The following is a 115,343-nucleotide window of genomic DNA, read 5'->3' on the forward strand; positions in this document are numbered from 1 at the left end:
GATAGCCGAGCCGGTGCGCTTGGCTGCGGTCGAGAGGGCCAGCAGGATGCGCCGGTCGGTAGTGTCCAGAAGTTGCATAATGTGCACGTTAGCACTGACCGGTTCTCATAAACAGTGCGTTTTGCTCTAATTCCAAAAACACCATTGTGCATCCTGCCTTGCGTGAGTAGCATCACATTAAGCGGTGTTTGTGAATGAAAACCCGCAACCGACTACGTGAGAGTAAGGATGCCGATCGTGTCCACACAGCACATTGACGTAGCCGCCGGATGCCTACCCACGCATCAGCTGCTGAACGTCGACGGGAAACGAATCCCGGACGAAGAACTTGACCATTATCTGAAGGACCTCAAAGAAGCGGACCTTGCAGATTTCCTTCGCGACATGGTGGTCCTGCGCCGCATGGACAATGAAGCCACCGCATTGCAGCGCCAGGGCCAGCTAGGACTCTGGGCCCCGTTGCTCGGCCAGGAAGCCGCACAAATCGGCTCGGTCCGCGCCACCGAAGCGGATGACTTCATTTTCCCTTCCTACCGCGAGCATGGCGTCGCATGGGCCAGGGGAGTGAAAGCAGAAGATCTGCTCAGCGTGTGGCGCGGGGCCCAGGCCAGCGGCTGGGATCCGAATGAAGTCAATATTGCTTGCCAGCAGATTGTCATTGGCTCCCAGGCTTTGCACGCAGCCGGATACGGAATGGGAATCAAATTCGACGGGGGCAAGCAAGTTTCTGTGGCCTACTTTGGCGATGGCGCCACCAGCCAGGGCGACGTGAGCGAAGCCATGGTCTTCGCCGCCAGCTACCAGGCGCCAGTGCTGTTCTTCTGCCAGAACAACCAGTGGGCCATTTCCGAACCAGTCCACCTGCAAAGCCGCACCCAGATTGCCGACCGTGCCCACGGCTTCGGGCTGAAGACCTGGCGGGTGGATGGCAATGACATCCTTGCAGTCTACGCAGCCACCAAGGCCGCCCTGAATCACGCGCGCAACGGCCTGGGCCCAACCTTCATTGAAGCGGTCACCTATCGCATGGGGTCGCACACCACCGCCGATGATCCAACCCGCTACCGCAAGAGCGAGCAGCTCGAAGAGTGGAAAGCCAAGGACCCTATCGACCGCCTGGTGAAGTACCTGCATGAGATGGGTGCCGATGTGCAGTCCTACGAGCAGCGTGCCCAGAACGCAGCCGATGATCTGGCCGCGAAGCTTCGCGCCGCGATCACCACCATGGAGGACCCCAAGGTGGAAGAGCTGTTCACCAATGTATATGCCGAGAAGCACGAACCAACCGAACGCGCAGCCAAGAACTATCTGGACTACTTGGCAGATTTTGAAGGTGGAGAGTAACTGTGGCAACCACCATGCTCAAGGCGCTGAACAAGTCGCTGCACGATGCCCTAGACGAGGACGAGAAAGTCATCCTGCTTGGTGAAGACATCGGAACCCTCGGCGGCGTCTTCCGGGTCACCGATGGCCTGAAATCCAAATTCGGCGAGCACCGCGTCGTCGATACCCCGCTGGCAGAATCCGGCATTGTCGGCAGCGCCATCGGCCTGGCCTACCGAGGCTATCGCCCAGTAGTGGAGATCCAGTTTGACGGCTTCACCTACCCGGCCTTTGACCAGCTAGTATCCCAGCTGGCTAAATTGCATTACCGTTCCCGGGGCCGTGTGAAGATGCCGGTGACAGTTCGAATTCCCTACGGCGGAGGAATCGGTTCACCGGAGCACCACTCCGAATCGCCGGAAGCATATTTCGCCCACACCGCCGGTCTGCGCGTCTTCGCGCCTTCAAGTGTCGAAGATGCCTATAGCATGTTGCGCCAGGCCATCGATTGCGATGATCCGGTCATCTTCTTCGAGCCGAAGCGCCGCTACCACGAGAAAAGCACAGCCGAACTTCTGGCTCCAACGCCAGACGGATCGCCAAAGGCCAAGATCATCCGACCCGGTGAAGATGTCACCGTGGTCGGCTATGGCCCGACCACTTACACCTTGGTGGATGCGGCCAAGGCCGCAGAAGATGAAGGTACCAGTCTGGAGGTCATCGACCTGCGCACCTTGGATCCGTTGGATATCGACACCGTGGCCGAATCCGTCAAGCGCACCGGCAAGCTGGTTGTAGTCCATGAAGCCAGCCGCACCAGCGGTATCGGTGCAGAAATCTGTGCCGAAATCACCGAGCGCTGCTTCGACTATCTGGAGCACGCCCCATTGCGCGTCACCGGATTCGATATTCCGTATCCGCCATCGCGGCTCGAAAGCCACCACCTGCCCGATTTGGATCGAGTGATGCACGCGGTCGATACCGTGATGCGCCACAACGAGGCAACCGAAGGAGCTGCCAAGTGATGACCGCCCACACATTCAAACTCCCGGACCTCGGCGAAGGGCTCACCGAGTCCGAGGTGCTGAATTGGAAAATCAAGGTTGGCGAGCATGTTGCGCTCAACCAGATCATTGCCGAAGTTGAAACCGCCAAGGCAGTGGTTGAACTGCCCTCGCCGTATGCCGGCTTCGTTCAGGCTCTGCATGCCACCGAAGGTGAAACAGTGCAGGTTGGCGGTCCGCTGGTCACTTTTGATCAGGAGCCAGGCGCTTCCGGCGGGCAGCCGCCAGTAGCAGGTCCCGGAAATCATGGGGAAAGTGCGGCCGTCGAGCGCACCCCAACCCTCGTTGGCTACGGTGCCCCGGCAGACACCGGCAACCGTCCAACGCGAAAAGCTCGTGGCTCCCGCAACGGGGGAGCGGCGCAATTGGCGGAACCAGTTGCATCCGCACCGGATGCCGCGCCGGCCAGTCCTGAGCGCGAACAACATGAGACGACTCGATGCACACCGCCCGTACGCAAGCTGGCACGCGATCATGGAGTCGATATTTCGGCGCTCGCCGGCAGCGGCGAGGGTGGGCTGGTGCTGCGTAGGGATGTTCAGCAGGCCATCGATTCCGTAGGTACCAGCACCTCATCGGCAAGGGGAAATGAGCCAGCGTCCTCGCCGGATGTGGACCGCCATGTGAAGATCACCGCCGTCCGCAGAGCCACAGCCAAAGCGATGGTGCAGTCGGCGTTTACTGCACCGCATGCCACCGAGTTCCTCACTATTGACGTCACCGAATCCATGGCGTTGGTGGAAAGAATGCGTTCGCATCGCTTGCTGAAGGACCGGAAACTCAACATCACAACGTTGGCGGCGCTCGTGGTGACGAGATTGCTGAAGACTTATCCTGCGCTGAACTCGACGTGGGATGAAAAGGCTGACGAAATCATTGAGTTCGGGTCAGTGAATCTGGGCATGGCTGTGGCAAGTGACCGCGGCTTGCTGGTTCCGGTGCTGAAAAATGCCCAAGCCAAGACGTTGCCCGTATTGGCAACTGAACTCAGCGAGATTATTCTCCAGGGCCGCGAAGGAACGTTGTCACCAGCCCAATTGACCGGTGGCACATTCTCCATTACCAATGTGGGGGTTTTCGGCGTGGATGCCGGGACCCCGATTCTACCTCCGGGGCAGGCTGGAATCCTGGCATTAGGCCAAGTGAAACGAAGGCCTTGGGAATACCAAGACCAAGTTGCCCTTCGCCATACCATGACTTTGGCTTTGTCCTTCGATCACAGAGTGGTTGACGGCAAGGAAGCAAGCGAGTTCCTCGCAGGTGTCGGCTCGGTATTGGAAGACCCCGGAATGATGAATATTTTTATTTGAGCTTAAATAAAAACTGACCCGGCTGAAGTTATTTCAGTCGGGTGAGTAACCCGATTTCAAGCATTGCTTTCATGACTATTCATTGGTTGTTTCGCAATGTTTGATGTAATCTCATTCACTACGTGCTATAGCTCACGCTTGCCTGCACGGCTCTGCGAAATGCAGAAGCAGCAACGATCTGTTGAGGAGAAATAGGATGCGATACTCGCACGCATCTAAGGCTGTCGTTTTATCTGCAGCCTTGGCGCTGACCCTGTCCGCTTGTGGCGGCGGTTCAAATGAAACCGCCGGTGGCGAAGGTGACGGCTCGTACGTCGTCACCGCAAACACCACCGAACCGCAGAATGGCCTTCTGCCGGCTAACACCAACGAAGTTGGCGGCGGCCGCGTAATGGACCTGATCTTCACCGGTTTGGTCAGCTATGACGCAAAGGGCGCTCCGGTCAATGAACTCGCTGAGTCCATCGAAACCGAAGACTCCCAGAACTACACCATCAAGCTGAAGGCCGGACATACCTTCTCGGATGGTTCCCCAGTAACTGCTGCTTCGTTCGTGGATGCCTGGAACTTCGGCGCCGCGGCAAAGAACGCACAGCTGAACTCGTACTTCTTCGAATCCATCAAGGGCTTCGATGAGGTCAACAAGGAAGGCTCCAAGAAGGAAGAGATGGAAGGCCTGAAGGTAGTGGATGACACCACCTTCACCGTCGAGCTGTCCCAGCCTGAGTCCGACTTCCCGCTGCGCTTGGGCTACACGGCGTTCATGCCGTTGCCTGAAGCGGCCTTCGAAGATCCAAAGGCCTTTGGCGAAAAGCCAATCGGCAACGGCCCATACACGTTGACCGAGTGGAACCACGATGTGAACCTGAAGCTGGACGTCAACGAGAGCTACGACGGTCCACGCAAGGCGGCTAACGCCGGCATCGACTTCAAGGTCTACCAGTCCACCGACTCGGCGTACAGCGATCTGCAGTCCAACAACTTGGACGTCCTCGACCAGATCCCGCCAAGCCAGCTGGCTTCCTACGAGTCTGACCTGGGCGATCGTTCAGTCAACTCGCCATATGCCGGCAACGCAACCATCACCATCCCGGGCTACCTGGACCACTTCAAGCAGGACGAAGAGGGCAACCTGCGCCGTGCCGCGATCTCCCGTGCCATTGACCGCCAGCTGATCATCGACAAGGTGTACCAGGGTGGCAAGGTCAAGGCCGATGACTTCACCGCACCAGTGCTCGAAGGCTACAGCGCCGACGTTCCAGGCAGCGAAGTCCTCGACTTCGACGGGGCTGAAGCCAAGAAGCTGTGGGAACAGGCTGATGAAATCAGTAAGTGGGAGTCCGGCGATGAATTCTCTGTCGGCTACAACGTTGATGGCGCGGGCAACAAGGAATACGTCGAAGCTGTCGTCAACCAGCTGAAGAGCAACCTGGGCATCAACGCAGTGGCTCAGCCATTCTCTTCATTCAAGGAATTGCGCGAGAAGGTCACCAGCTACAAGATGACCGGTGCATTCCGTACCGGTTGGCAGGCCGACTACCCGTCGCTGTACAACTTCCTTGGTCCACTATTTGGCACCGGGGCCGGTTCGAATGACGGCAAGTACTCCAGCAAGGAATTCGATGACAAGCTGGCCGAAGGCCTGTCTGCCACGGATCCGGCCGAGGGTGCAAAGATCTTCAACGAAGCACAGGAGATCCTGTTCAAGGATTTGCCGGCCATCCCTCTGTGGTACCAAGCAGTCCAGGGTGGTTGGAGCGAAAACGTTGATAACGTCGAGTTCGGGTGGAACGGTGTTCCTATGTACCAGCAAATCACTGGCAAATAAGTTTCCTTCAGCATTCGGCCTAATCAGAGCGAATAGAAGCTGAAAACTCGTCAAGGGAGATCCGAGCAGCTCAGGGTCTCCCTTTGGCGTGTCCGTCCTGCCTCGCAAAAATAAACGTCGAGATATTTATCGACGGAAAGAGGATGAAAATGGCCCTGTGCCCTCATGTGTCTCGAGGTGAGATGCAAGCATGTTAAGTTTTACCCTGAAGCGAATCGTGCAGCTGATTCCGGTGTTCATCGGAGCTACGCTGCTGGTGTACTTCCTGGTTTTCGCAACACCGGGTAACCCCATCGCCGCACTTTCCGGTGGCAAGCCAATGAGCCCCGCTACCGAAGCGGCCCTGACCGCACAATACAACTTGGATAAGCCTTTCTGGGTCCAATATGGCCTGTACCTGAAGAATCTGGTGACCTTGGATCTGGGAACCTCGTTCTCCGGCCAGGAAGTTCGAGACTTGCTGGCTCGGGCCTTCCCGGTCACCGCACGCCTGGCGATCCTCGCGTTGTTGATCGAATCTGTCTTCGGCATCATCTTCGGCGTCATCGCCGGCATGCGCAAGGGCAAATTGTTCGACTCGACCGTCCTGATCGCATCGCTGCTGGTCATCGCAGTTCCAACCTTCGTACTGGGCTTCCTGCTCCAGTACGTGGTCGGAGTCAAGCTCGAATGGGCAAAGCCAACCGTTTCCGGTTCGGCAACCTGGGGCGAACTGATCCTGCCGGCCTTGGTCCTGGGACTCGTTTCTCTGGCTTACGTTTTGCGACTGACGCGTACCTCCATCATTGAGAACAAAACCGCTGACTATGTGCGCACCGCAACTGCCAAGGGCCTGAGCCGCAACCGCGTTGTCACCGTGCACATCTTGCGCAACTCGCTGATTCCAGTCGTGACCTACCTTGGCGCCGACTTGGGCGCACTCATGGGCGGCGCCATTGTTACCGAGGGTATCTTCAATGTCCCCGGTGTCGGCCACTTGCTCTACCAGGCAATCCAGAAGGGCGAAACCCCGACGGTGGTTGCCGTTGTAGGCGTCTTGGTGATCGTCTTCGTGATCGCCAACCTGATCGTGGATATGCTGTACGCACTGCTTGACCCAAGGATCCGTTATGCCTGAGAACCAGAACTTTAATCCCGAAGACGGCCTTCCCATCCGAAACACCCGTGCCGGCAAAGTTTCCAAGTACAAAATTGAGCACTACGTGGCCCCATTGGAGGAGACTCCGCTGCAGGCGGTGGATTCTGTCAAGGAAACCGGCAAGCCATTGTCCATGTGGGCTGAAGCATGGCGTTCACTGCGCAAGCAGCCGCTGTTCATCATCTCCACGCTTCTGATCATCGCCGTCATGGTTGTAGCTGCGTTCCCGCAGCTGTTCACGTCCATTGATCCGACTGGCAACCAGGCATGCTTACTGGAAAATTCCAATGAGCCAGCACGCCAGGGACATATCATGGGCTTCAACCTGCAGGGTTGCGACATCTACGCCCGTACGATCTACGGCACGCGTGCTTCGCTGCTCGTAGGCGTATTCACTACCCTCATCGTGGTGCTGCTCGGCGGTGCCATTGGCGCGCTGGCAGGCTACTACGGCGGCTGGATCGACACCATCCTGGCTCGTCTGGGCGATATCTTCTTCGCGCTGCCGCTGATCCTCGGAGCCATCATCGTGATGCAGCTTCCTGCCTTCCGTGAAAACCGAAGCGTTTGGACGGTTATCATCACCCTTGCGATCTTCGGCTGGCCGCAGCTGGCACGCATTACCCGCGGCGCAGTGATCGAGGCCCGCAACGCGGACTTCGTGAAGGCCTCGCGCGCGTTGGGCCTGTCCAAGTTCAGCGCTTTGGTCAAGCACGTCATCCCGAACTCGTTGGCACCGATCATTGTTGTTGCCACGGTGAACCTCGGCGTATACATCGTTGCCGAGGCCACGCTGTCCTTCCTGGGCGTCGGGCTTCCGCCAGACGTCATGAGCTGGGGCAACGATATTTCCTCCGCACGTACCCAGCTGCGCAATAACCCGACCATGCTGATGTGGCCAGCACTGTTCCTTTCGGTAACGGTATTGAGCTTCATCATGCTCGGCGATGCAGTGCGCGACGCACTGGATCCGAAGGCCCGGAAGGGAGCCTAAGCAATGACTCAGAGTGCAACTCCCAAGCCTCTGCTGGAAGTCAAGGACCTGGCGATCACTTTCTCCACTCCTGACGGTCCAGTGCACGCAGTGCGCGACGCCAACTTCACCGTGATGCCCGGGGAAACCGTGGCCATCGTGGGCGAGTCCGGTTCCGGCAAGTCAACTTCGGCACTGGCTGCTATCGGCCTGTTGGCCGGCAACGGCAAGGTCTCATCCGGCCAGATTCTTTTTGACGGCGAGGACATCGCCCAAGCGAGCGAAAAGCGATTCGTAGAGCTGCGCGGCAACCATATTGGCATGGTTCCGCAGGATCCGATGTCCAACTTGAACCCGGTCTGGAAGATCGGGTTCCAGGTCAAGGAAACCCTGAAAGCCAACGGCTTGGCGGGGGATAACCCGAACAAGCGTGTAGCCCAGGTCTTGGCCGATGCAGGTTTGCCCGATCCGGAGACGCGTGCGAGGCAGTACCCGCACGAATTCTCCGGTGGCATGCGTCAGCGTGCGCTGATCGCCATTGGCCTGGCCTGCCGCCCGCGCCTGCTGATTGCCGATGAGCCAACCAGCGCACTGGACGTCACCGTGCAGCAGCAGATCCTGGACCATCTGGACACCATGACCAGTGAACTGGGCACCGCCGTGCTGCTGATTACCCACGACCTGGGCTTGGCAGCAGAGCGTGCCGAGAAGGTCGTCGTGATGTACAAGGGGCGTGTCGTCGAATATGGCCCAGCGCTGGAGATTCTGCGCAACCCCAAGCACCCGTACACCCAGCGCCTGATCAACTCGGCTCCATCGTTGTCAGCACAGCGTGGAGACAAGCACGAGGCGATTGTTGATGAGGTAATTCCGGGCAAGGCCGAGCCGCTGCTGAAGGTCAGCAACCTGACGAAGGTCTTCGATATCCGCAAGGGGTTCGGCAAGAAGGAGAAGTTCACCGCGGTGGACAACGTGTCCTTCGAGATCCCCAAGGGCACCACCACCGCCGTGGTAGGCGAGTCCGGTTCCGGCAAGTCCACCATCGCCCAGATGGTGCTCAACCTGTTGGACAAGACCGAGGGCGAGATCATCTTTGATGGCGAACAGATTGGCAACCTGAGCGAGAAGCACTTGTTCAAGTACCGCCGACGTGTCCAGCCGATTTTCCAGGATCCGTACGGATCCTTGGATCCGATGTACTCGATATTCCGAACCATCGAAGAACCACTGCGCATTCACGGTATTGGTAACGCGGCATCACGGGAGAAGAAGGTCAAGGAACTGCTGGATCAGGTTTCCATGCCGGCATCCACCATGCACCGCTTCCCGAACGAGCTGTCCGGCGGACAGCGCCAGCGCATCGCGATCGCGCGTGCTCTGGCCTTGCAGCCGGAAATGATCGTTTGCGATGAGGCTGTTTCGGCGTTGGACGTGCTGGTGCAGGCCCAGGTGCTTGAGCTGCTTGATGAGCTGCAACGCGAAATGGGCCTTACCTACCTGTTCATTACCCACGACCTGGCTGTAGTCCGCCAGATCGCGGACAACGTATGCGTGATGGAACACGGAAAGATCGTCGAACAGGGAACGACGGACGAGATTTTCGATGCGCCAAAGAGTGCATATACCCGCAACCTGCTGGCTGCGATCCCTGGAGCTTCGCTGATCTAGCAGCTCGGAAATCCGCTGAATGGGCCGGTGAAACCGTAAGGTTTCACCGTCCCATTCTGCGCTTAACCTGAGCTCAAGCAACGTCATATTCAACGAATATTTCAGATTTAATCAATCTGAAACAAACGTTGCAAAAATGTTATAAATCACTCCGCGAGTCAACATGCATGAAACAGTTGCCCGATTGATTTTTCCCAATCTGAAAGAAATCCTTGAAATCTCGGGGGTGTGAGCTGGATCTCGTAAACCCGCGGGTAACAAGCGCGTTGCGAATGACTCTCAGGGGGAGGATTGCAGCAATATCTGAAGCGCTTCTTTCTATATCCAAGCCAGAAAATTCGGGTTAGTCTATTGCTCAATGGATTGATCATGTGATCTGGTCCACATTGGATCCCCCGATCCAGCACTCGTATCGTTCAAGAACTCAAGGAGGCGAAATGCGGTTTCAGCGCGTTTCGAAAGCAGTAGCTGTAGGCGCAGCACTGGCCCTGGCCCTTTCGGCTTGTGCACCAGGCGGCGGAGACACAGGCGCCGATGCATCAAAGGATGCTGGCGCAGGTGGCGGCAACGGTTCGGCAGAAGCAGCAAACAGCGGCAAAGCCGATCTGGGTGATATCAAGACTGCCGAAGACAATATCAACGTCACCGTAGGTGCCCCGGAATTCCTGAGCTACAACGGCTTTACTCCGAACACCTATTCCACCTACAACTCGGCCATCGTGGACCGGATGTTCGCTGGGTTCAGCTACTTCGGTACTGACGGCACGCTGTACCCCAACGAGGCCTTGGGCAGCTATGAGAAGGTGAGCGACGATCCGCTCACCATCAAGTACACCATCAATGAAGAAGCCAAATGGTCCGATGGCACGCCGATCACCGTAGCCGACTCCGTGCTGGCATGGGCAGTGCAGAACCTGAACCTCAACGAAGGTTCCAAGGACAAGCCGCTGTTCAACTCGGTCTCAGTTGATCTCGGCGACACTGTTCCAGCTGGTCCGCAGGGCGACTGGGATGGCAAGGAATTCACTGTTGAATTCGCCGAGCCTGATCCGGACTGGGCCCTCCAGTCCTGGATGCTCCACCCAGCACATGTGGTGGCCGAAGAGTCGGGCATGAGCACCGAAGAGCTCGTCAAAGCCATTCTCGCTGGGGAATCCGACAAGCTGAAGAAGGCTGCCGATTTCTGGAACGAAGGCTGGATGACTGACCCGGGCAAGCTGCCCGATGAGAAGATCTCGCCTGTATCCGGCCCCTACAAGCTGGGCAGCTGGAAAGCTGGAGAGTCCGTAACCCTGGTTGCCAATGAGAACTACTATGGCCCCGCGCCTGCAACCAAGGAACTGACCTTCCGCTTCCTTGAAGACGCAAGCATGGTCCAGGCATTGCAGAATAAGGACGTTGACGTCATTAACCCGCAGCCCACCGTTGATACGCTCGCGCAGCTGGAGAATCTTGGCGACGCTGTAGCAATCCAGAAGGGCGACACCCTGACCTGGGAGCACCTTGACTTCAACTTCGCCAAGGGCAACGAAATGACCAATCTGGAACTGCGCAAGGCCTTTGCCATGTGTGTTCCACGTCAGCAGATTGTTGACAACCTGATCAAGCCGCTGAACCCCGACGCCATCGTGATGAACTCCCGCGAAGTCTTCCCGTTCCAGGATAACTACCAGGAAGTAGTGGACGCATCCTACGACGGCCGCTATGACCAGGTGGATATCGAAGGCGCCAAGAAGATCCTTGAAGAGCAGGACGCTGTGGGTACCGAAGTACGCATCGGCTACTCGGCACCTAACGAACGCCGCGCCAACCAGGTCTCGGCCATCAAGTCCTCCTGCGATGAAGCGGGCTTCAAGATCGAGGACACCGGTTCGGCTGACTTCTTCTCGCCAAACGGTGCGCAAGACCGTGGCGACTACGAAGTAGCACTGTTCGCTTGGGCAGGTTCCGGCCAGATCAGTTCCGGCCAGAACATCTACGCCACCGGCAAGCCGCAGAACTTCGGCCAGTACTCGAACGCTGAAGTCGATGCAGCATGGGCGACCCTGGCAAGCTCGCTGGACCCGGCTGTCCATGCCGAGCAGACCAAGAAGATCGAGAAGCTGTTGTGGGATGACCTGTTCGGCATCCCGGTATTCGCCCACCCAGGCTTGAGCGCCTCGGGTTCGGATATCCAAAATGTCCGTCACACCGCAACGCAGGACCAGATCGTCTGGAACGCCGAGCAGTGGGTACGTGCTGAGTAATTGCCCCTAGGCAACGTACTTGCACAATGTGAGTGAGCACATGTGGGGCCCGATCAAAAATCGGGCCCCGCAGTGTGTTCAAAGGTCCCCAACCTCAAGGGCCGGCTCACTTCCGTGAGATGAAAGTAGGACATTAGAACCGTGTGGAAATTTATCGCCAAGAGACTAGGCTCAGCACTTGCCGTGCTGTTCGCCGCATCGCTCTTGCTCTACGTACTGGTAATCAATTCAGGTGACCCGCTCAAGGACCTCCGCGAAAGCAACGCGGATAACCGCGAGTACTTGATGGCCCAGCGTGTGGAATACATGAACCTGGATGCACCCTGGTACGGACGCTACTGGGACTGGCTGACCGGCGCCAGCAAATGCCTGATTGGCCAATGCGACCTGGGACAGAATATCAACGGCGTAGAGGTCTCCGGCTTGCTGGCCAACGCCGCATCGTCCACCTTGCGGCTGGTAGTGCTCGCTACGGTGATCGCCGCGGTTCTGGGTATCGCCATTGGCGTTTTGACTGCAATCCGCCAGTACTCCGGCCTGGATTACATCGTTACCTTCATGACCTTCCTCTTCTTCTCGCTTCCCGTCTTCTGGGCAGCTGTGCTGCTCAAGGAGTACCTGGCAATCAGCTACAACGACTGGCTGGCGGATCCGCAGATATCCCTGGGGTCATCCATAGCCATAGGCATCGTCGTCGGACTCGTCCTGCAGATGTTCCTCGGGGGCTCCTTGAAGCGCCGTGGCATCACCTTCATAGCTGCCGCTGTTTTCGTCCCGCTGGTGCTGCAGTACAGCATTTGGCTGAATTTCTACCGCTACCCGCAAATGGGCCCCGCAATCATCATCGTGCTGACGGCACTCGTGGCCTTGAGCGCCACTGCCATGAGCGTTGGCCTGAAGGAAAAGCGCGTGCTGTACCCGGCGCTGATTACCGTCGTACTGGTCTTGGCCATGTACTACGCGACCTTCTACATGCTGCTGGAACCAAACGCATGGATCCTCTTGTTCGGACTGGTCCTCGCGGTAGCGATTCCGGCAGTAGTCGGGCGCTTCATGGGCGGCCGCTTGCGCAAAGCAGCGATGTCCGTCTCCGTAGCCACCGGTGTTGTCGGTGCAGGATTGACCGTTGTCGATCACATGTTCCGCGCTTGGCCTGGTTTCCTGGACGTCAAGGGACGCCCCATCGCGACCATCGGGTCGTCCACTGCTAACCTCGAAGGCGGTTTCTGGGATCACTTCCTGGATAACGGCACCCAGTTGCTGATGCCGACCATCCTGCTTGCAGTGATTTCTTTGGCTAGCTATTCGCGCTACACGCGTTCTTCCATGCTCGAAGTGCAGCGCCAGGACTACATTCGCACCGCCCGTTCCAAGGGATTGAGCGAACGCACCGTGATTTTCCGGCACGCGTTCCGCAACGCGATGATCCCCATCGCCACCATTGCAGCCTTCGACTTCGCCGGCCTGATCGGCGGTGCCGTGATCACCGAGCGCGTCTTCGGCTGGAAGGGCATGGGCGAAATGTTCGCAACCGGCCTGGATCATGTCGACCCGGCACCTGTGATGGCGTTCTTCCTGGTTACCGGTACCGCCGCAATCATTTTCAACTTGCTGGCGGATATCGTTTACGCCCTGCTTGACCCACGAATCCGAGTCTAGGAGGCATGGACCAATGAACATCCTTCATGCCTGCAACCCTAAGGACCAGCGATGAGCACCCCGAACAAGAACTTGAACGAGAACGAGCCGCAGAACCTGAATTCCGTGGCCGAGGTGGAAGACGCCAAGCTGGCCCAAATCCACGAAAAGCCGAAGAGCCAGGGACGCATTGTTCTCGAGCGCTTCGTCAGCCACAAGCCGGCGATGATTTCCGCGGTGATCCTGGTCGTCATCACCGTTTTCGCTTTCAGCTCCATTGGCTGGGGACCGATCCCCGGCTGGTGGGGACAGAACTTCTACCACGCTGGTGCCGTTGTGGATGGCGGCAAACCGACCTTGAGCCTGGTCCCCGCCTGGCTCGGCGGCGAAGGCATCCGCATCGGAGAGCACCCCTTCGGGCAGGACTCGGTCGGCAAGGACTACTTCGCCCTGGTCATGAACGGCACGCAGAAGTCCATCATTATCGGCGTTGTGGTTGGCTTGGTCGCCACTGTCCTGGGAACCGTCATCGGTGCTGTTGCCGGCTACTTCCGCGGATGGGTCGACGAAATCCTGATGCGCATCACTGACCTGTTCATCGTGATCCCATTGCTGGTCCTGGCCGCTGTTCTGGGCAAGATGGCTGGTGCATCCACCGGTTCCATCATCATCCTGGCCCTCGTGCTCGGCCTGGTGACCTGGACCGGCTTGGCCCGACTGGTGCGCGGTGAAATCCTTTCGCTGCGCGAACGCGAATACGTTGCTGCCGCCCAGGCCATGGGTTCGAAGACCAGCCGCGTGATCTTCAAGCACCTGATCCCCAACACCATGGGTGTGATCATCGTGAACGCAACCTTCGCGATCGCTGGCGCGATCCTGCTGGAGTCCTCGCTGTCCTACCTGGGCTTCGGCGTGAAGGCTCCAGAATCCTCGCTGGGCCTGCTGATCAGCCAGTACCAGAACGCCTTCACCACCCGCCCGTATTTGTTCTGGTGGCCAGGCATGATCATCGTTACCATCGCCCTGTCGGTGAACTTCTTGGGTGACGGCTTGCGCGATGCGTTCGACCCGCGCCAAATCGGAAAGAAGCGCCGCCGCCGCGCCGGCCTGTTCGCCCTTCCAACCCGCAAGGAGAAGCCATGAGCCACGCAGCACCAATGAACGAACAAGGCTCAGACGGCTACGCGCTGAGCTTCACCGACCTCAACGTCGTCTTTGCCACCGGTGGTGCAGACGTCCACGCAGTCAAGGGCTTGTCCTTGACCGTCCGCCCCGGGCAGGTCGTGGCGCTGGTTGGCGAGTCCGGTTCCGGCAAGTCCGTCACCTCAACTGCGGCGATGGGCCTGCTGCCGGAAAACGCCAATGTCTCAGGTGCCGCCAAGGTCGGCAACGTCAACGTGGTTGGCCTGGACGAAGGCAAGCTGCGCAAGATGCGTGCCACCGACATCGCGATGGTCTTCCAGGAGCCCATGACTGCGCTGAACCCGGTGCTGACCATTGAGCGGCAGTTGACTGAAGCGCTGGAACTGCACGACATCGCCTATGGCAAGGAAGCAACCGACCGGGCCATCGAGCTGCTGGACATGGTGGGCATCCCGGATCCCGCCAAGCGCGTCAAGCAGTACCCGCACCAGTTTTCCGGCGGCCAGCGCCAGCGTATCGTCATTGCCATGGCGATATCCTGCGATCCCAAGGTGATCATCGCCGATGAGCCAACCACCGCACTGGATGTAACGGTGCAGGCAGAAATTCTCGATCTGCTGCGCGAGCTCAAGGATCGACTGAATACCGGCATCTTGCTGATCACCCACAACATGGGTGTTGTCGCGGATATGGCCGATGAAGTGGCCGTGATGTTCCAGGGCAACCTCGTCGAGACCGGCACCGTGGAGCAAGTTCTGCTGCGCCCGGAACATCCATACACCCAGCGTCTGCTGGCCGCGGTACCGCGCCTGTCTGCTCCGGCTGTTACTACTGCGACGCCCCCGCACAGCTCCGAAACTGCGCCTCCAGGACGCGAGCTGGTGCTGGAAGCCAAGGACCTCGTGCTGGAATACGACATGCGGGGAAAGATCTTCCGCGCCGTGGAAGAGGTGAGCTTCGATATTGCCAAGGGCGAAGTCCTAGGCATTGTGGGCGAGTCCGGCTCTGGCAAATCCACCATCGCCAAGGCGGTGCTCGGCTTGTTGCCTGTGGCTAGCGGCAGCTTGTCGGTCCAGGGCCATGATCTGCCGAAACTTTCCCCGAAGGAAGCCCGTGCGGTTCGCAAGAGAATCGGCGTCATCTTCCAGGACCCGGCAGCATCCTTGAACCCGCGTTTCCCTATTGGCGATTGCATCACCGAACCAATGGTGGTTCACAAGGTTGGCAGCAAAGCAGGGCGCATCAAGCGTGCTGAAGAACTGCTCGATGCGGTGAAGCTGCCGCGCAACGTGATCAACCGATACCCCCACGAGCTCTCAGGCGGCCAGCGTCAACGTGTTTGCATTGCTCGCGCGTTGACCTTGAACCCCGAGCTGCTGATTGCCGATGAGCCAACTAGTGCTTTGGATGTTTCGGTTCAGGCAGTCGTATTGGAAATGCTGCAGGACCTGCAACGGGACTTCAACTTCGCGTGCCTCTTTGTCAGCCATGATCTGGCTGTCGTTGACATGCTGGCTGATGCGGTCGTAGTGATGCAGTCAGGCAGGGCGGTTGAGCAGGGCATGGTGGATACCGTGCTGCATGCCCCAACGCACGACTACACCAAACGCCTGTTGGCCGCGGCTCCGGTGCCGGATCCGCATGAGCAGGCAGTACGCCGTGCGGCTTGGCGCTTGCTGAACAGCACGAAGTAGATGCTGAGCTGAACGACGAATAAGGGGGCTCGTTTCCAGATCTTTAACTGGAAGCGGGCCCCTTCCGTCTGCCCGGGAGAGCTGGACATGGCGAAAGCCGATTCCCCGGATCCGGCCTCGGTCCGGGAAAGCGATACAAGTACTTGCGGGCCTACGAGCAGGTGCTGGGCGGCGGAACTTGGACCAGCTGAACGAGAGGGAATGCCTCGGGCTCAACACTCATCGCTGCAGGAATCACAGGATGACCCGCACTGGCGTTCTTGCACGGATCGTGCAGCAGAAAACCAGCTCGGGCGGAACCCGCAGACGCCTGCCTGGGGCTTTGCGCCGGGCGCGGGACGATGCTGATCCAGGAAAGGACCAAGGGAACCTCGGCGGTAGAGGCCCGTTAATAGGCAAAAGCTGGCTCTCTGCCGAGAGCCAGCTTTTGCCTATCTTTTGGAATCTAGTCCAGCTGCATGACGTTTTCGGTAACGACCTCTGCGCGGGCGTTGGAGAAGATCTGCTCGGTGCCAACGGTCTTGAACCCTCGGCGTTCCAGGACCTTGATGGAACCTAGATTGTCCTGGACCACATGCGCGGTCAATGGGCGCTTGGTGTATTCGGCGAGGAAGGTGTCTACCGCGCTGGTGGTCAGTCCCTTGCCCCAGTACTTGGTCGAAGTCCAGAAATTGATCTCTGGTACTTCGCCGTCGAAGACCAGAATGGATCCAACGACTTCGCCCTCATGCTCGATGGTGCGAACCAGAACATTCGGATCGTTCAGAATCGAGTTCCAGTGGTGGTCGAATACCGCGCGGTCGGCTGGGTTACGCGCTTGATAAGCGGCCATGAGGTTCGCCTCGGGTTCTTGCTGATGAGCGAAGAATGCGTCCAAGTCGGAAGGGCGGACTTCTCGTAGCTGCACGATAAAGGCCTTTCAATCGTGTGGGTCAGCGTGCCGGTATTGGCACACCAGTGAACAATGGCTTGAAACCTACACTACCGGGGAAGTGAGTGCGGCGAGTGCCATGTTGGACAATAACGGCTTCAGGCCGGACTTTTTAGTCCTCGGCGAGTGGGCGGAATGAGCAGTCGAGTTCAGCAAGCCGAAGACGGCGTGCGCGCGGAATCTGTGCGACTGCTTGCTTCCGGTGGGATGCAATTTGGCCAGTTCCGTAGTCCAAAGCCCGATATAGGAGTTCTGGAGTTTGCGGACTAATGCCAGTTCGGCCTTCGGGAGCGATTTCAAATCACGGTCCTGGACCTGCAAAATGTCCGGGCGGGACAGCGAGAAGTCAGTGTGGAAATCAACCAGACGCGAAAGCACCTCCAGGGGAGTGCCGCCGGCTTCCGTGGCCGTGCAGCCCCCGGCATAGATATCTTTGGACATATCTACTAGCAGAGCGATAAGCACTGCCTGCTTGCCGGCGAAATGCCGGTACACGGCCGGACCGGATATGCCGCAGGCAGCGCCCAGATCCTCCAGCGAAACACCCGCGTAGCCATTCAAGGCGAACAGTCGAGTGGCTTCGCGCAAGAGTGCTTCTCGTCGTTCAGCTTTGGCGCGCTCACGCTCTGTTGGTTCATTGAGCGACTGGTATTTGCTCGCCAACACAATCAACTCCTTACGTTTGCCAAGCCTCGGTCTGGACAAGTGTGACCGCTGCCACTAATGTCAAAAATGTAGCTGTTTACCCACCCGTAGGCAGCAACCAGTTAATAAATATTAACCATACGCGTCGCGGCGTGTGCTTCCAAGAAACTCACGCACCTGGCGCAGAACATGACCGCCACCGGTTTATGCACATCCCGCAGCCGATGCCGGTTCGTCCCTCAACGAAGAGAGAGCCTGATGATTGATCTCGAACTCGACGACCAGTATCAAGACCTGGTCGACATGGTCCGCGAATTCGCCCAGGAAGTCGTAGCCCCGCAGAGCGCGCAGAACGATGCCAACCATGCGTTCCCCTATGACATCGTCAAGCAAATGGGGCAGATGGGTCTCTTCGGGCTGCCAGTCTCCGAAGAATACGGCGGTTCCGGCGGCGACTACTTCCACCTCGCGCTGGCGCTCGAAGAACTGGGCAAGGTAGACCAGTCGGTAGCCATCACTCTCGAAGCCGGCGTCTCCCTGGGCGCGATGCCGATCTACCGCTTTGGCGGCGAGGGCCAGAAGCAGAAGTGGCTGCCAGCCCTGGCCGCCGGCGAACGCTTGGCCGGTTTTGGCCTGACCGAACCCGGTGCAGGCTCCGACGCCTCAGCTTCCTTGACCAAAGCGAAACTGGAAAATGGCGAATGGGTTATCGATGGCGCCAAAGAATTCATAACCAACTCCGGTACCGACATCACTTCCCTCGTCACGGCCACCGCTGTCACCGGTGTCGACGAAGCAACCGGCAAGAAGGAAATCTCGGCAATCATCGTGCCGACGGGAACCGAAGGATTCACCGCGGAGAAGGCCTACGACAAGGTGGGTTGGCGTGCCAGTGACACCCATCCGCTGAGCTTCAGCAGCGTGCGAGTTCCGGAGGAGAACCTGCTTGGCGAGCGCGGACGCGGATACGCCTACTTCTTGGAAATTCTCGATGAGGGACGTATCGCCATCGCGGCGTTGGCCACCGGAGCCGCCCAGGGTTGCCTCGATGAGGCGGTGAAGTATGCCAAGACACGGACTTCCTTCGGCCAGGCCATCGGCCAGTACCAGGGCATCTCCTTCATGATCGCTCGCATGGCTTCGCGCGCCCACACGGCCCGTCTGGCCTACTACGCGGCGGCGGCGAAGATGCTCGCCGGCAAGGACTTCAAGATCGAAGCCGCGCATGCCAAGCTGATTGCCAGCGAAGCGGCGATGGATAACGCCCGTGATGCTACCCAGATCTTTGGCGGCTACGGATTCATGAATGAGTCATTGGTTGCACGGCACTACCGCGATTCGAAGATCCTGGAAATCGGCGAAGGAACCACGCAGGTCCAGCAGATGCTCATTGCCCGCAGCTTAGGTCTCTGATTCTTGCCAGAGGGGGCGCTGCATCCTGATTTTGGGGTGTGGCGCTCTTTGGGCGCTCACAGTAAAACGAACCATAATGGGTAGGGTGAGCTCCCAGAAAACTTTCATTCCAGCCGGACATCCCCGTCGCGTCAGCCTGATCGGTTCCACCGGTTCCATCGGCACGCAGGGACTGGACGTCATCGAAAACGCATCCGGACAATTCTCCGTGGCAGCGCTGTCCGGTGGGTACAACCTTGAATTACTGGCTCGCCAGGCAATTAAGCACCGCCCTGCGCTCGTTGGCAGCGCGGTGGAATCCAAGGAGGAGCTTGCCGCGGCCATTAAGCGAGCCGCAGAAGATGCATCGGTAACCGGATACACTCCCGAGCTGGTGGCCGGCGCGCATGCGGCAACCGAGGTTGCCGCTTTCGCCGAGGCCGACGTGGTGCTCAATGGCATCACCGGTGCCATTGGCCTAGCCCCGACCATTGCTGCCTTGGAAGCCGGCCACCTGCTGGCACTGGCCAATAAGGAATCCCTGATCATCGGAGGCCAGGTAGTCAAGCGGATCGCGGCACCAGGCCAGATCTCGCCCGTTGATTCCGAGCACTCCGCCCTCGCACAGGCCCTGCGCTCTGGCGCGCCCGAGGAAGTGGCCAAGCTGCTGGTGACTGCCTCTGGCGGTCCATTCTTCGGCTACAGCCATGAGCAGCTGCGTGATGTCACCCCCGCCCAGGCGCTGGCTCATCCAACCTGGGACATGGGGCGCATGGTCACCACCAACTCGGCCACCATGGTCAACAAGGCTTTGGAAGTCATCGAAGCCCACCTGCTGTTCGACGTGCCACTGGAAAAGATCGAGCCTGTGGTGCATCGCCAGTCAATCATTCACTCGATGGTGGAGTTCATCGACGGTTCGGTGATCGCCCAGGCATCGCCGCCGGATATGCGCCTGCCGATCGCTTTGGGCATTAATTGGCCGCATCGGGTTGCCGGTGCCGCGAAGGCTTGCGATTTCTCCACCGCAGCAAGCTGGACCTTCGAACCACTGGATGAGGAGGTCTTCAGCGCTGTAAAGCTTGCCAAGCAGGCCGCAGCGTCGTCGGGAACGCATATGGCTGTCTATAACGCCGCCAACGAAATTGCAGTGGATGCCTTCCATGATGGAAAGATCCGCTTCACCGACATCGTTGAGACCGTGGAACGGGCCTTGGACGAGTACACCCCGATGAGCGCAGCGCTATCGGTCGAAACAGTGCTGGAAACAGACCGCTGGGCCCGCGCCCATGCAACGAAGATCATCGAGGCCAAAGCATGAGTGCATTGCTGTTCATCGGCGGCGTCCTATTCATGGTGGTAGCCGTCGGGCTGTCCATTGCGCTGCATGAAATCGGGCACCTGGTACCCGCGAAACTGTTCAAGCTGCGCGTTCCGCAGTACATGATCGGTTTCGGCAAAACGCTGGTTTCCTTCAAGCGTGGCGAAACGCAATACGGCATCAAGGCCCTGCCCCTGGGCGGCTACATCTCGATGGTGGGCATGTACCCGCCACGCGACCAGGTCGTCTCGGATGCTTCCGGGAAGAAGCCGAATCTCTTCCAGAAGGTCTTCGGACAGATGGTGGATGACGCACGCTCGCAGGCCAACGAGAACGTGCTGCCCAGCGATGAAGGCCGGCTGTTCTACCAGCTGCCGATCTACAAGCGCGTCATCATCATGCTCGGTGGCCCAATCATGAACCTGGTCATCGGGTTCGTGGTGATCGGCATCGTGCTGACCAGCTTCGGCCAGGCTACGCCAACCACCACGGTCTCCGAGGTGTACCAGTGCATTGCCAGCGCACAGAACGCAGAGCAGGCCGAATGCACCGACAAGGATGTCCCAGCGCCGGCTTACGAGGCAGGCCTCCTGCCAGGGGACACGATCACCGCCGTAAACGGCACCGCTGTTGCGGAAGCTGAATGGAATAAGCTCACCGATGTCATCCGCGATCATCCAGGAGAACCCATCACCCTGGACTATGCCCGCGACGGGCAGATTCGCACCACCGAGCTGACTCCGTACCTGACCGAACGCCCGGCGACCGACGAAAATGGCTACGTGCTGCTCGATGAGCAGGGCGAATACATCATGACCAAGGTCGGTTTCGTCGGGATGGGCTCCTTGCAGCGGGACCTGACCCAGCCGCTGAGCGCGGTTCCCGGCGTGATCGGGGATCAGTTGCTGAGAATTGGCGATGTCATCCTGCACCTGCCCCAGCGCATGGTGGATGTCGCCCAAGCTGCTTTTGGCAGCGAGGAACGCGACCCGAATGGGCCGGTGTCCATCGTGGGCGTTGGGCGCATTGCCGGAGAGATCAGCGCGGAGGATTCCATCTCGGTAGCTGACAAATTCGCAACCTTGCTGTCATTGGTGGGCGGTTTGAACTTGGCCCTGTTCGCCTTCAACCTGATCCCGCTGCTGCCGCTGGATGGCGGCCACGTGGTGGGCGCGCTGTATGAGGGGCTGAAGCGCACAGTTGCCAGGATCTTCAGGATCAAGAAGGTACGGCCTGTGGACACGGTCAAGCTTTTGCCGCTGACTTATGTCGTGGTGGTAGCGATGCTGGTCATGGGCGGGCTCTTAATATATGCGGATATCTTCAAGCCGATACAGCTGTTCTAAGCAGGGAGAAATATGCTGTAGGCATGACTGTTTTTGCTGTTGAATACGCGTACGCCGAGAACTCCACCGAGCTGCGCAATGAACACCGTCCAGCACACCGCCAGTACCTTTGCGGCTTCCTCGGCGAAGGTGCGGTACGCCTTCTTGCTTCGGGGCCGACCCCGGTCAACGACGGCGCGCTGTTGATCTTCGCGGCAGAATCGCAAGCTGCGCTGGACGAAGTGCTTTCCAATGATCCTTTCCAGAAGGTTGGCGGAATCGGCGCGGCCACCGTCACCGAATGGAACCCGGTAATTGGCCTGCTGGAGGATTTCGCGTCCTAGGCGATAGGTACCTTGCACCAGCCTCCGCTGTTCTTTTCCGAGAACAGCGGAGGCTGCCTGCATTAAACAGCTCGGATGGCGCAGACTGGTAGGGGAGAGGAAGTGGAAAACATCATGGATGTGCAGATCACGTCAACGCTGGCGATCCCTGCAGCCGAGCTGAACTGGCATTTCTCCCGTTCCTCGGGCCCCGGCGGGCAGCATGTGAATACCTCGGACTCACGGGTGGAACTCACCTGGGTAATTGGCGCTTCGCGGGCCTTGTCCGACTGGCAGCGTCAGCGCTTGCTGGCGAAGCTCGGACCTCGCTTGGTGGCCGGGGCCATCGTCGTGACTGCTTCCGAAGAGCGATCGCAATGGCGCAACCGCCAGCTCGCCCAAGAGAAGTTGGGGCGCATCGTGGAAAAAGCGCTGGCGCCGGATGCACCGGCACGCAAGGCAACGAAACCTACCCGCGGTTCTCACCGGCGCAGGCTGAGTGCCAAAGCTACTCGCTCAGCCACCAAGCAACTTCGCCGCAAACCAGGGATGGACTGATCCCAGCGATCAGCTACTGTGCTTCATGTCACTTTGCTGCACGGAATGGTTGGGGTGGGGAAACGGTTGAAAGTAGGTGAAGCGTCAGCTTTTCTATTATTTTGCCTTTAGGAGAACACCCTATGACCACCAAGGTCCTCACCCTCGTCGGTTCCCTGCGCAACGGTTCGACCAACCAGCAGCTGGCCGAAGCCACTTCGCACAACGCACCTGAAGGCATGGAAGTTTCCGTGTTCAGCGGCTTGGAGAACATTCCTTTCTACAACGAGGACCACGACGTGGAAGGTGGCGTTCCTGCCGCCGCCCAGGCCCTGCGCGACGCAGCCGGTGACGCCGATGCGCTGATGCTGGTCACTCCTGAGTACAACGGCACCATGCCAGCTGTCCTGAAGAACGCCATTGACTGGCTGTCCCGCCCCTTCGGTGCCGGTGCGCTCAAGGACATGCCAACCGTGGTCGTTGGCACCGCTTTCGGACAGTACGGTGGCGTCTGGGCGCAGGACGAAGCGCGCAAGGCACTGAACATCGCCGGCGCCAACGTGCTGGAAAACGTCAAGCTGGCTATCCCTAACTCGGTAGTACGCTTCGCTGAACTGCACCCGAAGGATGACGCTGAAGTTGTCGAGCAGGTCTCTGGCGTGCTGAGCAGCATCAAGGAAATCGCCGAAGCCAACTAGGTTTTCACGATCCCCGGAAGCTCAATAGTGCAAGAAAGGCCACGGTAACCGTGGCCTTTCTCGCATGAGTACCCGCTCACCGCGATACGGTGACATACTTGGACTAGAGAAATACCCACAATCTATTCGGAGGCGTCCATTGACTTCGGTCAGCCTAGGCATGCCGGCAGGCCCACCGCCGGTACTCGCACCACGTCGCAAGACTCGCCAGTTCCAGGTTGGATCCGTAGGTGTCGGCTCCGACTCGCCGATTTCGGTTCAGTCGATGACTACCACCAAGACCCACGACATCAACGCCACCTTGCAGCAGATTGCCGAGCTGACCGCTGCCGGCTGCGACATCGTGCGTGTGGCCTGCCCAACGGATAAGGATGCGGAAGCGCTGAAGATCATTGCGATGAAGTCGCAGATCCCGGTGATCGCCGATATCCACTTCCAGCCAAAGTACGTCTACGCTGCCATCGAAGCAGGCTGTGGCGCGGTGCGCGTGAACCCCGGCAATATCCGCCAGTTCGATGACCAGGTCAAGGAAATCGCGCAGGCCGCCAAGGACCACGGCACCTCCATTCGCATCGGCGTCAATGCTGGCTCGCTGGATCGCCGCTTGCTGCAGAAGTACGGCAAGGCCACCCCTGAAGCGCTGGTTGAATCAGCTGTTTGGGAAGCTTCCCTGTTTGAAGAGCATGGATTCCATGACTTCAAGATCTCGGTAAAGCACAACGACCCTGTGATCATGGTCCGTGCCTACGAGATGCTGGCCGAACGCGGGGACTGGCCACTGCACCTGGGCGTGACCGAAGCCGGTCCAGCATTCCAGGGCACCATCAAGTCCGCCACCGCTTTCGGTGCACTGCTCTCCAAGGGCATTGGCGACACCATTCGCGTATCGCTGTCCGCTCCACCGGTAGAAGAGGTGAAGGTCGGCAACCAGATTCTGGAATCGCTGAACCTGCGCCCCCGCAAGCTGGACATCGTTTCTTGCCCGTCCTGCGGTCGTGCCCAGGTGGATGTTTACACCTTGGCCGAGCAGGTTACCGCTGGGCTCGAAGGCATGAAGGCTCCATTGCGCGTGGCAGTAATGGGCTGCGTTGTCAACGGACCGGGCGAAGCCCGCGACGCTGACCTCGGCGTTGCCTCCGGCAATGGCAAGGGGCAGATCTTCGTTAAGGGCGAAGTCATCAAGACCGTCCCGGAAGATCAAATTGTTGAGACTTTGATTGAAGAAGCCAACCGTTTGGCAGCAGAAATGGGACTGGACAATGACGAGAATCCTTCCTCGGGTTCTCCCATGGTCTCCGTCAGCTAGAACTAGCCGCCGGAGCGTCGAGGGAGAGCCGCGCATCTTGGGCCGTCGTGATACGACAGCCCTCATTGAGCTGCTCGATCGCGACCCCGTCGCCAATATATTCACCCGTTCGCAGGTGAGCATCCACCGGTCAGCAGTCCCAGACGGGTTTGCGCACATCGTTGGCTTGGACGGCAGCGAAGGTCTTGAATCGGCATGCTGGGTGGGCGCTAATATGGCGCCCACCGCCATGCCGGAGTCCGATGCCCAGAAGTACGCCATGCATGCCATCGATTCCCGACAGCGATTCGCCTCGGTATTCGGACCGGCAGAAACAGTTCTGGCCATGCATGACGTCTTGCGGGGTGGTCCGCAAGAAATTTTTGATGTCCGGGAAAATCAGCCATTAATGGCCATCACCCAAATCCCGGAGGGAATTCGCCGCAACCGGATTCGGCCGGCTCAGGTTCAGGAATTCGACCTAGTCCTGCCTGCCAGCGCTGCCATGTTCGAAGAAGAACTTGGATATTCGCCGTTGGAAAACGGGGGAAGCTTCTACCGCAACCGTGTACGCCAGTTAATTCGTGAGGGGCACACGCTCATGGACTGCGACCAGCGCGGCAACGTGATTTTCAAGGCTGATTTAGGCACCGTCACCGACGAAGTAGTGCAAATCCAAGGTGTTTGGGTGAACCCGATGTATCGCGGCCAAGGCTTGGCTGCCGGCTACATGGCCTCCACGGTGGACTACGCGATGCAGTTCGCTCCTGTAGTGAGCCTGTACGTCAACGACTACAACACCGCTGCAATCAAGACTTATCAGCGCATCGGCTTTGAACAGGTCGGCACCTTCGCAACGATCCTGTTCTAGCGTGCCGCTGGTTAAATGTCCCTGAGGCTTCTTAATGCGGGGCAAGCGCATCCGAATCTCATACACTCGTAGGTGTTATAACCACGGACGGGGAGAATAGTGTCAGCAGCAATCACTATCAAGAAGATTCCGGCCGTGCTCGCCTTGCTGGCAATCCCGATGTTAGCATCGTGCTCCGTTGGAGGAGAAAGCTCTCCATCTCCGAACTCGCTGCCGCTGGTGCAAATGGATGCCCAGCAACTTGAGACCAGGCTTACCGAATTCGGAAACGGTTTGCCCAAGGCCAAAGTCTTCGATGACCGGGCGCTCCGCTCCAGCATTCCCGTAGCGCAAGAGTGGATGGAAAATATGGAAGTCAATCCCAGCAAATGCGGCGTGACTTTTGCAGCTCCGATTACAGAGCAATTGAAGAATTCCACGATGGGAGCCATCGAATATCAACATGGCTATTTGACCGTGGCCCTGTTCAACGACGAGGAAACCTTGAAGGAACAGTGGAAAGCCAAATTGGAAGAGAACGCCGGATGCTCCCGGTACACCGTGAAATCCGGCAATGAATCGCGGGCCTACCACCTGGCGAAGCAGCCGATCGATTCTCCAGCCGAGATGAGTGAAAGCTATGTAGTAACCAGTAGCAACGGCTCGTCGACGGAACAGCAACTGATTGTCCGTTCGGCAACATCGAACGTGTTGATTGGCCTGCAAGAACCGACTTCGAAGGACTCGGCGGCCGAGCAGCTGACGGCGGCAACTGAGACCATACACGCGTTGCTGGAACAATTGAACTAGAGCGCCACGCTGATCTTCACACGCATGTGCCGGTCGGCAACGACAGGAAGAAAACTATGATTAAGCGTTCAGCCCTCTGGGCACTGCCTTTGGCCATTGCGATGGCTTTGACCAGCTGCTCATCGGGATCGAGTCCAGAGCCCTCCGCTTCCTTGGAATCGCAAGCACCATCGGCGGATCCCAGCCAGCCAGCGGAGCAGTCCGTCGGGGATGCGCTGTCGGCAGAGGAAGTCGAGAGCATCGCCTCCAAGATTGTAGAAGGCGACAAGGCTGTGCAGGTCATTGGCAACGAGCAAATGCAAAAGCAGTTAGCTGTTGCCAAGGATGCGAACTTGCCAAGCGGCATCAAGCCTGAGAAATGCGCCGACATGAATGCCGAATATACGGTCACGGATCTGACCGGCTCTGTCGCAGCCACTGCAACCAGTTCCTCGGAGGCAGTGGGCAAGGTGGTGCAGGTGTTTTCCCTGACCGATGAGGTGACGCGAAAGAGAGTAGCGCAGGCCTTGACGCTGGATGATCTCGAAGACTGCAAGACGGTCGCCATCGATCAAGGGGGACAGGAAATCCAAGCCGAACGCCAGATCCTAGCACTGGATGTGCAAGCAGAGCAGTCGTTGACAATGTCCACTCAAATGGATGCCGGTGGCGGCCAGATTTTGACCTCGGTTGCCGTGCAGGCCTTGGACGGAAACGACTTCGTCCTGGTCACCTTGCAAACCGGCTCGCAACAGCCTGCAGAATTGGCTGGAGAGGCAGTAAACCTGGCGGATCGGGCATTCGCTGAGATCAAATCGGTGCAATAGGACTGCGCTGAAGGCACCCGCGTGATCCCATCCGCAGCAGCGTTGGTGCATCTTTTGCGTCGACTCGAGCCATGGTTTAAGAACCTGGTTCCAACGTGAGCGCAACATGCCCAGCGCAGACGCGGACTTTCCTGGCCATGGCTACGCCATTGCCTTGCCGTGCGACATGGCAATGATTCTGCCCACCTGCCCGGGCGGAGCGGTTCGCAGATTTCCGAATCACCAATGCTGAGCAGAACCTGTAGCTTGTCCCTGGTCCATGCCCAATACTTTCGCGATACGTTCGTTTGCAGCCGCCGGGCGCTGACTGCCGCCCGCAGAGGGTGAGAGGCTTTGACGACGTGCCGTTCCGATCGTGCTACCGAGCTTTGCCAGTGCCGGCAACTGGGGTGAATACGTGCTCAAATCGAATCGCGGCATTACTCCCCGAAAGTACTTTTATTTCCAACGTATTGTGAAATACTGAAGATGATCAATTGTCGTCGACGTGAGGAAGTCACCATGAAGAAGCGCTCAATTTGGGTGTTGCCCGTAGCAATTGCCCTGGCTTTGACCGGATGCGCCAGTTCAGACACCGAAACCGGCGGCACTGCAGATTCCGCTGGAAGCAGTGAATCCGAGGGGGCGTCCGGTAAGGTTCTCGATGCCACGCAGGTCAAATCCGTCATCGACAAGGTAATGGAGGGCCAAGACAGCGCGCAGGTGTTCGACAACGACACGTTGCAGCAGCAGCAAGAAGGCTTGGACCTTAGCGCCTTGGCTGAAGGCGTCTCTCCCAAGGAATGCGCCGATCTGCAGAAGGAGAACAGCTTCACGGATCTCAGCAAGGCCTATGCGGCAGCAGGCGTCGTGGCTGAATCTGCAGGCAGTACCACGGTGCAGTTGCTGTCCTTGAAGGACGATGCAACAAGTCAAACCATTGCTAGTCTGCTGGAGTTCGACGACTTCGGCAAATGCTCCACGATGCAAGTGGAGTCCGGAGGCCAGAAGCTCGATATTGAGTCCAAGGTGCTGGATGCCGATACGCAGGCTCCACATGAATTGGCCATTTCCACGACCACTTTAATGAGCGGAAAAGCAGTCCAGGACAGCGTGAATGTCCAGGCTTTGGACGGTTCGACCTATGTCCTGGTCAATGTCATTGGGCAACCAGGCTCCGAAGGACTGCAAGAGCAGGCAACGCAATTGGCCGAGAAGACTCTGGCTGAAGCCAAGAACGCCCAATAATCAGTTTCGGCGCTGAGGCGTCGCTGATGAGGCCATGGGCCCCGGGAAGTTGATCCTGAATCAGCATCTCGGGGCCTTCACCATGTCGTGATTTGAAAGAGAAGTGGCTGAATTCCTTTTCATCGCCTCGTCGACATGGCATTCTCAATGGATGACCCTGGAACACGGTGCGCCACGCAAATCCATCGAGGCTGCCTTGACTGCGGGCGAGGATCCGACGCGCAAAGCCCGAAGCTTGAAGTCCCTGCATCAGCTCTGGGCCGAAGGTGCGTGCATCCCTGAAGTGGTTCGGCCAGTGGTGGCGCGTTCATGGTCCAGGGCCGGCAAGCTTGAAACAGATATTGTTCCTTTGGATACGTCTGAAATACGCGAGCGCAGGCAGGCTAACGAAGAACTCAACGGACTGGTCGAGCTCTTCAAGGAGCGTTTGCTCTCCTTGGCCACCCAGGCGGGAAACCAGCTGGTCATCTCCGACGAGCAAGGATTCGTGCTCTGGGTGCTCGGGCCCTCTGCAGTACGCCGCCGAAGTGACGGCATCGGATTTGTCGCCGGTGCACGCTGGCGCGAAAGCGACGTGGGCACTAATGGGATCGGCGCGGCAATGGCCGAGCGTACCCCGGTGCAGATTTTCGGCCCGGAGCATGCCCGGGAAGAACAGCACAACTGGGTCTGCACATCGGCGCCGGTCATGAATCCTGCCGCCTCGGCGCTGATTGGCACGATCACGCTGGCAGGCTCGTTCCGCACGGCGCATCCGCACTCCTTGGCTCTGGTCTCATCCGTGGCCCGAGAAGCAGAATTATTCCTGCAAACCGAGCATGCCTTGAAAATGCAGACGCTCCAGCTTTCCACCCAACTGCCCGAAGGCGAGTACGTCCTAGTTGACGTGCAAGGCTCCATAGCCGCCGCCCAAGGCTACAGTGTTGGATCCAAGCTCAATTTGCCGATGTCCATGGAAGAAGGGCGGAACTGGATTTCCGGGCTGGGATCAATTGATGCGCGGCGGACACCGGGAGGCTGGCTGCTGCAAAGGGCAGAAGGCCAGGTGAGCCTCCAGCTGTACGCAGGAGCTTCACTGCAGGCTATTGTCCATTCGCCCGGTGGGGCGACGCGCATCAACTTGAGCGCGAAGCATTGGCAGATCCTTGAGCTGCTGGCTGCGAACCCTCACGGAGTGAGCTCAGGGCAGTTGGCGAGCCTGTGGCCTGCGGATACGCCGAACGTCACCATCCGCGCCGAAATATCCCGCTTGCGTTCCAAGCTGCGTGGCCTGATCGCCTCACGTCCCTACCGGATCGTGGTCCCGGTGAGCAGCCACTAGCAATCCCGGAGCAGCTGCAACCTATTGCAACGCTTTTCTTTTGTGACGCAGATCATATTCTTTCATTAGTCGCGGAGGGCCCGAATGGCCATCCATTGAATCCCGATGAAGAGATGAGACGCAAATGACTGACAATGATTGCTTGTTGCAAGCCCGGAGCTGGTTCCATTCCTTGCAGATAGCGTTGGAAGCGGGTGACGCGCCAGCAGCTGTGCAGCTATTTTCGGAGGAGTGCTACTGGCGGGATCTGGCCTCGATGACATGGAACCTTCACACCAGCGAGGGCCGTGACGGGATCGAGAAGATGCTGCTTGGCGTTGAACGAGGCGCGTGGCCGCGGAACATCGAAGTCACCAGCGCACAAGAGGCTGACGGCGTCATTGAAGCCTGGTACACGTTCGAGAACGACGCATTCAACGGGCTTGGATTACTCCGCTTGCGCGATGGGAAGGCCTGGACCCTGCTGAGCACCGCGCAGGGCCTGCGCAAATTCCCCGAACCTGCTGGTCCGCGCCGCGAACTGGGCGCCGAGCACGGCGTAGCGATGAGCAAGGAAAACTGGCTTGATCGACGTACCGCGCAGCAGCAGTCCCTGGGGATCACCGACCAGCCCTACACGCTGATTGTCGGCGGCGGCCAAGGCGGCATAGGCTTGGCCGCTCGGCTCAAGCGCATGGGTGTTCCTGCCCTGGTCATCGATAGGCATCCGCGTCCCGGTGACCAATGGCGTTCGCGCTACCATTCCTTGGCGCTGCACGATCCGGTCTGGTATGACCATATGCCCTACATTGATTTCCCCGACCACTGGCCGGTGTTCACGCCCAAGGACAAGATGGGGGATTGGCTGGAAAGCTACACCAAGCTCATGGAGCTGGACTATTGGTCACTGACTGAAGCGACCAGCGCCCGGCAGGATCCGGAAGGAGAGAGGTGGATCGTCGAGGTAGAACGCGACGGAGTACCGTTGACCCTGCGTCCCATCCAGCTGGTGCTGGCCACCGGCATGTCCGGTATTCCGAACATTCCCCAGTACCCGGGAGCCGAGATCTTCAAAGGCGAGCAGAACCATTCCTCCAAGCATCCAGGCGGCGAACGGTACGCGGGCAAGAACGTCGTGGTTATCGGCGCCAACAACTCCGCACACGATATCTGCGCGGATCTGGTGCAAAACGGGGCCAAGCCGACTATGGTCCAACGTTCCAGCACGCATATCGTGCGCTCCGAATCGCTGATGAAGCATGTGCTGGGCGGACTGTACTCGGAAGAAGCCCTCGCTGCCGGCATAGACCACAACAAGGCAGACCTGATCTTCGCCTCCATCCCGTACAAAGTCCTCCCGGAATTCCATAAGCCGGTCTTCGAGAAAATCCAGCAGGAAGACGCGCACTTCTACAAGTCGCTGGCGGATGCGGGATTCGAGCTGGACTTCGGCGACGACGGTTCAGGGCTGTTCCTCAAGTACCTGCGCCGCGGCTCGGGGTACTACATCAACATCGGTGCCAGCGAGCTGGTGGCCGACGGATCGATTGCTTTGGCCCATGGCGAGGTATCGCACTTGACCGAAGAATCGGTGGTGCTGGCCGATGGCACTCGGCTGCCGGCGGACGCGGTGGTCTACGCCACCGGTTACGGCTCGATGAACGGATGGGCGGCGAAGCTCATCTCCCAGGAAGTCGCGGATGAAGTCGGAAAATGCTGGGGCCTGGGGTCGGGGACCGCTAAGGATCCGGGTCCATGGCAGGGGGAACTGCGCAATATGTGGAAGCCCACCAAGGTCAAGAACCTCTGGTTCCACGGAGGCAACCTGCACCAGTCCAGGCATTATTCGAAGTATCTGGGCTTGCAGCTCAAGGCACGGTACGAGGGCATCGGAACTCCGGTGTATGCGCTCGCCGAAACCTATCATCAATCCTGATAACACCGTTTCCCTGCCCGTGAATCGGTTTCCCGGACCCGGAGCAAGCGCTGTATGGCGCTTCCTCCGGGTCACCCGCGCGTCTGCCACGTGGCGGTTTTCGGGCCTTATCCGGACGTTTCGTTGAACTGCAACGGACTGGAAATCGCACAACGAATTGAACGGAAAGCCGGATGAACCATGACTCCCACGCTCCTGGCACCTGCGCAGTTTATGAATCGGCGCAGACCGCGGATGCCGCAACAACGCCGGTGCACCGGCCTGCGCGCCGCAGCCGACCCAGCTGCACCATGCTTCCGCGTAAGCCTCGCCATGGGTGCTGGCAAGTACAAATCGGCGGGGAACTGGCACCCGACTGGGATGTCCTTTGCTGGCAGCGACTCAACGAAACAGAACCCTGCAGCGCCCACCATCTATCCAGAGGCCCGCATCCGGCCCCGGGCACGCAACACGATTCCGCGCAAGCCCTTGAATTTATTGGGAAGTGGCCGAAAGCTGTAGCATTGATTAAGGCCAATTTTGCGGCCAAAACCCATTTGATTTTGCATAGCTAGTCGGCATCCGAAAATATTTCTGAAGTCGACGGACGGAAAAGGACACCCCGAGTGGTTTTGAAGCTTTCCACTACCTTCTTGCGCACCTTGCGTGAAGATCCGGTTGACGCCGAAGTCGCCAGCCACAAGTTGTTGGTACGCGCCGGTTACATCCGTCGTGCGGCCCCGGGCATCTACACCTGGTTGCCGTTGGGTTTGAAGGTCCTTGCGCGCGTTGAAGCTATTGTTCGCGAGGAAATGAACGCTATCGGCGGCCAGGAAGTCCACTTCCCAGCGCTGCTGCCACGTGACCCTTACGAACAGACCGGCCGTTGGACCGAATACGGCGAAGGCCTGTTCCGTCTCAAGGACCGCAAAGATGCAGACTACCTCTTGGCACCGACCCATGAGGAAATGTTCACGCTGCTGGTGAAGGATCTGTACAACTCGTACAAGGATCTTCCGGTCTACCTGTACCAGATCCAGAACAAGTACCGCGACGAAGCACGTCCACGCGCGGGCCTGCTGCGTGGCCGCGAATTCATCATGAAGGATTCGTACTCCTTCAACATCGATGATGAAGGCCTGGACGAAGCCTACATGGCTCACCGCGGCGCCTACCTGAAGATCTTCGAGCGCCTGGGTCTGGAAGTTATTCCGGTCTTCGCGCAGGCTGGTGCCATGGGCGGCTCCAAGTCCGAGGAATTCCTGCATCCAACAGCTATTGGCGAGGATACCTTCGTCCGTTCGGCCGGCGGTTACGCAGCCAACGTGGAAGCTGTCACCACCGTAGTGCCAGCGTCCATCGATTACGCCAACGCACCTGCGTTCGAAGTTGTCGATACCCCGGATACCCCGACCATCGAGACGCTGGTTGCCGCGGCCAACGAGCTGCGCCCACGCGAGTCCGGTGCTTGGGAAGCCAAGGACACCCTGAAAAACGTTGTCCTGGCGGTCACCGATCCAGAAGGCAACCGCCAGTTGGTAGTCATCGGTGTTCCAGGCGACCGCCAGGTGGACCTGAAGCGTGTCGAAGCTACCGTGGGTGCCCCGCTGGGCATCATCGGCGAGGTCCAGGTTGAAGCCGCTAGCGGTGAAGACTTGGCCAAGCACCCGGAATTGATTGCCGGCTACATCGGCCCAGGCAACGGCCTGGATCAGGCTGTTCTGGGTACCGAAGGCACCAGCGGCATCACCTACCTGGTTGATCCTCGCGTAGTATCCGGTACCTCGTGGATCACCGGCGCCAACGAAAAGGGCAAGCACGTTTTCGGCTTGGTGGCCGAGCGCGACTTCGGCTTTGACGGCACCATCGAGTCGGTCAACGTGCTAGAGGGCGACCCGGCACCGGACGGCTCGGGCCCATTGCGCACCGAACGCGGTATCGAAATGGGTCATATCTTCCAGCTTGGCCGCAAGTACGCTGAGGCTCTGGATCTGCGGGTCCTGGACCAGAACGGCAAGCTGAAGGTTGTCACCATGGGCTCCTACGGCATTGGCGTCACCCGTGCGGTAGCAGCACTGGCCGAGGCTTACCATGACGAAAACGGTCTGGCATGGCCAAAGCAGGTTGCTCCAGCCGACGTCCACATGGTCGTTACCGGCAAGGGCCCAGAACTGCTTGAGGCTGCTGAGAAGTTGGCCTCAGAACTAGAATCGGCCGGTTTGGAAGTTATCTTGGATGACCGTCCAAAGGTGTCCGCGGGCGTGAAGTTCTCGGATGCAGAACTGATCGGCATTCCAACCATCGTTGTTGTGGGCCGTGGACTTGCTGAGGGCGTAGTTGAGGTCAAGGATCGTGCCACCGGCGAACGCCGCGATGTCAAGGTCGAGGACGTTGTCGCTGAGCTGAGCGCCTAAAAGGCTGTAGCCAATAACTCAATAGGGGAGTAGCGCGGTGCAAGAGTTCTTGGAATTGCTGTCCGTCAACGGTGAACCCGTCTCCTTCTGGCCCCTGGTGTTGCTGCTTCTTGCAGCTTTGGGCGCTGGATGGATTGACGCGGTAGTTGGCGGTGGCGGCCTGATTCAATTGCCCGCGCTGCTTCTTTTCCCCGGCATCACCCCGGTGCAGGCGCTGGCCACGAATAAGCTGGGCTCAATCTTCGGAACGGCTACCAGCGCGGTGACGTACTACCGGCGCACCAGCCCGGATTTGAAGACCGCTATTCCGATGGCATTGACTGCCATGCTCGGTGCCTTCGGCGGAGCTGCGCTGGCCACAATTCTTCCCTCTGGAGCCATTCAGCCCATCATTATCGCAGCGCTCATTGCGGTGCTGCTGTTCACGATCCTGAAGCCCAAAGCCGGGGAGCTGTCGCGCCTGCGCTACGCCGGGCATGGGCATTATCTTCGAGCCATCCTGATTGGGCTGCTGATTGGCGGCTACGACGGGATGATCGGTCCCGGGACTGGATCGTTCTTGATCATCGCCATGGTGACAGTGCTGGGCTACAACTTCTTGCAGTCCTCCGCCAAGGCGAAGATCGTTAACCTTTGCACCAACGCAGGTGCTCTGCTGCTCTTCATCCCCACGGGGCACGTCCTAGTCGCATTAGGCCTGGCCATGGGCGTGATGAATATGCTTGGCGGTTATCTCGGGGCGCGCATGGCGATCTCAAAGGGCAGCGCCTTTATTCGCATTGTTTTCGTGATCGTCGTTTCGGCACTGATTATCAAGCTCGGCTCGGACCTGATCCTCGCCGGCAAGTGAGAGCTTTAGCGGCCGCTAGCCGCTGATGTGTCGATTGGCGGGTATCCGGCGTAGTGCTGGACATGCTGGGGTTCAATGGCATGGACCATGGAACTGGTCGCCATTTGCGCGATCCTGAAAGTCAAGAAGCTGGAACCCATTGCAGTTTTGTAGAGTTGGGAAACCGTAGTGTGGCTTTCCAGGGGATCTACAACCTGCAACGCTGTGCAACCGATGGATACATACAGGAACCACAAATCGTTGTTCGCCGGATCGAGAGTAGCGATCAGCGCTGGCGGCTGATGCGCGGCCACGAGCGACATGACGTCGTTGACTGTTTCCTCAGGTTGCGCAATGACAATAGGCATGCCCTGGACCCAACCATGTGAACTGAGTTGCGCCCGACCTTGCCTTGAACCGATCACTTCGCTGACCAGTTCTGCTGTCTTCGAACGCATGAATTGACCTGACATTACCCAACCTCCAATTGACGACCTAGCCACAAGTTGTTAGTTCCCCAATAAGTGGAAGAAAGCGGAGAATTCCGCTCCGTGTTATTGGAGCCAAATTCCGTATCTCAAGCACTTGTTATTCACGATAGCCCCTTTCGGCGCGAATATCGAGAGCCAGTGAATAGGAACGAGATTCATATATCTTTGGAGTCATTCCATGGCGGAGGAAATGGTGGTCGTTGATAAATTGGTTTCGAGTAATACCGCGCAAAACCCGCATGCCATATGCGGGTTATATCTTATAGTGCGGATGGAAATCACGGATCATCCGTGAATTTTAGTGCGCCTCGCGCTGTTTTGGCTCTACCCGAACCCGTGCTCTATTTCGACTCAGGGCAATTAGCAGTCGTGATTATTTCGTGATAATTCAACGAAACGTGAAATACGGCTGAATTCTAGCTGAATCCAAAACTATTTGCCGACTTCGCCAGTCTCCAAGATGCGGTATTCCTCATTCGATCCCTGCTGGCCATTGAGAGTCTGGAAAGCGACGGCGGAAATTTTTGCGCCGGCTGCACCATCGCTAACGCCCGCTGCTACGACCAATGCATCAGCAAAATCCCCTTCGGCTTCCGCGGATAGGGCAGCCAGGTCTTCGAGGCCGCCTTCGGGTAGCGCATAGGCGGGTTCACGCAGGTCTGCGCACTGTTCGTCAACGGTCGCACGCAGGCCGCGAAGCTGGCGTCCCAGCTCGCTGCGTCGAGCTTCGACGGCTTCCTTGGCGCTGTCGGCACCACGTGCAGCCGTGAGCTGCAGAAGGAAATCTAGTGCATAGCCGCGGTCCAGGGCCCGGGCGACGGCCGTTGGTTCGATGTTCTGCGCTTCGGTGATTTCCTTCACGGGGTCCAGCAGCTCCTCATTAGGCAGGCAGGCTACTGGCTGGTCTTTCTGCTCTTCTTCACCCGAGACTGCACTCAGTGGCAAGGCCAAGTCCACATCACGCTCTTCTCCCAAAGATGCAACAGCGCTGCGGGCGTCCAGGTTGATCTGGAAAGCAATCTGGGCCAGCTTCGAATCCCTGGACAGCGATGGTTCTGCAAAGGCAGGCATCGCTGACGATGCGTCGGCGACATTCGTGGCAAGCGCAACCAGCGCGTCGGGGGAGAAGGTTTGCGGCAATGCCGCAGGCTCTTGGTCGTCGAAGCGCAATTCACCGAGCACCGCTGACCCCTGCGACAAGGAAGTCGCCAATGCGGATAGCCTCGAAGCGTTATCCTCGGGTGCCAGCTGGGCCAAGGCATGGGCCTGAGATGCCAGGTCTGCCAGCTTTGCCCCGTATTCCCACATCATGCGGGCATCGGCGCTGGCCTCATTGACCTGTTCGGGCAGGCCCCGCTCCACCAGGGCGCCTCGGAAGATGGTGCTGCCAATGCCCCACGTCACGGCAAGGGCAACTGCACCAGCCAGTACCGGAGCAATCCAGCCTGGAGCGCGGCGTACTTGCCTGTCGGTGCGACGGGCGGAATGGGGCGATTTTTCAGTCATAGCGTTTCGATCATGCCATGATCAATGCAGGTAAAGAGGGCAATAGCGGTGTCGAGCGCCACGATGGATAGAAAATGGGCGTGAGTTCCTTCACCTGTGCCCGTTTAGATGTTCTCAATGAGCGGAACGCAATATAGGCTTAACGGACAACATCGAATAGCGTGGGAGGATATCCATGACCGGAATGCCGGCCGATACCGAACAGGAAGCGCAGCGTCTGACTGCATTGCTCTCCAAGGAAGTAGAATCCCACGGGCTTCTCCTGGAGGAAGTCGCCTTGCGTCCCTCCGGCAAGCAGATGATCGTGCAGATCATCGTCGACAAGGCCGACGGTCACGAAACGCTGACTCTCGATGAACTTGGTGAAGTTACCACCACCATCTCCAACGCTCTGGACAAGGACGCCGTCTACGCATCGTCGGCTCCTTACGAACTCGAAGTCAGTTCCCCAGGACTCTCCCGCCCATTGACTGCCCAGCGCCACTGGATCCGCGCCCTCAACCGCATGGTCAAGATTTCGCTGGCCGACGGCACGAAGCTTCGCGGGCGCCTGCTTGAGGTCAACGACGGCGACGTGTTGATTGCTGAGCACCGCGAGCCGGCCAAGAAGGGCATGAAGGTCAAGGTGCTCGATCCTGCGGCCTATGCCTTTGAAAATATCCGTAAAGCTGTTGTCGATCCAGAGCTGAACTTCGATGACGCACTATTTGACACTGCCGATACTGAAGATTTGGAGGGCTAAGCGTGGATATCGATCTGAATGCGCTGCGCATCCTGGAAAAAGACCGCGACATCCCAATGGATGTTTTGATTCCGACCATCGAGTCGGCACTGCTGCTGGCTTACAACAAGACCGAAGGCGCCATGCCTGGCGCCCGCGCGCACATTGAGCGCAGCAACGGCCATGTGGCGATCCTGGTAGAGGACCGCGACAACGCCGGCGTGCTGCTGGGCGAATTCGACGACACCCCGCACGGTTTCGGCCGCATCGCCGCCTCCACCGCCCGCCAGGTAATCATGCAGCGCCTGCGTGAAGCTGAAGATGCGCAGGTTGTCGGCGAGTTCGCAGCCCGCGTTGGCACCCTGATCTCCGGCGTCATCCAGCAGGGCTACTCCTCGCATATGGTGCAGGTCAAGATCGGTGATCTGGAAGCGCTGCTGCCACCAGTTGAGCAGTCCCCAGGCGAGAAGTACCAGCACGGAAACCGCCTGCGCGCCTACGTTGTTTCCGCTGAGCGCGGCAACAAGGGCCCAGCCGTTACCCTGTCCCGTTCCCACCCGAACCTGGTTCGCCTGCTGTTCGAAATGGAAGTTCCAGAAATCGCTGACGGCACCGTCACGGTCGAGGCACTGGCTCGTGAAGCTGGCCACCGTACCAAGATTGCTGTGCGCGCAACCAAGGCCGGTGTCAACGCCAAGGGCGCTTGCATCGGTGAAATGGGAACCCGCGTGCGCGCCGTGATGAACGAACTGAACGACGAGAAGATCGACATCGTTGACTACAACGAGGATCCAGCGAAGTTCATCGCCGCGGCCCTGTCTCCATCGAAGGTCGTCTCGGTAGAGATCCTGGACGAAGCCGAACGCCGTGCTCGCGTGGTTGTTCCCGACTCCCAGCTCTCGCTGGCAATCGGCAAGGAAGGCCAGAACGCTCGCCTTGCTGCCAAGTTGACCGGCTGGCGCATTGACATCCTGGCTGCCTCGGGCGGCAAGGAACCGCAGCTCTAAGCAGCTGCGGGAAATAATTCCAGTTCAGCGTGTTGGAAGCCTAGCTGCGTGTGAGCCACAACTCATGCGTGCTATGGCGTCCAAACGCGCTAGACTAGTAGATGGCTCGTAATAACTAGGGAAGGTGGCGACGGCGCTCGCATGAAGCTGCATCAGCAACGCACGTGCATTGGCTGTCGAACCGTAACCAGTAAAAATGAGCTGCTCCGTTGGGTCCTGAAAGACGGTACACCGCTGCATGCGGTGAGTTTGGATCAACAGGGTTCCGCTTCCGGGCGGGGCACTTGGACCCACGGCACCGAAAAGTGTGTGCAGCAAGCGGTGCAGCGCCGGGCGTTCGCGCGGGCCTTCAGGTCTGCGGTAGACGATTCGCAGGTGCTGCAGGAATTCACTGCATACGAAGATCAGCTGGCAAGCAACCAGCTATCTGGCAAACATGATGAAAGCGGGTCAGAAATCTGATGGCAACCCGATGAGTCGGCAATGCTGAGCGCACAACGATGAACAATCAGTTCTGCGTGATCCACCGTGCGACGGAAGAATTTCACGAATTACACAGCTGATCTGCCAGACCGCTGATCTAAAGATTTATCTTTTGATACCGGGGTTTGAGCAGATCACATCGACACAGGAGAGATGTGGCTAAACCCCGCGTTCACGAGCTCGCTAAAGAGCTCGGAATCACTTCAAAAGAAGCACTAACCAAGTTGCAGGACATGGGCGAATTCGTTCGCTCGGCATCCTCGACCGTTGAACCGCCAGTAGCGCGCAAGCTGCGCGACGCATTCCCAGGTTCCAACGGTGCCGCTAAGCCAGCAGCTGCTGCCAAGCCAGCCGCCGCCAAGCCAGCGACCCCTGGAGCACCGAAGTCGGCTTCCAAGCCGGCTGCTACCCCAGGTGCCTCGGCCCCGAAGCCAGGCGTTAAGCCAGCTGCGGCAGCTCCGGCTCCTGCAGCCCCAGCCGCACCTGCGGCGCCTGCAGCTCCGGTCGCGAAGGCAACCCCTGGCGCTCCATTGCCAGGTGCAGCCCCGGCACCGAAGCCAGGTGCCAAGCCAGCTCCGAAGCCAGGCGCTCCACGCCCAGGCAACAGCCCGTTCTCTTCCCAGCAGGGTATGCGCGGCGCTGAGTCCGGCGAACGCCGTGGTGGCGGCAACCGCGAAGGCGGTCGTGCCCCACGTCCAGGCGCACCTCGTCCGGGCGGTCCACGCCCAGGCAACAACCCGTTCTCCTCGCAGCAGGGTATGCGCGGCGAAGGCGGCCAGGGCGGTCCTCGCCCACCACGCGACGGCCAGCGCGGTCCACGCCCAGCAGGTGCCGGCGGTCCACGTCCGGCTCGTGACGGCCAGGGCGGTCCACGTCCGGCACGTGACGGCCAGCGCGGTCCACGTCCAGCAGGTGCCGGCGGTCCACGCCCAGCAGGCCAGGGCGCTCCACGCCCAGCCGGCGCAGGTGGCCCACGCCCAGCAGGTGCCGGCGGTCCACGCCCAGGTGCTGGCGCAGGTACCACTGCAACCCCGCGCATGATGCCTAACCGCACCGATCGTCCAGCGCCAGCAGGCGGCGGACGTCCAGGTGCAGGTGCCGGCGGCCGCGGTCGCCCAGGTGGCGGCAGCGGTGGCGGCAGCGGTACCGGTGGCGGCTTCCGCCCAGGTGCACCACGCGGTCGCGGTGGCGTTGGCGGTGCTTTCGGCAAGGGAGGTGCCGGTCGCGGCAAGCAGCGCAAGTCCAAGCGCGCAAAGCGCCAGGAATTGGAGCAGATGAGTGCTCCGTCATTGGGCGGCGTGAATGTTCCACGCGGCAACGGCGACACCGAGATCCGTCTGCGCCGCGGCGCGTCGATCACCGACTTCGCTGACAAGATTGGCGCGAACCCAGCAGCACTGGTGACCGTACTGTTCCACCTCGGTGAAATGGCTACCGCCACCCAGTCGCTGGATGAGGCAACCTTCGAGGTGCTCGGCGAAGAGCTGGGCTACAAGGTGCTTGTCGTCTCCCCTGAGGACGAAGACAAGGAACTGCTCGAAGGCTTCGGCCTGGACCTGGATGCCGAACTTGAGGCTGAAGGCGAAGACGTGCTTGAAGAGCGCGCCCCAGTCATCACCATCATGGGCCACGTCGACCACGGTAAGACCCGACTGCTGGATGCTATCCGCAAGTCGAACGTTATCGAGGGCGAGCATGGCGGCATCACCCAGCACATCGGTGCGTACCAGATCAACCACATCCATGAGGGCCGCGATCGCGCAATGACCTTCATCGATACCCCGGGCCACGAGGCGTTCACCGCCATGCGTGCCCGTGGTGCCGAGGTCACTGACGTGGCCGTGCTGGTTGTCGCCGCGGATGACGGCGTCATGCCGCAGACCGTGGAAGCACTGAACCACGCACAGGCTGCCCGCGTGCCGATCATCGTCGCTGTGAACAAGATCGATAAGGAAGGCGCCAACCCTGACAAGGTCATGGGCCAGCTGACCGAATACGGTTTGGTTCCAGAAGAATACGGTGGCGACACCATGTTCGTGAAGGTTTCGGCACTGCAGAAGCAGGGCATCGACGAGCTGCTGGACGCTGTCCTGCTGACCTCGGACGTGCTTGAGCTCAAGGCCAACCCGGACAAGTCCGCTCGTGGCGTGGCCATTGAAGCGAACCTGGATAAGGGCCGCGGTTCGGTTGTTACCGTCCTGGTCCAGTCCGGTACCCTCTGCGTTGGCGACACCATGGTGGTGGGCACCGCCCACGGCCGCGTGCGTGCAATGTTCAACGAGAACGGCGAAAACCTCGACGTGGCACTGCCATCGCGTCCGGTACAGGTCCTGGGCATGTCCTCGGTCCCGCGTGCTGGCGACGGCTTCCTGATCACCGAAGACGAGCGCACCGCCCGCCAGATCGCTGACAAGCGCGAAACCGCAGAGCGCAACGCAATGCTGGCCAAGCGCCGCAAGCGCATCACCTTGGAAGACTTCGACAAGGCTGTTGCCGATGGCAAGATCGATACCCTGAACCTGATCCTCAAGGGTGACGCTTCCGGTGCTGTTGAAGCACTGGAAGACTCGCTGATGAAGATCGAGGTCGGCGACGATGTGCAGCTGCGCGTGATCCACCGCGGTGTCGGTGCGATCACCCAGAACGACGTCAACTTGGCAACCGTGGACAACGCCATCATCATTGGCTTCAACGTCCGCCCAGCCGAGCGCGTGGCAGAACTGGCCGACAAGGAGGGCGTCGACATGCGCTTCTACTCGGTCATCTACTCCGCTATCGACGACATCGAGAATGCGCTCAAGGGCATGCTCAAGCCGGAGTTCGAAGAAGTGGCCCTCGGCACCGCCGAGATCCGCATGGTCTTCCGCTCCTCGAAGTTCGGCAACATTGCCGGTTCGATCATCCGCTCGGGCACCATCAAGCGCAACACCAAGGCTCGCCTGGTACGCGACGGCAACGTCGTGGGCGACAACCTGAACATCGATTCGCTGCGCCGCGAAAAGGACGATGTCACCGAGGTCCGCGAGGGCTTCGAATGCGGTATCGGTCTGGGGTCGTTCAACGACATCAAGGAAGGCGACATCATCGAGACCTTCGAGATGCGCGAAAAGCCACGCGACTAATTGCCGACAAGCAATTAGCAGTGTGACTCACTGATTCGTGGGCGTTTGACCGATAAGCTTTGGTCAAGCGCCCACGAGTTTTGAACCATTAGGAGAAAACCATGGCTGATTCAGCCCGCGCCGCACGCCTGGCTAAGCGCGTACAGGTCCTCATGGCCCAGTCGCTGCGCAACGTCATCAAGGACGAGCGCATTGACAACGTCACCGTGACCGACGCTCGCGTCACCAACGACCTGCAGCACGCGACGGTGTACTACACCGTCTTTGGCGATGACGAGATGAAGAAGGACATCGCCACCATGCTGGAAAAGCGTGGTGGTGCCCTGCGCAAGGAATTGGGCCGCAATCTGACCATCCGCCTGACCCCGACGCTGGCATTCGTCGCCGACGAAATCCCCGAGGGTGCCTCGCACCTGGAGGAATTGCTGGCCAAGGCCCGCGAGAAGGACGCCGAGGTTGCAGCTCTGCGCGAAGGCAAGGACTTCGCCGGAGACCAGGACCCGTACAAGAAGGACGAGGACGCCGAAGAAGCCTAAGGGCTTCTGGGCTTCATCCTGACTGGACCAACGCCCCGGCCAGCACGCATTGCGTGCTGGCCGGGGCGTTGTGCGTTGGCCTCGATTACCCTCACAGCGAAGCGCGAATCCCTGCCGAAGGCTGGTCGCCGGGAAGATGGTGGGATAGCGTGATCAGAAACCGCCGGATCCGACCAAAGGTGCAGCACATGCCAGAATTCACCACAACATTGAGCGCAACCGGCGGGAACAACGTGGGTATCGTGGTTCCCGATGGCATCGTGCTCGGATTCGGCCGCGGCAAGCGCGTGCCGGTCATCGTGTGCATTGACGGGGACTACACGTACCGGAACAGCATTTCCTCCATGCACGGGCAGTTCCTCATTTCCTTCAGCTCCGAGACCCGTGCTGCCACGGGCAAGGGTGCGGGCGATGAAATCAGCGTGAAACTCGAGCTGGACGAGGAACCGCGCACCGTCGAAATCCCCGAACCGCTGGCCGTGCTGCTCTCCGCCGAGCCAGAGCTGCTGGACGCCTGGAACAAGCTGTCCTACAGCAAGCAGCGCGGCCACGTGGACCCCATCGTGGCTGCCCGCGGCGAGGACACCAGGACGCGCCGGGTCGAGAAGGCCATCAAGACGCTGCGCAGCCACTAGCCTGCCGGGGCCATGCCCGCTGAGCCAGGAGCTAAGCCAAAGGCGGCGCCCAACAGGCCAGCCAGCCCCGGTCGCAGTCGGCAGCAGTGTGAACAACCCACTGGTGCCCCGGAGCTACTGCACGGTGAATTGCAGGCGCTGCCAGCCGCTGGCGCCATTGGGCACCGGGTTGGCTTTCTCGCTGGTCTGCAGCTTGCCCTGTGCATCATAGGCGCGGACGGTTGCCGAGTGCGTTCCGGGTGCTGCGTCCTTCCATACGAAGCGCCACTGCCGCCAGGTATCCAACGAGGCTTCGGTCGCCAGTTGGGCATCTGCCCACGGTCCGTCATCGATCTGCACCTGCACACGCGAAATGCCCCGGGTCTGCGCCCATGCAGTTCCGCCCAAGACGACTTCTCCGGCAGGCACCTGGGCGAACGGGCGAGGGGTATCGATGCGGGAAGACATCTTGATTGGACCGCGTTCGGACCAGCCGCGAGTAGTCCAGTAGGCCGCCTTGTCCTGGAACCGCGTCACTTCCAAATCGACCACCCATTTGGTGGCCGACACGTAGCCGTAGAGACCTGGCACCACCATGCGCACCGGGAAACCATGCTCGAAAGGCAGCGGCTCGCCGTTCATGCCGATGGCCAGCAAAGCCATCCGGTCGTCGGTGAGCGCTTGGAGCGGGGTGGAGGCGCTGAAACCGTCATGCGAAGTCGAAAGCACCATATCCGCGCCGGCCTGCGGAACCGCGCGCTCCAGCAGCTTACGCAGCGGGTAGCCCAGCCATTTCGCGTTGCCTACCAGATCGCCGCCGACGGGATTGGACACACAAGTGAGCGTCAGATAGGTTTCCACGAGTTCTTCGCCCAGCAGTTCGTCGAAGTTCACGGTGAATTCCTTCTCCACCATGCCGTGCACGCGCAGCGACCACTGGTTCGGGTCGATCTGCGGCACCGAAAGCGCGGTATCGATGCGGTAGAAATCCTGGTTGGGAGTCACGAAGCGGGGCATGTCCGCTACTTCTACCTGCACCCCTTCGGGCAGGGGTTCCGCCTTGGTCCGGGCCGCAGGCAGGCGCAAGGCCTTGCGTGCGGCGGCGGCCATATTCCGCGATGCCGACAGCGAGGTGGAAACACCGGTGGAGACGGCCGCGGCGGCCAGGGACAGGGCTGCGCCTATCAAGAACTTCCTGCGGCTTGGACCCGTCGCGGTGGCGCCCTCGTCCTGCCTAGGGGCCGCGGCCGCAGCCAGCCGGGTCAGCCACTGCAGAAGCCCTATACCGGCGATCGCGCCCAGTACCGTCGGGATGATATCCAGCAGGCTGGTGGAAGCACGAGCGGCCACGGCACTGGAGAGCAGCACGGCCAAGCCGATGATGGCCGTACAGGCCAGCGCAAAACTTCGCTTGGCGATCAGGCCGATCATCGCCGCCAGGACTGCGGCGGCTGCACCGATGGAAATGAATAACGCCAACTTGTCATTGGTCCCGAAGGTCGCGATGGCGAAGTCCTTGAGCCATGGGGGAGTCAGGTCGATGATGGCTGAACCCAGCGCGAAAAACGGCGAGGATGCATTGTTGAAAAATGCCGAGGCGAATTGGGCCACGGCAAACATGATTGCGGCCGAGCAAATTCCAGCCACCGCGTGGAATACGAGTTTACTGCTGCTGCGCTTCTGCCAAATGCCCACTGCCACTCACCTCATGCGTTGCGGTCCATGTTCCCCTGCAGAATGCAGGGGGAACAACTTCTCACAGTGTTTTCGGAACGGGCAGCATTGCGGATTGGAACAGGCTACAAGAACTTCCGCACGCTCACAGCGATTGGACCATGATGGGGTCTGTTGTCGGAGCCGGGGAGCCGGTGGCCGGCTCGACCGTGATCCCGAAGTGGGTGATGCCCTTCATTGGATCCGAAACCATGATCATGCCGTTGGCATCGCCGCCGGTGAGCATTCCCGCAGGAACCGCCCCTTCTGCCGAGATCAGCCACAGCTCGTAGCCCTTGTCGCTGGACAAGGCTGGCATGCCCGAGGTGGACACCGCCATCAGGCCTTCGTCGGCAGAATAGGACAGCGTGATTCGCGCGCCGTCGTCCAGTGTCTGCGTTTTCGACTTGGCATCTGGGGCAGCCAGGATGCGGCTGAGCTCTTCTTGATGCGAGGCCATGGCGGCCATCTGGCTTTCCAGCTCGCGCTGCTGGGAATTCTGGTTGATGGCCAAGCCGCCCAGAGCCACCGCTGCGAGCAGCAGGACGCCGGCGGCCAAGGCGAAGAAGCGCTGCGGGCCGCGTTCTGCGCCAGCTTGCGGGGCCTGGTGCGTTGCAGCGGTTTCGGTTTCCCGTTCAGCAGGAGCAGCTGGTTCAGCAGGAGCTATTGGGTCCTGTGCCTGGGCGCCGTCGTGATCGAGGGCCGTCTCCTGCACAGGTGCCAATTGCTCGGTAGTGCGGATAGCGGCCATGATGTTGTTCTTCAGCCGGGCCGGAGGATTGACCGGTTGCGCTGACAAGCCGAGCAGTCCAGCAGTTTCCTGCAGGGCATCCAGTTCCCGGCGTGCCTGGGCAGAGTCGGGACCCCCATGCTGGAGGGCTTCGCGTTCCTTGTCTTCCAGAGCATCCAGGGCGAAGCTGTCGGTCAGCTCGTTCTCGTGCTTGTCCATTACGCCGCTCCCATCAGTTCTCGAAGTTTGCCCATTCCATCGCGTATTCGCGTTTTCGCGGTTCCCACCGGTATTTTCAGCAGCTCTGCGACTTCCGTGTGGGTGTATCCGCCGAAGTAGGCCAGGTGTATCGCCTCGCGTTGCGGGGCGGTGAGCCGCTGCAGGGCTTGGGCTACGCGCATGGTCTCGTCGTGCAAGATGGCATTCTCTTCCACGTCGTCGTAGCTGTCCTGGAATTCCTTGATTCCAACGCGCAAATCCCGGTCCTGGCTCGCTTGGCTTGCTCGCACCCGGTCGACGGCCCGGCGGTGGGCAATAGTCAGCAGCCATGATGCTGCCGTGCCACGCGCCGGAGCAAAGCGCCTTGCCTGTTGCCACGCTTCGACAAACACTTCCTGGGTGACTTCTTCGCTCTGTGCATTATCGCGAAGCACCCGCAGCACGAGTCCGAAGACCCGTGAAGCCATGGCATCATAGAGCGATTCGAAGGCAGATTCATCTCCCAGCGCGACCTGTTGCAGCAGGACGTCTGGCGTTTTCACGGAATCGTCTTCCATGGCATCGAGTCTATTGGAACTCATGAATCCTAGGGTCTCATGCATCTGTGGCTAAGCGGCTATCTGCTGTGGCGTGGCGTTTTGCGAAAAGATCCGTCCAAGGGAACCAGGTTCCCGTTGCACCGGCGAAGGTGATGCCTGGAAGGTATTCCATGCACCACCTTCATGCCAGCGGCTTTGATGATTCTGGCGATACTACTTCTTTGCCGGTGGCATCAGGACGGTGTCCACCAGGTACACGGTTGCGTTGGCGGTCTGCACGCCGCCGCAGATGACCGAAGCCCCGTTGACTTCCAGATCGTCGCCGCTACCGGTGACTTCCACCTCTTCGCCCTGGACCGTTGCGTGGGTTCCGGGAAGATCATCTGGTGCAATCTGGCCGGAAACGACGTGGTAGGTCAGGATGCTGGTCAGGGTGTCGGCATCCTTGGCAACTGCGGACAGGTCATCCTTCGGGATTGCCGCGAAGGCGTCGTCAACCGGTGCGAAGACGGTGAATTCGCCGCCATTGAGGGTATCGACGAGATCGACATCAGGATTCAGCTCACCGGAGACTGCAGAAGTCAGGGTGGTCAGCAGCGGGTTGTTCGAGGCAGCGACGGCCACTGGATCCTGGGCCATTCCGGCTACCGAGCCATCACCGGTCGGGACTGCTTCGGCGTAGGCCGCGCAACCCTTGCCCACAAGATTGCTTGCTGGATCCATTGCCGATTCGCTGGCCATGGGCGAGCTGCTTTCCGAGGCGGACGCCGTGGGCGATTCCATGGTTTCCGAACCGGTCGAGCAGGCGCTCAGTCCCATGGCGGCGACTGCGATGAGCCCGAATGCTCCAGCGACTTTGCTGTATGTGCGCTTCATGATTTTCTCCTTGCTTCGCCGCGACTGATGTCGTCGGTCCTTTTCCTGTCCGTGCGGATCAGGTTGTCAATGAGCATTCGGGGCAGGTTGCCCGACGGATTGGATTCTCTTGGAAATTTTTTTTCGTCTTGCTGGCAGGCCGTGAAGCTGCCGGATCCGCGGGCTGGCGGGCCCTGTCCCGGAGCATTGCCGGCTCATGGAAATAGGCTGCAAGTGGGATCTGCCACGCTTGGAACCAGCGACAGCCTTATTCTCCGCACAAGCCATATACTGGAAGGCGTGAGTAAAGCCGGGCAGAACACGCAAGAGCAGGCCTCAGGCCTCGTATTAGTCGACAAAGAGCAGGGAATGACCTCCCATGATGTGGTCGGTCGCATCCGCAGACTTGCAGGGACTCGGAAAGTCGGCCACGCCGGCACCCTGGACCCCATGGCCACCGGCGTGCTGGTTATCGGCGTGAACAAGGCAACCCGGCTGCTGACCTACATCGTCGGCCACGACAAGACCTACACCGCCACCATCCGGCTGGGGCAGAACACCGTCACGGACGATGCCGAAGGCGAAATCATTTCCGAGCGCATCGCCGCGGCGGTCAGCGACGAAGACATCGAGCGCGAGATCGCCCAGCTGCGCGGAGACATCGAGCAGATCCCGAGCTCGGTCTCGGCCATCAAGGTCGATGGCAAGCGTTCCTACGCTCGCGTGCGCGCTGGCGAACAGGTAGAACTCAAGGCCCGCCCGGTCACCATTTCGCGGTTCGAGATCCATGAGGTGCGCCGCGAAAACGGCGGCAAGATCCTCGACGTCGACGTCACGGTATCGTGCTCTTCTGGAACCTACATCCGGGCGTTGGCCCGCGACCTGGGCGAAGCATTGAACGTTGGCGGGCACCTGACGGCGCTGCGCCGTACCGAGGTGGGCCCATACAAGATCGAGCTCACCCGCACCCTGGAGCAGCTGGCCGGGGAATTCGAGATTCTCCCAATCGAAAAGGCTGCTGCCGCGCTGTTCCCGAACCGCACGGTCAGCGTCGACGAAGCCGTGGAATTGTCTTTCGGCCGCACCATCCCCGCCTCGCATCTGGGCATGGACATTGCCGAAGGCCAGACCGTTGCGGCTTTCGCTCCCAATGGCGTGCTGGTCGCACTGCTGGAAGACAAGGGCGACAAGGCGCGTACGGCCTTGGTCTTCACCGCTAAGTAATCCCGAAAGGAACTGGCTTGATTGCCGTCAATGGATTCTTCATCGCCGGAGCGGTGGTCTGCGCACTGGCATTGCTGGTGGCAGTTATCGCAACCGCTATCCGCAAGCACCCGGATGACTGGGCGCTGATCGGTGCGGTGGCCACCGAGCTTTTCCTGATTGCCTACGGCATCGCGGCCGCGATCCGCCAGGTCGGGGGAAATGCGGTGCAAGGCGACCCGGTGGAATTCTGGGGCTACTTCATCACAGCGCTGATCATGCCGCCGGTGGCCTTCTTCTGGGCGATCAGCGAGAAGAGCCGTTGGTCCAACGCCGTGCTGGCCGCGTCGGCCGCCGTCACCTTCGTAATGGTGTTCCGCATGGAACAGATCTGGCAGTAGGAGTACTCACATGGGTGAAAAGCCGCGAAATTCGCGAATCATGCAGGCCGCTCAGGCGCGCAGCACCAATAAGGCCCCCAAGCCAAGCCGGTCCACCGGACTGGGCCGGGTGATCATTGCCGTGTACGGCATCCTCGCCCTGGCGGCGAGCGTGCGCGCGGTGTACCAGATCATGAGCAAATTCGACGAAGCGCCGATCGCCTACAGCCTGTCGCTGTTTTCTGGCCTGGTCTATATCCTTGCCACATTCTCGCTGTCTTCAGCCAAGCGTGGTGCCTGGCTGGTTTCGCTCTGGGCGGTAGCCGTTGAATTGGCAGGCGTGATCGTGGTCGGCATCTTGTCGCTGACCCACCCCGAAGACTTCGCCCATCCGTCGGTGTGGAGCGGTTTCGGCGAAGGATACGGCTACGTTCCACTGGTGCTGCCGATTGTCGGCTTGTGGTGGCTGTACCGTAACCGTAATGAGCGTCACGCCTAAAGACGTGCAAGAATTACCACGGTGGGTTTTCCATCCACCGCAGCAGAATTTCTGAAGGAGCAAAGTGCACTATTGGAAGGGCTTGGATGCCGTCCCCGCGGATATGGCTCCCACTGTCGTGACCATTGGCAACTTTGATGGTGTCCACCTGGGCCATTGCGAGGTGCTGGATGCAGCTGTCGCGCAGGCCAAAGCACGCTCGGCTCAATCGGTAGCGATCACTTTCGACCCGCACCCGGCGCTGGTGCACCGTCCCGATGATGCTCCTGAATTGATCATGGGTCTGGCTGACCGCGTGGACACCTTGGCCAGCGTTGGCCTGGATGCCACGCTGATGATCCACTACACCCTGGAATTCGCGGACCAGAGCGCTGAAGAGTTCGTTCGCTCCATCATCGTAGAGAAGCTGAATGCCGTGGCCGTTGTGGTCGGGCATGATGTGCGTTTTGGCCGCGGCAATTCCGGGGACTTCAGCTACATGCAGGAACTGGGCACCAAATACGGTTTTGAAGTCATAGGTGTCGAAGACGTAGGGGACAAGCGCCGCTTGTCCTCGACCTGGGTCCGTGAAGAACTAGCCGCCGGCAATGTCGAAGCTGCCGCCGCGATCCTCGGCCGGCCGCATCGCATGCGCGGAGAAGTAGTCCATGGCCATGCCCGTGGACGCGAGCTGGGATTTCCCACCGCGAATCTGGACACCGAAGCCACCGGCATCATCCCCGCCGATGGGGTCTATGCCGGCTGGGTGATCGACGAGGCCGAGGTGCGTTGGCCAGCAGCAATTTCCGTCGGGTCGAACCCCACCTTCGATGGCGTCTCCCGAGTGGTTGAAGCCCACGTGATTGACCGCCCCGAAGAAGGCGTGGAAGATTTCGATCTGTACGGACAGCAGATTGTCGTTGAGTTCATTTCCCACCTGCGTCCGATGGTTGCCTACCGCGGCATCGAAGCCCTCATTGAGCAGATGACCGAGGACGTTGACCAGGCCCGTGCGGTGCTGGCTATAGAACGCCACTAGGAATCATGGCTGAGATACCATCATTGCCGCAGCGGGCCTTCGTCGTGGGCGCCCAGCGCCGCGATGAATTAGCTTCCGCTTTCCAAGCCGATGCCGAAAGCTACGACAAGATCCGTCCTTCCTATCCGCAGGAAGCCTTGGAATTCACGCTGCAGCACCGACCGGTGAGTGCCATTGACATCGGCTGCGGTTCGGGGATCTTCACCGAACAGCTCATCCGTGCAGGCCTGGAAGTCAGGGCCGTAGACCCATCGGCAGAAATGCTCTCGGTCCTGTCCAAGCGGCTGCCGGCGATCGAGGTAACCTGCGCCGCAGGTGAAGCGACCGGCTTGGAGGCTGATAGCGCTGGCCTGGTGACCTATGCCCAGGCATGGCACTGGGTGGACCACCCTCAAGCCAGTGCCGAAGCGGCCCGATTGCTCCATGATGGCGGTTGGCTCACCCTGCTGTGGAATCAGCTGGATGTCGCCATTCCCTGGGTTCACCGCTTGGCACGCATCATGCATGCCGGCGATGTGCACCGGCCGGAGCTGGAGCCGCCGTTGGGACCCCAGTTCCAGAAGCCGGAGCATGGCATCTGGCATTGGTCCATGGAACTGGATTTCCACGAGATCGTCGAGCTGACCAAATCCCGCAGCTACTACCGCAAGTCTTCAGAAACTACCCGCGCCAAGGTGGAAGCGAACTTGGCCTGGTATTGGCAGGAGCATCTGGGGCACGAGCAGGACGCAAAGGTGCAGGTGCCCTATCTCACCCATGCCTGGAGGTCCCGCCGGCGCACCCGTCGGTGATATGATTGACGATGGTTCTCGCTGCAGTCCGCGGTTGCGAGTTTCCGCCGTGAGCGTCTCGACGTTCGCACCGACTTATGAACGCGGTCCAACTCTAGGAGTTTGTTATGGCATTGGATGCCACTATCAAGAACGAAATCATCAAGGCTTACGCTACCCACGAGGGTGACACCGGTTCGCCTGAGGTTCAGATTGCCGTCATGTCCCGCCGTATTTCGGACCTGACCGAGCACCTGAAGATGCACAAGCATGATCACCACACCCGCCGTGGCCTGATGGCTCTGGTTGGTCGTCGTCGTCGTATGCTCGGCTACCTGAAGAACACCGACATCGAGCGTTACCGTTCGCTGATCGAGCGTCTGGGCCTGCGCAAGTAGTCCTCTGCTTCAGAGCAAGAAATTCCCCGTCTCCGCTTCAGGAGTCGGGGATTTTTCTTTGCCTCCGGACCTTGGCAACGCCGCTCATGTGTTCGCGATTTGCCGGCACGAATCAAGATCAGTAATCGACAGAGGCAAGAATCGGATGAATTCCTGCTCTCCCAGGCTCATCCCGCAGGCAAGCACATGACGGAACAGGCGTCGGAGAGGCCTTGGACGCTCCCGCTAACGTTTCCCCGGATTAAATTCCGCCCCGAATATCTCGGTATCTGACCTTCCTGTGGAGCCACATACCGTTGGGCTAAGGCTAATGAGCCATCCGCGACATCTTCCGAAACCTGAAGGTCACTTTGACCTCAGGTTTCTTCTCGTTTCTCCAGTTTTCCATGCCCTTTCCGAGGCGCCGCCCAAGTGGTTGCATGGCTACCAAGCACGGAAAAAGCGCGAAATAGAGGGGAACAGGGATGAATAATTTCAAACGGTTGAACTTTCGAAGCATGGGCACGGCGGCGGGGCTGACGGCAGCAGCGTTCTTTTTAGCCTCATGCACTGCGTCAGCTCACGGCACGGATCTTGAGAACCCTGACGGCACAATAACCGTCCGCTACGAAGGAAGCGCCAATACCGTGATCCTTCCGGAGCTGGCTGAAGACCTGGGCTACCTTGACGGTGTGTCCTTGGAATGGGTTGGCAACAACTCCAGCGGGCCCTCGGCGATCCAGAACACAGCCACCGGCGCCACCGAGATCGGCAGCGCGTTCTCCGGAGCAGTGGTGAAGCTGCAGGAAGCTGGATCGCCTGTCACCGCGGTGGTCTCATCCTATGGTTCCAATGCAGACTACTTTGTCGGGTTCTACACGAGCGAAGACAGCGGCATCAAAGAACCGAGGGACCTCATTGGCAAGACAATTGCAGTCAATACTTTGGGCGCTCATTCCGAAGCGGTCGTTAGCAGCTATCTGAAATCCGAAGGCCTGACGCCGCAAGAGATCGAGCAGGTGCAGCTGGTCGTATTGCCACCTACCGACACCGCACAAGCCGTTCGCACCCATCAGGTCGACGTTGGCGCTCTTTCCGGGGCTTCCCAAGTGCATGCGGTGAAGCTAGGCGGCTTGCGAGAAGTTTTCAGGGACACGCAAGTCTTCAGCAACTTTGATGCCGGAGAGTACGTCCTTCGGGATGATTTCATCGCTCAATACCCTGAAGCAGCGCATTCCCTGGCCACTGGCATTGCCAAAGCAGCGGACTGGGCTTCGACGCATCCGCGCGAAGAGGTCATCAAGAGATTCACCGCAATCGTTGAATCCAGGGATCGCGGAGACGACGTTGAAGCCCTGCAGTACTTCAACGGCTATGGCTTGGGCGAACACGCAGCCATCGAAGATGAGGACTTCAGCAGATGGGCGCAATGGCTCAACGACGCGGGGATTCTCGAAGGAGAAATCACCCCCAGCGAGTACTACACCAACGAATTCAACGACCTCGCAAACGAAGGGCAGTAATCGCGCATGTCTACCATTGAGATCAAGAACTTGGGCAAGAAATTCCTCCGCTCCGGATCAAGTGAAGATACTGCCGTCACGGCCATTGAATCACTGGATCTCCGGATCCAGGACGGAGAATTCTTCACCCTTGTCGGCCCCAGCGGATGCGGCAAATCCACTCTTCTGGATATCTTGGCCGGGTTGGCCGCGCCAACTTCGGGCGAAGTTCTCGTTGATGGCGAGCCGGTCTCCGGTCCCAGCCTGGAACGTTCAGTAGTCTTCCAGCAATACGCGCTCTTCCCATGGCTCACGGCAGTGGCCAATGTCGAGGTGGGGCTGGAGAGCCAGGCCCGTCGCGGTCGGGGACTGGACAAATCGGGAAGGCGGATCCGCGCTAACGAATATCTGCGACTCGTTGGCCTGCAGGGTGTGGAAGACAAGTACCCCCACGAACTATCCGGCGGCATGCGTCAACGCGTGGCCATAGCCCGTGCCTTGGCCCATGAACCCAAGGTGCTGCTGATGGATGAGCCGTTCGCCGCCCTGGATGCCCAAACACGCGAACAACTCCAGGACTTGCTGCTAGATATCTGGAGTCGCACCCGAACCACGATTGTCTTCATTACGCACGGCATAGAAGAAGCCGTGTACCTGGGGCAGCGGGTAGCGGTGATGTCCTCCAAACCCGGACGAATCAAGGAGATCATCAACATTGAACTCGACGGGCGCCACAGTGTTGATGACATCCGCTCGGCTCCCCAATTCAGCGATTACCGCCATCGCATCTGGACGCTGCTTCACGAGTCCGCTCCCAGTGCCGGCAAATCGCCGGTGAGCCACAAGTCGCTCGTTTCTCCAGGAGTACCAGCATGAGCACCTTAGCCGTACCGGACCAGCGCCTGCAGGGCTCCACCGGGGAGTCAAACCGGCCTTCTCCTTTCCTGCGTTTGGCCGGAAGACTGCGGTCAACGCTGTACCGTTCGGGTGCGATCATCGGTTTTCTCCTGGTGTGGGAGCTTGTCCCGCAATTCGTCCTGGAACCATCATCCCGGGTCTTTCTTCCTCCCTTGCATGAAGTCCTGCAGGCACTGGGGAAGATGATTGCCTCAGGGGATCTGGGCACGCACATCCTGGCAAGCCTAGGCCGGGCGGCCGTAGGATTCACGCTCGCTGTCCTCATCGGCGTGCCAGTCGGATTGGTCGTCGCGTGGTTCTCGAAAGTCGGCGATTTCCTCAACCCGTTGCTGGAGGTATTCCGAAATACCGCGGCCTTGGCGTTGCTTCCGGTCTTCACGCTCCTTCTCGGTATTGGCGAAGTATCCAAGGTATCGATTGTCGTCTACGCGGCGTTCTTCCCGGTGCTTCTCAACACCATCCTTGGAGCACGCAGCGTAGATCCCTTGCTGATCAGGGCGGCAAAAACCTTGGGGCTCACCAGCTACGAGATCTTCGCGAAAGTTGTCTTGCCCTCGTCCGTACCCATCATCTTCACCGGCGTCCGGATGGCAGGAACGTCATCCGTGCTGGTGCTCATCGCCGCCGAAATGATCGGCGCCAAGGCTGGACTGGGCTTCCTGATCACCAATTCGCAAGCCAGTTTCCTGATCCCGAAAATGTACGCAGCCATACTCACTGTCGCCATCCTAGGCTTCACGGTCAACGCAGCACTTGTAGCGCTGGAGCGCCACTTCTCGCGCTGGGCTCGCGCCTAGACAATCTTCCTACCGAAGGGACTACAACCATGACACGAACTTTGACTCTCAACGCGTTCTTGATGACTACCGGGCATCATGAATCCTCATGGCGCCTGCCGCTCAGCGACCCCCTCGCCGGAACGGACATCGGCCACTACATCCGTTTGGCGCAGCTGGCCGAGAAAGCGAAGCTCGACGCGATCTTCTTCGCAGACGGCCCAGTGCTTCAAGGGCCGGTCGCCCAACGACCTGCAGGAATCCTCGACCCTGTGACAGTGCTTTCTGCCATCGCCCCGTTGACCCGGCACATTGGGCTGATAGCGACCGCATCAACCAGCTACAACGACCCCTATAATCTTGCCCGCCGCTTTGCAAGCCTGGATGTGATCAGCAATGGGCGTGCGGGCTGGAACGTCGTCACCACAGCAGGCGATGCAGCGGCGAGGAATTTCTCCCAATCCGCCCAATTGGACAGCTCGCAACGATACCGTCGCGCCGAGGAATTCCTGGAGGTGGTCAAGAAGCTCTGGGACTCCTGGGAGCCGGATGCAGTCGTCGCTGACAAGGGAAGCGGGATCTGGGCGGATCCGGGCAAGATACACTCCGCGGCCCACATCGGGGAGCACTTCCAGGTTGCTGGAGCGCTCAATGTCCCGCGGTCGCCCCAGGGGCATCCGGTGATCGTCCAGGCGGGAGCTTCGGCCGCCGGCAAGGAATTCGCCGGGCGATGGGCCGAAGCCATTTTCACCGCTCACCAATCATTTGAGTCTGCCAGGGACTTCTACCAGGAAATCAAAGACAAGGCAGCAGGCAACGGCCGAGCAGCGCATTCGGTCAAAGTCCTTCCAGGAATTGTTCCCATCCTTGGTTCCACGGAAGCCGAAGCCAATGAATTGGCGGATTCCCTGGATGAGCTCATTCTGCCGGAATACGCCAGGAATACGCTGGCCCAGCAGTTGCATGTGGAGCCGGCACTCCTTGACCTGGACCGAGAACTTCCCGCCGGGCTGGAGAATACCGTGGCCAAGGAGAAATCCACCTCCCGAAGGGATCTCATCTTGGATCTGGGTTACCGAAGGAAGCTCACGGTTCGCCAGATCATCCGGGAGCTAGGTCCTGGCCGGGGACACCAGACGTTCTCGGGTACGCCGGAGCAGCTGGCGGACCGGATCGAGTACTGGTTCAAAGCCGGAGCGGCCGATGGATTTAATATCATGGCTCCGGTCTTGCCGGCAGGTCTCGAAGTATTCACGGAGCAGGTAGTCCCGATTTTGCAGCAGCGCAAGCTTTTCCGTACCGAATACGAGCAGAGTACGCTTCGCGGAAACTACGGGTTGCCAGTACCGGCAAATAATCGCCTGGGCTTGGCATTCTAGAGCCTGAAAGTCGTGTACCGAAGGGCGAGAGCCATTGCTCTCGCCCTTCGGTTGCCGGTGGGATCAGGCCCCGGCGGATACCGGTTGCTGGTTCAGCTGCGTCCTCCAGGAATGCCCTGGGTGATCAGCATGGAGAAACCGCAAGGAAAGTACTGGCGATGGGAGCCGCACGAAGTTGATTCGACAAGGCTCCCACCACGGGCAGCAGCTGGTGAAGTGCAAATCGAAGTAGCGCGATTACTACCCGGCAACGCGCAAGAGCAATAAGAGCTTCATCAGCGCCAAGGGCCTGGCCAAAACCAAGGCTGTCACCCGTGGCAAGAAAGGCAACGGCGTTTGGGCGCTTTCCAGGAACAAAGCAAAATCCCTAGCTGCAGCTACTAAGGACGGCAAGGCGCCAGTTGGACCCGAAATCAGTGGAGGAGGCAAGAAGGGTACATGTGGCACTTCCACCCCAACAAGCGGACCCCTGACATTCATCTCTTCTACGGAAGCTCGACCTGGGAAAGAACTTGCACGAAGCATTGGTGCCGCCAGCTACTGTTGGCGGCACCAGTAGTGCTTGAATTGGGGAACTATGACTGACTACCAAGAACTCTTGCAGGCTGCTCGTGCACACTACGGGGTTGGCGCTGCTCCACGCGTGTCGGAAGCTGCAGCACTTCTCACCTCGTTGGGTGGCAAGACCTTCGACTACTCCAGGTTCGCCGGCAACCTCATCGATGAATATGTAGACTCGGCACGTGTAGTTGCAGCCTACGATATTTCCGACCCAGAGCTCCTTGCTTCCCGGTCCTTGCCGGTTGAACCCGAAATGATGGAATGGCCTCCCGAAGAAGATGAAGACAGCTACGACGTTGTGTTCACTAAGGATGAAGAGCTGTGGAACGTCATTCAGAACGAGCTCGGTGGGATGAGGCGAGCAATTGTCTTGCTTGAGCATGCTGAAGGGGATGCAGGCGCTGTAGGCAACTTCCGTGTAGCTGGATTCGCACAGTGGCTAAGGGAGACGCTCTGGGCTGCTACCGGTGTCGTTCCGCGAGATCCAGGCTGGCCGGATGAGAGCGCCACTCTGTATGAGAAGGCTTTTGCGATGCAGGGACGGCCAGGTTGCGAACCAGACCCAATCGATTGACGAGTATTGTCGGGTCAATCCGAGACGCTTTCCAAGCTGCTTGCATCACCAGCCACGCTTTCGGCAAGGGGTGCATGGCGTTGCATGGAGTACGGAATGCGTTATATAAAGTCCAGTAGAAGTCGAAAACGCTTGGATCCGCGAAGCTACACGGATCCAAGCGTTTTTTATGAGATTTCGGGCTGGGTTACGACTTAGCTCATTGTGCCTCGGCCTCGGTCTCGGCGGCTGCGGCTTCAGCGGCCTTCTCCTGGTGGATCACTTCGGCCAAGAGCTTTTCCATTTCCTTGGCGACACCTGCGGCGGAAGCTGGGTTCTGTCCGGTGACCAGGCGTTCGGAGACTTGTACATTCTCTTCGAAGTTATCGGCGGCGATATGCGTGGCGCCTTGCTCGGTGAGCTTGTCGGCCAGGAAGAACGGAATGATCTTGTCCTTGCCTACGGCCACTTCTTCATCGTTGGTGAATGCTGCAACGGTTTTGCCACTTAAGAGTTTCAAGCCATGATGCAGCTCGACATCGAGCAGACCGGCCGGGCCGTGGCAGACTGCACCGACAACGCCGCCCTTGTTGTAGATAGCGCCGACCAGCTTTTGCAGGCCCTCATTATTGGGGAAGTCCCACATGGTGCCGTGGCCTCCCACGAGGTACACGGCGTCGTACTGTTCGGGGTCGACGACTTCAACCCTTGCGGTGTTGTACAAGCCGGCACGGGTCGTTTCGTCCTGGGTGAACTGGACCTGGACCGGGTCGTCCTGGTCCACTGTGTCGCGCGGGGGCTGTCCGCCTTTAATGGAAGCGAAGTCGACGAAGTGCCCGGAATCCCGGAACACCTTCCATGGATGTGCGGCCTCGGCGACGTTGTATCCGGTAGGTTCCTTGTCATTACCGATTTCGGAAACGCTGGTCAGGACCATGAGGATTTTCTTCAAGGTGTGCTCCTTTCGCATTCGTCCTTCCACCCTTGTACAACAGGCAGGCTGTCGCAAGGGCGATGCGCAAGTTGCCAGTTTGCTTTCCGGAATCGTGCTCCGGAGGGAGAACAAGTGGGACGTGGCTCCTGTTTCTAGCCCCGGAGCGAGTTTGGCGTGCGTTGCCAACTAAGCATGCGCTTAAAGCCAACGCCCTTGGGGCGGACTTTGCGAGAATGAATGCACCGGCCGGGATATGCCGTGCATCACTTCTTGAACCTTGGAGAGCCATCCCGGATTGGTATCTTTCGAAAGGATTGCACTCGTGAACACCGCCCCTAGCCTTCTCTTGGTCAACGGCACCATCCATACGCTGGATCCGCATGAACGCATAGTCAATGCGATGGCCGTCCGCGCAGGAAAGATTGTCGCGCTCGGAGAGGATGCGCTGGCGCTGCGTGGGCCGGAAATGGAAATTATCGATCTGGACGGGGCCACGATCATGCCCGGGCTGATGGACGTGCACAATCATCACATGCTTGCCGGGCAGATGGACCTGTTCGAGCTCAACGTTCCGCCAACTCTCAACCTGGACGAGTTCCTGGAGGCAGTCGCGGTCTGGTCGGATAAGCTGGCTGCGGACCAGTGGGTCATCGGTGGCAGCTGGGGTTCGGGCCTGTTGAGCGAGATCAATACGCCCCAGGCACTGGCGCGGCTGGATCAGGCCACCGGCGGCCGGCCGGCCTTGCTCAAGGATGATGCTAAGCACAACCGATGGGTGAACAGCCATGCCTTGGAGCTTGCGGGCATCACCGGCGCGACCCCTCACCCCGAAGGCGGGGAAATCATGCGGGATGCCGAAGGCCGAGCCACCGGCGTGCTGCTGGAAGCCGGCGGGGTCATTGTCGAACAGGTCCGCGAATCAATGAGCCCCACGCCGACTTGGCAGTTGGCCGAAGCGGCATCGCGGGGCATGGAAATACTGCATTCTTACGGCATCACCGGTTTCCAGGATGCTGCCGCCTCCTTGCAACTCATGCAGGCCTTGAAAGAACTCGATGAATCCGGGAATCTGCACGCCTGGGTGGTTTCCAGCATGCAGGCCAATGACTTCATTTTCGGGACCCATCCGCTGGGCGAGGGGATCATTGCCGAGCGCGAGCAAACCAGGTCAACTCATCACCGCCCGGATTTCATCAAGATCTTCCTTGATGGCGTTCCGCCGGCAGGGACCGGAGCCTTCATCGAACCGTATCTGGAGGGTGCGGGATTCCCTGAATGCCATTGCGGCAACACCACAATGCCTCCAGAAGAACTCGCGGGCTGGCTGATGAGCACGGCGCGGCGGGGCATTTCCGCGAAGATCCACTGCACCGGCGATGCTTCGGTGCGCCTGGTCCTGGACACAGTCCAGAAGGTGCGCGAGGCAGGTCTGGGCGAGCCGAAATACCATATCGCCCACGGCCAGTTCATTCACCCGGATGACCTGCCGCGCTTTGCAGAACTGGGAGTCACCGCCGATATCTCGCCGTCATTGTGGTTCCCCGGGGTGATTACCGAAGCCATGAAACTCGTCCTTCCCGCCGACCGGGCATCCAAGATGCACCCGAACAAGACCTTGCTGGCCACCGGGGCGCTAGTTGCCGGCGGCTCGGACTGGCCGGTGAGCGTTTCCCCGAACGCCTGGGAGGGAATCTACGGTCTGGTCACCCGCAAGGATCCTACCGGAGCTTTCCCCGGAACGCTCTGGGAGGAAGAAGCCGTGACCTTGGCGGATGCCTTGCGTATCTACACGATCAATTGCGCCAAAGCGATGGGACTGGATGACCTGACCGGGTCGCTGGAAATCGGTAAGTCCGCTGACTTCATCATGCTCTCGGCAGACCCGTTTGAGGTGCAACTCGAAGAGCTGCCGCAGATCACTGCACAGCAGACCTGGTTCAGCGGGCAAAAGGTCTACGACCGACTCGGATCCTCGAGCGTGCCGGTGCGCTAATCGCCTGCCCAGCACGTTGTTCTCAGCCGGCCAGGGTATCGGCCGGAGCATCATTATTTACCCGCGGCAACTCGCCGCTGTCTCGAAGGAAAGCCATGGACTCGATACTGGCTGGCGCGCGCACAAAAACAGGCGGCGACCGCGGAATCTACATCTACATCGGTGCCTACAGCGCGGTGCTGTACATGGTGCTGCTGACCGCACCGGTGATCGCCTCCAAGCTGGTGGCGCAATTCGGCCTGACGGCCACCCAAGTAGGCGGGCTGCTGTCCATGGAGCTCGGGGCCTTCAGCTTGGCGACTATCCCCGCCTATCTGTGGCTCAAGCGCGTCAACCTCGTGACGGCAACTCGTGTCTTCACGCTGGTTGCCGTGGCCGGAAATGTGGTCTCGGGCTTTGCGGACAACTACGCGCTCTTGGCGGTGTGCCGCATTGTGACGTCCCTGGCTGCTGGCTCGATCACCGTGGTGATCCTGAGCTTGAGCGGCAGGAGCGCGAACCCAGGACGGGCCTATGGGTTATTCGTTGCGGCCCAGCTGGTCATGGGCGCCGTGATTCTGGCGCTCTTCCCGGTGCTCTTCGCGGATTCCGCGGTGTCTGCGATCTACTGGACCATGGCTGGGCTAGCCCTGTGCTGCATGGCGGTTGCGCACCGCATCGATGGCAACGTGCTGTTGGGAAGCGCCGCTGACCCGGCTGCCGATAGTGCCAACTACGGGCACCGGCCGGCCCCGAGATCCAAGGCGTTTCTGGCCCTGGCGGCGGTAATGCTTTTCTACGTAGCGTTGAGCGGGGTGTGGTCGTTCATGGGGCAATTCGCGGCGTCCGCGCAGATCAATTTGGGTACGACGAGCCTGATTCTCGCTGTTGCGACAGTCCCGGGAATTGCTTCCTCCTTGCTGGCCACATTCCTGGGCGACCATCCGCGCCGCCCGCTGTTCCTCATTCTCGGTTATCTGGCGATGCTGCTGTCCATCGGCTTGCTGTTCGGGTTGAGCGGAGCCGTGCAGTTCGCGGCCGCGGCGATCATCTTCAAATTCTCCTGGACCTTCATCCTGCCCTACTTGCTGGCCACGGTCTCCGACCTGGACTCCAGCGGCCACCTGATGAATTCCACGAACTTGATGATCGGCACCGGGTTCGCGCTTGGACCAGTTCTGGGCGGCATGCTCATCGAGGCTGCCAGCGGCTTTGGCGTGCTTCTCGTCGCCTGCAGTGTCGGAGTGCTGCTGTCCATGACCTGCGTGGTTCTCGTCCAGGGCCGCAATCAGCACGGCTTGCCCCAGCGCGTCGCTCCAATGGGAATTCCTGAATAGCAGTGCACGGTCCACCACCGGCACATGCCAACCAGTGGAAAACAACGACTTTCCAGGACCTGCGCCGCTGGTAAAGGTGCCGAGGCATCTTCAGGGACCACAACGATTCGCCCAGAGCGCCATGAAGCCCCAGCCGGTGTCCTCGATCCTGTAAGGTTCACGGACACCCGCTGGGGCCCAGGCGCGCTTTTCCGATTGGCGAGGCGCTAGACTGCCAGCTTGCGGCGGATGAATCCGGACGCTTGGTCAACGACGATGATCAGAATCAGCACGATGATGATGTGCGTAAGCATCGTATCGAACTGGAACGACTTGATCGCCTGGTTGATGAGCAAGCCGATGCCGCCAGCACCGACCAGGCCCAGGACCAGTGACGATCGGACGTTGACGTCGAAGCGGTACAAGAGCAAGCCAACGAACTGCGGGATCACCAGCGGCAGTGCGCCATGGGTAAGCTGCTGAACCCGTGATGCGCCGGTGGTGGACAGCGCTTCCTGCGGGCCCTGATCGGTTTCTTCCAGGGACTCGGCCCAGAGCTTTCCCATCACTCCCGTGTTGTGGCAGATCAGCGCCAGCACACCTGCGAAGGGACCCAAGCCCACGGCGGTGACGAAGATGAGCGCAAAGACGATATCCGGTACCGCGCGGAAGAAGGACAAGATGCTGCGTGCTGCTTGGTAGGCCAGCGGATGCGGCGTCGTGGTGCGGCATGCGAGCACAGCGAGCACCAAGGCCGTAGGAATGGAGAAGGTCGTGCCCAGCAAGCCGATCCACAAGGTGACCAGCGTTGCCTCCAAGCCAGGAAGTATGACCTTGTCCCAGCTCAGATCCGGCGGGAATGCGTCGCTGATGAATCGTGCCATCCCGCGCCAGCCATCCACGAGCAACGCCGGATCAAAATCAGTTCCCGCGATGGCCAGAAGGTGAAGGACGGCAATCACTGCAACTGCGGTAATCCAAAGGGTACGCCGGGCCGCCTTGTGCGGGTCTCTGGGCAGTGCTGGCGCGGTCTTTCCAGCGATCATTTGCGAAGTGCTTTCCACTGCCTGTTCCTTGATGCGAGTCCGGGTATGGAGGCTCATGCTGCAATCCTCTCGGGAGAGTAGAGAACGTCCAGGAAGTCGTCGCCGAGATTCTGGACCGGACCGTTGAAGGCGATACGTCCATGCAGCAACCCGATCGCCCGGTCTGCGTAGCGTTGTGCAAGCTCTGGCTGGTGCAGAACCGTGGCGACTGCAAGGTTTTCGTCGTGCGCCAAGGTAGCGAGCAATTCCATGATGTTCTCGGCCGCATGCGGGTCCAGAGCAGAAACCGGCTCATCGGCAAGCAGCACCGACGCGCGCTGGCACAGGGCCCTGGCGACGGCTACGCGCTGCTGCTGTCCGCCAGAAAGGCGCCCGACCTTGTCCAGGGCGCGGTCGGCCATGCCAACCCGGTCCAGGCAGGCCATTGCTTCTTCCCGCAGTTCGCGCGAGAAGAAAGCGGGGGAGAATGAGGCCAAGCCGGTGACACGGGCCAGGGCGCCTGCGCAGACATTGTACAGTGCTGTGCGGCGGGGCACCAGATGGATCTTCTGGAACACCATGGCTGCCCGGGATCGCGCACGGGCTAGATCACGGCCATGGAGATCGGCCAGGTGGATGCCATCCAATTCGATGCTTCCCGAATCCGGCGTGGCCAATCCCGCGACGCACTTGAGGGTGGTGGATTTTCCGGAGCCGTTGGCACCCAGAAAGACCACGAGCTCGCCGCGGTTGACGGTGAAATCGACGTCATCAAGCACGCGGCGCTGGTTGAAGGACTTGGCCAGGGACTTCACCGAGAGGGCCGGACGGGCCAATTGCGTGGTGTCCATGGTTAGATATCGTCCTCGGTGAGGCCCATTTCGGAAGCCAGGTCGAACAGCGGGCCGTAGGTTTCCTTGGTGACTTCCAGCAATGGGCCCGGAGGGGTCACATCCAGGAAAGCTCCTACCTGGGCGATATCTTCCTCCGGCAGGTTCAGCAGCGCGTGCTTAACGGCTTTCTTCAGTTCCGGGTCGGCATCGGCGCTGATGGTGATCGGGTCGTTCGGGATGGGTTCCGAGGTCCAGATCTGGCGGTAGTCTTCCGGGTTGAAGGTACCTTCTTCTTCGGCAACCGCCTGGGTCTGCGAGTTGAGCTGGGCGGCGTCGACAGTTCCGTTGGCCAAGGCCAGCAGTGATTCAGGATGCCCTCCTGCGTAGTTCAAGTTGACTTCGGACTCGGCAATGCCGGCAGTCTTCAGCGCGTAGCGCGGCAGGACATCTCCGGAGGTTGAGCCCACGCCGCCAAGTGCGAAGTCCTTTCCGCGCAGGTCTTCGAGGGTCTTGATTTCTGAATCCTTCGCAACCCAGATGCCACCGGTGTAGGTGCTGAGCTCGCCTTGAGCGGTCCCGAAGGACACGAGCGGTTCAGCGCCGGCCTGCTGGCTGGCGAACACGTATCCCACGGGACCGAACTGGCCAAGATCCAGTTTTCCATTGCGCATTGCCAGTACCTCTGCGGCGTAGTCCTCGACAACTTGGACCTCGACTTCGCATCCGAGCTCGCGCTCCAATGCGTCGGCGAGCACGCCGTACGCCGGTTCGAGCTTGGCTGGTGCTTCGTAGGGCTCGATGCCGAAATTGATGGGCCCATCGGCGCAGAACGCGGGGGCAGCGGAGTCGGCCTGCTCATCCGCCTGGGCGGACCCGCAAGCGGTGAGGGCCAGCAGGCCCAGCGAGACGGCAGAGAATTTAAATGCCTGAGAGATCTTCATGGTTTGCTCCAATGCGTGGTGTAGCTAGGCTAGGCGGTGATCGATGAAGCCATGGCCGGCTTGGCGAGGTTTTTGATGTTCTTGTCGGCCAGGCCGAAGGACAGGGTCATTCCGACTCCGGCGGTCACGGAGACGACGGTAATGGCGTCGGCGGCATTGCGGATGAGCAAGGGCCCGGTAGCGCTGGAGGCATAGATTCCTTGCCAGCGTTCAATGACTTTCAGCTCGGTGCCACTCATGTAGCCCCCGATGGCCGAGAGCAATGTTTGCGAGGTCGCTTCCTTGAGGAAGGGAGCTTGGGTTGCGGCGTAGCTGTGCGAATCTCCCATGAGCAGGGTGCCGTCGGGCCTTTGGGTGAACATGACATTCGCCTGGATATCCAGCAGCTCCGGGTGCTCGGCGAGAACTTCAGCCTGCAGGGCCTTGGCTGCTGGCACTTCGGTGAAGGCCTCGTAGCGAAGCATGGAGGTGGCGGTGAGGACGGCCGGCTTCAATTCCAGGTCTTCGGAAGCTTCTGCGCGGAGCATCTGCAGCGCGCACCGGGTGATCTGGTGCTCCTGCGCGATCTGCGGGAAGAGGTAGTCCACGTCGTGGCCGACGCAAACGAAAACCTGGTCGGCTTCGAAGGCGCCGCGATTAGTTTGCACGCTGGCCCGGCGATGCCGGCCGGCACCGAATCCCAAGGCGCTGGTGCTGAAGTGGACGCTGCCAGCAACATGGGCGTTGACCCACTGGGCCAGCTTGGCCACCGTGGTGCGCGGGTCGACGCGCAGGTCATCACGCAGGAACGCGCCGCCGAGGAATCCTTCGGTGCTTTCGCGTCCGAGCTGTTCTGCGATGTCCTGCGCGTTGAGCATCTCGACCTGCCCGGTTTCGCGGCGTGCGGACAGTTCGCGCAGGACCTGCAATTCCGTTTCTGTCGAGGCCACCACGACAGCTCCCGATTCACCGGCCCAGAAGCCAGCGCGTTCAGCGTAGTCAAGCCACAAGGGACGTCCTGACTGCGCCAGGTCGTAGAGTTCGCCGGACTGCGCGGTGATGCAGCAGTGGCCGAAGTTGCGGACCGATGCGCCGATGGCCTCATGGTCACGTTCAATGACGATTACCGAGAGGCCGGCGTCCAGGGCTCGAGCGGCATGGGCCAGGCCGACAATGCCGGCGCCGATCACCAGCACATCTGCGTGGTTGGCGACTGGCCGGGGCTGTGGGAAATTTTTTTCGTTGCTCACGACAGTGATCATCCATGCCCGGCATGAGCGGATTCAACCCGAAATGGCACTTGTTTGAACAAGTTTGCCTAGAGTTCAGAATGGGGTCCGTCTATTCACTTTCAGTTCACTGGAATGTCTTGTGAATCGCTGATTTCACAATAAAACCACTTGTATGATCAAGAGGTGATGGAGAACAAGAAGCAACCCAAGTACCAAGCCCTCACCACCTGGTTGCGGCAGGAAATAGCGGCTGGCACATGGCACGAAGGAGATGTCCTGCCCAGCGAGGCAGAACTCTGTGCCCGCGCCAATGCCTCGCGTGGCACGGTCCGGCATGCGCTCGCCCAGTTGCGTTCGGAGGGCCTCATTGCGGGGGGACAAGGCAAGCCGCCAATCGTGGCGCAACAGGTGCAATCCCAATCGTTTACCACCTTCATGTCCTTTACTGATTGGGCGCGCTCCATCGGATTGGAGGCTGGACAGGAAACGCGGGAATTGGCGCAGCGCCCGGCCGATGCCCTCGTGGCCGAGCAGCTCGAACTCGAAGAAGGTGCCAAGGTGGTGCAGATCCTGCGCCTGCGCTTGCTCGATGGGAGCCCGGCGATGCTGGAGCGGACTAGCTTTACCCAAGAAGTCGGTCGGCTGCTCTTCGAATTCGATGCGGATGACGGTTCGATTTTCGAGTACCTGCGGGAGCAAGGCGTAGACCTCTACCGAGGCAAGCACACCATCGACGCGGTGGCGGCCGATGAACTGGACGCGCAGCTGCTGGGTGTCCGGCTCGGCGCCCCGCTCCTGCGCGAACGGCGCGTGACTTCCGCCAAATCGGGGCAGAAACTTGAGTACTCCGATGATCGGTATTTGCCGGATCTGGCCAACTTCACCATTGAAAACACCAGCGAGCATCGCGCCTCATTGAGCCGTGTGCGAAGCATTGCTGTCTGAACAGGAAAACACGATGAAACGAGAAGACATGTTTGAACTCATTGCCTGCGATATGGCTGGAACGACCATTGACGAACATGCCGATGTGTACCGGGCTCTGGAGAATGCGGTGTGCGAATTCGGTGTTGAGGTCAAGGAGGAGGATCTGCAGCATTGGATGGGCGCCGAGAAGAAGGAAGCGATCAAAGCGCTGATTGAACTTGGCGGAGCTGTTGCCAGCGACGAGCAGGTGCAAGTGCAGTTTGGCCGTTTCCGGGATCTGCTGCTGGGATATTACCGGGAGAATCCGCCCGTCGCATTGCCAGGTGTCGTGCAAGCGCTGGAACGCTTGTCTGCCAGCGGCAAGAAGATCGCATTGACAACGGGGTTCTCGCGCGATGTTGCCGATATCATCCTCGATGGCTTGGAGTGGAAGGTCGGTCCTGGCGAACTTCTCGACGCAGTGGTTGCCGGCGATGAAGCAGCAGCGGGACGCCCTGCGCCGTACATGATTCATCGAGCGATGGAGCTGACGGGGATTCGCGATGTAGCCAAGGTTGTTGCCGCAGGCGACACCGCCAACGACCTGCTGGCCGCGCATCACGCGGGAGTGCATGGGATCGGTGTGCTGACCGGGAAGCTGGGCCGCGAAGAGCTGGACCGGTTCCCGCATGCCGCCATCCTCGAATCCGTGGCGGAGCTGCCGGATTATCTCGAGGCGATCGAGCCCGCGGCCGTGTAGTTCGACCCGAGTAATTTTGCAATGCGGAAGATATGTTTCGTTTCGGATTGGGATGCGGGATATGCTGAGCTCTAGTTGGAACATCCCATTGAGATGAAAGAGAGTCGTCATGAGCAAGACTGTTCTTCAGCGCCACCTGTTCGGACCGGGTCCATGCAACCCGTATCCCGAGGCAACGGCAGCGCTCGGCCTTCCGCTGCTGGGCCATCTGGATCCGGAGTTCATTGCACGCATGGATCGCGTTGCTGATGGTTTGCGTACTCTCTGGGGAACCGGAAACTCCCGTACCTTGCCTTTGAGCGCCACGGGCTCAGCTGGCATGGAAGCCGCTTTCGTCAACACCATCAACCCAGGCGACGTAGCGGTCATCGCGATCAACGGCTTATTCGGCGAGCGCATGTGCGAAGTTGCTGCGCGCGCTGGCGCTGAAGTAGTCCGCGTCGAGCATGAATACGGCACGCCGATCGATGCCGAACGCGTTGCCGCGGCGCACCCGAACCCAACCGTCATTGCCGGCGTGCATGCTGAAACCAGTACCGGAGTTGTTTCCGATATAGCCGCGCTGGGCGCAATCAAGGGCGATGCACTGCTGATCACCGATGCAGTGACCTCCATTGGCGGCATGCCGGTGCTGGCTGATGAATGGGGGATTGACGTTGGCTATGCCGGCACGCAGAAATGCCTCGGCGTGGCTCCGGGATTGGCACCATTTACCATTTCAGACCGTGCTTTCGAGCGCCGCGTCCAGAAGCCCCAATCCTGGTATCTGGATCTAGGCTTGCTCGGCGGCTACGCCACAGGTTCCACCGGGGGCCAACGCACCTACCACCACACCGCACCGGTCTCGATGGTCGCATCGCTGGAAGCCGGCATCGACCGCATCCTGGCTGAGGGCCTGGACGCGGTCACCGCCCGCCATCAGGAAGCGGGAGGCTTGCTGCAAGATGGCTTGCAGGAAATGGGCCTGGAGCTATTCGCCCAGGAGGGGTACCGCCTGCCGCAGCTGACGACGGTCTACGTTCCTGAAGGCGTTGATTCGGCGAAGGTCCGTGGATACCTGCTCGACCGCTTCAATATTGAAATCGGCGGCGGTGTCGGCAAGTACGCGAGCACCGTTTGGCGCATCGGCATGATGGGCCCCAACGCTAATCCGGGATCGGTGGCGCTGCTGCTGGCTGCGCTGAAGGAAGCGATCGGCAAGGCCTAGGCGCGCAAGGGCCGTGGTCCTCTGAATGCAAAGCGAGGCGGGACTAACCAGGGGATTCTGGTTGGTTCCGCCTCTTGCTGTTGCCCATGGGCTAGCTCAGCTGGTCCTGTGAATGCGCAAAATGCAGCTGCACTGAATCAGCACTGGTCGAAATCATGGCGTAGCCGCCAATCGGCAACGTGAACATCGGGGAGGTATGGCCGAAATCGAGGTTGGCCACAACCGGGATGCCCTGCAGGATCGGGTGCTTTGCGATAACTTGCTCCAGCAGGCTACGGGTGATTCCGGACTGCTGCTGGAAGCGCCCGATGGCCAGCCCGGTAATGCCAGCCGCGCTGGGGGACTGCAGGAACGAGGCGAGCTTCCGGGCGATTTCGTGGATGTCTTCTGAGGAGTCATCCTCGATGAAGAGCATTGCCCCGTCCAAAGATGGCATGAAATCGCCGCCCAGCAATAAATGCAGCGTGCCCAGATTCCCGCCAATTACCTTGCCCGTGGCCACCCCCTGGTTCAGGATCCATGGTCCGCTGGATGCTTGGACGGACCTGTTGTCTTGATCCATGAACCACAGATCGTCGGTGAATTCGCTGGCGTGCTCGATGGTCCACGAGTGCTCGTGGGTTGCGGTCCGGAACCACTGGCCGGTCGGTTCAAAATGATCGCGCATGCCGAAAGAGGACCAATGCGCACCGACATAAGTTACCAGGCCGGTCTTGGCGTGCACGGCGTTAGCCAGGGCGGTGAAATCCGAATAGCCGCAAAAGACCTTGGGATTGGCGGCAATGAGATCCCAGTCGAGGTAGGGGAGCAGCTCGTTTGAATTGAAGCCGCCAATGACCGAGATGATTCCGGCGACAGATGGATCGGCAAATGCGGCGTGCAGATCGGCCACGCGCGACGGGATCGGCGAGCTGTCGAAGTCATCGTTCTCGTCTACGTGATCGCCGAATTCCTGCTTGAGCCCCATGGCCTCGAAGCGTTCAGTGATCCACTTCGTATTGTCGTATTCCATCACGAAGGCGCGGGAGCACGATGGCGCAATGGCCCTGATGGTGTCTCCGGATTGCAATCGGGCTGGGACAATCGTCGGCTTCTCATGGCTTGTCATGCAATCAGTCTAGGGTCTGGCTTGGCAGGGGATAATAACCCGCACGCAGTCGCAGGCGACTAGTTGGCGAAATTTTCGCAACAAATGAAGATATTCCGCTCCAGCTACTGGGAGAATACTGCGAAATTCGATAACGTGGGCGGGACAGCGCAATTTCTCTAAAGAAAGAAGCAAATAAGGTGAAGTCCCTCTTCGACTTGGAATTCAAACAATTCATCACGCCATCGATCATCAAGATCGTTTACATCCTGATCATGGTCCTGTTGGCGATCGGCTACCTCGGAATCGTGATTTCCGGGTTCATGGCTGATGCAATGCTCGGCTTCCTCATGCTCCTGATCGTGGGTCCTTTGGTGTCCCTAGTCTATTTGGTACTGGTCCGTGCAGGACTCGAATCCTTGCTGGCACAGATCCGCACGGCAGAGAACACCACTGAACTCGTTCGTCTGGCCGGTGGCATCCCGCCGGCAGAAGGCGGCTACCGCCCGCACCCGGGTAATCCTCCTGCTCCCCAGCAGCCGCAGGATCCAACCGCCAATGGCGGCGGCACTCCGCCAGCCAACCCTTACCAGAAGTAAGTCCAACGGCCAATGGCCCGCACCCGTGGTGCGGGCCATCGGCCGTTGTTGAGCGAACAGCGTGCAGAACTACCAGTCGCTGGACGCTTTGAGCGACAGCACCGGGCAGGAGGCCTGGAGCAGAATCCTTTGCGCGTTGCTCCCCATGAGGAACTTGCCCATTGCCGTCCGCTTGCGCAGGCCGATCACGATCAGCTCGGCTCGTTGGGCCTGGGCTATATGCAGGATCTGGTCTGCCGCATCGGCACCCTGGGTGTGGCGCTCAATCCAGAAATCGATGCCGGCATCAGAAAGGCGGGCTTCCAGCTCGTGGTACTGCTTCGCGTCAATGAGCCTGTCGTCAACGAGCTGATCGCCCTTCGAAGAGTTCACTACGATCAATCGCACCTCGCTGCGCCTGGCTTCGAGAATGGCTCGTTCCAAGGCGGCTTCGCCTTCTGGCGAGGGAATATAGCCCACTACGATCGTCATGATTCATTCCTTTCAGCAGCCTTGCTGTTCTCATTTCCGTGGCCAGGCTTCGCCTGTTCCGGCTCGGGGCCGCCAGCTGCATCGTCGCCCAGCAGGGCCTCGGCGGCGGCAGACGCTGTCCCGCGTTTGCGCCGAATAACGGAGATCAGCACTGGCAGCAGGAGCAGGACGGCGATGAGCACGTAGATGCCCACGGCCAGCGGCTCGCTCCAGAGACCTGAGACTTCACCAGCAGAAAGCTGGAAGGTCTTGCGCAGCTGTTCTTCGGCCATGGGGCCGATGATGACACCAAGGATCAGCGGAAGCACTGGCAGGCCGAAGCGGCGCAAGGCAAAGCCCAGCAAACCGATCAGCAGCAGCAGCCAGAGATCAGCTACCTGCATGTTCACCGAGAAGGCGCCCAGCGTTGCGAAGAACAAGATGCCTGCGTACAGGTAGGGGCGCGGGATCTTCAGCAGCTTCGCCCACAGCGGCGCTAACGGCAGGTTGATCAGCAGCAGCAACGTGTTGCCAATGAACAAGCTGGCAATCAGGGCCCACACCAGGTCTGGTTCATTCTCGAAGAGCAGCGGACCGGGCTGGATGCCCTTCATGGTCAAGAACGCCAGCATCACCGCAGCGGTGGCATTGGTGGGCAAGCCCAAGGCGAGCATTGGAGTCAGGGTGCCAGCGGCAGAGGCATTGTTCGCGGCCTCCGGGCCGGCAACGCCCTCAATGGCGCCGTGGCCGAACTCCTCAGGATGCTTGGACAGCTTCTTTTCGGTGACGTAGGACAGGAAGGTCGGAACTTCGGCACCGCCGGCAGGCAGCGCGCCGAAGGGGAACCCAAAGGCGGTACCGCGAAGCCAGGGCTTCCACGAACGCTTCCAATCTTCCTTGCCCATCCACGGGGCACCCACCGGAATGGTGCGGGCCGGGCTGGTGCGCAAGTGCGCGGCAATCCACAGCGCCTCGCCAATGGCGAAGATCGCCACGGCGACCACCACGATGTCCATGCCGTCCACCAGGGGCGCGAAGCCGAAAGTCAGTCGCTGCTGCCCGGAGACCGGGTCCATGCCGACCAAGCCAATGGCCAAGCCCAAGCCCAGGGAAGCGAACCCGCGAATCTTGGAAGAGCCCAAGACTGCGGTGACAGTTACCAAAGCGAGGACCATGATGGCGAAGTAGCTCGGTGCGCCAAGGCTCACCGCGAACTTCACGACGATCGGGGCGACGGTCACCAGCAGCGCGGTACCGATGGTTCCTGCAACGAAGGATCCAATGGCCGCGGTGGCCAAGGCCTGTGCCGCACGGCCGGCCTTGGCCATCTTGTGGCCTTCGATGGCTGTGATGACTGTTGCCGATTCCCCCGGGGTGTTGAGCAGGATCGAGGTGGTTGACCCGCCGTACATCCCGCCGTAGTAGATGCCGGCGAACATGATCAGTGCGCTGGAAGTTTCCATGCCGAAGGTCAATGGCAGCAGCAGTGCCACAGCCATGGCCGGGCCGATGCCCGGGAGCACTCCTACAGCGGTTCCCAGGATGACACCGGCGAAAGCGAAGAGCAGGTTAATCGGGGTCAGCGCCGCGGCGAAGCCGCCCATCAATAAATCCAGAGTTTCCAATTAGAGCACCCCCGAGAGGATTCCGGCCGGAAGCTTGATGCCCAGGCCCAGATAGAAGCCGTAGAACGAACCAAGCGCCAAGGCAAGCGAAATAACCAAGGTCAATACCCAGCGCCGCGCACCCAGGCAGGTAGCCGCGCCGAAGAACATGATGGTTCCCGAGATGACCCAGCCAGCCCAATTCACGATCAGCAGGTTCAGCACGAAGATGCCGATCAGCGGGAGCAGGACCTTCCAATCCGAAGGCTGGCTCAGGTCCACGTCTTCGCCTTCTTCGCCCGCAGCAAGGTTGCCACGCATGACGGTGATGGCCAAGGCAATGGACGAAAGAATGAGAATGCCCGAGACGACGTAAGGCAGGGCCTTGGGACCTACAACGTCTGCCTGGGAGTACGTCACATGAAGCTGCGACGCGTCAACAAACACGATGATTCCGACGATAAGAAGAAACGCGGCGAACAGGAGTTCGACGCGTTTCTTCTTTGCGGTGGCTACTTCGCTCACGCCAGGCCCAGGGTCTTCAGGACGCTGGCAACGCGCTCGTCCTGGTCGGTGAGGAAGGCGGAGAATTCGTCGCCGGTCATGAAGGCGTCGCTCCAGCCGTTGGTCGCCAGAGCTTCCTTCCACTCGGCCGAATCATGCATTTCGGTGACCAGGTTGACCCACTTGGCCTTGTCCTCTTCGGAAATCTCAGGTGGAGCCACCAGACCGCGCCAGTTGGAGAACACCAGATCAATATCCGATTCCTTCAGGGTCGGGGCATCTACGCCTTCCAGGCGCTCTTCGCCGCTGGTGGCCAGTACGCGAACAGAGCCCTCTTCGATCTGCTGCATGTACTCGCCGGCACCGGAGGCAGCGAAGGCCAGCTTGTTGCCCAGGATGGCCGGCAGCAAGTCGCCGCCGCCATCGTACGATACGAAGTTCACGTCCTTGGGATCAATGCCCACGGCTTCGGCCAGCTGCATTGGCAGCAGATGGTCCGGGCCGCCAGGGGAGGAGCCGCCGCCGACCGAGAGCTTGCTTGGGTCGTCCTTCCAGGCCTTGACCAAGTCGTCAATGCTCTTGTACGGAGAATCCTTGGAAACCATGATCGCTCCGGGCTCTTCGATGAGCTTGGCAATCGGGGTGGTATCGGTCAGCTTGGAGTCGGTTTCGTTGGTGTAGCTTGCACCCACCACGCCCAGGCCCATGAGCATGGCCAGATCGCCATTGCCCTTCTCATTGACAATGCGGGCCAAGCCGACGGTGCCGCCGGCACCGGCAAGGTTGAAGACTTCCGGGTTGCTGGCCAGCGATGCGTCATCCATGACCTTGGCGGCAACACGGGCAGTGGTGTCGTAGCCGCCGCCTGGGGTGTTTGGCACCATGATGCGGAGGTTCGCGATGGGGCCCTTGGACTCTGCGGCGTCAGTGCTGGAAGACTCTGATGTCACGCCGCAGCCAGTGGCGGTCAGGGCCAGTGCAGCGGCAGCTGCCAGCGCGCTCAGCGCACGGAACGACTTGAACGGTTTCATGGGGATTCAGCCTCTTTGCTTTCATCGGGGTTGCGAGTGATACCAACTTACGTGCCATCGTGAGCCGGGTCACTCTTGCGTACTCAAAGAAAATACTGTTCATTGTGTAACCGGAAATTGTGATCTGAACCATTCGAATCTTCGGTAAGGTAGCACAGTGCCCGGATGCAGGTGCCAGCAAGGACCTGCCGGGTGCAACGTGGATTTCTGGAATATTGGGGGCGAGGCAATGGGTGCCGTGCGTTTCTGGCTCGCTAATCTGTACACGCGCCGCAAGCTGACCCTTGCAGGGCAGTACCTGATACTGCAATTGCTCATTATCGCGGTGGTGCTGGCAGGGGTCATCACGGTATCGCTGACTCAGGCCACCAATAACTTCGAAAAAATCGAGGGGCGCCGCAGCCTCTCGGCCGCCGAATCGCTGGCTGCAAACCCCCTGCTGCGCGTGCTCCTGCCCGAGGCGGAGCCGGAAATGGGTTCGGCGTTGCCTGCCATGGGCGAATCGGTGCGCAGCACCTCGGGTCTCCAATTCGTGACCATTGCCGATCCCCGGGGAACGGTCGTCACCTCCAGCTATCCGGATGAAGTCGGAACCTCGATACTGCACCCTGAATCCGCCGTCACCGAAGGCCGCGGATGGACCGGGGAAATCTGGCGCAATGGCAACCATGTATTGATTGCGCAGGTTCCGGTGCTGGATGACGAGGGGAAGATGGTCGGCATCGTCAGCGCCGGCCAAAGCTATCCCAGCACCGGTGAGATGATCCAGGAGATCGCCCCCAACGCCTTGTTCACCCTGGTCATTTCCCTGCTGCTGGGGACCGCCGGCTCAGTCTTGCTGGCCCGCCGGGTCAAGCACCAGACCCGCGGGCTTGAACCCCGGGAAATTGCAGAGCTTTTCGAGCATCGCGAAGCCCTGCTGCACGGAGTCAAAGAGGGAATCATCTCGGTGTCGCCGGATAGCCGGGTGATGCTGGCCAATGATGTCGCCATCGAGCTGCTCCAGCTTCCCAGCCACTGCGTGGGCAGGACCCTGGACGAATTGGATGTTGTTCCGCAGGTGCGCCATGCACTGACCACCAGCCAAGAGCTGCCCGACCGGCAATTCCTTGTCGGCGAGCGGGTATTGGTCTTCAACCGGATGCCGGTCAAGACCGCCAGGCGGGATTTGGGATCGGTCACCACCTTCCGAGACAAGACCGAACTGACCCTGCTGGAACAAGAACTTGGAGACAGCAAGGCCACCGCCGACATGCTCAGGGCGCAGACCCATGAATTCGCCAACCAGCTGCACGCAATTTCCGGGTTGATCCAGCTCGGGGAATACGACGAGGTCGTGGGCTTCATCGATGGCGTGAGCTTCAGCCGGAGCAAGATCTTCGAGGACGTCTCCGCATGCATCGCCGAACCCACGATTGCCGCGTTGCTGATTGCCAAGTCCAGCGTGGCCGCCGAGCGAGGGGTGCACCTGAAGATGGCGCCTAGCTCAACCTTGGGCAGGTGCGAGGACCAGCTGGCGCGGGATCTGACCACCGTGATCGGCAATCTCGTCGATAACGCGATGGACGCGGCCGCTGCGGCTGCCAATCCGGAAATCCAGGTCGGGATCGAGGAAACCAGCGAGCTGGTGCGAATCACCGTGAGGGACAATGGAGAAGGCATCGCGGAAGATGCCATGGACGAGATCTTCACCCAAGGTTTCTCCACCAAGGACAGCGCGGTTTCCGGCGGCAGGGGCTTCGGCCTTGCCATCAGCCGCCTGGTTTGCCGCCGCCGCGGTGGAGAGCTGGCCGCGGCCAATGCACAAGGTGCCCGGTTTACCGCCACGCTCAGGAAGTAGGAAGCAAGAAGTGATCAAAGTACTGGTGATCGACGATGATTTCATGGTCGCCAAGGTGCACGCTGGATTCGTCAACAGCGAACCGGGGTTCACCGTGGTCGGCGTGGCGCACTCCGCCGGTGACGCGATCAAGGCCGCCGGCGCGCTCTCGCCGGATCTCATCTTGCTCGATATCCATTTGCCGGACATGAACGGCCTGGACCTCTTGCAGCGCCTGCGCGAAGTCCAGCCGGAGCTCGATGTCCTGGTGATCAGCGCGGCGCGGGAAATGGATACCGTGCGCCGCGCGCTTCGTGGCGGCATCGTCCACTATCTGATGAAGCCCTTCTCGCGGGATGACCTGCGCGAACGGCTGGAGCACTACGCGAAGGCCTACCAGCCGCTGGGCGAAGCAGCGGACCAGGAATTGCAGCAGGCCGATGTGAACATGCTCTTCGGGCTCGGCGGACAAAAGCGCCGGCCTCTTCCCAAAGGCTGCAGCGCCGAAACCATGGAACTGGTTGAGAGCATCGTCAAGGAAGCTGCCGAACCCATATCGGCCACCGAAACCGCGCAGAAGCTGGGCACGTCCCGGGTGAGCGCTCGCCGGTATCTGGAATACCTGGCAGAGGAAAACCTGGCTCAGGTGAACCTGCGCTACGGGGGAGTCGGCAGGCCCGAACGCCGCTACTCATGGAGGGGGTAGTGGCAGCGGATCGTCCAGCCGCCCCCGGACGCAGAAAGCCGGGGCAGGCCTAGACGAAAGCTGCCGAACCCCGTTGGCGATGCTCGCTGGCCGCGTACGTGCCGAGGATCTTGATTTCCCAGGTGAAGAATTCCAGTTCTTCCAACGCCAAGCGCACAGGAAGGTCTTCGGGGTGGCCCTCGATGTCGACCATGAAGGTGGTAGCGGCGAAGGACGAACCGACCATGTAGCTTTCCATGCGGGTGAGATTCACGCCGTTCGTGGCAAATCCGCCTAATGCCTTGTATAGCGCGCTAGGCACGTTGCGCGCCTGGAACACCAAAGTGGTAATCACCGAGTCGGGGAGCTGGGAACGGTGCGGCAGTTCGTGCCTGCGGGCGAGCACTACGAAGCGGGTCGTGTTCGTCTGGTCGTCCTCGACACCGGAAGCCAGCACCTCCAAGCCGTAGAGTTCGGCCGCCATGGGCGGAGCGAGCGAGAGCTTGGCAGGATCGTTCCATTCGCGCACTTCGCGGGCCGAACCTGCAGTATCACCGGCAATCACCGGGGTCAGGCCGTGCTGGCGTATGACCTTGCGGCACTGGCCCAGCGCATGGATGTGGCTGTGCACCTCGGCCGCATCCGCGATGGTGCTGCCAGGCAGTCCGAGAAGGTCGAAGCGGATCCGCAGGTAGTGCTCGCCGACAATGTGCAGTTCCGACTCGGGGAGCAGGACATGGATATCGGCAACGCGACCGGCAATGGAGTTCTCTATCGGAATCATCGCCAGCTCCGCTTCACCGTTTTCCACCATGGCGAACGCGTCCTCGAAGCTGGCACAAGGCACGGCTTCCATGTCCGGGAAACGTTGCATGCAGGCCATATTCGAGTTGGAGCCGGCTTCGCCCTGGTATGAAATCTTCTTGCTCATTGAATCAAGATATCCCAGCGCAATGGCTGGGCAGGAATCCACGAAAGCAGATGACGCCAAGACGCACGGACTGCTGCCAAGGCAACTGCGCGCGCTCCAAAAACGGCGGCTGCCTTCCCGGCCAACTAGTTCTGGTAGTGATCCGCCAGCTTCTCCAGGCCCTCGTCAATGCCTACCGCAGGTTTCCAGTCCAGGACTTCATGGGTTTCGCGCTGGTCGAACCAATGCGCGGTAGACAGCTGCTCGGCCAGGAAACGGGTCATCGGCGGCTCATCATGAACCAAGTTGCGCGAACCGGCTGCCAACCACAACTTCTCGATCACCGAACCGGCCGCACGGGCCAGCCAGCCCGGAACGTTGAGCTTCGGAGCCGGGGCGCCGCCAGCCTTGCAGATGCCGGCGATCAGCTCGCCCACCGGCCGAGGTTCGCCATTGGTGACCACCAGGGCTCGCCCGTGGGCGTGGTCCATGCGTTCCAGGCCGCGGACAATCGCCGCAGCGGCATTGTCGATATAGGTGGTGTCGATCAGTGCTGCGCCCTGGTCCAGCAGGGGCAGCCGTCCGGCCTTGGCCCGCTGGATGACGCGTTCCACCAGCTGGGTATCGCCGGGCCCCCACACAACGTGCGGGCGGATGGCGGTGACGCGAAGTGCTGGCGAATCGGCGCCCAGGGCATTGAGCTCGGCCGCTGCCTTGGAGCGTGCATAGAATCCATGCGCCTTGGCCGGATCGGCCTCACCCGCACCGGCGCCCGCCAGCGAATCGCCGAAGTGCGCCACGGAAGGGGAAGAGACGAACACGAAATCCCTGATTCCTGCGCGCTTGGACGCTTCGAGCAGATTGCTGGTTCCCGCGATATTGGTGGCGGCGAAGTCTTCCCATGCACCGGTGAAGGAGACCTTGGCTGCCAGGTGGATGACCGCGTCCATGGACTCCACGGCCGCGGCGACAGCCTGCGGATCCGTGAGCGAGCCGCGGACTTCATCAGTGGCTGATGCCGAGCTGCCGCGCTGGAAGGTGCGCACATGGTGACCCTTGTCGCGCAATAGCTGGGCTACAGCGCCACCCAGCATGCCGCTGGCTCCGGTGACCAGAACGCGACGGGCAGCGTCTTCATTTTTCGATGGGCTCACGGATTGCGGATCCTTCCACCTGCGAGGGTCGCGGCAGCCCAGTGGGCGAGCGCGGCCCGGTCAATCTTGGAGTTGTGCCGGATATCGGTGGGCAGGCTTGGGACTACCAGGACCGCTGCCACCTCGGTGCCGGTGGCCGCGACCGCGGCGCGAACCTGGCGGGCCAGATCGCTGGCGGCCGGACCGGATTTGCGGGCCGCGGGCACCGTTTCCATGACGACCACCGCGGCCTGGGTTCCGTCAGGTCCCACGCCGACCAGCGCGGCACGGCCAGCGCCAGCAACCGACTCGACAGCATGTTCGGCGGCCACCGGGGTAATCGCGCCCTTGGCGGTGCGCAGTACGTGGCCAAGGCGTCCCTCGACCCACAGGCGTCCCTGCTCATCCAGATGCCCGACATCGCCGGTGCGATGCCAGCCGGGGATGGAGACGCTGAGCTGTTCGGTGATCCACAGCCGGTCGTAGCGGTCCTTGACGTGCGGGGCGCGGACCAGGATTTCGCCGGTGGCATTCGGGGTGTATTCCGGCTTGTCGCCGGCCACGCCCAGGGCGTCAATCGGTGCGATGGCGACAGTGGCTCCGGCGACTGCGGTGCCCACGCACACGCCATTGCCCGCTCCGGCAGCGCGGATGCCGGCCAAGTCGATATCGGTGACTGGCAAGGCCTCGGTCATGCCGTACGGGGTGTGGACCCGGGCATTGGGAACCAGATCCTGCACCTTGGCCAGCAGATGCTCGGGAATCGGGGCGCCGGCGGACAACATCAGCGAGACGCCTTCCAAGGTTTCCCGCTGAGCCTGGTTCAGCGCATCCTGGGTTTCCAGGACATTAGCCAGGGCGGCGGGGGAGGCGAAGACGGTGGTTGCATCCACCGCGAGGGCGGCGTCTGCCAACGCAGCGGCAGTCAAGGTCCGCGGTGCGGTGACGTCCATGTCCGGGGTGACCGAGGTGGCACCCAAAGCAGGGCCCAGCAGCGCGAACGGCGCGAAGCCTGCCACCAGCGCAGAGCCGGCCTTGAGGTTGTAGGTTTCGCGCAGGGTATCGCGCATGGCGGCCAGTTCGCGATGCGTGTACACCACTCCCTTGGCCGGACCGGTGGAGCCGGAGGTGAACAGGACCGCCGCATCGGCATCCGGATCGGATGGCTCGAAAACCCTGGACCCGGAAGCGGCCTGGCTGCCGGCTTCATAGAGCTCGGGCAGGGTATGGGCTACCCCCAGCAGCTTGCGCTTCGCAGCAGGCAGGTCTCCAGCGGCAATCCTGGTTCCCGGCCAGCCGAACAGCCGCGCACCGGTGAGCGCACGGTCGATGCCAATCAGGTAGCTCGGGCCAGCGCCCTTGATGGCTCGTCCCATGCCCTTGGTGCCAAGGCCGGCATCGGCCACCACAATGACCGCCCCCAGGCGCAGGCAGGCGTAGATCAGGGTGGTCAGTTCAATTCCCGGTGGAACCAGCAGGTTCACCCGGTCGCCGGCCTGCACTCCGATCTGGCGCAATCCTGCGGCCAGGGCATTCACGCGCTGGCCCAGTTCGGCCCAGGACAGCGATCGCGCAGGATTGATGTCCACCACCGCGGCCGATTGGTCCTCGGTGCGCGAATCGAGTTCGGCAAGCATCGGACGGTATTCGCCCAGGGATTGGGCACGCGAGGTGTTCTTGGAACTCTTCTCGCCGGCAAGCCACTGGAAGATCGGGGTGGCAATATCGTTGTCTTCGCCCACCAAATGGCTGGAGCCTTCAAAGCGGTGTACCTGGGCGTGGGGCAGTCGCGACATCAAATCGCGCAGGTAGCGGTCGGAGAAGACCGGGTCCTTGGGTCCCCAGAGCATCAGGGCCGGGACCTTCAAGAAGCGCACTGCTTCCGAGATCTCGTCCAAGGCCGGACGGCTTGGGTGATCCTGGGAGAACGGGATATCGGCGACAAAGTTGGCTACGCCCTCGCGCTTTTCAGCGTTGGTGTACGGGGCCATGAAGGCCTTGCGGATATCCGGGGCCAAGGCCGGCTGCGCCAACGAGTGGGTTACCTGCAAGAAGGCAGGGGAAGTCTTGGTGCCCCAACCGTGCACCGCGGGATGGGACGCGAGTTTCAGCGCGGCGGGAAGCTCGAAGCCTGCAGGGTGGATTGCGGTGTTGGTCAACACCACGTTCTCCAGCTGGTCCGGGTGGGAAACGGCCCAGCCCAGGGAGATGATGCCGCCCCAGTCATGGCCCACGGTGGTAATTTTGCCGGTCAGCCCCAGTGCGCCAGTCAGATCGCCGAGATCGTTGACGCGGTCGGCCAGGCGGCGGAACTTGCCGCTGCGCTCGGAGAAGCCCATGTCCAGCTGGTCCACTGCCACCACTCGCCACGGCAGCCCGTGCTCGGACACATGGTTCAGCAGGCTGCGCCAGAGGTAGGACCAGGTGGGGTTGCCGTGCACGCAGAGCAAGGTGCCGGCCGGCTCAATTCCGCGTTGCTTCAGTTCTTCGTTGTTATCCAGGACGTGCCACCGGTGCCTAGTGCCCGGGGAGTCCACCTGCGACGTGGACGGTACTTCCAGATACTTCGAATAAATGGCATCTACACCGGGGAAAAGCTCGGTCACCAGGCAATCTCCATCATCGCGGTGTTCAGGCCGGAACCGACGCCCATGCACAGCACCCGGTCGCCCTTCTTCAGCGAGTCGGCTTCTTGGGACAGGGTCATGGGCAGGGAAGCCGGTCCGACATTGCCCCACTTGGAGAAAGTGATTGGCACGCGGTCCTTGACCAGGCCGACGGCCTTGATAATGGCATTGGTGTAGGACTTGGAAACCTGATGGGTCACGTAGCGGTCCATGGACTTCCAATTCCAACCGGATTGATGGGCTTCATCCCAGGCATCCACGACCAGTTCGAGGCCGTTATCCAGCAAGCCCTTCGTGTCCGTGTACATGCCCGAGGGTCCGCCGACACACAGCTCGTGGTGCTCGGTGCCGGCACGCGATACGCCGCCGACGATGCGGTGCGCTTCCGGGTGCGCATCCGCTGGGCCAATGACCGCAGCGGCGGCGCCGGAACCCAAGGTCAGCGTGGCGAATTCACGCATGTAGTCATCGCGCGTGGAAGTTTCAGCGTTCAGCCGCTGGAAAGTGGTTTCCTGGGTTGGCTTGGCATCTTCGCCGGCAACAATCAGGGCGTACTTGATCTGGCCGGAGTCGATCATGTTCGCTGCCAGGCTCATGCCGTTGACGAAGCCGAGGCAGGCGTTGGCCACGTCGAAATTCATGGCGGAGGATGGCAAGCCCAAGCCGTTGTGCACCTTGGAAGCCACCGACGGCTCCAAGTTGCGGCGGGTGACCGAAGTGTTGATCAGCAGGCCGATTTCGCTGGCATCGACACCGGCCTGGGCCAGCGCCTTCTTGCCGGCAAGAATTGCAGCGTCGTCGAATTCAACGCCATCGGACCACCAGCGGCGTTCCTTGACCCCGGAAACTCGTTCCAGAAGCTTCTTGGACAGGCGAAGGCGTTTCAGGCTAGGAGCAAGTCGCTCGTCGAATTCTGCAGAGCTCACCACCTCGGGTGCGAGGACGCTGTTCACTGATAAAAGCGCAACGTTGTGGTGCTTAAAGGTGGCATTGCCGTTCAAAATGGTGCCTTCGTTTCTGCTGGACTATCTATGTGCTGCGTGCTGCATTGAAACGTCGTGGCCGATGGGTGTGCGCCATCGGTTGCGTATGTGTTCTCCCTAGGTTATTCCCTGCATGACGCCAAGACCTATTTGAGCGCATTTTTTCAGCCGAAAGCTGGAATCAGTGCCTATGCAGACTATATCGATCCTACAGACTAGTCCTATGAGAATCATGGCAAGTGGGGGCGATCGTTCTGTGGGCCTGCTTCCATCTGCGCAGCCACAGGAAGCGCGCAGAAGCGCTCATCTGCGCGAAGTCTGAAACTCCGGACAATAAAAGCGATCCCCGTCACATTGCTGGGCCAGAGTCGCGTTGTATGGATAGCGCATCAAATCACGCTGATGCCCTCGCCCTCATCGACAAGGCGGTATCCAATGACAACTTCAAGCGTTGAAGCACAAAGCACTCTTCCGGTCGTTCTGCGATTCGTGATCTATAGCCTTATCGGTATTTTGTTCTTCTTCCTCCCCATCACCATCAACGGCAAGAGCACCATCCCGTTGGATCACTTGGTGACGTGGATTCAAACTGCCGCGGCACCGGTCGTTCCGTACATGATCTTGCTGATGCTCGTCTGCGGGACAGTTATTCCCTTCGTCACCGGAGGATGGAAGGCATCCAAGGTACGTGGCATATTCGCATTCCTGAACATCTTCGGGCTGGCTGTCGGCTGTTCGCTGCTCTTCAACTTTGCCCCGGCGTGGCTCAGCGATCCGGACATGGGTCCTTTTCTGCTGGACAAATTGGTCATTCCCGTTGGCTTGATCGTTCCAGTAGGTGCCATCTTCTTGGCCTTGCTAGTTGGCTACGGGCTGATGGAGTTCCTTGGTGTCTTCTGCCAACCGGTCATGCGTCCAATTTGGCGCACCCCGGGACGTTCGGCCGTGGATGCCGTGGCTTCCTTCGTGGGAAGCTACTCGCTGGGTCTGCTGATCACCGACCGCATGTACCGTGGCGGCCGCTACACGGGTCGCGAAGCTGCCATCATCGCTACCGGTTTTTCCACGGTGTCAGCCAGCTTCATGGTTATTGTTGCCAAGGCGCTGGACCTGATGGACCACTGGAGCCTGTACTTCTGGCTGTCGCTGGTAGTCACCTTTGCGGTGACCGCCATTTCGGTGCGCATTCCGCCTTTGAGCCGGATTCCAGACACGACGTACCTGGGCATGGAACATGACAAGGAAAAACTGGTCACGGGCAATCGTGCACGCGTTGCCTGGAGCGAAGCCATGGGAGCCTCGCGGCGAGCGCCATCGCTGCTCAAGAATGTCGGCGCCAACGTATGGGATGGGCTGAAAATGGCCATGGCAATTTTGCCGTCCATTCTCTCTGTCGGATTGCTCGGACTGGTGGTTGCCCGCTTCACTCCAGTTTTCGACTGGCTAGGATACCTGTTTGTCCCATTTGCCTGGATCGTCGGGCTGGATGACCCGTTGCTGGCTGGCAAGGCTTCGGCTACCGGCATTGCTGAAATGTTCCTTCCAGCAACCCTCATTGCGGGACACGAATCCATCGAGCTGCGCATGGTGATCGCCATCGTTTGCGTCTCTGCAATCATCTTCTTTTCAGCATTGGTGCCATGCGTCCTGGCGACGCAGATTCCGCTGAACATCCCGCAGATGGTAGCTATCTGGTTCGTGCGCGTTGTCCTGACCATCCTCATCGCGACACCAATCGTGCGCATGCTGCTATAGGTCGGCTGCGCTGGCGCACGGCAGCTTGCGAAACCAATGGGTTGAACCGAGTGATGCTTTCCGATTCGACGCGACCACGCCATGTCGCGGCACTGTTGCAGCTTTGCGATTCCTGAATGCCGTTGCAAGGCGGAGACGATCCGTCGTTGAATGGTCGAACCGATACGACGGAAAGCAGGTTCCAATGAATCACTTACACGAATCAGGTGCTCCGATGCAGGGTGATCCGAGTATTCCCGACCAGCCAGAACCGCCAGCGCAACCGCCGACACCAGATGCTCCGCCAAGCCCGGCGCAGCCGGACGTACCACCAAGCCCTTCGCATCCGGATGGGCCGATCCCGCCCCCGGGCCCGCAGGATCCCACTGAGCCGGCGCCGGGGCACCCAACTGACCCCACGACTCCGCCACCGCCTGCATTCGCCTAGGCGCAACGACCGAGGCTGGCGACATCCAATGCCCTGCAGGAACCTGGTTCCTGCAGGGCATTGGCCATAACTGCAAGAAGTTGGGTCAAACGCCTATCGAGATCAAGGAGATCTGCCTCCGCTCGGCGATGCCCGTGAGCGCTTGCAGCAAGCCGGGACAGCGACGAAGCCAACCGGGTGAGCTATTTACCGAAGTCGGGATCGCAGGTAGAAGCGGAACGGTTATCGTGACCGCATCAATGTCCTCGTTCGCCGACGACGCAAGGACGCAAATCAACCGTGGGAACGCTATCGGGGCCGCTCAGGTAGCTCTACTGTCGCCGCGCATCGGTACAGTGGATCCAAGCAGTATTACTCTGCATTGGCGACCACCCTGTGAAAGGCGCAAATGGCACATTCAGTACAGGTGAAAGATCGAATTCGTGGAGTCCTGACCGGGATGGCTGCCGGAGATGCCCTGGGCGCGGGCTACGAATTCAACGCACCGTTGCCCGAATCCGCCAAAATCTCGATGATTGGTGGCGGGTTGGGCGATTTTGCGCCCGGGGAGTGGACCGACGACACCTCAATGGCCATAGTCATTGCCCAGGGCCTGCTGGATTCCAACGGCAAGCTTGATGGTGCCGCGAGCAACTACATGGTTCGGGAATGGGCCAAATGGGCGACGAACGCACCAGACGTCGGCAACCAGACGCGGGCAGTCCTTGCCCACGCCCAGCATGTTGCGTCTGCTGACGGAAGAGCCGAGCCGACCGCTGATGATGCGCTAGCTGGTTCTGAACAGATTCACCGGAGAACTGGCCGCTCCGGCGGGAACGGCAGTCTCATGCGCACAGCGCCCGTGGCGCTGGCTTATCTGTCTGAACCGCCTGCTGCCGCATTCGAAGCTGCGGCAGCTATCAGCAAGCTGACCCATTTTGATGATGAAGCCGCTGAGGCCTGCGGGCTTTGGACAGTAGCCATTCACCACGCTGTGCTCACCGGCGAACTAGATATTCGCAGTGGTCTTGCGATGCTTGAACCAGAACGCGCACAAGCATGGGAGCAGCGCATCCACCAGGCCGAAAACCATCGACCTCGGGACTTCACAAATAACGGTTGGGTCGTTGAAGCGTTCCAAGGTGCTTGGAGCGCGATCGCCACCGCCGAACCGGAAGACGGGAACGCTCGCTTGGTTCCGGTGCTGGAAGCGGCTGTTCGCGGAGGCGTGGATACCGACACCGTGGCAGCCATCGCCGGATCGCTCATTGGCGCAGCTTCCGGGTTCTCGAGTGTTCCGGCGCAGTGGGTGGATATGGTCCACGGTTGGCCCGGAATGAGGATGCAACAGCTTGTCGATATTTCGAGTGAGCTCGCGGGCTAAGTTCTCCTGCGGGATCTTGCTTCTAGTCCCGGGCTGGTCGTCGAGCTTCCAGCTTCTGTGGCAGCACGATGCTGACTTCGTGGCGCACCCCACGCGCACCGAGGCCAGTCAGATCAATCGCTAGAAACCAGGGTCCGGAATGGGGCACCTTGATTCGGTATGGAGCACGGCGTGCCAGTCCACCGTATGCTTCGAATTCTTCACCGTCCTGGAATGCCGCGAAATTTTCCGGATCCATCAACCGCAGATGAGCCGGTCCACTGAGAGTCACTACCAAGATGCTTCCCCGCTCAATGAAATCCCAATAATGTTCAGCAAAATTAGGCTCCGCCAATGCCAGCCTCCTCGATCCCAGGTGATCCGCCGAGCAACGGACCCAGACCCATTAACTCAAATTCAGGCCAGTGTCGCCAACGCACCCAAGGCAAGAGCACTGTACCGGTTCGGGCATTTGCAACGGCAAAGCTGCAGGAGTCTGGAGAACGGGGTCTTCTGGTCTTTGGGGTGCGTCGCGTTGCCACCTCAACCGATGCCAGATCCGCGATCGCAAGAGGGTTAGTGGCAATTACCATTCGAGCTGCCGGCAGGTGGCATGAGCCGATCGCTGCATTGGACGAGCCGGAAGCCATCGGCTATTGGGTCCCGGATACCGGGGCAAGGAAGCAATATGACGACTCGAACGATTCGATCTCAACCGGATTGACGTGCTAGGCGGCAATTAATCCGCTGCTCGCGATAGCGTACCTAAGTGGGATGAAGTAACGCACAACTTGGGTCATGGCGGCCCAGAGCAATGAGGCAAAGTTCATGGATTTACTGACGGGCATTGGCCTGGAACAACTGCGAATGTGGATTTGGATTCTGGTGATTGGTTTTGCCGTGGCGGCGGGGCTATGGCGGCGGCACCAGCTAGTGGCGGTCGCCCTGGCCTCGGTGCTCTTATTCGCCGCTGCCAGCGCCGGTGCCGGGATCTATATCCTGAAGCGGCCAGGTGATCCGCGATGGACCATGGGCGAGCCTCCGGTGAATGCCCCTGATCTTTCCGGAATACCAGTTGTGGGCAAGCAACTGGCTCCCGTGGAATCTGCATTGGAATCGATTGCCGGGGGAGTGAATTCCTTCTGGGAATTCAATCAGGCCCTGCCGGTGGCCCTCGACTTCTTTGAACGCAGCGGCTGGGCCCTGCTCGCGGCCATTCCGCTGATCATCGCCATGATGATCAAGACTTTCAGGGCTGCCAGCCGCCGCAGGCAGGAACTGAAGAACCTCAGTGGTGCCGTGGCGCAACTCCAATCCGAGCTTGCCGCGATCAAGGGGAATTTGTCTGAGCAGGGCACTGCGGCCGAGGCTCCAGAACAGGGCAGCCAACGGGAGAACGCAGGCACTCGTAGATCGCGCCGGGGCGAATGAACGTTAATTAGCCAGACGCGAAACGGCGCCGGATCTGTCCTGCACTGCTGGACAAGACCGGCACCGTTCTCTGCGACCCGAGTGAGCTGGGGTAACTAGGCCAACGTCGCGGTATCGATTACGAAGCGGTAGCGGACATCGGATGCCAGCACGCGCTCGTAAGCCTCATTGATCTGCGTGGCACCGATGACCTCGATCTCTGCGCCAATGCCATGCTGGGCACAGAAATCCAGCATCTCCTGGGTTTCCTCGATGCCGCCGATCTGCGAACCTGCGAAGGAACGGCGTCCCCCGATCAGTGCGAAGGCATTGACAGGCAACGGTTCTGCCGGAGCACCAACGTTGACCATGGTGCCGTTCACGCGCAGCAGTCCGAGGTAGGCACTGACGTCGATGGAAGCGCTGACGGTGTTGATGATCAGGTCGAACTTCTTCTGCAGATCCTTGAAGGTGTTCTCATCGCTGGTGGCCCGGTAGTCGGTTGCGCCCAGCTTCAGTCCATCATCCTTCTTCTTCAGCGACTGCGACAGAACGGTGACCTCAGCGCCCATGGCACTGGCGATCTTGACCGCCATGTGGCCCAGGCCGCCGAGTCCCACGACGGCAATCTTCTTGCCCGGCCCTGCACCCCAGTGCCTCAGCGGGGAGAAGGTGGTGATGCCGGCGCAAAGCAGGGGCGCGGCAACATCCAGATCGATGCCTTCAGGAATGTTCAGGGCGAAGTTCTCGGTAACCACGACATGCGTGGCGTAGCCACCTTGGGTCATGCTGCCATCACGGTCAAGAGCACCGTAGGTACCAACACTCTGCTCGCAGAATTGCTGGTCTCCGGCAAGGCAGTTCTCGCATTCCATGCAGGAATTGACCATGCAGCCCACGCCAACGCGGTCGCCCACCTTGTGCTTGGTTACCTCTGACCCGACTTCGGCAATGATGCCGGCAATTTCGTGGCCCGGGACCAGCGGATAGTTCTGGTTTCCCCATTCTCCGCGCACCGTGTGGATGTCGGAGTGGCAGATGCCGGAGAACTTGATATCAATCAAGACATCGTGCGGACCTACTGCACGACGTTCAATCTGCGTCGGAATGAGTCCATCAGTCGCAGAGTGCGCTGCGTATGCATTGACCATAGTTGCCATCAGGTTTTTCCTTTGTCTTGCGGGTTGCGACTGGAAATGTTCTGGACTGCGGCGATTGCCGCGGTCCGTCAGGGCAAAGCCCATGGAGAACAACAATCGACAGGCTATGAATAATCCCGGCTGGAGAAAATTTCCTTCCGCAGGTTTCCCTGCCTAAATGAGGATCAACGCGCACCGTGCTGGTTGCGCCCGGGGATCGCCAGGGCAGCAGCGCCGCATGATCTTCGCTGGTTGCCCAGGCTGCAAGGCCGCTCTCAAACGATGAATGGCAGCGACGCAAGTGGCTGGCACGCGCCTATCGCCCAAGAACTGCGTCTTTTGCCAATTCCCGGTAGGCTAGTACCTGGGTCTGCATGTTCTATGCGGGCCCCAAAAGAAAATAACTCCCAGGGCTGACTGACCGTTGGTCCCGACCGCCAGTTTCGCGGTCCTCGGTAGTGACTTTCGCTAGGGCAAATATGCGCCCCAGCGCGGGTCTCGATCGAAGACCAGATCTGGGTAGGGCCACACGGTTCGCTCATCCACCACGTGGGAGCGATCGAAAGGAGCACCCCCTTAATGGAGGGTCCAGAAATCCAATTCGCCGAAGCACAGATCGACAACGGTCGCTACGGCACCCGCACCATTCGCTTCGAAACCGGCCGCATTGCCAAGCAGGCTGCAGGTTCGGCAATGGTCTACATCGATGACGAGACCGCACTGCTCTCGGCAACTACCGCTGGCAAGCACCCACGCGAAGGCTTCGACTTCTTCCCACTGACCGTGGACGTTGAAGAGCGCATGTACGCAGCCGGCCGCATCCCAGGCAGCTTCTTCCGCCGCGAAGGCCGCCCATCGACCGAAGCCATCCTGGCTTGCCGCCTGATGGACCGCCCACTGCGCCCAGCCTTCGTCAAGGGCCTGCGCAACGAGGTCCAGGTTGTCGTCACCGTGCTGTCCATCGAGCCAGATGAGCTGTACGACGTCGTAGCGATCAACGCTTCGTCGATGTCCACCCAGCTTTCGGGTCTGCCATTCTCCGGCCCAATCGGCGGCGTTCGCGTTGCACTGGTTGATGACGGAAACGGCGCACAGTGGGTTGCCTTCCCACGCCACTCCGAGCTGAAGAACGCTGTCTTCAACATGGTTGTTGCCGGCCGTATCGCTGGCGACGACGTTGCCATCATGATGGTGGAAGCTGAAGCTACCGACAACGCTTGGGAACTGATCAAGGAACGCGGCGTCCAGGCTCCAACCGAAGAGGTTGTCGCTGAGGGCCTTGAGGCTGCGAAGCCATTCATCAAGGTCCTGTGCGAGGCCCAGGCCGACCTGGCTGCTCGCGCTGCCAAGGAAACCGTTGAATTCCCGGTCTTCCGCGATTACGAAGAAGATGCCTTCGCCGCTGTCGAGGCTGCTGCTTCGATCCGCTTGACGGAGATCTACACCATCGCTGACAAGCAGGAGCGCGACAACGCTGCCAGCGCATACAAGGAAGAGATCGTTGCATCGCTGGCTGGCGAAGGCAACGCTTTCGCAGGCCGCGAGGGTGAAATCTCCAAGGCATTCGGCGCTGTTACCAAGCACATCGTGCGCCAGCGCATCCTGACCGACCAGATCCGCATCGACGGCCGCGGCCTTGCTGACATCCGCCAGCTCTCCGCCGAGGTCGAGGTTCTGCCTCGCGTTCACGGTTCGGCAATCTTCGAGCGTGGCGAAACCCAGATCATGGGCGTCACCACCTTGAACATGCTGAAGATGGAACAGCAGATCGACTCGCTGTCGCCGGTGAAGACCAAGCGCTACATGCACAACTACAACTTCCCTCCATACTCGACCGGTGAAACCGGCCGTGTTGGTTCGCCTAAGCGCCGCGAAATCGGCCATGGCGCACTGGCTGAGCGCGCACTGGTTCCAGTGCTGCCTAGCCGCGAGGAATTCCCATACGCAATCCGCCAGGTCTCCGAGGCATTGGGCTCCAACGGCTCGACCTCCATGGGCTCGGTTTGCGCATCGACCCTGTCGCTGCTGAACGCTGGCGTGCCACTGAAGGCTGCCGTTGCAGGCATCGCCATGGGCCTGGTTTCGGACACCGTAGACGGCGAAACCCGTTACGCTGCCCTGACCGATATCCTCGGTGCCGAAGATGCCATGGGCGACATGGACTTCAAGGTTGCAGGTACCTCCGAGTTCGTTACCGCGATCCAGCTGGACACCAAGCTGGATGGTATTCCGGCATCGGTTCTGGCCGCCGCGCTGACCCAGGCTCGCGAAGCACGCCTGCACATCCTGAACGTTCTGAACCAGGCTATCGACGCTCCGGATGAACTGAACGTCAACGCTCCACGAATCATCTCCGTGAAGATTCCAGTGGACAAGATCGGCGAGGTCATCGGCCCTAAGGGCAAGATGATCAACCAGATCCAGGAAGACACCGGCGCTGACATCTCGATCGAAGATGACGGCACCGTGCTGATCGGCGCAACCAACGGCGAGTCCGCTGAAGCCGCCCGCTCGGCCATCAACGCTATTGCCAACCCTCAGGTTCCTGAGGTCGGCGAGCGTTACCTGGGTACCGTCGTGAAGCTGACCACCTTCGGTGCGTTCGTTTCGCTGACCCCGGGCAAGGACGGCCTGCTGCACATCTCCGAGCTGCGCAAGATCAACGATGGCAAGCGTGTCGAGGACGTCGAAGACGTCGTCGGCGTTGGCCAGAAGCTGCAGGTGGAGATCACCAAGATTGATGACCGTGGCAAGCTGTCGCTGGCTCCAGTCGTCGAGGAAGAAGCTGAAGAAGCAGTTGCTGCTGAGTAGTCTTTAGATTCTTGCTGAAAACCCCGATTCGCTTGGCGAATCGGGGTTTTTGCTTATTCTTGCCCGGGAGCAGGTTCCTGCCAAAGTCTTTGGCGGTCCTGGCTGGAGGCAAGACCTGATGACGCAGCCAATTGAACTCTCATAGATCTTCTCCAAGTTCCAAAGCGGGTGCCGCTTGGCGGAGAGAACCTATCGCGGGGGCTCGCGCTTCCAATTCAAGAAGCATCTGCAGTGCCTCGCGAGAAATTGTGCGCAAGGCATTTCCACTGCGCCGCGCTGCCCTTTCGGACGACCTCAGTGGAGTTTCTCAGGCGCTAGCTGCCAGCCTGATACCCAGTACCTTGCGGGCCGCAGCTAGCGCCGGACAACACGTGCTGTACCCCATTGCCGCTTTCCAGCCACGTTGGCTTTGGGCGGAGGCAAGCACTGACCTTAACCAGATAAAACCATCTGGGTCAGATGGACTGCGGAGAGTTGAACCAGCGGTCCTAGTGTCCAGAGTGTACTCGTTCCGGTTCGCTCAGGCGCAGAGCCGCAGGCGGGAAGGCGCTGATACCCCTGATTCGATCGCTGGCCACCTAGGATAGGAACGAGGAATAGAAAAAGTAGCCGTAGCGCAAATGAAGGACGTTGAACCAGTGGATATCGGGGGAACGAAACTGCAGCATCAGAATCTGCTGGTGACGCTGTACGGCCTGTATGGCGAATCGGCCAGTGGCTCTTTCCCTGTTTCTATCATCGTCGAGATGTTCGATGCCTTGGGTATCAGGTCGCAAGCAATCCGCTCCACCATTTCACGGTTGAAAAGCCGCGGCGTGCTAATTAACGAACGCGCAGGGAACGAATCCCAGTACCAGCTCTCCGCCGAGGTTATGGACAGCTTCCGGAAGGACGACCAACGGATCTTTGCTCCTTCGCGTTCAACCTCCGGGGACTCCTTGGTGCTGGCTATTTTTTCCGTACCCGAGAGCGAGCGGAATCGCCGGTACGAACTGCGCACCGAGCTGGCTAGCTTAGGGTTCGGGATGGTCTCCGGAGGAGTGGCCGTGGGGCCGCATCTGGCATTCGAGCAGGCTAAGGTCCGCTTGGATGCGCGAGGATTGTCCAAGTACGTCGAGTTCTTCAAGGCTGACTACATGTCCCCTGCCGATATCCGGGACAAGGTTGCCCAATGGTGGGATCTTGAAGCACTGGACCATCAGTACACCGACTTCCTCCAGTTGTATGTCGGACGCTTAGGAACGTGGCAGCAACGGCTAGCTGATCCCGTCGAGTCAGCCGAGCAGCGCTCGGAACTGGAGCGGGCGGCTTTCGCCTTCTATATTCCGATGCTTACGCGCTGGCGGCGTTTCCCTTATCGGGATCCGAATTTGCCCTTCGAATACCTGCCTGATGGGTGGAAAGCTCCGCAGGCCAAGAAGACCTTCCTGGCGTTGCACGCGCTGTTGTCCCCGCATGCGGAGCTATACGCGAGTCGGCTACTCGGCTCGCGCGTCGACTAGTACCTGCCGCATCCAGGTCTGCACGGCCTGCCAATGATGCTGCTGCGGGTCGATGATTTCAAAGTGGTCCAGCGACCGGTGGATCATTTGTTCCGGCAGAACGTGTCCGGCCAGGGAATCCAGGTATTCCCGCGTGTGCTCCAGCGGTACCCGGTCGTCGTTGAACCCGTGGACCAAGAGCGTTGGCACCGAAGGCGGTGGGGCCTGGATTGGCGAAGCATCGTGGTAGATTGCCGGAATCCCGGCCGGAGAATCGCCGAAATATTCCATTGCTGCACCATCGCCGAGGGATTCTGCATGCACCTTGGAAGCATCGGTGACTGGAGCGAGGCCTACCACGGCATCGGCGAAATTGGAGTTCAGCAGCGCCAATTGACCGCCGACCGAATGTCCGATAAGAATAGCTGCCTCGGATTGGCCCTGGTATCGCAACGTGCTGCGCACGAGCTGGATTGCCGCGGCCACATCGAAAGATGGGGTGGGCCACGGGTGGTCCGGACCGCGCCGGTATTCCACGTTGGCCACGCTCCAGCCAGAGCGCAGCAAATCGTCAGCCATCGGTTGCATCACGCTGGCGGTGATCCGCTGGCGCCAGTAGCCGCCGTGGACCAGGACCGCAGTGCCCAGGGAAGGCTGTTTGAACGGGTGCGCCAGGATGAAATGCTGGTCGGGATGATCCCCGTACTTGAGCAACTCGGACTCTCGCGTATTTTGCGGCACTGCGCTTTTTCCTTCCATCCTGCGGCGGCCGGCAGGAGTATCCCTGCCGGCCACGTAGTAATTTCTGCCAATGCTAGTCTGCGCCGGGTACGGATCCCGGTGGCAGGAAGTCCACGTCACGCAGTGCTGAGAGGCGGACAACTTCCTCCGGGTCAGACAAGTTGTGAAGCTCATCGAAGAGCGTGGACAGTTGTCCCGAAGGGCTTACCCAAAAGAGCGATTTGCCCGGTGCGCCATCCTTGACGTAGTAGGCGTGAGGAAGTCCCATGGGCATGCGGACGGTATCGCCAGGCCCGGCCTTGAACCATTCGCCGTCCAGGTACAGGGTGTAAGTGCCTTCCATTATGTAAATGTGCTCATCTTGCTTAGGGTGCACGTGCGGAGGCACACCGGTTCCAGTGGGATCAAGGGAAAGCCATGCAAAGCTGCTGGAACTCTCGACCTTGGAGAGATAGGTGTGGCCGAGGACATTCCACGTCTTGTTGCCCATTGATTCACTGGCCAAAGTTATGCCCTTGGGCAGATCGCCCAGAATGATTTCTTGGCCTTGCTGCTGTTCCATGATGACTCCTTAACGGGTAGATGGCTGGTGCGTCCAGCATGGCATGAATCACATTAGATATGCAATAGGTCTTGCGATCGCAAAATTCGGTGTATAGGATTTCTATCACTTCGGCCTATGCTGCCGGACTCTTCACTACCCTCGCAATTCACGCATCGCGGTCCAAGGGACCCGTTGCTGCACTCTACGAGTAAGGCACCAATGTGAATACCACTCAGGTAAAAGGAATGAGCGTCTACACGCTTGGCACCGGAGGCGGCCCGATCGTTTCCAGTTCCCGTGCTGGCACCAGCACGGCGATCAGGGTCGATGGGGCAACCTACGTGATTGACTGCGGCATGGGAAGCATCCGCAATTACCGGTCGCATGCCGAATGGGGCGAATTGCGCGCGGTGCTGCTGACCCATCACCACTCGGACCACATCTACGATCTCGGCGCCTATCTGGTGACCGGGTGGCAGGTCCCGGGGGAGTCTTTCGCCCGGCCTATCCAAGTTTTCGGCCCTGGACGTCCCAATCGCATCCCCGCCCTTGGCCCGGAGCACGAGCAGCAGATCGCTTCGCGCGTCGCCGAGCGGGAAATGACCAGCACCGAAGAAATCGTCGATGCGCTGCTGGACAAGGTCTTCTCCTCCGACGTGTTGATCCGCATGGCCGATGAAGGCCGCGACGAACCCCACGAATGGATCCAGTCGCAGAACATCCAGATCCCCGAGGCATCCGGGGCCTGCGCAGTTGAAAACCGCCACCCGGAAATGGAGCCCTTTGAGATCTACCGAGATGAGCTGGTGGCGATCTCCGCGATTCTGGTCGACCACCGCTTGTGCTTCCCGGCATTCGCCTTCCGGATCGACTCGCGCTACGGTTCCGTCGTGGTCTCCGGAGACACCGCCTACTCCGAGAACTGCATCAGGCTCGCCCGCGGAGCTGACTTGCTGCTGCATGAGGTCATCGATCTGCCTGGCATCCTGGCGACATTCCCGGACGGCCCGACGCGCGATGGCATCGAAGTGCATTTGCGTGAATCGCACACGCCGTACAGCGAGGTGGGCAAGGTCGCCGCGAAAGCCGAAGTCGGCGCGCTGGTGCTGCATCACATCGTTCCCAACACCCCCGGTGCCGCTGATCTGGAAGCTATGCTGGAGACCGCACGCGGTGATTTCGCGGGGAATGTATCCATCGCCGAGGACAATGACGTCTTCAGCATCGGCCCGGCGGCGCTGGAACTCTCCGCGGCCGATTCCAAGGGGAGCTTGGTATGAGTACGACACAGAATCTCGCGGACCACACCTTGCGTGCGGCCATCGCCAACGGCAAAATGAACCGGCGCGCCTGGATGGTGACCGGCATGCTGGTACTCTTCCAGATCGTGAACTTCGCCGACAAAGCTGTCCTGGGGCTCGTGGCTGATCCCGCCATGCGCGAACTCGGGTTGACTGCCGGTCAGTTCGGCTTCATCGGCAGCGCCTTCTTCTTCCTCTTCGCCATTGTCGGCGTTATTGTCGGCTTCCTGGCCGGAAAGGTATCCACCCGCTGGATCTTGCTGACCATGGGCATTGCCTGGGCAGTCCTGCAGTTCCCGATGCTCTTCGGCGGAGGCGCGGCAATCCTGCTGGTCACACGCATCCTGCTGGGTGGAGCCGAGGGGCCGGCGACCCCCATTTCGCTGCAGCATGCCCACGGCTGGTTCAATGCGAAGGAACGTGGGCTGCCCAGCAGCGTCATCGCTGCCGGTTCAACCCTGGGGCCGATCCTCGCGGCTCCTGCCCTTGCATGGATCATCGCCAACCCGGCCCTGGGCTGGCGCTGGGCCTTCGGTTTCCTGGGGATCTTCGGGCTGCTCTGGAGCGTAGCGTGGCTGCTTCTGGGCCGCGACGGCCCGTACAGCCATTCCACGGCGGGCAAGGCACAGGCGAAAGCCGGTGCCATCTCGTTGGCGGAGGACCAGCAGCAGGCTGGGCAGAAACCGGAACCGGTCGCCGAATTCGACCTGCAGGGCAAGGGGAGCATTGCGGATTCCTCCGATCTGCTGAAAATCGTGCCGATTCGACGAGTCCTGGGCTCGTGGATGTTCGTGGCAGCGGTGCTCGCAGGTGCCGGCTGCTTCTGGGCGCAGGGTTTCTTGACCACGTGGTCCCCGAAATATCTGGGATCCGTCGTTGCCCTGACACCGGAAATGATCGGTTTGGTCTCCACCTTCCCCTGGGTGATCGGCGCTATCGCGCTGCTGGTTTTGGGCTTCGGCTCCCGCTACTTGATGAAGCGCGGCGTGACGGTTCGCTGGGCCATGGGCGCCCTGTTCGGCGCAACGTTGCTGATTTCCGGGGTCTGCTTCTCGATCCTGCCCTTCCTCTCCGGCTACGCCGCCGTGGCGATGCTGACTCTCGGTGCCGGTACGGCAATGATCTATCCCTTGGCTCCCACGGCAATCGCCTTCAGCGTCTGCTCCAGGCAGCGCGCGGCCCTCATGGCCACGCTCACTGGACTGGCTTCGGTGGGCGGCGTGGTCGCTCCCGCAATGGTCGGTGGCCTGATGGACAGCGCGGGCTATATTCCCAGCCCTAAGGGCGTGGCTGACTCGGCGGAGATGGCCGAGTTGCTGGCTCAGGGCATGAATGCCTCATTCGGGATGATCGGAATCTACCTGGTTGTTGTTGGCATCTTCTGCGTCTTGATGCTCAATCCGGACCGGACAGCGCGCAAGCTGCAGACCAGCTTCACGTTCACCGGCTAGCCAAGATCGCCCCGGATCGAGCTGCAGGATCCCATCGGCCAAGTCGCAACGGCCGATGGGATTCTGCTGCACATGGCGATCCGCGGCCTAGCTCCTATGGATGCCGGTGGGAGTGATGGCGCAGGAAGCATGGCCGCACTCAGGGCAGGCATTCATGGAATGCGCTGCAATGCCTGCATGGCTGTTTCGCCTTTTGGAAAATCCCTTTGCATTCCACCCGGCCATCGTTTCCCCGGTGCCAGCGCACTTGCATTTCGCAAGTGCCATCTTGCCGGCAAGCAGACTCTTGGCAGGCCCGGGGGTGCTGGAAAAGGATAAAACCGTGGCACACCGCTGTGCGCGGTGTGCCACGGTTCGGGACGTTCGTGCTGGAAGGTGCGCAGAGCCAGGGCTAATCGGACGCGAAGGCCTGTTTGGCCTCGGCAGATCGGGCGGCATCTGGTTTGATGCGTGGTGGAATCATCGCCACGGAAATGGCGGCGACTACGCCGACGATGGCGAAGAATACGAAATTGAACTCGAAGCTGATGCCCGAAGCCGCGATCCAGCCGCCGATGATGGGGCCGGAGATGGCGCCGATGCGGGCGAAGGACAATGCCCAGCCCGTGGCCGTGCCGCGCTGCGCGGCCGGGTAGTAATCGGCAATGTATCCGGTGAGAACCAGCGACGTGGAAATCGAGCCGATGCCGGCGAAGGCCACGAAGAACAGATTGACCAGCATAGTATTGGGGAACATCAGCAGGAGGATGCCTCCCGCACCGAGCAGGTAGAAAATCACCAGAATGGTCTTCTGCCCGTACTTGTCGGCGAGGAAGCCCAGGGCCAGTCCGCCGGCGGCTGAGGCGAGGGAGAAGACCAGCAGGAATGTTAGCGAGGAACCGAGGTTGTACCCTGCGCTGCGCATGATCTGCGGCAGCCAGGTATTCAAGCCGTAGACCAGGACCATGCCGCAGAATAGCGAGATCCAGAAGAAGATGGTTGATCGCAAGTACGTTGCGGAGAACATGGAAGCCATGACCTGGCGCCAGGGGGCCTTGCCGGTGCGAACCGGTGGCGCCACGGGCTCGTAATCGGGGATGCTGTGCCGGGCGGCCAGTGCTTTGGCTTCGCTGATCCGCCCCTTGGATACCAGATATTCAAGGGATTCGGGAAGCATCCAGGCAACTAAGGGAAGTAGAACTACAGGTAATGCGCCCACCGCGATAACCCCGCGCCAACCTATCGCGGGCAGAAGCGACATGGCGACCAAGGCAGCGGCGACGATTCCCAGGGAATAGCCTGAGTACATGATGCCGTAGTTAAGTGAGCGTTTCTTGGGTGGCGAATACTCGATGGTCAGCGCGGCGGCCACCGGGATGATGCCGCCCATACCCAGTCCGCCGATCAGCCTGAAGAGGCCGAATATCTCGGGAGTAGGAGCTAGCGCGGCACCGGCTTGGGTGATTGTGAAGACTAGCATGGCCAGCAGGAGCATGCGCTTACGGCCGATGATGTCGCTGAGCGTGCCGATGAACAGTGCGCCGAAGAGCATGCCCACCAACGCGTAGGCTCCGAGGCCGCCGAGCTCCATGGGACTCAGCGACCATTCCTTGTATTCGGCCAATGCCGGGAGCACTGCACCGAGCACGCCGACGTCGTAGCCTTCGGCCAGGATGGCCAGCCAGCAGGCGAAGAGCACCATTGAGGTGGTTCGTTTGGGGATTTTCCAATCCGCGGCTGCGGGGGATTTTGGCATTTGTTCAATCTCCTTGTGTGGGTAGGGCGGAGTTCTTGGAACACCAATAGGATTATCACGTTAAAGTGACGTGCGTTACAATAGCTATACACTTTTTATTTAGGGGGATCTTGATGCCTGCATTCGCGGGAATGGACGAATCCGGGCAGTTGTTGCAGCAGCTCGCCGCAGACTTCATCGCGTCGGGAATCGCAGGAACGGCGTTGGAGCGAACCATTGAATGGGTTGATACCGATGCTGCGGGGCATCATCATAATTCAGCCATCTTGCGCTTCGTCGAGGCGGCCGAAGCCAAACTGTTTCGCGAGGCTGGCGCGGAGTCCTACTTCTCCATCTCGCCACGAGTCCGCCATGAGGTCGACTATCGGGCCAAGCTGTATTTCGGCCAAGCGGTGACCACCGCGATTCGCGTGGAGAAGGTCGGGGCCAGTTCGATGTCGTTCGGATTCAAGGTCTGGGGGCATGCGCACCAAGGGCGCGGGTTCGCGCTGGCCGCTGAAGGCCGTTTCGTGACAGTGTGCGTTCCAGTTGGCGGTGAGTCATCTGCCCCCTGGCCCCGTGAAATCCTCGCTGGCATTGATGCTGGTTCCTGAGCGCGGCACCGCGCTCCGTGCGAGCTGGTGGATATATGCGCGAGCCAGATTTGCGGAACTAGGTCTTCGCCCCTGGTTCTCCTTCGGGTGGCCTGTTGGCTAGCAGAGGTGGTGCTGGTAGATTGAAGCTAATTCCGCGAATGTGACGATCGTCAGGATCTCTCTATCGTCGGAATGTGTCCTGGACCGTCTCTGCCCAAGGAGAAACAATGCCTGCTGCCGAAGAAACTTGCACGAGCGCGATATTGTCCGCTCTGGCCTCCGGGACTGTCCAAGTCCATGACCTGACTGCCCCGCTGTCGGACAGGACTCCAACCTTAGTACTGCCCGATCCGTTCTCGAACCTCATTGATTTCAGTCTCGAAGAGGTCTCGGCCTACAACGAGCCCGGACCATACTGGAAGCACCACAATATCCATACTGGTGAGCACATCGGAACGCATATAGATGCGCCGATCCACTGGATTTCGGGACGAGGGGGCAAGGACGTGTCGCAGATTGATCCGCAACGCCTGGTAGGTCCGGCCGTCGTGTTGGACTTCAGATCCTTAGCAGCAGATGATCCGGATGTTCTCATCGATGTGCACCATTTGGAAACGTGGCAATCGGAATATGGGCGGTTTCCTTCCAACGCGTGGCTGCTTTTCCGCACCGGATGGGAGCAATACGGTGATGACAAGACAGCTTTCCTGAATGTCGATGCCACCGGATCGCATACTCCCGGGTTTACTGCGGAGTGCGCCAGATACATCGCCGAGAAGCTGGACATTTCCGGCATCGGCGTGGAAACGGTGGGGATCGATTCCGGCAATGCTGGAGCACTGGAGCCGCCATTCCCCATGCATTACTTCCTGCTCGGTGCAGACAAATACGGGATCACCTCGCTGAAGAACTTGGACAAGCTGCCCGTGTTCGGAGCGATGCTAGTGGTTGCCCCTCTGCCCATAGTTGGCGGTACCGGCGCACCGACCCGGGTGCTGGCATTAGCGCCCCAAAACACCAAGAAAATGGAGGCACAATCGTGAACGTTGCTGAACTGGTCGGCAAGACGCTGGCAAACTTGGGCGTAGGGCACGCTTTCGGCGTGGTGGGAAGCGGGAACTTTGATGTCACGAATGCACTGATTGCCAACGGGGTGCCATATACCGCAGCGCGGCATGAGGGCGGCGCAGCAACGATGGCCGATGCCTACTCACGGACCAGCGGCCAGATCGGCGTGGTCTCGGTGCACCAGGGGTGCGGCCTGACCAACGCGGCCACCGGCATTGGAGAAGCCGCCAAGTCACGCACCCCGATGATCGTGCTGGCCGCCGAAGCCGCCCCGAGCGCCGTGTATTCGAACTTCGCCATGGACCAGGGCTCCTTCTCAACCTCCGTCTACGCCGTCTCCGAACGAATCCACAGCGCCCGCACGGCAGTGGCCGATACAGTTCGCGCCTACCGCAGAGCAGTGAACGACCGGCGGACGGTTGTACTGAACCTGCCATTGAACATCCAAGGGCTCGAAGCTCCGGAATCCCCGGTGGCAGCCGAGGTGGTTCCGGCGGAGCCGGTCCGCCCCTCGCGTGCCGCGGTGCGAGCGCTGGCGGTACTGATCGAAAATGCCCGGCGCCCGGTGTTCGTCGCAGGGCGCGGCGGACGCGGGGCCAAGGCCGAAATCCTGGCGCTGGCCCGGCACAGCGGGGCGCTGGTGGCGACCTCGGCGGTGGCCAAGGGCCTGTTCAACGACGAGGAATTCAGTCTCGGGATCTCCGGCGGGTTCTCGTCGCCGCTGGCCGCCGAGTTGATTGCTGGAGCAGATCTGATTGTGGGCTTTGGCTGCGCGCTGAACATGTGGACCATGCGCCACGGACGGCTCATTTCCGAGGGCACCAAGGTAGTGCAGGTGGACCTGGAAGAGTCCGCCCTGGGGGCGAACCGGCGCATCGACTTGGGCGTGATCGGCGACTCGGCGCAAAGCGCACGCGATGCGCTGGAATATCTTGAAACGCAGAAGATGCCGGCGCGCGAAGGCTACCGCACCTCCGCGGTGAGCCAGCAGATCGCCGAGGGGGCCAACTGGAGCCAGGTAGCCTACCGGGACCTGTCCACAGACGACCGCATCGATCCGCGAACTCTGACCAAGTCGCTGGATGAGCTGCTGCCGGCCGAGCGCATCGTCAGCGTGGACTCGGGCAACTTCATGGGATACCCGAGCCAGTTTCTCGCCGTTCCAGACGAGCACGGTTTCTGCTTTACCCAGGCGTTCCAGGCGATCGGCCTGGGGCTCTACACGGCCATCGGAGCGGCTTTGGCGCAGCCCGGGCGCTTGCCGGTGCTCGGCACCGGAGACGGCGGATTCCACATGGCCATCGCCGAACTGGATACCGCGGTTCGGCTGAAGCTGCCAATGGTGTGCATCGTCTACAACGATGCCGCCTACGGGGCGGAGGTACATCATTTCGGCGATACGGGTACGGCACCGAATATGGACTCGGTGACCTTCCCTGACACCGATTTCGCAGCCATCGGCCGCGGTTTCGGAGCCGATGGCATCACGGTGCGCAAGCTGGAGGATCTTGACGCGGTAGCCAGCTGGCTCGGCTCGGATCCCACGGGGCCGCTGGTCATCGACGCGAAAATCGCTTCGGACGGCGGTGCGTGGTGGCTAGCGGAGGCATTCAAGGGGCACTAGCCCAGCCCTGGAACCGCGATTGCTGGTGGGTGGCCCCGGTGCGGCGCATGGTGCGCTGCGCCGGGGCTCGCTTGCACCTTCAAGGCGTCGCTGATCTTTTCAGGCTCGCGCGGCTGGCTTGAGCCGCCAGTCTTCTCATTCCCGGTGCCTGGACCTGCCTGTGCCAGCTTCATGCGCTTGCGCATCAGGAAGTACGGGGCAGAGACGGTCAAGGCGAAGGGAATGCCGAACAGCAACGTCATGGAGAATTGCTCGGTGAACAAGGTCGTGACCAGCAACGCGGCCATCAGCTGCGCCCCGGCCGCGGATCCAGCGGGATAGTACGGCAGGCGGTATTTAAGCGGTGCTGCACTGCGCCGATGGGAACGGCGGAAGAACAAGTGCGTGATGAAGATCAGCATCCAGGCCATCATTGCGCCGAACATCGACAGTGCCATCATTATTGTGAAACCGGATTCTGGATTCGATGCGTAGATGATGGCGGCCACGGCGATTCCGCCAGCAGAGAGCAGCAGGGCGTTGACCGGCGCGCCGTTCTTCTTCAATTTACCCAAGCTGCTCGGAGCCTGCCCGGCGCGGGATAGAGAGAACATCATTCGCGTGGAGATGTACAGCTGCGAGTTCATGGCGGAGAGTGCGGCGATGATGACCACGAAATTGAGAATGGAATCGGCAAACGGGATGCCGATCACCTGCATCACCGTGACGAACGGGCTGTCGCCTTCGAGGATCTCGCTGACGGGTGCGATGGCAAGGATCAGCGACAGGGTCAGGATGCAGAAGAGGAAGAGCCTGAACCAGGTCACCTTGAAGGCCTTCTTCACTGCGACTTCGGGATCTCTTGCCTCACCGGCTGCGACGGCGATCATTTCGATGCTCAGGTAGGAGAAGATCGCCACGACAACGGCAAACCAGACACCTTGGGCCCCGCCCATGAAGAATCCGGATTCCGCGGTGTAGTTCTGGAAACCGAAATCGTTGCCCCGCTGGCCGAAGACCAGATAGGCGGCAAGCAGGATGAACGCGGCAATAGCGAATACCTTGGTGGCGGAGAACCAGTATTCCAGTGTTCCGAAGGCCTTGACATTGAACATATTCACCCCGATCAGAAAGACCGACAGGCCGATGATCCACACCACTGCGGGGACATCCGGGAACCACATTCGCATGTAGTCGCCCACCGCCGTGATTTCGGTGCCTACGGCCAGTACGATGCAGGACCAGTACAGGTATTTGAGCAGGAACCCGGTGAATGGGTTGATGTAGTGTTCGGCGAAGGCGCCGAAGGAGCCGGTCGTCGGGTGCGCCACGGTCATCTCGGCCAACGCTCCCATGAGCAACACGGCGATCAACCCGCCGATGGCGTAGCTGAGGGTCACGCTGGGCCCGGCGAAGGAAATGGCGAACTTGCTGCCGAGAAACAGGCCCGTGCCGATGGCGCCGCCAAGCGCAATCATGCTCAGCTGGCGCGAAGTTAGCTCCTTCGACAGGCCGGCTTCTCGCTGTGCGATTTGATCCAGGGAAGATTTCATTGAATTATCCAAAGGTGGTTTGGTGGCCGATTTGGGATCCGAGCCGAGCCGCCAAGCGGTTCCCGTGCCCGGCAAAAAGCCGCAGGATCGGCAGCCCAAACAGGGCCGCCAATCCTGCGGCTGGCAGCAACAGCTAAGCGCTGGTTACCAAATTGGAGGTTTCGGATTTCCTGGCCGGAATCCAGCGCAGGTGCGTTTGCTCCTGTTCCTCGGCTTCCCGAACCAGCGAGAGCCGCGGGCGGACCGCGTCGGTGCGGGCGGCGGGCGGCTTGCGGCGTCCGGCCTTGAAAGGCAGCGGCCAGGTGGCGCCGTCACCGGTATAGTCCTGCTCGGCGGCTGCCTGCAAGGTCCACTGCGGGTTGTACAGGTGGGTGCGTCCCAGCGCCACCAGATCCGCGCGGCCTGCCAGCAGGATCGAGTTCACGTCGTCGTAGGAGGACACCGCGCCCACCGCGATCACCGAGACCCCTGCCTCGGTGGCGACCTGGTTGCGGATCCTGTCGGCGAATGGCGTCTGGTAGCTGCGCCCGAAAGCCGGCTTCTCGTCCTTCACGATCTGCCCCGACGAGACGTCGATGAATTGGGCGCCGTGGGCGATGAAGGCCCGGGCGATGTCCACGGCATCTTCTTCGGTATTCCCGCCTGGCGACCAGTCGGTAGCCGAGATGCGCACGCCGATGGTCTTGCTTGCCGGCCATGCTTCGCGGACCGCATCCAGGACCTCAAGCGGGTAGCGCAGCCGGTTCTCCAAGCCTCCGCCGTATTCGTCGGTGCGCTGATTGGACAGCGGCGAAAGGAAGGAAGAGAGCAAGTAGCCGTGGGCCATATGCACTTCCAGCACGTCGAATCCTGCCTCATCGGCGCGGCGTGCCGCGGCGGCGAACTGCTCGCGCACCTCGTCCATCTGCGCACGGTCCATTTCCACCGGCACATGGCAGCCTTCGCCATAGGGCAGTGCGCTGGGAGCGAGCACATCCCAGTTGCCTTCTTGCAGCGGCTGGTCGATGCCTTCCCACATCAGCTTCGTCGAACCCTTGCGACCCGAGTGGCCGAGCTGGGCGCCGATCTTGGCGTTCGAATTTCCGTGCACGTAGTCGGTCACGCGCTTCCAGGCAGCGGCCTGCTCATCGGTGTACAGGCCAGTGCAGCCCGGGGTGATGCGGCCGATATCGGAAACGCAGACCATTTCGGTCATCACCAGCCCGGCCCCTCCCATGGCCTTGGAGCCCAGATGGACCAGGTGGAAGTCCCCGGGCACCCCGTCGGTGGCCGAGTACATGTCCATGGACGAAACCACCACGCGGTTGGCCAGCTCGGTGTTGCCGAGCCTATGCGGCTGGAACATCGCCGGTGCAACGGAAGGCGAAGCGTTGAGCCGGGCGAAGTTCTCATCGACCTGCTGAGCGAATCCGGTATCCCGCAGCTTCAGGTTCTCGTAGGTGATGCGCCGGGAGCGGGTGAGCAAGTTGAAGCAGAACTGCACCGGGTCCTGGTCCTTGTACTGCCCGATGTTCTCGAACCATTCCAGCGAGGCCTGGGCCGCGCGCTGGGTGGATTCGACCACTGGGCGGCGCTCGGTCTCGTAGGCGGCCAGCGCCGAATCAACCTCGGCATGCTCATGCAGGCAGGCAGCCAGGGCCAGAGCGTCCTCCATGGCCAGCTTGGTGCCCGAGCCGATGGAGAAGTGGGCAGTGTGCGCGGCATCGCCCAGCAGGACGATGTTCCCATGGCGCCAGTTCTCGTTGCGCACCGTGGTGAAGTTGATCCACTTGGAGTTGTTAGTCAGCACCTGGTATCCGGCCAGTTCCTCGGCGAAGATCCCGGCCACCTTGTCCACCGACTTCTGGTCGCTCACGCCCGGGCCGAAGACCTCGTCCTCGGTCTCGTCGAATCCGGCCGCACGCCAGACGTCTTCGTGCATTTCCACGATGAAGGTCGAACCCTCGTCCGAGTACGGGTAGCCGTGGATCTGCATGGTTCCGGCATCGGTTTCCTTGACAAAGAACTTGAAGGCCTCGAAGACCTGGTCGGTGCCCAGCCACATGTACTTCGAGGTCCGCGGATCAAGGGAGGGCTTGAAGGAGTCCGCGTACTTGGTTCGCACCGCGGAGTTCAGCCCGTCAGCGGCCAGCACCAGGTCGTACTCGTCCGCCAGCTGCTCCACATCCGGGGCAACGGTGGAGAAGCGCACATCCACGCCCAGTTCGATGCAGCGGCGCTGCAGCAGCTGGAGCAGTTCCTTGCGGCTCATGGCCGCGAAGCCCTGGCCGCCCACGGTGTGCATCTGGCCGCGGAAGTGGATGTCGATATCGCTCCAGCGGGCGAAGCGCCGGGACATGTATTCGGCCACCACCGGATCGGCGTTGCCGATGCCGCCCAGGGTCTCATCGGAGAACACCACGCCGAAGCCGAAGGTGTCCGATGCGGCATTGCGTTCCCACACGGTGACATCGTGGTTCTCATCCAGCTGCTTCATCAGAGCCGCGAAGTACAGGCCGCCAGGGCCGCCGCCGATAACTGCAATCTTCATGGTGTGTCCTTTCATCAGCCCCGGAGGGCGATTGGGCCGGGGCCCGAAAAATATCTGGGGAGTTTATGCGACCGGGGAGCCGTTGAAGGCCTCGCGCAGCTTGAAATGCTGCAGCTTGCCGCTGGGATTTCGAGGCAGCTCGGTGACAAAGCGGATTTCCCGCGGGTACTTGTACGGGGCAATCGTGGCTTTGACGAAGTCCTGCAATTCCTTGGCCTTCGCCTCATCGGCTTCGGCGCCTTCGACCAGAACCACGAACGCGCAGACGATTGATCCGCGGTTCGGATCCGGGCGGGCGACCACCGCGTTTTCCAGCACATCGGGATGCTGGTCCAGGGCTTGCTCGACTTCCGGGCCGCCGATGTTATATCCGGAAGAGACGATCATGTTGTCGCTGCGCGCCTGGTAGGTGAAGAAACCGTCCTCGTCCCGGGAGAAGATGTCCCCGGTGATGTTCCAGCCGCTTTCGACGTAATTGCGCTGCCTCGGGTCATCGAGATAGCGGCAGCCGGTCGGCCCGATAACCGCCAGGCGCCCCGGCTCGTTGGCCGCGGCTTCGTTGCCCTCGGCATCCAGCACCGTGGCGCGGAAACCGGGAATGGCCTTGCCTGTGGTTCCCGGCTTGATGTCCTTGCCGGCGGCGGAGACGAACACGTGCAGCATTTCGGTGGAACCGATGCCGTTGACCAGTTCCAGCCCGGTTGCCTCCCTGACCTGGTGCCAGGTGTCGGCAGGCAGGTGCTCGCCGGCGGAGACCGCCACGCGCAGGGGCCTGAGCAGGTCGGCCTTGCCGTTCTTCAAGATGGCCCGGTAGGCGGTGGGGGCGGTGAACAGGATGGTTGCCCCGGCCGCGTGGGACTGCTCGGCCAACTGCACCGGGGTGGCGCGTTCGGTCAGCAGCGAGCTGGCGCCGAAGCGGAAGGGGAAGACCACTAGCCCGCCCAGTCCGAAGGTGAAAGCCAGCGGCGGGGAACCGGCGAAGACATCGTCCTTGGTGGGTTCCAGGATGTAGCGGGCAAAAGTGTCCGCATTGGCCAGGATGTCCCGGTGGAAATGCATGGTGATCTTAGGGACGCCAGTGGTTCCCGAAGTCGGTCCCAGCAATGCCACATCATCTGCGGCTGTGGCCACCGCGGTGAATTCGCCGGATTTGCCTGCTGCCTGCTGGGCCAGATCGTCGCGGGACGTGCCGCCGTAGCTGATGACCGGATAGCCGCCGCCGCTGGCCTTGAGCGCGTCCTCGGCGAAGCGGTGGTCGGTGATTAGCGCCACCGGGCCGGTCAGCGTGGCCAGCTTGGAGATTTCCGCAGCGCGCAGGGCAGCCATCGTGGTGACCACAACACCGCCGGCCTTGATCACTCCGAGCCAGCAAGCTACCAGCCATGCGTTGTTCGGACCGCGCAGCATTACCCGGTTGCCCGGCACCAAGCCATAGTCCTCGACCAGCACCTGGGCTACCTGGTTGGCCCGCTTGAGCAGCTGCCCGTAGCTCAGGCTGGTGCCATCGGGGGCCAGCAGCGCCGTGCGCTGGGCGCCGAACTTCTCGACGGACTGGTCGATCAGCACTTCGGCGGCATTGAGCCGGTCCGGGTACTGCAGCTCGGGCAAGGTGAATTCCAGCGTCGGCCACAATTCGGGGGATGGAAGATGGTCGCGGGTAAAGCTATCGACATGTACAGAAGGTGAAAGTTCCATAAGGCAACTCCGTTGGCAGGTTCGGTGGGAAGTCCTAGTTGGCGTTCCGCCCGGGGCGGATCATTCCTTCTTGGGCTACGGTGGCCAGCAGCTTGCCATCGCGGGCATAGAAGCGCCCGATGGCCAGTCCGCGGTTGTCCTGGCTCGAAATGGCTTCCTGAGCGTAAAGCACCCAGTCGTCCATGCGCCCCTCGCGATGGAACCACATGGAATGGTCCAAGCTGGCGGTCACCAGGCCCTCATCGCCCCAGCTCAGCCCGAGACCGCGCATGATCGGCTCCAGGATGGTGTAATCGCAGACATAGGCCAAGGCCGCCTTCTGAATCACCGCATCATCGGGCAACGGTGAGAAGGCCCGGATCCAGACCGCTTGGCTGCCGGACTTTTCGCGCTCGCCGGGAAGGTAGATGGCTTCGGGAACATGGCGCATGTCGAAGCTGCGGCCGCCGGCCCAGTACTTGGCGGCGTCGCCCTCCACGCCTTGCAGGGCCTCGGCGGCGCTGGCCAGGGACTGCGGATCCAGATCCAGCGAAGCGCCGGGGGCATCGAGCGCGAATTCGGCCCCGTCTTCCGGAACGTGGAAAGAGCCTAGCGCGCAGTAGACCGGCTTGCCGTTCTGGAAGGCGCGCACCTGGCGGGTGGAATAGCCGCGGCCATCGCGCAGGTGCTCCACCTCGTAGCGGACCGGCTGGTGCATATCCACTGGCCGCAGGAAGTAGGAGTGCATGGAGTGCAGGCTGCGGTCGGCACCCACCGACTTCATTAGCGAAAGGGCACCCTGGGCAACCATGTCGCCACCGTAGGCCTTGGGCCAGGGCACGTACTGAGGGATGGCGGTGAACGCCTGGTCGAAGACCTCCGCAGCGCATTCGGTCAGGTTGATGGCATCCAGGAAGACCTGGGCGGACAATGCTGTGGTGCTCATGCTCGGCGGTATCCTTCCAAGGTTTCGTCAGCGACATCAGCGAGATTGACCACGATATTCTCCGGGGTCCGGGCAGTGAGCCACACCAGCTCCTCGGTGACCGACATGTTGGCCTCGACATGGGGCATGAACGGTGGGACGAAGACCCAGTCGCCGGCCTTCATGTCGGCGTACTGCTCGTAGTTCTCGCCGAAGTAGATCCGGCCGTGGCCACGCAGCACGTAGCCGCCGGTTTCCGCTTCACCATGGTGGTGGGGGAGGGAACGGTAGCCCGGGACATTGGAGACCTGGCCGAACCAGATCTTTGTGGCGGGCGTGTGCTGGATGCTGACGCCCGAGACGCGGATGCAGTCCCCGGACTGGGCGGTGTTGGTGTCCTCGGATCCTGCCCGGGTGACTACGGGGACAACCTGGCCATTTTCCGAGGCATAGATCGAATTGTCGCCTTCGGTGCGGTAGGTTATGGGTGCTTCGGTCATGGTGTGCTCCTTCAAATTCGGTAGAGGGATGTTGCTGATGGTCATTGGGACAGGGCCGGGCTGTTCACTCGGAGCCGGAACCTGTTGGAGAGGATGCCGATGCCAGGGATTTCGGTTTCGAGCCGGTCCCCGTCAGCGAGGAAGCGAGGCGGAACCATGCCCATTCCGACTCCGCCGGGGGTCCCGGTCAGCACGATGTCCCCGGCACGAAGCGTGGTGAATTCGGAAATGTAGCTGACCAGCCGCGCCGCGGAGAACACCAGCGTCGAGGTGTTGCCGCGTTGCACTTCCTCGCCGTTGATGCGGCAGATGACCTCCGCGCCGGCCACCGGGTCGATCTCATCTGCCGTGGCCAGCACGGGACCCAGGGGAGTGGTGCCGTCGAAGGCCTTGCCTTGGAACCACTGCAGGGTCCGGCGCTGCCAGTCGCGCATCGAGACGTCGTTGGCTACCGTGTATCCGGCAATGGCGGCCTGGGCTTCTTCCAAGGACGCTGAGCATGCATCTGAACCAAGCACTACTGCCAATTCAGCTTCCCAGTCGACATTGGCGGAGGAAGCGCTGGAAATCTCGGCGTCGGGATCTGCCAGGGTGTCGGCGAACTTTGCGAACAATGTGGGATATTCGGGCAGTTCCCTTCCCATTTCCAGGATGTGGTCGCTGTAGTTCAGCCCGCAGCAGATCACCTTGGCGGGCGCTGGCAGCGGATTAAGCTGCCGGGCCTGCTCCGCGGGGATAAGATCGCCTGCGGTACTGGATTCCAGGGCTTCGGAGGCGATTGCTTTCCAGTCCTGGTGCTTGAGGAACTCGCTGAGATCGCCAGCTGGCAGGGGCAGATATCCCTGATCGGTCTGGATTGCCGCCAGGCTCTTCCCGCCGGCGCGGATCGTTGCGAGTTTCATGTGTGGATTCCCTTTGTCAGTTGGGTGAAAAGCTATGTGTCGACTTTTTTACCGCCGTCACGTAAGCTCAATGTAGCACGCATCACAAAGATGGCGCTAGAGCCAATTGGGGCAAATTTCATGCACCCGGTACAAGGAGTAGGAAATGACTGAAACCAAGTTGCACCGCAACGAGACAATCAACCCCGCATCCATGGCGAAGCCCTCTGGCTATGCCCACGGAGTCAAGGCGGGGGATACGGTCTACCTCGGCGGGCAAACCGCTCTGGACAAGGATATGAAGATCGTGCCCGGCGGCATCGTGGAACAGTTCAAGCAGGCATTCTCCAACGTGCTGACCACCTTGGTTGAAGCCGGGGGCCGCCCCGAGGACCTGACCAGCGTGACCATTTACTTGACCGATGTGGATGATTACATGGCCCATGGCAGGGAAATCGGGCGCCTTTGGCGCGAGATGGCCGGTTCGGAATATCCTGCGATGGCAGGGATCGGGGTAAGCCGGCTTTGGCAGCAGGAAGCCTTGATTGAAATCCAGGGCGTGGCTGTCATCCAGGACCGCAACTAGTCCCTGGATGCGGAACAGGGCTGCGAAACCAATTGGTTTCGCAGCCCTGTTCCTATCGGTCGAGGCGCAAAGATCAGCGTTGCTCGCCGATCACCCGCTGTACATGGCGCGAAGCCAGTGGCGACAGCAGCGTATGCAGGTCCTTGAACAGCGCTTCAGCCTTCAACGCGTTCCAATCCTCCGGGAGCAGCTCGGCCGGCAACCCGGGATCGGAATAGGGGAATCGGCGCCACTGGGTAAGCAGGACCAGATGGTCCGCGAAGCCCTGGGCATCGATCTCAGGGCTGTGCTGCGTGCCGGCGCGTTCCTTCCAGAATTCCAACCGTCCCTGGTTCTCCTTCAGGAATTCGGAGTACATAGCTTCCAGGGTCCCTAAATCCCACCAGGAATCCAGGTTCTCGCGCAGCTGCGCGCCGCCGATGTGCTCGGCCAGGAAGAACTCGAAGTACTTGTCCAGGCCGTGCCGGGCGAAGTAGGCCAAGGCAGGATCCTTGGCATGTTCCGGTGCAATCCAGAGCCCGGGGACCACCGAACCGAAACCCATGCGCACCAGGGAGGAACGGATCTTGTGCCGGATGTTGCGCTGGGTTTCGGGGACCGTGAAGGTTGCCAGCAGCCAGCGGTCTTCGGCCGTTGCGCGGCGTGGATGGAAAATCCGCTCGTCGCCTTCGGCAAAGGTGGTCAGCACCGATTCGGACAACGAGTATCCGTTGCGACCGCGGACTTGCACGCTGTCGATGATGCCGCGCTTCTTCAATCGGGAAATCGAGGAACGAGTGCCTGCAGGCTCGACTCCCACGTCCTGCATCAGGGATATGATTGCCGCCACCTGCAAGGCGCCGCCGTGCTGGCGGGCATGCATGCCGAAAAGCGAAACGATCAGCTGGTGGTGGCGGGGCATGGAGAGCTCTGCTGCACCGACGTGTGGTTTTGCCTGTGCTGTCATGGAACAATCTCCGTTCGCTGCTGGTGTTTCAATTCTAGAGCTAACCTTCGGTGGAAGGTCCCGGCGGCAGTCTGCTACCCCAGGTGCTGGTCGTAGAACTCGCGCAGCTGGACGCTCTTCTGCTTGGCGATATCATCCCATTCGTCGATCGACGCCGAATCATCCGCGTAATCGGAAGGGATCTTGAAGATCTGCAGCGGCACGTTGAAGCGTTGGCAGATGCTTGCGTAGGCGTAGCCTTCCATATCGACCAACGAAGCGCCCAAGGACTTGATGTGGATACGCTGCTCATCATTCGAGACGAACACGTCGCCGGTAGCCATGGTGACCTGGAAATCAGGAAGCAGGATGGCGCCGGTAGGGTCCACATCTGCCGATGGCAGCGGGAAATCATGCTGGATCAGTTTGGTGATCTGGTAAATAGTGTCCAAGCTCGGGCGGTCTTCACCGGCATGGCCAACAACTCCAGCGGTGCCAAGCACGACGACGTTTTTGATGTTGCCTTCAGCAAGCGCGCCAGCCAAGGCTACCGACGCGTTGACCTTGCCAACACCAGAAATCAGGTGCTCGACATCTGCAAAGGCTACGGCTTCGTCTGCATGCGCAAAGACGAGCAAGGACTTCTGGTCCGACATGAACTTCCCCTCTAAAGAAATCAGTTCGGGGATTGCTGCCCCGAACGTCCTAAGAAGTCTATCGGTTACCTCCTTCGATAAGCTCTCGATTCGCCAGACGGTGAGCAGATAGACTTTGCATATGAGTGATATTGAACTTGCTGAAGTTGAAAGCTTTGCACTGGACCACACCAAGGTCAAGGCGCCGTATGTGCGCAAAATCGGGGTGGAGCACGGTCCCAAGGGAGACGCCATCTCCAACTACGACATCCGTTTAGTGCAGCCGAACCACGGTGAGATTCCAACGGCAGGTTTGCACACCATCGAGCACACCATGGCTGGTCTGCTGCGTACCCGCATCGATGGCCTGATCGATTTCTCCCCATTTGGCTGCCGCACCGGCTTCCATATGATCTTGTGGGGCGAGCCGACACCGGAGGTCGTCGCCGCTGCGATCAAGAGCTCGCTGGAAGATATCGCGGAGAAGGTTACCTGGGAAGATGTTCCAGGAACCGAAGCCGTAAGCTGTGGCAACTACCGCGACCATTCCCTGCACTCTGCTCGCGAGTGGGCCAAGGTCGTCTTGGAGCAGGGCATCAGCCTTGATGCGTTCGATCGTTCCAAGCTTGCCTGAGCAATAGCTTGAGATCTGGAAATCCCGCGTGTTCCGTTTGGAACGTGCGGGATTTTCTTGCTTTGTTGTCCCTTCGCCGAAAGGAAATGATGGCCGCCGATTCGCCAACTTGCAGGATCCCGTCGGTAGCATGGAGACTATGCGCAGAGTTCACTTCTTAGCTGCAGCACTGCGCGCCGTGGCATTAGCTATCAGCGGATGCGAGAATTTCGATGCGGCTAGGACATCTAATATCGGCGAGGAATGCCAGTCGGCAATTCAAAAGCAGAACGAAGCCTGGTCTGATCATGAAACGCCGCAAATTAAGATTAGCGAAGCAGAGAAAATGGCGCTCAATGCTTGCAAGAACCTCGATGAGTGGAGCACTGCCGTCTCCTATAATCCCGGATCAATGGGATATCCGGAATTGAGCACAGAAAATGCAGCGAACACTGTTTATCTAGCCTGCGCTTCAAGTGACCCAGGACGGCAGACCCCAGTGTGCGCTGACGCCGAGAAACGCGGATATCTCGACGCAACTTAGCCCACCAACCGAGCTAGTGAGTATTGCCGCAGTCGCGGTCCGATCGCGTAATTTCCCAGAATGTGATGGCTCCGTCACCACTGAGCTATTGCTTTCAAACCGCGGTTCTATGGGAGAATGAAAGACAGTGTACTTAGCTTGAAATGGCTATTCTCGACGACTTAAGGACGTATATTCGTGGCCATGATTCCATTGCCGTTGCATTCGGTGGAGACCACGCAGTTTTCTCCGATTGACCCGGCGGACCCGACGTTGGTCCACCGAGGCGAAGGCGGCTCTGAAGTCCGGCGCAGCATCCTGCCCGGTGGCGTACGAGTCCTGACAGAAGCGATGCCCGGACAGCGGTCCACCACAGTGGGCTTCTGGGTACCGGTCGGTTCCCGCGACGAGGAATCAGGGCACTTCGGCTCCACGCACTTCCTGGAGCACCTGCTGTTCAAGGGCACTGCCAAGCGCACTGCCTTGGAAATCGCCCAGTCCTTCGATGCCGTGGGCGGCGAATCAAACGCAGCCACCGCCAAGGAATCGACCTGCTATTACGCCCGCGTCCTGGACACGGAGCTGCCAATGGCCCTTGAGGTCATCGCCGACATGGTTACCTCTGCAGTTATCGACCCGCAGGAATTGGAACAGGAACGCGGGGTGATCATCGAAGAGCTGGCCATGGATGCAGATGACGCGATGGATGTCGCCCACGAGCGGTTCGTTGCCAATGTCTTGGGCGATCACCCATTGGGACGTCCCATTGGAGGAACTCCTGAAGAGATCATGGAGATCTCCCGCGAGGCAGTCATGGAGCACTATCGTGCGCACTACCGCCCAAGCGAGTTGATTGTTACTGCCGCCGGATCCCTGGAGCACGACAAGCTGTGCGAGCTGCTTCTCAAGGCGCTGACCGAAGCAGGCTGGGAACTGGACCCGATGGCTGTGCCAGAACCACGCCGCATGGGTGAACCAGCGCAGATCACTTCGAAGGCCGGGCTGGAAGTAATCAACCGTCCGGGCGAGCAAGCCAACATCATCATGGGATGCTCCGGCATCACCGGACATGATGACCGCCGTCAGGTTCTCGCAGTGCTGAACGCTGTTCTCGGCGGCGGCATGAGCTCAAGGTTGTTCCAGGAAATTCGCGAGAAGCGTGGACTGGTGTACTCGACCTACTCCTTCTCCGCCGCCTACACCGATGCCGGCTACTTTGGCATGTACGCGGGCTGCGCCCCGGCTAAGGCTGCTCAGGTTATCGGGCTGCTGGGGGCCGAGCTTGATCGGTTGGCCAAGGACGGCATCACCGAAACTGAATTGGCGCAAGCCAAGGGCCAGCTATCTGGTGGAACGGTGCTGGCACTGGAGGATCCAGGAAGCCGCATGTCCCGTTTGGGCCGGGCAGAAATGATTACCGGAGAATTCCAGGACATCGACGAAGCACTGTCTCGCGTCAATGCCGTCACGGCCCAGGAAGTTCAGGATCTGGCCCAGGAACTGGCCTCCAAGGATCGAGTGATCACCGTGGTGGGACCGTTTGAAAGTGAAGCCGACTTAGGCTTCTAGAGCTGGATGCCGTGCCCCTGGAATCGAATCCGAGGATTTCGATTCTAGGGGCATCGCCGTTTTCTCTGGGTCATGCCGCGGCATCTACTAGCGCTGCAAGCTCGGGCGCATGAGAGAAATTGAAGCCATGCGCACCATGACGCATGACGGTGAGCTTGGCTTGCGGTGTTCTTGCGACCAGGCGAAGACCGAACTCCGGTGGAGACAGCGGATCCCGGGTGCCGCACACGACATCAATCGGGCACTGGACCGTACGAAGCAATTCAACGGTGGAGTAGTCCAGCATCTGGGCGCAGCTTTTGGCCCACCATGGGATGCCGCAGCGCAGGTAATCGACGAGCAATATTGCCTTCACCGAGTTCAACTCGTGCGGGAAATCTTCAAAGAGCCGGCGGGCCTGCCTGAACAGCGTCGCTTCACGGTCGTTGACCGCAGGAGCTGCAATGACCAGGTGCTTGACCAGATCCGGCCACGCGCGAGCTAGCTCAATGGAAACCTGCGCGCCCATGGAATGCCCGAGGACGATAGCGTTCTCAACTTTCAGCTCGCGCAACGCCAATGCTACTTCGTGCGCGAAACGCGGTACGGTCACCGGGCGGCCATCATCCAGATTCTTGCCGTGGCCTGGAAGTTCGGGAACGATCACTCGATACTTCTTAGCCAAGATGTTGGCCAGCGGAGTGAAATAGCGGCTGGATGCTCCGAGCCCGTGAATCAGCACCACGTCAGGGCCATGGCCCGCGACACGAACCGAAAGCCTGGTCCTGAGGGATTCGGGCAATTGCCCAAAGTAATCGTGGCGCACGCCAGCCTTTCATCGTGCGAAAAGTGCGCACACACTATCGGTAGGGAAAATCGGCACGCTCACCTGAAATGGCGAGACAGGCAAAAAGGAATTAACCGCCCGCCCCGGTCGAATGCTGGGTAATAGCGGAACGAAGGTCTTCCGGGAAGAGCTCCTGCACGCCTTCCTCGTATTTGGAACCGTCATCTGGACGGCGCAGTTCCTGCCCGTCAATGCGGAACGGGAAGGCATCCGCCTGGGCAGCGGTGTCCGCCGAGTCCTGGCTATCGGGTGCGCAAGTAGCCCAGCCGTAGGTCGTGGAGTCCTCGATACGGAAAACCTCAACCTGGCAAGTCGGCGAATCGATGACCGTTCCCTGTTCTTGGACGACATCAGTAATAGTTGCTCGCTCGTCATCGGACAGGGTGATCGGTTCATCGCCTGAACCGCAGGAAGTGATTGCAAAGGTCGCGACAAGCGTTGCGCCGATGCCGAAACCAAAGCGCTTAATTTTCTGACCCATGGCCCTGCTTACTACTTGGAGACTCCTGACACATATTTTTCCCCTATTTGCTAGGCAAAACAAGTTGGGCTGGCCGTAGGGAACAAGCAGAATCAAA

The 115,343-nt window shown here is 60.2% G+C and carries 103 protein-coding genes (1 of these 103 only partly in view); 65 read left to right on the plus strand and 38 right to left on the minus strand.

Features of this window, described 5'->3' with window-relative positions:
- Nucleotides 1-78: the 5' portion of an Lrp/AsnC family transcriptional regulator gene (locus CQ012_RS07860; RefSeq protein ID WP_105661916.1), read on the minus strand. Its footprint begins 396 nt before the window's first position; 78 of the gene's 474 nt are visible here — the first part of the coding sequence; its start codon is at nt 76-78; its stop codon lies beyond the left edge, outside the window.
- A 150-nt stretch (nt 79-228) separates the two neighbouring features.
- Between CQ012_RS07860 and pdhA the strand changes: the two genes are divergently transcribed.
- From pdhA to CQ012_RS07915, 11 genes are all read left to right on the plus strand, one after another.
- Nucleotides 229-1,344: a pyruvate dehydrogenase (acetyl-transferring) E1 component subunit alpha gene (pdhA, locus tag CQ012_RS07865; protein WP_105661813.1), complete on the plus strand. Its 1,116-nt coding sequence runs from the start codon at nt 229-231 to the stop codon at nt 1,342-1,344.
- 14 nt (nt 1,345-1,358) lie between these two features.
- Nucleotides 1,359-2,348 (plus strand): alpha-ketoacid dehydrogenase subunit beta, encoded by a 990-nt coding sequence (locus tag CQ012_RS07870; RefSeq protein ID WP_105657306.1) that lies wholly within the window; start codon nt 1,359-1,361, stop codon nt 2,346-2,348.
- Nucleotides 2,348-3,697 (plus strand): dihydrolipoamide acetyltransferase family protein, encoded by a 1,350-nt coding sequence (locus CQ012_RS07875; RefSeq protein WP_105661814.1) that lies wholly within the window; start codon nt 2,348-2,350, stop codon nt 3,695-3,697. The genes CQ012_RS07870 and CQ012_RS07875 overlap by 1 nt, the downstream gene beginning before the upstream one ends.
- A 196-nt stretch (nt 3,698-3,893) precedes the next feature.
- Nucleotides 3,894-5,525: a peptide ABC transporter substrate-binding protein gene (locus CQ012_RS07880; protein ID WP_105661815.1), complete on the plus strand. Its 1,632-nt coding sequence runs from the start codon at nt 3,894-3,896 to the stop codon at nt 5,523-5,525.
- A gap of 190 nt (nt 5,526-5,715) precedes the next feature.
- Nucleotides 5,716-6,642: an ABC transporter permease gene (locus CQ012_RS07885; protein WP_105661816.1), complete on the plus strand. Its 927-nt coding sequence runs from the start codon at nt 5,716-5,718 to the stop codon at nt 6,640-6,642.
- Nucleotides 6,635-7,657 carry an ABC transporter permease gene (locus CQ012_RS07890; RefSeq protein ID WP_286134595.1) on the plus strand — a complete coding sequence of 341 codons (1,023 nt, stop codon included), beginning with the start codon at nt 6,635-6,637 and terminating at the stop codon, nt 7,655-7,657. Before CQ012_RS07885 ends, CQ012_RS07890 begins: the two co-directional genes overlap by 8 nt.
- Before the next feature lie 3 nt (nt 7,658-7,660).
- Entirely contained in the window at nt 7,661-9,304 is a 1,644-nt protein-coding gene (locus tag CQ012_RS07895; RefSeq protein ID WP_105657255.1) for an ABC transporter ATP-binding protein, read from the plus strand.
- Between the two features lie 437 nt (nt 9,305-9,741).
- A complete protein-coding gene (locus CQ012_RS07900) occupies nt 9,742-11,550 on the plus strand; it encodes an ABC transporter family substrate-binding protein (protein ID WP_105661817.1) in 1,809 nt (602 codons plus the stop codon).
- A 141-nt stretch (nt 11,551-11,691) separates the two neighbouring features.
- Nucleotides 11,692-13,209 (plus strand): ABC transporter permease, encoded by a 1,518-nt coding sequence (locus CQ012_RS07905; RefSeq protein ID WP_105661818.1) that lies wholly within the window; start codon nt 11,692-11,694, stop codon nt 13,207-13,209.
- A 51-nt stretch (nt 13,210-13,260) separates the two neighbouring features.
- On the plus strand, nt 13,261-14,331 hold the full coding sequence (locus CQ012_RS07910; RefSeq protein WP_105657258.1) for an ABC transporter permease: 1,071 nt from the start codon (nt 13,261-13,263) through the stop codon (nt 14,329-14,331).
- Nucleotides 14,328-16,025 carry an ABC transporter ATP-binding protein gene (locus CQ012_RS07915; protein ID WP_105661819.1) on the plus strand — a complete coding sequence of 566 codons (1,698 nt, stop codon included), beginning with the start codon at nt 14,328-14,330 and terminating at the stop codon, nt 16,023-16,025. Before CQ012_RS07910 ends, CQ012_RS07915 begins: the two co-directional genes overlap by 4 nt.
- 445 nt (nt 16,026-16,470) lie before the next feature.
- On the opposite strand, the gene CQ012_RS07920 is transcribed toward CQ012_RS07915, so the two are convergent.
- Both CQ012_RS07920 and CQ012_RS07925 read right to left on the minus strand, forming a co-directional pair.
- Nucleotides 16,471-16,932, minus strand: a complete 462-nt coding sequence (locus CQ012_RS07920; RefSeq protein ID WP_105657260.1) for a GNAT family N-acetyltransferase — start codon at nt 16,930-16,932, stop codon at nt 16,471-16,473.
- Nucleotides 16,933-17,001: 69 nt separating this feature from the next.
- A complete protein-coding gene (locus tag CQ012_RS07925) occupies nt 17,002-17,622 on the minus strand; it encodes a TetR/AcrR family transcriptional regulator (RefSeq protein WP_105657261.1) in 621 nt (206 codons plus the stop codon).
- A gap of 237 nt (nt 17,623-17,859) precedes the next feature.
- On the opposite strand from CQ012_RS07925, the gene CQ012_RS07930 reads away from it, so the two are divergent.
- From CQ012_RS07930 to CQ012_RS08000, 15 genes are all read left to right on the plus strand, one after another.
- The gene (locus CQ012_RS07930; RefSeq protein ID WP_105661820.1) at nt 17,860-19,014 is read left to right on the plus strand and encodes an acyl-CoA dehydrogenase family protein; all 1,155 of its coding nucleotides are present in this window, start codon (nt 17,860-17,862) and stop codon (nt 19,012-19,014) included.
- A gap of 76 nt (nt 19,015-19,090) precedes the next feature.
- Nucleotides 19,091-20,314 (plus strand): 1-deoxy-D-xylulose-5-phosphate reductoisomerase, encoded by a 1,224-nt coding sequence (gene dxr, locus CQ012_RS07935; RefSeq protein ID WP_105661821.1) that lies wholly within the window; start codon nt 19,091-19,093, stop codon nt 20,312-20,314.
- Nucleotides 20,311-21,660, plus strand: a complete 1,350-nt coding sequence (locus CQ012_RS07940; RefSeq protein ID WP_105661822.1) for a M50 family metallopeptidase — start codon at nt 20,311-20,313, stop codon at nt 21,658-21,660. Before dxr ends, CQ012_RS07940 begins: the two co-directional genes overlap by 4 nt.
- A gap of 23 nt (nt 21,661-21,683) precedes the next feature.
- Nucleotides 21,684-21,983: a YciI family protein gene (locus CQ012_RS07945; protein ID WP_105657265.1), complete on the plus strand. Its 300-nt coding sequence runs from the start codon at nt 21,684-21,686 to the stop codon at nt 21,981-21,983.
- A 114-nt stretch (nt 21,984-22,097) separates the two neighbouring features.
- Entirely contained in the window at nt 22,098-22,520 is a 423-nt protein-coding gene (arfB, locus tag CQ012_RS07950; protein WP_105661823.1) for an alternative ribosome rescue aminoacyl-tRNA hydrolase ArfB, read from the plus strand.
- A gap of 122 nt (nt 22,521-22,642) precedes the next feature.
- On the plus strand, nt 22,643-23,197 hold the full coding sequence (locus CQ012_RS07955; RefSeq protein WP_105657266.1) for an NAD(P)H-dependent oxidoreductase: 555 nt from the start codon (nt 22,643-22,645) through the stop codon (nt 23,195-23,197).
- Nucleotides 23,198-23,336: 139 nt separating this feature from the next.
- A complete protein-coding gene (gene ispG, locus CQ012_RS07960) occupies nt 23,337-24,503 on the plus strand; it encodes a flavodoxin-dependent (E)-4-hydroxy-3-methylbut-2-enyl-diphosphate synthase (RefSeq protein ID WP_105657267.1) in 1,167 nt (388 codons plus the stop codon).
- Entirely contained in the window at nt 24,457-25,353 is an 897-nt protein-coding gene (locus CQ012_RS07965) for a GNAT family N-acetyltransferase (protein ID WP_286134155.1), read from the plus strand. Before ispG ends, CQ012_RS07965 begins: the two co-directional genes overlap by 47 nt.
- A gap of 135 nt (nt 25,354-25,488) precedes the next feature.
- On the plus strand, nt 25,489-26,142 hold the full coding sequence (locus tag CQ012_RS07970) for a hypothetical protein (RefSeq protein ID WP_133832999.1): 654 nt from the start codon (nt 25,489-25,491) through the stop codon (nt 26,140-26,142).
- Nucleotides 26,143-26,198: 56 nt separating this feature from the next.
- The gene (locus tag CQ012_RS07975) at nt 26,199-26,948 is read left to right on the plus strand and encodes a hypothetical protein (RefSeq protein WP_105661825.1); all 750 of its coding nucleotides are present in this window, start codon (nt 26,199-26,201) and stop codon (nt 26,946-26,948) included.
- Between the two features lie 501 nt (nt 26,949-27,449).
- Complete coding sequence (locus CQ012_RS07980; RefSeq protein WP_105661826.1) at nt 27,450-28,175, plus strand: substrate-binding domain-containing protein; 726 nt, start codon at nt 27,450-27,452, stop codon at nt 28,173-28,175.
- A gap of 103 nt (nt 28,176-28,278) precedes the next feature.
- Nucleotides 28,279-29,496 (plus strand): helix-turn-helix domain-containing protein, encoded by a 1,218-nt coding sequence (locus CQ012_RS07985; RefSeq protein WP_286134597.1) that lies wholly within the window; start codon nt 28,279-28,281, stop codon nt 29,494-29,496.
- 124 nt (nt 29,497-29,620) lie between these two features.
- A complete protein-coding gene (locus CQ012_RS07990) occupies nt 29,621-31,411 on the plus strand; it encodes an NAD(P)/FAD-dependent oxidoreductase (RefSeq protein WP_105661827.1) in 1,791 nt (596 codons plus the stop codon).
- A 605-nt stretch (nt 31,412-32,016) separates the two neighbouring features.
- Nucleotides 32,017-33,804 carry a proline--tRNA ligase gene (locus CQ012_RS07995; RefSeq protein WP_105661828.1) on the plus strand — a complete coding sequence of 596 codons (1,788 nt, stop codon included), beginning with the start codon at nt 32,017-32,019 and terminating at the stop codon, nt 33,802-33,804.
- Nucleotides 33,805-33,841: 37 nt separating this feature from the next.
- Nucleotides 33,842-34,654, plus strand: a complete 813-nt coding sequence (locus tag CQ012_RS08000) for a TSUP family transporter (protein ID WP_181148826.1) — start codon at nt 33,842-33,844, stop codon at nt 34,652-34,654.
- A gap of 5 nt (nt 34,655-34,659) precedes the next feature.
- Here CQ012_RS08000 and CQ012_RS08005 read toward each other — a convergent pair whose 3' ends face one another.
- Nucleotides 34,660-35,091 (minus strand): hypothetical protein, encoded by a 432-nt coding sequence (locus tag CQ012_RS08005; RefSeq protein ID WP_133832996.1) that lies wholly within the window; start codon nt 35,089-35,091, stop codon nt 34,660-34,662.
- A gap of 465 nt (nt 35,092-35,556) precedes the next feature.
- Nucleotides 35,557-36,630: a hypothetical protein gene (locus CQ012_RS08010; RefSeq protein ID WP_105661829.1), complete on the minus strand. Its 1,074-nt coding sequence runs from the start codon at nt 36,628-36,630 to the stop codon at nt 35,557-35,559.
- A gap of 175 nt (nt 36,631-36,805) precedes the next feature.
- Here CQ012_RS08010 and rimP point away from each other — a divergent pair, with 175 nt between their 5' ends.
- The 6 genes from rimP to CQ012_RS08040 all read left to right on the plus strand — a co-directional run bounded on the left by rimP (nt 36,806) and on the right by CQ012_RS08040 (nt 43,134).
- Nucleotides 36,806-37,372 carry a ribosome maturation factor RimP gene (gene rimP / locus CQ012_RS08015; RefSeq protein ID WP_105657278.1) on the plus strand — a complete coding sequence of 189 codons (567 nt, stop codon included), beginning with the start codon at nt 36,806-36,808 and terminating at the stop codon, nt 37,370-37,372.
- Between the two features lie 2 nt (nt 37,373-37,374).
- Entirely contained in the window at nt 37,375-38,358 is a 984-nt protein-coding gene (nusA, locus tag CQ012_RS08020) for a transcription termination factor NusA (RefSeq protein WP_105661830.1), read from the plus strand.
- A gap of 141 nt (nt 38,359-38,499) precedes the next feature.
- Nucleotides 38,500-38,820: a YlxR family protein gene (locus CQ012_RS08025; RefSeq protein WP_105657280.1), complete on the plus strand. Its 321-nt coding sequence runs from the start codon at nt 38,500-38,502 to the stop codon at nt 38,818-38,820.
- Between the two features lie 176 nt (nt 38,821-38,996).
- Complete coding sequence (infB, locus tag CQ012_RS08030; protein ID WP_105661831.1) at nt 38,997-41,963, plus strand: translation initiation factor IF-2; 2,967 nt, start codon at nt 38,997-38,999, stop codon at nt 41,961-41,963.
- A 101-nt stretch (nt 41,964-42,064) separates the two neighbouring features.
- The gene (gene rbfA / locus CQ012_RS08035) at nt 42,065-42,499 is read left to right on the plus strand and encodes a 30S ribosome-binding factor RbfA (RefSeq protein WP_105657282.1); all 435 of its coding nucleotides are present in this window, start codon (nt 42,065-42,067) and stop codon (nt 42,497-42,499) included.
- Between the two features lie 188 nt (nt 42,500-42,687).
- The gene (locus CQ012_RS08040; RefSeq protein WP_105657283.1) at nt 42,688-43,134 is read left to right on the plus strand and encodes a YdeI/OmpD-associated family protein; all 447 of its coding nucleotides are present in this window, start codon (nt 42,688-42,690) and stop codon (nt 43,132-43,134) included.
- A 114-nt stretch (nt 43,135-43,248) separates the two neighbouring features.
- Here CQ012_RS08040 and CQ012_RS08045 read toward each other — a convergent pair whose 3' ends face one another.
- From CQ012_RS08045 to CQ012_RS08060, 4 genes are all read right to left on the minus strand, one after another.
- Nucleotides 43,249-44,733 carry a molybdopterin-dependent oxidoreductase gene (locus CQ012_RS08045; protein ID WP_105661832.1) on the minus strand — a complete coding sequence of 495 codons (1,485 nt, stop codon included), beginning with the start codon at nt 44,731-44,733 and terminating at the stop codon, nt 43,249-43,251.
- A gap of 199 nt (nt 44,734-44,932) precedes the next feature.
- Nucleotides 44,933-45,775, minus strand: a complete 843-nt coding sequence (locus CQ012_RS08050; protein WP_105657284.1) for an anti-sigma factor — start codon at nt 45,773-45,775, stop codon at nt 44,933-44,935.
- Nucleotides 45,775-46,356, minus strand: a complete 582-nt coding sequence (gene sigK, locus CQ012_RS08055; RefSeq protein WP_286134598.1) for an ECF RNA polymerase sigma factor SigK — start codon at nt 46,354-46,356, stop codon at nt 45,775-45,777. The genes CQ012_RS08050 and sigK overlap by 1 nt, the downstream gene beginning before the upstream one ends.
- A 171-nt stretch (nt 46,357-46,527) precedes the next feature.
- A complete protein-coding gene (locus CQ012_RS08060; RefSeq protein WP_105657286.1) occupies nt 46,528-47,190 on the minus strand; it encodes a fasciclin domain-containing protein in 663 nt (220 codons plus the stop codon).
- Between the two features lie 279 nt (nt 47,191-47,469).
- Between CQ012_RS08060 and truB the strand changes: the two genes are divergently transcribed.
- The 11 genes from truB (at nt 47,470) to CQ012_RS08115 (ending at nt 57,126) form a co-directional block, all read left to right on the plus strand.
- Nucleotides 47,470-48,393, plus strand: coding sequence for a tRNA pseudouridine(55) synthase TruB (gene truB / locus CQ012_RS08065; RefSeq protein WP_105661834.1), 924 nt, complete (start codon nt 47,470-47,472; stop codon nt 48,391-48,393).
- Nucleotides 48,394-48,410: 17 nt separating this feature from the next.
- The gene (locus CQ012_RS08070) at nt 48,411-48,773 is read left to right on the plus strand and encodes a hypothetical protein (RefSeq protein ID WP_105657288.1); all 363 of its coding nucleotides are present in this window, start codon (nt 48,411-48,413) and stop codon (nt 48,771-48,773) included.
- Between the two features lie 10 nt (nt 48,774-48,783).
- A complete protein-coding gene (locus CQ012_RS08075) occupies nt 48,784-49,251 on the plus strand; it encodes a hypothetical protein (RefSeq protein ID WP_181148828.1) in 468 nt (155 codons plus the stop codon).
- A gap of 64 nt (nt 49,252-49,315) precedes the next feature.
- The gene (locus CQ012_RS08080) at nt 49,316-50,269 is read left to right on the plus strand and encodes a bifunctional riboflavin kinase/FAD synthetase (RefSeq protein WP_105657289.1); all 954 of its coding nucleotides are present in this window, start codon (nt 49,316-49,318) and stop codon (nt 50,267-50,269) included.
- A gap of 5 nt (nt 50,270-50,274) precedes the next feature.
- Nucleotides 50,275-51,060: a class I SAM-dependent methyltransferase gene (locus tag CQ012_RS08085; RefSeq protein ID WP_105661835.1), complete on the plus strand. Its 786-nt coding sequence runs from the start codon at nt 50,275-50,277 to the stop codon at nt 51,058-51,060.
- 107 nt (nt 51,061-51,167) lie between these two features.
- Complete coding sequence (gene rpsO / locus CQ012_RS08090) at nt 51,168-51,437, plus strand: 30S ribosomal protein S15 (protein ID WP_013348393.1); 270 nt, start codon at nt 51,168-51,170, stop codon at nt 51,435-51,437.
- Nucleotides 51,438-52,063: 626 nt separating this feature from the next.
- Nucleotides 52,064-52,939, plus strand: coding sequence for an ABC transporter substrate-binding protein (locus tag CQ012_RS08095; RefSeq protein WP_166650649.1), 876 nt, complete (start codon nt 52,064-52,066; stop codon nt 52,937-52,939).
- A gap of 6 nt (nt 52,940-52,945) precedes the next feature.
- Nucleotides 52,946-53,794, plus strand: coding sequence for an ABC transporter ATP-binding protein (locus CQ012_RS08100; protein ID WP_105658237.1), 849 nt, complete (start codon nt 52,946-52,948; stop codon nt 53,792-53,794).
- On the plus strand, nt 53,791-54,633 hold the full coding sequence (locus tag CQ012_RS08105) for an ABC transporter permease (protein WP_105658236.1): 843 nt from the start codon (nt 53,791-53,793) through the stop codon (nt 54,631-54,633). The genes CQ012_RS08100 and CQ012_RS08105 overlap by 4 nt, the downstream gene beginning before the upstream one ends.
- Nucleotides 54,634-54,662: 29 nt before the next feature.
- Nucleotides 54,663-55,991: an LLM class flavin-dependent oxidoreductase gene (locus tag CQ012_RS08110; protein ID WP_286134600.1), complete on the plus strand. Its 1,329-nt coding sequence runs from the start codon at nt 54,663-54,665 to the stop codon at nt 55,989-55,991.
- Between the two features lie 577 nt (nt 55,992-56,568).
- Nucleotides 56,569-57,126, plus strand: a complete 558-nt coding sequence (locus CQ012_RS08115; RefSeq protein ID WP_105661838.1) for a hypothetical protein — start codon at nt 56,569-56,571, stop codon at nt 57,124-57,126.
- A gap of 199 nt (nt 57,127-57,325) precedes the next feature.
- On the opposite strand, the gene CQ012_RS08120 is transcribed toward CQ012_RS08115, so the two are convergent.
- Entirely contained in the window at nt 57,326-58,057 is a 732-nt protein-coding gene (locus CQ012_RS08120) for a type 1 glutamine amidotransferase domain-containing protein (protein WP_105661919.1), read from the minus strand.
- A 304-nt stretch (nt 58,058-58,361) separates the two neighbouring features.
- On the opposite strand from CQ012_RS08120, the gene CQ012_RS08125 reads away from it, so the two are divergent.
- Nucleotides 58,362-60,032 carry an amidohydrolase gene (locus tag CQ012_RS08125; protein WP_286134601.1) on the plus strand — a complete coding sequence of 557 codons (1,671 nt, stop codon included), beginning with the start codon at nt 58,362-58,364 and terminating at the stop codon, nt 60,030-60,032.
- A gap of 95 nt (nt 60,033-60,127) precedes the next feature.
- Entirely contained in the window at nt 60,128-61,348 is a 1,221-nt protein-coding gene (locus CQ012_RS08130) for an MFS transporter (RefSeq protein ID WP_105661839.1), read from the plus strand.
- Nucleotides 61,349-61,554: 206 nt separating this feature from the next.
- Here CQ012_RS08130 and phnE read toward each other — a convergent pair whose 3' ends face one another.
- Genes phnE through CQ012_RS08150 form a run of 4 tightly spaced genes read right to left on the minus strand, consistent with a single transcriptional unit; the run spans nt 61,555 to nt 65,355 of the window.
- Complete coding sequence (phnE, locus tag CQ012_RS08135) at nt 61,555-62,430, minus strand: phosphonate ABC transporter, permease protein PhnE (RefSeq protein WP_286134602.1); 876 nt, start codon at nt 62,428-62,430, stop codon at nt 61,555-61,557.
- The gene (locus CQ012_RS08140; protein WP_105661840.1) at nt 62,427-63,203 is read right to left on the minus strand and encodes a phosphonate ABC transporter ATP-binding protein; all 777 of its coding nucleotides are present in this window, start codon (nt 63,201-63,203) and stop codon (nt 62,427-62,429) included. The genes phnE and CQ012_RS08140 overlap by 4 nt, the downstream gene beginning before the upstream one ends.
- Before the next feature lie 2 nt (nt 63,204-63,205).
- Nucleotides 63,206-64,126: a phosphate/phosphite/phosphonate ABC transporter substrate-binding protein gene (locus tag CQ012_RS08145; protein WP_105658230.1), complete on the minus strand. Its 921-nt coding sequence runs from the start codon at nt 64,124-64,126 to the stop codon at nt 63,206-63,208.
- A gap of 29 nt (nt 64,127-64,155) precedes the next feature.
- A complete protein-coding gene (locus CQ012_RS08150) occupies nt 64,156-65,355 on the minus strand; it encodes a TIGR03364 family FAD-dependent oxidoreductase (RefSeq protein ID WP_286134603.1) in 1,200 nt (399 codons plus the stop codon).
- A gap of 168 nt (nt 65,356-65,523) precedes the next feature.
- Between CQ012_RS08150 and CQ012_RS08155 the strand changes: the two genes are divergently transcribed.
- The 3 genes from CQ012_RS08155 (at nt 65,524) to CQ012_RS08165 (ending at nt 68,210) form a co-directional block, all read left to right on the plus strand.
- Nucleotides 65,524-66,282, plus strand: a complete 759-nt coding sequence (locus CQ012_RS08155) for a GntR family transcriptional regulator (RefSeq protein WP_105661922.1) — start codon at nt 65,524-65,526, stop codon at nt 66,280-66,282.
- Between the two features lie 13 nt (nt 66,283-66,295).
- Nucleotides 66,296-67,003, plus strand: a complete 708-nt coding sequence (locus tag CQ012_RS08160; RefSeq protein ID WP_286134604.1) for a phosphonatase-like hydrolase — start codon at nt 66,296-66,298, stop codon at nt 67,001-67,003.
- 109 nt (nt 67,004-67,112) lie between these two features.
- Nucleotides 67,113-68,210: a pyridoxal-phosphate-dependent aminotransferase family protein gene (locus CQ012_RS08165; protein WP_105661843.1), complete on the plus strand. Its 1,098-nt coding sequence runs from the start codon at nt 67,113-67,115 to the stop codon at nt 68,208-68,210.
- Between the two features lie 91 nt (nt 68,211-68,301).
- On the opposite strand, the gene CQ012_RS08170 is transcribed toward CQ012_RS08165, so the two are convergent.
- Nucleotides 68,302-69,318 carry a S66 family peptidase gene (locus tag CQ012_RS08170; RefSeq protein ID WP_105661844.1) on the minus strand — a complete coding sequence of 339 codons (1,017 nt, stop codon included), beginning with the start codon at nt 69,316-69,318 and terminating at the stop codon, nt 68,302-68,304.
- Between the two features lie 179 nt (nt 69,319-69,497).
- Here CQ012_RS08170 and CQ012_RS08175 point away from each other — a divergent pair, with 179 nt between their 5' ends.
- Complete coding sequence (locus tag CQ012_RS08175) at nt 69,498-69,896, plus strand: DUF4282 domain-containing protein (protein WP_105661845.1); 399 nt, start codon at nt 69,498-69,500, stop codon at nt 69,894-69,896.
- A gap of 69 nt (nt 69,897-69,965) precedes the next feature.
- On the opposite strand, the gene CQ012_RS08180 is transcribed toward CQ012_RS08175, so the two are convergent.
- Genes CQ012_RS08180 through CQ012_RS08195 form a run of 4 tightly spaced genes read right to left on the minus strand, consistent with a single transcriptional unit; the run spans nt 69,966 to nt 73,485 of the window.
- A complete protein-coding gene (locus tag CQ012_RS08180; RefSeq protein WP_105658224.1) occupies nt 69,966-70,367 on the minus strand; it encodes a universal stress protein in 402 nt (133 codons plus the stop codon).
- Nucleotides 70,364-71,950 (minus strand): tripartite tricarboxylate transporter permease, encoded by a 1,587-nt coding sequence (locus CQ012_RS08185; protein ID WP_286134293.1) that lies wholly within the window; start codon nt 71,948-71,950, stop codon nt 70,364-70,366. The genes CQ012_RS08180 and CQ012_RS08185 overlap by 4 nt, the downstream gene beginning before the upstream one ends.
- Before the next feature lie 21 nt (nt 71,951-71,971).
- The gene (locus CQ012_RS08190; RefSeq protein WP_105658222.1) at nt 71,972-72,475 is read right to left on the minus strand and encodes a tripartite tricarboxylate transporter TctB family protein; all 504 of its coding nucleotides are present in this window, start codon (nt 72,473-72,475) and stop codon (nt 71,972-71,974) included.
- Complete coding sequence (locus tag CQ012_RS08195) at nt 72,472-73,485, minus strand: Bug family tripartite tricarboxylate transporter substrate binding protein (protein ID WP_105661846.1); 1,014 nt, start codon at nt 73,483-73,485, stop codon at nt 72,472-72,474. Before CQ012_RS08195 ends, CQ012_RS08190 begins: the two co-directional genes overlap by 4 nt.
- Nucleotides 73,486-73,714: 229 nt before the next feature.
- Between CQ012_RS08195 and CQ012_RS08200 the strand changes: the two genes are divergently transcribed.
- Nucleotides 73,715-75,325: a sensor histidine kinase gene (locus tag CQ012_RS08200; RefSeq protein WP_105661847.1), complete on the plus strand. Its 1,611-nt coding sequence runs from the start codon at nt 73,715-73,717 to the stop codon at nt 75,323-75,325.
- Nucleotides 75,326-75,335: 10 nt separating this feature from the next.
- Complete coding sequence (locus tag CQ012_RS08205) at nt 75,336-76,010, plus strand: response regulator (protein ID WP_102598037.1); 675 nt, start codon at nt 75,336-75,338, stop codon at nt 76,008-76,010.
- A 49-nt stretch (nt 76,011-76,059) separates the two neighbouring features.
- Here the strand turns inward: CQ012_RS08205 and CQ012_RS08210 are convergent, their stop codons facing one another.
- The 4 genes from CQ012_RS08210 to CQ012_RS08225 form a co-directional block, all read right to left on the minus strand.
- The gene (locus tag CQ012_RS08210; protein ID WP_105661923.1) at nt 76,060-76,920 is read right to left on the minus strand and encodes a prephenate dehydratase; all 861 of its coding nucleotides are present in this window, start codon (nt 76,918-76,920) and stop codon (nt 76,060-76,062) included.
- A 125-nt stretch (nt 76,921-77,045) separates the two neighbouring features.
- Nucleotides 77,046-78,053 carry an NAD-dependent epimerase/dehydratase family protein gene (locus tag CQ012_RS08215; RefSeq protein ID WP_105661848.1) on the minus strand — a complete coding sequence of 336 codons (1,008 nt, stop codon included), beginning with the start codon at nt 78,051-78,053 and terminating at the stop codon, nt 77,046-77,048.
- A complete protein-coding gene (locus CQ012_RS08220) occupies nt 78,050-80,638 on the minus strand; it encodes an alpha/beta fold hydrolase (RefSeq protein ID WP_105658217.1) in 2,589 nt (862 codons plus the stop codon). The genes CQ012_RS08215 and CQ012_RS08220 overlap by 4 nt, the downstream gene beginning before the upstream one ends.
- On the minus strand, nt 80,635-81,660 hold the full coding sequence (locus CQ012_RS08225; protein WP_013348415.1) for a 3-oxoacyl-ACP synthase III: 1,026 nt from the start codon (nt 81,658-81,660) through the stop codon (nt 80,635-80,637). Before CQ012_RS08225 ends, CQ012_RS08220 begins: the two co-directional genes overlap by 4 nt.
- Nucleotides 81,661-82,077: 417 nt before the next feature.
- Here CQ012_RS08225 and CQ012_RS08230 point away from each other — a divergent pair, with 417 nt between their 5' ends.
- Entirely contained in the window at nt 82,078-83,397 is a 1,320-nt protein-coding gene (locus tag CQ012_RS08230) for a YjiH family protein (RefSeq protein WP_105658216.1), read from the plus strand.
- An 815-nt stretch (nt 83,398-84,212) separates the two neighbouring features.
- Entirely contained in the window at nt 84,213-85,187 is a 975-nt protein-coding gene (locus CQ012_RS08235) for an ADP-ribosylglycohydrolase family protein (protein WP_105658215.1), read from the plus strand.
- A gap of 22 nt (nt 85,188-85,209) precedes the next feature.
- On the opposite strand, the gene CQ012_RS08240 is transcribed toward CQ012_RS08235, so the two are convergent.
- A complete protein-coding gene (locus CQ012_RS08240) occupies nt 85,210-85,521 on the minus strand; it encodes a DUF1883 domain-containing protein (protein WP_166650648.1) in 312 nt (103 codons plus the stop codon).
- Between the two features lie 473 nt (nt 85,522-85,994).
- Here CQ012_RS08240 and CQ012_RS08245 point away from each other — a divergent pair, with 473 nt between their 5' ends.
- Complete coding sequence (locus tag CQ012_RS08245) at nt 85,995-86,597, plus strand: hypothetical protein (RefSeq protein ID WP_133832980.1); 603 nt, start codon at nt 85,995-85,997, stop codon at nt 86,595-86,597.
- A gap of 95 nt (nt 86,598-86,692) precedes the next feature.
- Here CQ012_RS08245 and CQ012_RS08250 read toward each other — a convergent pair whose 3' ends face one another.
- Nucleotides 86,693-87,736: an NAD(P)-dependent alcohol dehydrogenase gene (locus tag CQ012_RS08250; RefSeq protein WP_105658212.1), complete on the minus strand. Its 1,044-nt coding sequence runs from the start codon at nt 87,734-87,736 to the stop codon at nt 86,693-86,695.
- Nucleotides 87,737-88,294: 558 nt separating this feature from the next.
- Here CQ012_RS08250 and CQ012_RS08255 point away from each other — a divergent pair.
- A complete protein-coding gene (locus CQ012_RS08255; RefSeq protein WP_105658211.1) occupies nt 88,295-90,526 on the plus strand; it encodes a polyribonucleotide nucleotidyltransferase in 2,232 nt (743 codons plus the stop codon).
- Between the two features lie 620 nt (nt 90,527-91,146).
- The gene (locus CQ012_RS08260) at nt 91,147-92,028 is read left to right on the plus strand and encodes a PaaX family transcriptional regulator (RefSeq protein WP_105658210.1); all 882 of its coding nucleotides are present in this window, start codon (nt 91,147-91,149) and stop codon (nt 92,026-92,028) included.
- Here CQ012_RS08260 and CQ012_RS08265 read toward each other — a convergent pair.
- Both CQ012_RS08265 and CQ012_RS08270 read right to left on the minus strand, forming a co-directional pair.
- Nucleotides 92,005-92,748: an alpha/beta hydrolase gene (locus CQ012_RS08265; RefSeq protein WP_181148899.1), complete on the minus strand. Its 744-nt coding sequence runs from the start codon at nt 92,746-92,748 to the stop codon at nt 92,005-92,007. The two genes, CQ012_RS08260 and CQ012_RS08265, sit on opposite strands and share 24 nt — an antisense overlap.
- A 73-nt stretch (nt 92,749-92,821) precedes the next feature.
- A complete protein-coding gene (locus CQ012_RS08270) occupies nt 92,822-93,310 on the minus strand; it encodes a cupin domain-containing protein (RefSeq protein WP_105658208.1) in 489 nt (162 codons plus the stop codon).
- Between the two features lie 227 nt (nt 93,311-93,537).
- On the opposite strand from CQ012_RS08270, the gene CQ012_RS08275 reads away from it, so the two are divergent.
- Nucleotides 93,538-94,572: an MBL fold metallo-hydrolase gene (locus CQ012_RS08275; RefSeq protein ID WP_105658207.1), complete on the plus strand. Its 1,035-nt coding sequence runs from the start codon at nt 93,538-93,540 to the stop codon at nt 94,570-94,572.
- A complete protein-coding gene (locus tag CQ012_RS08280; protein WP_105658206.1) occupies nt 94,569-96,044 on the plus strand; it encodes an MFS transporter in 1,476 nt (491 codons plus the stop codon). The genes CQ012_RS08275 and CQ012_RS08280 overlap by 4 nt, the downstream gene beginning before the upstream one ends.
- 391 nt (nt 96,045-96,435) lie before the next feature.
- Here CQ012_RS08280 and CQ012_RS08285 read toward each other — a convergent pair whose 3' ends face one another.
- Nucleotides 96,436-97,779: an MFS transporter gene (locus CQ012_RS08285; protein ID WP_105661850.1), complete on the minus strand. Its 1,344-nt coding sequence runs from the start codon at nt 97,777-97,779 to the stop codon at nt 96,436-96,438.
- Between the two features lie 113 nt (nt 97,780-97,892).
- Here CQ012_RS08285 and CQ012_RS08290 point away from each other — a divergent pair, with 113 nt between their 5' ends.
- The 3 genes from CQ012_RS08290 to CQ012_RS08300 all read left to right on the plus strand — a co-directional run bounded on the left by CQ012_RS08290 (nt 97,893) and on the right by CQ012_RS08300 (nt 101,046).
- A complete protein-coding gene (locus tag CQ012_RS08290) occupies nt 97,893-98,372 on the plus strand; it encodes an acyl-CoA thioesterase (RefSeq protein ID WP_286134605.1) in 480 nt (159 codons plus the stop codon).
- Between the two features lie 209 nt (nt 98,373-98,581).
- Nucleotides 98,582-99,397 carry a cyclase family protein gene (locus CQ012_RS08295; protein WP_105658204.1) on the plus strand — a complete coding sequence of 272 codons (816 nt, stop codon included), beginning with the start codon at nt 98,582-98,584 and terminating at the stop codon, nt 99,395-99,397.
- A complete protein-coding gene (locus CQ012_RS08300; protein ID WP_105661852.1) occupies nt 99,394-101,046 on the plus strand; it encodes a thiamine pyrophosphate-binding protein in 1,653 nt (550 codons plus the stop codon). The genes CQ012_RS08295 and CQ012_RS08300 overlap by 4 nt, the downstream gene beginning before the upstream one ends.
- Here CQ012_RS08300 and CQ012_RS08305 read toward each other — a convergent pair.
- The 6 genes from CQ012_RS08305 to CQ012_RS08330 form a co-directional block, all read right to left on the minus strand.
- Nucleotides 101,043-102,578, minus strand: a complete 1,536-nt coding sequence (locus CQ012_RS08305) for an amino acid permease (protein WP_105661853.1) — start codon at nt 102,576-102,578, stop codon at nt 101,043-101,045. The genes CQ012_RS08300 and CQ012_RS08305 overlap by 4 nt on opposite strands.
- A 133-nt stretch (nt 102,579-102,711) precedes the next feature.
- A complete protein-coding gene (locus CQ012_RS08310) occupies nt 102,712-105,108 on the minus strand; it encodes a bifunctional salicylyl-CoA 5-hydroxylase/oxidoreductase (protein ID WP_105658202.1) in 2,397 nt (798 codons plus the stop codon).
- 63 nt (nt 105,109-105,171) lie between these two features.
- Nucleotides 105,172-106,803, minus strand: coding sequence for an AMP-binding protein (locus CQ012_RS08315; protein ID WP_105661854.1), 1,632 nt, complete (start codon nt 106,801-106,803; stop codon nt 105,172-105,174).
- A 34-nt stretch (nt 106,804-106,837) separates the two neighbouring features.
- On the minus strand, nt 106,838-107,728 hold the full coding sequence (locus CQ012_RS08320) for an acyl-CoA thioesterase (RefSeq protein ID WP_105661855.1): 891 nt from the start codon (nt 107,726-107,728) through the stop codon (nt 106,838-106,840).
- Nucleotides 107,725-108,207 carry a cupin domain-containing protein gene (locus CQ012_RS08325; protein ID WP_105661924.1) on the minus strand — a complete coding sequence of 161 codons (483 nt, stop codon included), beginning with the start codon at nt 108,205-108,207 and terminating at the stop codon, nt 107,725-107,727. Before CQ012_RS08325 ends, CQ012_RS08320 begins: the two co-directional genes overlap by 4 nt.
- 41 nt (nt 108,208-108,248) lie before the next feature.
- Nucleotides 108,249-109,109, minus strand: coding sequence for a fumarylacetoacetate hydrolase family protein (locus CQ012_RS08330; protein ID WP_105661856.1), 861 nt, complete (start codon nt 109,107-109,109; stop codon nt 108,249-108,251).
- 145 nt (nt 109,110-109,254) lie between these two features.
- On the opposite strand from CQ012_RS08330, the gene CQ012_RS08335 reads away from it, so the two are divergent.
- A complete protein-coding gene (locus CQ012_RS08335; RefSeq protein WP_105661857.1) occupies nt 109,255-109,674 on the plus strand; it encodes a RidA family protein in 420 nt (139 codons plus the stop codon).
- A 73-nt stretch (nt 109,675-109,747) separates the two neighbouring features.
- Here the strand turns inward: CQ012_RS08335 and CQ012_RS08340 are convergent, their stop codons facing one another.
- Nucleotides 109,748-110,620, minus strand: coding sequence for a PaaX family transcriptional regulator (locus CQ012_RS08340; RefSeq protein WP_105661858.1), 873 nt, complete (start codon nt 110,618-110,620; stop codon nt 109,748-109,750).
- 74 nt (nt 110,621-110,694) lie between these two features.
- Nucleotides 110,695-111,255, minus strand: a complete 561-nt coding sequence (locus CQ012_RS08345) for a phosphorylase family protein (RefSeq protein ID WP_105661859.1) — start codon at nt 111,253-111,255, stop codon at nt 110,695-110,697.
- Between the two features lie 121 nt (nt 111,256-111,376).
- On the opposite strand from CQ012_RS08345, the gene CQ012_RS08350 reads away from it, so the two are divergent.
- From CQ012_RS08350 to CQ012_RS08355, 3 genes are all read left to right on the plus strand, one after another.
- Nucleotides 111,377-111,868 (plus strand): S-ribosylhomocysteine lyase, encoded by a 492-nt coding sequence (locus CQ012_RS08350; protein WP_105661860.1) that lies wholly within the window; start codon nt 111,377-111,379, stop codon nt 111,866-111,868.
- 28 nt (nt 111,869-111,896) lie between these two features.
- On the plus strand, nt 111,897-112,391 hold the full coding sequence (locus CQ012_RS17420) for a hypothetical protein (RefSeq protein WP_146112930.1): 495 nt from the start codon (nt 111,897-111,899) through the stop codon (nt 112,389-112,391).
- A 177-nt stretch (nt 112,392-112,568) separates the two neighbouring features.
- A complete protein-coding gene (locus CQ012_RS08355) occupies nt 112,569-113,939 on the plus strand; it encodes a M16 family metallopeptidase (protein ID WP_502692951.1) in 1,371 nt (456 codons plus the stop codon).
- Between the two features lie 70 nt (nt 113,940-114,009).
- On the opposite strand, the gene CQ012_RS08360 is transcribed toward CQ012_RS08355, so the two are convergent.
- Both CQ012_RS08360 and CQ012_RS08365 read right to left on the minus strand, forming a co-directional pair.
- Nucleotides 114,010-114,720, minus strand: a complete 711-nt coding sequence (locus CQ012_RS08360) for an alpha/beta fold hydrolase (RefSeq protein WP_181149035.1) — start codon at nt 114,718-114,720, stop codon at nt 114,010-114,012.
- Nucleotides 114,721-114,835: 115 nt separating this feature from the next.
- The gene (locus tag CQ012_RS08365; protein ID WP_105658192.1) at nt 114,836-115,246 is read right to left on the minus strand and encodes a hypothetical protein; all 411 of its coding nucleotides are present in this window, start codon (nt 115,244-115,246) and stop codon (nt 114,836-114,838) included.
- Nucleotides 115,247-115,343 lie beyond the last annotated feature (97 nt).

Origin of the sequence: Arthrobacter sp. MYb214, from assembly GCF_002979865.1 — a bacterium.
GTDB lineage: Bacteria > Actinomycetota > Actinomycetes > Actinomycetales > Micrococcaceae > Glutamicibacter.

Coding starts and splice junctions, on each gene's coding strand:
- CQ012_RS08140 (WP_105661840.1), bottom strand. CDS start 63,203: ATGGACACCACGCAATTGGCCCGTCCGGCCCTCTCGGTGAAGTCCCTG.
- CQ012_RS07890 (WP_286134595.1), top strand. CDS start 6,635: ATGCCTGAGAACCAGAACTTTAATCCCGAAGACGGCCTTCCCATCCGA.
- CQ012_RS07980 (WP_105661826.1), top strand. CDS start 27,450: ATGAAGAAGCGCTCAATTTGGGTGTTGCCCGTAGCAATTGCCCTGGCT.
- CQ012_RS08010 (WP_105661829.1), bottom strand. CDS start 36,630: ATGACTGAAAAATCGCCCCATTCCGCCCGTCGCACCGACAGGCAAGTA.
- CQ012_RS07885 (WP_105661816.1), top strand. CDS start 5,716: ATGTTAAGTTTTACCCTGAAGCGAATCGTGCAGCTGATTCCGGTGTTC.
- CQ012_RS08115 (WP_105661838.1), top strand. CDS start 56,569: ATGACTGACTACCAAGAACTCTTGCAGGCTGCTCGTGCACACTACGGG.
- CQ012_RS08330 (WP_105661856.1), bottom strand. CDS start 109,109: ATGAAACTCGCAACGATCCGCGCCGGCGGGAAGAGCCTGGCGGCAATC.
- CQ012_RS08075 (WP_181148828.1), top strand. CDS start 48,784: ATGGGTGAAAAGCCGCGAAATTCGCGAATCATGCAGGCCGCTCAGGCG.
- CQ012_RS08260 (WP_105658210.1), top strand. CDS start 91,147: ATGAAGGACGTTGAACCAGTGGATATCGGGGGAACGAAACTGCAGCAT.
- CQ012_RS08305 (WP_105661853.1), bottom strand. CDS start 102,578: ATGAAATCTTCCCTGGATCAAATCGCACAGCGAGAAGCCGGCCTGTCG.
- CQ012_RS08235 (WP_105658215.1), top strand. CDS start 84,213: ATGGCACATTCAGTACAGGTGAAAGATCGAATTCGTGGAGTCCTGACC.
- rpsO (WP_013348393.1), top strand. CDS start 51,168: ATGGCATTGGATGCCACTATCAAGAACGAAATCATCAAGGCTTACGCT.
- CQ012_RS08285 (WP_105661850.1), bottom strand. CDS start 97,779: ATGCCAAAATCCCCCGCAGCCGCGGATTGGAAAATCCCCAAACGAACC.
- CQ012_RS07910 (WP_105657258.1), top strand. CDS start 13,261: ATGAGCACCCCGAACAAGAACTTGAACGAGAACGAGCCGCAGAACCTG.
- CQ012_RS08275 (WP_105658207.1), top strand. CDS start 93,538: ATGAGCGTCTACACGCTTGGCACCGGAGGCGGCCCGATCGTTTCCAGT.
- CQ012_RS08270 (WP_105658208.1), bottom strand. CDS start 93,310: ATGGAACAGCAGCAAGGCCAAGAAATCATTCTGGGCGATCTGCCCAAG.
- CQ012_RS08320 (WP_105661855.1), bottom strand. CDS start 107,728: ATGAGCACCACAGCATTGTCCGCCCAGGTCTTCCTGGATGCCATCAAC.
- CQ012_RS08045 (WP_105661832.1), bottom strand. CDS start 44,733: ATGTTTGCCGTGGCCCAATTCGCCTCGGCATTTTTCAACAATGCATCC.
- phnE (WP_286134602.1), bottom strand. CDS start 62,430: ATGAGCCTCCATACCCGGACTCGCATCAAGGAACAGGCAGTGGAAAGC.
- CQ012_RS08315 (WP_105661854.1), bottom strand. CDS start 106,803: ATGGAACTTTCACCTTCTGTACATGTCGATAGCTTTACCCGCGACCAT.
- CQ012_RS07875 (WP_105661814.1), top strand. CDS start 2,348: ATGACCGCCCACACATTCAAACTCCCGGACCTCGGCGAAGGGCTCACC.
- CQ012_RS08130 (WP_105661839.1), top strand. CDS start 60,128: ATGGACTCGATACTGGCTGGCGCGCGCACAAAAACAGGCGGCGACCGC.
- CQ012_RS07880 (WP_105661815.1), top strand. CDS start 3,894: ATGCGATACTCGCACGCATCTAAGGCTGTCGTTTTATCTGCAGCCTTG.
- rbfA (WP_105657282.1), top strand. CDS start 42,065: ATGGCTGATTCAGCCCGCGCCGCACGCCTGGCTAAGCGCGTACAGGTC.
- dxr (WP_105661821.1), top strand. CDS start 19,091: ATGGGTAGGGTGAGCTCCCAGAAAACTTTCATTCCAGCCGGACATCCC.
- rimP (WP_105657278.1), top strand. CDS start 36,806: ATGACCGGAATGCCGGCCGATACCGAACAGGAAGCGCAGCGTCTGACT.
- CQ012_RS07900 (WP_105661817.1), top strand. CDS start 9,742: ATGCGGTTTCAGCGCGTTTCGAAAGCAGTAGCTGTAGGCGCAGCACTG.
- sigK (WP_286134598.1), bottom strand. CDS start 46,356: ATGAGTTCCAATAGACTCGATGCCATGGAAGACGATTCCGTGAAAACG.
- CQ012_RS07930 (WP_105661820.1), top strand. CDS start 17,860: ATGATTGATCTCGAACTCGACGACCAGTATCAAGACCTGGTCGACATG.
- CQ012_RS07870 (WP_105657306.1), top strand. CDS start 1,359: ATGCTCAAGGCGCTGAACAAGTCGCTGCACGATGCCCTAGACGAGGAC.
- CQ012_RS08155 (WP_105661922.1), top strand. CDS start 65,524: ATGGAGAACAAGAAGCAACCCAAGTACCAAGCCCTCACCACCTGGTTG.
- CQ012_RS08210 (WP_105661923.1), bottom strand. CDS start 76,920: ATGAGCAAGAAGATTTCATACCAGGGCGAAGCCGGCTCCAACTCGAAT.
- CQ012_RS07895 (WP_105657255.1), top strand. CDS start 7,661: ATGACTCAGAGTGCAACTCCCAAGCCTCTGCTGGAAGTCAAGGACCTG.
- CQ012_RS08105 (WP_105658236.1), top strand. CDS start 53,791: ATGAGCACCTTAGCCGTACCGGACCAGCGCCTGCAGGGCTCCACCGGG.
- CQ012_RS08165 (WP_105661843.1), top strand. CDS start 67,113: ATGAGCAAGACTGTTCTTCAGCGCCACCTGTTCGGACCGGGTCCATGC.
- CQ012_RS08050 (WP_105657284.1), bottom strand. CDS start 45,775: ATGGACAAGCACGAGAACGAGCTGACCGACAGCTTCGCCCTGGATGCT.
- CQ012_RS08100 (WP_105658237.1), top strand. CDS start 52,946: ATGTCTACCATTGAGATCAAGAACTTGGGCAAGAAATTCCTCCGCTCC.
- CQ012_RS07990 (WP_105661827.1), top strand. CDS start 29,621: ATGACTGACAATGATTGCTTGTTGCAAGCCCGGAGCTGGTTCCATTCC.
- CQ012_RS07955 (WP_105657266.1), top strand. CDS start 22,643: ATGACCACCAAGGTCCTCACCCTCGTCGGTTCCCTGCGCAACGGTTCG.
- arfB (WP_105661823.1), top strand. CDS start 22,098: ATGGATGTGCAGATCACGTCAACGCTGGCGATCCCTGCAGCCGAGCTG.
- CQ012_RS08345 (WP_105661859.1), bottom strand. CDS start 111,255: ATGTCGGACCAGAAGTCCTTGCTCGTCTTTGCGCATGCAGACGAAGCC.
- CQ012_RS08025 (WP_105657280.1), top strand. CDS start 38,500: ATGAAGCTGCATCAGCAACGCACGTGCATTGGCTGTCGAACCGTAACC.
- CQ012_RS08245 (WP_133832980.1), top strand. CDS start 85,995: ATGGATTTACTGACGGGCATTGGCCTGGAACAACTGCGAATGTGGATT.
- pdhA (WP_105661813.1), top strand. CDS start 229: ATGCCGATCGTGTCCACACAGCACATTGACGTAGCCGCCGGATGCCTA.
- CQ012_RS08280 (WP_105658206.1), top strand. CDS start 94,569: ATGAGTACGACACAGAATCTCGCGGACCACACCTTGCGTGCGGCCATC.
- CQ012_RS08085 (WP_105661835.1), top strand. CDS start 50,275: ATGGCTGAGATACCATCATTGCCGCAGCGGGCCTTCGTCGTGGGCGCC.
- CQ012_RS08255 (WP_105658211.1), top strand. CDS start 88,295: ATGGAGGGTCCAGAAATCCAATTCGCCGAAGCACAGATCGACAACGGT.
- CQ012_RS08310 (WP_105658202.1), bottom strand. CDS start 105,108: ATGAAGATTGCAGTTATCGGCGGCGGCCCTGGCGGCCTGTACTTCGCG.
- CQ012_RS08185 (WP_286134293.1), bottom strand. CDS start 71,950: ATGGGCGGCTTCGCCGCGGCGCTGACCCCGATTAACCTGCTCTTCGCT.
- CQ012_RS07945 (WP_105657265.1), top strand. CDS start 21,684: ATGACTGTTTTTGCTGTTGAATACGCGTACGCCGAGAACTCCACCGAG.
- CQ012_RS07940 (WP_105661822.1), top strand. CDS start 20,311: ATGAGTGCATTGCTGTTCATCGGCGGCGTCCTATTCATGGTGGTAGCC.
- CQ012_RS08160 (WP_286134604.1), top strand. CDS start 66,296: ATGAAACGAGAAGACATGTTTGAACTCATTGCCTGCGATATGGCTGGA.
- CQ012_RS08350 (WP_105661860.1), top strand. CDS start 111,377: ATGAGTGATATTGAACTTGCTGAAGTTGAAAGCTTTGCACTGGACCAC.
- CQ012_RS08170 (WP_105661844.1), bottom strand. CDS start 69,318: ATGACAAGCCATGAGAAGCCGACGATTGTCCCAGCCCGATTGCAATCC.
- CQ012_RS08295 (WP_105658204.1), top strand. CDS start 98,582: ATGCCTGCTGCCGAAGAAACTTGCACGAGCGCGATATTGTCCGCTCTG.
- CQ012_RS07975 (WP_105661825.1), top strand. CDS start 26,199: ATGATTAAGCGTTCAGCCCTCTGGGCACTGCCTTTGGCCATTGCGATG.
- CQ012_RS08060 (WP_105657286.1), bottom strand. CDS start 47,190: ATGAAGCGCACATACAGCAAAGTCGCTGGAGCATTCGGGCTCATCGCA.
- CQ012_RS08145 (WP_105658230.1), bottom strand. CDS start 64,126: ATGAAGATCTCTCAGGCATTTAAATTCTCTGCCGTCTCGCTGGGCCTG.
- CQ012_RS08365 (WP_105658192.1), bottom strand. CDS start 115,246: ATGGGTCAGAAAATTAAGCGCTTTGGTTTCGGCATCGGCGCAACGCTT.
- CQ012_RS08110 (WP_286134600.1), top strand. CDS start 54,663: ATGACACGAACTTTGACTCTCAACGCGTTCTTGATGACTACCGGGCAT.
- CQ012_RS08290 (WP_286134605.1), top strand. CDS start 97,893: ATGCCTGCATTCGCGGGAATGGACGAATCCGGGCAGTTGTTGCAGCAG.
- CQ012_RS07915 (WP_105661819.1), top strand. CDS start 14,328: ATGAGCCACGCAGCACCAATGAACGAACAAGGCTCAGACGGCTACGCG.
- CQ012_RS08180 (WP_105658224.1), bottom strand. CDS start 70,367: ATGACGATCGTAGTGGGCTATATTCCCTCGCCAGAAGGCGAAGCCGCC.
- CQ012_RS08230 (WP_105658216.1), top strand. CDS start 82,078: ATGACAACTTCAAGCGTTGAAGCACAAAGCACTCTTCCGGTCGTTCTG.
- CQ012_RS08195 (WP_105661846.1), bottom strand. CDS start 73,485: ATGAAACCGTTCAAGTCGTTCCGTGCGCTGAGCGCGCTGGCAGCTGCC.
- CQ012_RS08200 (WP_105661847.1), top strand. CDS start 73,715: ATGGGTGCCGTGCGTTTCTGGCTCGCTAATCTGTACACGCGCCGCAAG.
- CQ012_RS08335 (WP_105661857.1), top strand. CDS start 109,255: ATGACTGAAACCAAGTTGCACCGCAACGAGACAATCAACCCCGCATCC.
- CQ012_RS08005 (WP_133832996.1), bottom strand. CDS start 35,091: ATGCGTTCGAAGACAGCAGAACTGGTCAGCGAAGTGATCGGTTCAAGG.
- CQ012_RS08250 (WP_105658212.1), bottom strand. CDS start 87,736: ATGGCAACTATGGTCAATGCATACGCAGCGCACTCTGCGACTGATGGA.
- CQ012_RS08340 (WP_105661858.1), bottom strand. CDS start 110,620: ATGACAGCACAGGCAAAACCACACGTCGGTGCAGCAGAGCTCTCCATG.
- CQ012_RS08325 (WP_105661924.1), bottom strand. CDS start 108,207: ATGACCGAAGCACCCATAACCTACCGCACCGAAGGCGACAATTCGATC.
- CQ012_RS07965 (WP_286134155.1), top strand. CDS start 24,457: ATGACGAGAATCCTTCCTCGGGTTCTCCCATGGTCTCCGTCAGCTAGA.
- CQ012_RS08040 (WP_105657283.1), top strand. CDS start 42,688: ATGCCAGAATTCACCACAACATTGAGCGCAACCGGCGGGAACAACGTG.